This is a genomic window from Pseudomonas putida (genome assembly GCF_005080685.1).
In the GTDB taxonomy this organism is placed as follows: Bacteria; Pseudomonadota; Gammaproteobacteria; order Pseudomonadales; family Pseudomonadaceae; genus Aquipseudomonas; species Aquipseudomonas putida_V.
The window spans coordinates 454,654-569,996 of sequence record NZ_CP039371.1 but is presented as its reverse complement, the minus strand read 5'-3'; the positions used below and the strand labels follow the sequence as shown (position 1 = coordinate 569,996).

94 protein-coding genes, 5 tRNA genes, 3 rRNA genes, 1 pseudogene and 1 other annotated feature (1 of these 104 running past the window's edge) are annotated in these 115,343 nt (G+C 63.0%); of the genes and pseudogenes, 51 read left to right on the top strand and 52 right to left on the bottom strand.

What is annotated here, in order from left to right:
- Positions 1 to 62: 62 nt before the first annotated feature.
- The 8 genes from rrf to tyrS form a co-directional block, all read right to left on the bottom strand.
- Positions 63 to 178, bottom strand: a 5S ribosomal RNA gene (rrf, locus tag E6B08_RS02690).
- A gap of 147 nt (positions 179 to 325) precedes the next feature.
- Positions 326 to 3,218 (bottom strand): 23S ribosomal RNA (locus E6B08_RS02685).
- Between the two features lie 247 nt (positions 3,219 to 3,465).
- Positions 3,466 to 3,541 (bottom strand) — tRNA-Ala (locus E6B08_RS02680).
- Positions 3,542 to 3,547: 6 nt separating this feature from the next.
- A tRNA-Ile gene (locus E6B08_RS02675) sits at positions 3,548 to 3,624 on the bottom strand.
- Positions 3,625 to 3,703: 79 nt separating this feature from the next.
- Positions 3,704 to 6,587 (bottom strand) — a sequence feature (most likely nonfunctional fraction of RNA operon).
- Positions 6,588 to 6,834: 247 nt separating this feature from the next.
- A tRNA-Ala gene (locus tag E6B08_RS02665) sits at positions 6,835 to 6,910 on the bottom strand.
- Positions 6,911 to 6,916: 6 nt separating this feature from the next.
- A tRNA-Ile gene (locus E6B08_RS02660) sits at positions 6,917 to 6,993 on the bottom strand.
- A 79-nt stretch (positions 6,994 to 7,072) separates the two neighbouring features.
- Positions 7,073 to 8,609, bottom strand: a 16S ribosomal RNA gene (locus E6B08_RS02655).
- A gap of 582 nt (positions 8,610 to 9,191) precedes the next feature.
- Positions 9,192 to 10,391 (bottom strand): tyrosine--tRNA ligase, encoded by a 1,200-nt coding sequence (tyrS, locus tag E6B08_RS02650; RefSeq protein WP_136912665.1) that lies wholly within the window; start codon positions 10,389 to 10,391, stop codon positions 9,192 to 9,194.
- A gap of 212 nt (positions 10,392 to 10,603) precedes the next feature.
- Here tyrS and E6B08_RS02645 point away from each other — a divergent pair, with 212 nt between their 5' ends.
- Together E6B08_RS02645 and E6B08_RS02640 are read left to right on the top strand one after the other, a co-directional pair.
- Complete coding sequence (locus tag E6B08_RS02645) at positions 10,604 to 12,007, top strand: peptidoglycan DD-metalloendopeptidase family protein (RefSeq protein WP_136912664.1); 1,404 nt, start codon at positions 10,604 to 10,606, stop codon at positions 12,005 to 12,007.
- Between the two features lie 3 nt (positions 12,008 to 12,010).
- On the top strand, positions 12,011 to 13,102 hold the full coding sequence (locus E6B08_RS02640; RefSeq protein ID WP_136912663.1) for an anhydro-N-acetylmuramic acid kinase: 1,092 nt from the start codon (positions 12,011 to 12,013) through the stop codon (positions 13,100 to 13,102).
- A gap of 57 nt (positions 13,103 to 13,159) precedes the next feature.
- Here E6B08_RS02640 and erpA read toward each other — a convergent pair whose 3' ends face one another.
- Positions 13,160 to 13,510: an iron-sulfur cluster insertion protein ErpA gene (erpA, locus tag E6B08_RS02635; protein ID WP_136912662.1), complete on the bottom strand. Its 351-nt coding sequence runs from the start codon at positions 13,508 to 13,510 to the stop codon at positions 13,160 to 13,162.
- A gap of 146 nt (positions 13,511 to 13,656) precedes the next feature.
- Positions 13,657 to 14,691, bottom strand: coding sequence for an N-acetyl-gamma-glutamyl-phosphate reductase (argC, locus tag E6B08_RS02630; protein WP_136912661.1), 1,035 nt, complete (start codon positions 14,689 to 14,691; stop codon positions 13,657 to 13,659).
- A gap of 141 nt (positions 14,692 to 14,832) precedes the next feature.
- On the opposite strand from argC, the gene hemJ reads away from it, so the two are divergent.
- From hemJ to E6B08_RS02605, 5 genes are all read left to right on the top strand, one after another.
- A complete protein-coding gene (gene hemJ / locus E6B08_RS02625) occupies positions 14,833 to 15,258 on the top strand; it encodes a protoporphyrinogen oxidase HemJ (protein ID WP_136912660.1) in 426 nt (141 codons plus the stop codon).
- A gap of 87 nt (positions 15,259 to 15,345) precedes the next feature.
- The gene (locus E6B08_RS02620; RefSeq protein ID WP_136912659.1) at positions 15,346 to 16,128 is read left to right on the top strand and encodes an SDR family NAD(P)-dependent oxidoreductase; all 783 of its coding nucleotides are present in this window, start codon (positions 15,346 to 15,348) and stop codon (positions 16,126 to 16,128) included.
- A 64-nt stretch (positions 16,129 to 16,192) separates the two neighbouring features.
- Positions 16,193 to 16,531 carry a histidine triad nucleotide-binding protein gene (locus E6B08_RS02615; protein ID WP_012316537.1) on the top strand — a complete coding sequence of 113 codons (339 nt, stop codon included), beginning with the start codon at positions 16,193 to 16,195 and terminating at the stop codon, positions 16,529 to 16,531.
- Positions 16,532 to 16,596: 65 nt separating this feature from the next.
- On the top strand, positions 16,597 to 17,244 hold the full coding sequence (gene coq7, locus E6B08_RS02610; RefSeq protein WP_136912658.1) for a 2-polyprenyl-3-methyl-6-methoxy-1,4-benzoquinone monooxygenase: 648 nt from the start codon (positions 16,597 to 16,599) through the stop codon (positions 17,242 to 17,244).
- A 7-nt stretch (positions 17,245 to 17,251) separates the two neighbouring features.
- Entirely contained in the window at positions 17,252 to 18,292 is a 1,041-nt protein-coding gene (locus tag E6B08_RS02605; protein ID WP_136912657.1) for a DUF2157 domain-containing protein, read from the top strand.
- Between the two features lie 39 nt (positions 18,293 to 18,331).
- Here E6B08_RS02605 and E6B08_RS02600 read toward each other — a convergent pair whose 3' ends face one another.
- Entirely contained in the window at positions 18,332 to 18,754 is a 423-nt protein-coding gene (locus tag E6B08_RS02600; protein WP_136912656.1) for an OsmC family protein, read from the bottom strand.
- Between the two features lie 189 nt (positions 18,755 to 18,943).
- On the opposite strand from E6B08_RS02600, the gene crp reads away from it, so the two are divergent.
- Entirely contained in the window at positions 18,944 to 19,588 is a 645-nt protein-coding gene (gene crp / locus E6B08_RS02595) for a cAMP-activated global transcriptional regulator CRP (RefSeq protein ID WP_136912655.1), read from the top strand.
- Here crp and E6B08_RS02590 read toward each other — a convergent pair.
- From E6B08_RS02590 to E6B08_RS02530, 13 genes are all read right to left on the bottom strand, one after another.
- Complete coding sequence (locus tag E6B08_RS02590; RefSeq protein ID WP_136912654.1) at positions 19,585 to 20,289, bottom strand: lipoate--protein ligase family protein; 705 nt, start codon at positions 20,287 to 20,289, stop codon at positions 19,585 to 19,587. The two genes, crp and E6B08_RS02590, sit on opposite strands and share 4 nt — an antisense overlap.
- A gap of 115 nt (positions 20,290 to 20,404) precedes the next feature.
- Positions 20,405 to 21,238, bottom strand: coding sequence for an indole-3-glycerol phosphate synthase TrpC (gene trpC / locus E6B08_RS02585; RefSeq protein ID WP_136912653.1), 834 nt, complete (start codon positions 21,236 to 21,238; stop codon positions 20,405 to 20,407).
- Positions 21,235 to 22,284 (bottom strand): anthranilate phosphoribosyltransferase, encoded by a 1,050-nt coding sequence (gene trpD / locus E6B08_RS02580; RefSeq protein ID WP_136912652.1) that lies wholly within the window; start codon positions 22,282 to 22,284, stop codon positions 21,235 to 21,237. Before trpD ends, trpC begins: the two co-directional genes overlap by 4 nt.
- A 9-nt stretch (positions 22,285 to 22,293) precedes the next feature.
- The gene (locus tag E6B08_RS02575; protein WP_136912651.1) at positions 22,294 to 22,887 is read right to left on the bottom strand and encodes an aminodeoxychorismate/anthranilate synthase component II; all 594 of its coding nucleotides are present in this window, start codon (positions 22,885 to 22,887) and stop codon (positions 22,294 to 22,296) included.
- Positions 22,888 to 22,977: 90 nt separating this feature from the next.
- Positions 22,978 to 24,456, bottom strand: coding sequence for an anthranilate synthase component I (gene trpE / locus E6B08_RS02570; protein WP_136912650.1), 1,479 nt, complete (start codon positions 24,454 to 24,456; stop codon positions 22,978 to 22,980).
- Between the two features lie 70 nt (positions 24,457 to 24,526).
- Positions 24,527 to 25,345 (bottom strand): phosphoglycolate phosphatase, encoded by an 819-nt coding sequence (locus E6B08_RS02565; protein WP_136912649.1) that lies wholly within the window; start codon positions 25,343 to 25,345, stop codon positions 24,527 to 24,529.
- Positions 25,342 to 26,016 (bottom strand): ribulose-phosphate 3-epimerase, encoded by a 675-nt coding sequence (gene rpe, locus E6B08_RS02560; protein ID WP_136912648.1) that lies wholly within the window; start codon positions 26,014 to 26,016, stop codon positions 25,342 to 25,344. Before rpe ends, E6B08_RS02565 begins: the two co-directional genes overlap by 4 nt.
- Before the next feature lie 158 nt (positions 26,017 to 26,174).
- Positions 26,175 to 27,002, bottom strand: a complete 828-nt coding sequence (locus tag E6B08_RS02555; RefSeq protein WP_136912647.1) for an ABC transporter permease — start codon at positions 27,000 to 27,002, stop codon at positions 26,175 to 26,177.
- A gap of 11 nt (positions 27,003 to 27,013) precedes the next feature.
- Positions 27,014 to 28,261: an ABC transporter permease gene (locus E6B08_RS02550; RefSeq protein ID WP_136912646.1), complete on the bottom strand. Its 1,248-nt coding sequence runs from the start codon at positions 28,259 to 28,261 to the stop codon at positions 27,014 to 27,016.
- A 139-nt stretch (positions 28,262 to 28,400) separates the two neighbouring features.
- Positions 28,401 to 29,435: an ABC transporter substrate-binding protein gene (locus E6B08_RS02545; RefSeq protein ID WP_136912645.1), complete on the bottom strand. Its 1,035-nt coding sequence runs from the start codon at positions 29,433 to 29,435 to the stop codon at positions 28,401 to 28,403.
- 40 nt (positions 29,436 to 29,475) lie between these two features.
- Positions 29,476 to 30,600: an ABC transporter ATP-binding protein gene (locus E6B08_RS02540; protein ID WP_136912644.1), complete on the bottom strand. Its 1,125-nt coding sequence runs from the start codon at positions 30,598 to 30,600 to the stop codon at positions 29,476 to 29,478.
- A gap of 139 nt (positions 30,601 to 30,739) precedes the next feature.
- A complete protein-coding gene (locus tag E6B08_RS02535) occupies positions 30,740 to 31,369 on the bottom strand; it encodes a response regulator transcription factor (RefSeq protein ID WP_136912643.1) in 630 nt (209 codons plus the stop codon).
- Positions 31,366 to 33,771 carry a PAS domain S-box protein gene (locus E6B08_RS02530; protein ID WP_136912642.1) on the bottom strand — a complete coding sequence of 802 codons (2,406 nt, stop codon included), beginning with the start codon at positions 33,769 to 33,771 and terminating at the stop codon, positions 31,366 to 31,368. The genes E6B08_RS02535 and E6B08_RS02530 overlap by 4 nt, the downstream gene beginning before the upstream one ends.
- 95 nt (positions 33,772 to 33,866) lie before the next feature.
- Between E6B08_RS02530 and E6B08_RS02525 the strand changes: the two genes are divergently transcribed.
- On the top strand, positions 33,867 to 34,865 hold the full coding sequence (locus E6B08_RS02525; RefSeq protein WP_136912641.1) for an alpha/beta hydrolase family protein: 999 nt from the start codon (positions 33,867 to 33,869) through the stop codon (positions 34,863 to 34,865).
- 84 nt (positions 34,866 to 34,949) lie between these two features.
- Here the strand turns inward: E6B08_RS02525 and E6B08_RS02520 are convergent, their stop codons facing one another.
- From E6B08_RS02520 to E6B08_RS02510, 3 genes and pseudogenes are all read right to left on the bottom strand, one after another.
- Positions 34,950 to 35,714: a TerB family tellurite resistance protein gene (locus E6B08_RS02520; RefSeq protein WP_136917316.1), complete on the bottom strand. Its 765-nt coding sequence runs from the start codon at positions 35,712 to 35,714 to the stop codon at positions 34,950 to 34,952.
- A 1-nt stretch (position 35,715) separates the two neighbouring features.
- Entirely contained in the window at positions 35,716 to 36,387 is a 672-nt protein-coding gene (gene murU / locus E6B08_RS02515; protein WP_136912640.1) for an N-acetylmuramate alpha-1-phosphate uridylyltransferase MurU, read from the bottom strand.
- A pseudogene (locus E6B08_RS02510) lies at positions 36,384 to 37,402 on the bottom strand (aminoglycoside phosphotransferase family protein). Before E6B08_RS02510 ends, murU begins: the two are co-directional and overlap by 4 nt.
- A 131-nt stretch (positions 37,403 to 37,533) precedes the next feature.
- On the opposite strand from E6B08_RS02510, the gene E6B08_RS02505 reads away from it, so the two are divergent.
- From E6B08_RS02505 to E6B08_RS02455, 11 genes are all read left to right on the top strand, one after another.
- Positions 37,534 to 40,341, top strand: a complete 2,808-nt coding sequence (locus E6B08_RS02505; protein ID WP_136912639.1) for an LPS-assembly protein LptD — start codon at positions 37,534 to 37,536, stop codon at positions 40,339 to 40,341.
- A complete protein-coding gene (gene surA / locus E6B08_RS02500) occupies positions 40,322 to 41,641 on the top strand; it encodes a peptidylprolyl isomerase SurA (protein WP_136912638.1) in 1,320 nt (439 codons plus the stop codon). The genes E6B08_RS02505 and surA overlap by 20 nt, the downstream gene beginning before the upstream one ends.
- Positions 41,638 to 42,627, top strand: a complete 990-nt coding sequence (pdxA, locus tag E6B08_RS02495; protein ID WP_136912637.1) for a 4-hydroxythreonine-4-phosphate dehydrogenase PdxA — start codon at positions 41,638 to 41,640, stop codon at positions 42,625 to 42,627. Before surA ends, pdxA begins: the two co-directional genes overlap by 4 nt.
- On the top strand, positions 42,624 to 43,424 hold the full coding sequence (gene rsmA, locus E6B08_RS02490) for a 16S rRNA (adenine(1518)-N(6)/adenine(1519)-N(6))-dimethyltransferase RsmA (protein ID WP_136912636.1): 801 nt from the start codon (positions 42,624 to 42,626) through the stop codon (positions 43,422 to 43,424). The genes pdxA and rsmA overlap by 4 nt, the downstream gene beginning before the upstream one ends.
- 143 nt (positions 43,425 to 43,567) lie before the next feature.
- Entirely contained in the window at positions 43,568 to 43,948 is a 381-nt protein-coding gene (apaG, locus tag E6B08_RS02485) for a Co2+/Mg2+ efflux protein ApaG (RefSeq protein ID WP_136912635.1), read from the top strand.
- Positions 43,948 to 44,814, top strand: coding sequence for a symmetrical bis(5'-nucleosyl)-tetraphosphatase (locus E6B08_RS02480; RefSeq protein WP_136912634.1), 867 nt, complete (start codon positions 43,948 to 43,950; stop codon positions 44,812 to 44,814). Before apaG ends, E6B08_RS02480 begins: the two co-directional genes overlap by 1 nt.
- 15 nt (positions 44,815 to 44,829) lie before the next feature.
- The gene (glpE, locus tag E6B08_RS02475; protein WP_136912633.1) at positions 44,830 to 45,159 is read left to right on the top strand and encodes a thiosulfate sulfurtransferase GlpE; all 330 of its coding nucleotides are present in this window, start codon (positions 44,830 to 44,832) and stop codon (positions 45,157 to 45,159) included.
- A 282-nt stretch (positions 45,160 to 45,441) separates the two neighbouring features.
- Positions 45,442 to 47,364: a PrkA family serine protein kinase gene (locus tag E6B08_RS02470; protein ID WP_136912632.1), complete on the top strand. Its 1,923-nt coding sequence runs from the start codon at positions 45,442 to 45,444 to the stop codon at positions 47,362 to 47,364.
- 130 nt (positions 47,365 to 47,494) lie between these two features.
- On the top strand, positions 47,495 to 48,766 hold the full coding sequence (locus tag E6B08_RS02465) for a YeaH/YhbH family protein (protein ID WP_012316567.1): 1,272 nt from the start codon (positions 47,495 to 47,497) through the stop codon (positions 48,764 to 48,766).
- Positions 48,763 to 50,331 carry a SpoVR family protein gene (locus E6B08_RS02460; RefSeq protein ID WP_136912631.1) on the top strand — a complete coding sequence of 523 codons (1,569 nt, stop codon included), beginning with the start codon at positions 48,763 to 48,765 and terminating at the stop codon, positions 50,329 to 50,331. Before E6B08_RS02465 ends, E6B08_RS02460 begins: the two co-directional genes overlap by 4 nt.
- A gap of 60 nt (positions 50,332 to 50,391) precedes the next feature.
- Positions 50,392 to 51,498: a multifunctional CCA addition/repair protein gene (locus tag E6B08_RS02455; protein ID WP_136912630.1), complete on the top strand. Its 1,107-nt coding sequence runs from the start codon at positions 50,392 to 50,394 to the stop codon at positions 51,496 to 51,498.
- A 90-nt stretch (positions 51,499 to 51,588) separates the two neighbouring features.
- Here E6B08_RS02455 and folK read toward each other — a convergent pair whose 3' ends face one another.
- Together folK and folB are read right to left on the bottom strand one after the other, a co-directional pair.
- The gene (gene folK, locus E6B08_RS02450; RefSeq protein WP_136912629.1) at positions 51,589 to 52,098 is read right to left on the bottom strand and encodes a 2-amino-4-hydroxy-6-hydroxymethyldihydropteridine diphosphokinase; all 510 of its coding nucleotides are present in this window, start codon (positions 52,096 to 52,098) and stop codon (positions 51,589 to 51,591) included.
- Positions 52,089 to 52,445 (bottom strand): dihydroneopterin aldolase, encoded by a 357-nt coding sequence (gene folB, locus E6B08_RS02445; protein WP_136912628.1) that lies wholly within the window; start codon positions 52,443 to 52,445, stop codon positions 52,089 to 52,091. Before folB ends, folK begins: the two co-directional genes overlap by 10 nt.
- A gap of 74 nt (positions 52,446 to 52,519) precedes the next feature.
- On the opposite strand from folB, the gene plsY reads away from it, so the two are divergent.
- Complete coding sequence (gene plsY / locus E6B08_RS02440; RefSeq protein WP_136912627.1) at positions 52,520 to 53,089, top strand: glycerol-3-phosphate 1-O-acyltransferase PlsY; 570 nt, start codon at positions 52,520 to 52,522, stop codon at positions 53,087 to 53,089.
- A gap of 15 nt (positions 53,090 to 53,104) precedes the next feature.
- Here plsY and tsaD read toward each other — a convergent pair whose 3' ends face one another.
- Complete coding sequence (tsaD, locus tag E6B08_RS02435) at positions 53,105 to 54,130, bottom strand: tRNA (adenosine(37)-N6)-threonylcarbamoyltransferase complex transferase subunit TsaD (protein WP_136912626.1); 1,026 nt, start codon at positions 54,128 to 54,130, stop codon at positions 53,105 to 53,107.
- Positions 54,131 to 54,335: 205 nt separating this feature from the next.
- Between tsaD and rpsU the strand changes: the two genes are divergently transcribed.
- The 5 genes from rpsU to E6B08_RS02410 all read left to right on the top strand — a co-directional run bounded on the left by rpsU (position 54,336) and on the right by E6B08_RS02410 (position 62,713).
- A complete protein-coding gene (gene rpsU / locus E6B08_RS02430) occupies positions 54,336 to 54,551 on the top strand; it encodes a 30S ribosomal protein S21 (protein ID WP_003255575.1) in 216 nt (71 codons plus the stop codon).
- A 307-nt stretch (positions 54,552 to 54,858) separates the two neighbouring features.
- Positions 54,859 to 56,841 carry a DNA primase gene (dnaG, locus tag E6B08_RS02425; protein ID WP_136912625.1) on the top strand — a complete coding sequence of 661 codons (1,983 nt, stop codon included), beginning with the start codon at positions 54,859 to 54,861 and terminating at the stop codon, positions 56,839 to 56,841.
- A gap of 67 nt (positions 56,842 to 56,908) precedes the next feature.
- Positions 56,909 to 58,759, top strand: a complete 1,851-nt coding sequence (rpoD, locus tag E6B08_RS02420) for an RNA polymerase sigma factor RpoD (protein ID WP_136912624.1) — start codon at positions 56,909 to 56,911, stop codon at positions 58,757 to 58,759.
- Between the two features lie 117 nt (positions 58,760 to 58,876).
- Positions 58,877 to 62,620 carry a bifunctional diguanylate cyclase/phosphodiesterase gene (locus tag E6B08_RS02415; protein ID WP_136912623.1) on the top strand — a complete coding sequence of 1,248 codons (3,744 nt, stop codon included), beginning with the start codon at positions 58,877 to 58,879 and terminating at the stop codon, positions 62,618 to 62,620.
- Positions 62,621 to 62,636: 16 nt separating this feature from the next.
- A tRNA-Ile gene (locus E6B08_RS02410) sits at positions 62,637 to 62,713 on the top strand.
- A gap of 118 nt (positions 62,714 to 62,831) precedes the next feature.
- On the opposite strand, the gene E6B08_RS02405 is transcribed toward E6B08_RS02410, so the two are convergent.
- Together E6B08_RS02405 and E6B08_RS02400 are read right to left on the bottom strand one after the other, a co-directional pair.
- Positions 62,832 to 63,101, bottom strand: a complete 270-nt coding sequence (locus E6B08_RS02405) for a DUF3077 domain-containing protein (RefSeq protein WP_136912622.1) — start codon at positions 63,099 to 63,101, stop codon at positions 62,832 to 62,834.
- A 223-nt stretch (positions 63,102 to 63,324) separates the two neighbouring features.
- Positions 63,325 to 63,567, bottom strand: coding sequence for a hypothetical protein (locus tag E6B08_RS02400; protein WP_136912621.1), 243 nt, complete (start codon positions 63,565 to 63,567; stop codon positions 63,325 to 63,327).
- A 544-nt stretch (positions 63,568 to 64,111) separates the two neighbouring features.
- On the opposite strand from E6B08_RS02400, the gene E6B08_RS02395 reads away from it, so the two are divergent.
- From E6B08_RS02395 to E6B08_RS02345, 11 genes are all read left to right on the top strand, one after another.
- A complete protein-coding gene (locus tag E6B08_RS02395; RefSeq protein ID WP_136912620.1) occupies positions 64,112 to 65,233 on the top strand; it encodes a Fic family protein in 1,122 nt (373 codons plus the stop codon).
- A gap of 105 nt (positions 65,234 to 65,338) precedes the next feature.
- The gene (locus tag E6B08_RS02390; protein WP_136912619.1) at positions 65,339 to 65,800 is read left to right on the top strand and encodes an Lrp/AsnC family transcriptional regulator; all 462 of its coding nucleotides are present in this window, start codon (positions 65,339 to 65,341) and stop codon (positions 65,798 to 65,800) included.
- 181 nt (positions 65,801 to 65,981) lie between these two features.
- Complete coding sequence (locus E6B08_RS02385) at positions 65,982 to 67,664, top strand: flavin monoamine oxidase family protein (RefSeq protein WP_136912618.1); 1,683 nt, start codon at positions 65,982 to 65,984, stop codon at positions 67,662 to 67,664.
- A gap of 15 nt (positions 67,665 to 67,679) precedes the next feature.
- Complete coding sequence (locus E6B08_RS02380) at positions 67,680 to 68,474, top strand: carbon-nitrogen hydrolase family protein (protein ID WP_136912617.1); 795 nt, start codon at positions 67,680 to 67,682, stop codon at positions 68,472 to 68,474.
- A gap of 156 nt (positions 68,475 to 68,630) precedes the next feature.
- On the top strand, positions 68,631 to 70,919 hold the full coding sequence (pqqF, locus tag E6B08_RS02375) for a pyrroloquinoline quinone biosynthesis protein PqqF (protein ID WP_136912616.1): 2,289 nt from the start codon (positions 68,631 to 68,633) through the stop codon (positions 70,917 to 70,919).
- Between the two features lie 169 nt (positions 70,920 to 71,088).
- On the top strand, positions 71,089 to 71,160 hold the full coding sequence (pqqA, locus tag E6B08_RS02370; RefSeq protein WP_003243383.1) for a pyrroloquinoline quinone precursor peptide PqqA: 72 nt from the start codon (positions 71,089 to 71,091) through the stop codon (positions 71,158 to 71,160).
- 80 nt (positions 71,161 to 71,240) lie between these two features.
- The gene (gene pqqB / locus E6B08_RS02365) at positions 71,241 to 72,152 is read left to right on the top strand and encodes a pyrroloquinoline quinone biosynthesis protein PqqB (RefSeq protein ID WP_136912615.1); all 912 of its coding nucleotides are present in this window, start codon (positions 71,241 to 71,243) and stop codon (positions 72,150 to 72,152) included.
- Between the two features lie 8 nt (positions 72,153 to 72,160).
- Positions 72,161 to 72,916, top strand: coding sequence for a pyrroloquinoline-quinone synthase PqqC (pqqC, locus tag E6B08_RS02360; protein ID WP_136912614.1), 756 nt, complete (start codon positions 72,161 to 72,163; stop codon positions 72,914 to 72,916).
- On the top strand, positions 72,913 to 73,188 hold the full coding sequence (gene pqqD / locus E6B08_RS02355; RefSeq protein ID WP_136912613.1) for a pyrroloquinoline quinone biosynthesis peptide chaperone PqqD: 276 nt from the start codon (positions 72,913 to 72,915) through the stop codon (positions 73,186 to 73,188). Before pqqC ends, pqqD begins: the two co-directional genes overlap by 4 nt.
- Positions 73,160 to 74,308: a pyrroloquinoline quinone biosynthesis protein PqqE gene (gene pqqE, locus E6B08_RS02350; RefSeq protein ID WP_136912612.1), complete on the top strand. Its 1,149-nt coding sequence runs from the start codon at positions 73,160 to 73,162 to the stop codon at positions 74,306 to 74,308. Before pqqD ends, pqqE begins: the two co-directional genes overlap by 29 nt.
- Entirely contained in the window at positions 74,274 to 76,097 is a 1,824-nt protein-coding gene (locus E6B08_RS02345; protein ID WP_136912611.1) for an alpha/beta hydrolase family protein, read from the top strand. Before pqqE ends, E6B08_RS02345 begins: the two co-directional genes overlap by 35 nt.
- A 104-nt stretch (positions 76,098 to 76,201) precedes the next feature.
- Here the strand turns inward: E6B08_RS02345 and E6B08_RS02340 are convergent, their stop codons facing one another.
- Positions 76,202 to 76,360 (bottom strand): YqaE/Pmp3 family membrane protein, encoded by a 159-nt coding sequence (locus E6B08_RS02340; RefSeq protein WP_009681539.1) that lies wholly within the window; start codon positions 76,358 to 76,360, stop codon positions 76,202 to 76,204.
- 150 nt (positions 76,361 to 76,510) lie between these two features.
- The gene (locus E6B08_RS02335; RefSeq protein WP_136912610.1) at positions 76,511 to 77,791 is read right to left on the bottom strand and encodes an aspartate aminotransferase family protein; all 1,281 of its coding nucleotides are present in this window, start codon (positions 77,789 to 77,791) and stop codon (positions 76,511 to 76,513) included.
- Positions 77,792 to 78,001: 210 nt separating this feature from the next.
- Between E6B08_RS02335 and E6B08_RS02330 the strand changes: the two genes are divergently transcribed.
- Positions 78,002 to 78,889 carry a LysR family transcriptional regulator gene (locus E6B08_RS02330; RefSeq protein WP_136912609.1) on the top strand — a complete coding sequence of 296 codons (888 nt, stop codon included), beginning with the start codon at positions 78,002 to 78,004 and terminating at the stop codon, positions 78,887 to 78,889.
- Between the two features lie 231 nt (positions 78,890 to 79,120).
- Here the strand turns inward: E6B08_RS02330 and E6B08_RS02325 are convergent, their stop codons facing one another.
- The 9 genes from E6B08_RS02325 to bioB all read right to left on the bottom strand — a co-directional run bounded on the left by E6B08_RS02325 (position 79,121) and on the right by bioB (position 89,573).
- Positions 79,121 to 80,899 carry an acyl-CoA dehydrogenase C-terminal domain-containing protein gene (locus E6B08_RS02325; protein WP_136912608.1) on the bottom strand — a complete coding sequence of 593 codons (1,779 nt, stop codon included), beginning with the start codon at positions 80,897 to 80,899 and terminating at the stop codon, positions 79,121 to 79,123.
- A gap of 136 nt (positions 80,900 to 81,035) precedes the next feature.
- Positions 81,036 to 82,319 (bottom strand): sensor domain-containing diguanylate cyclase, encoded by a 1,284-nt coding sequence (locus E6B08_RS02320; protein ID WP_136912607.1) that lies wholly within the window; start codon positions 82,317 to 82,319, stop codon positions 81,036 to 81,038.
- 244 nt (positions 82,320 to 82,563) lie between these two features.
- Positions 82,564 to 84,369: a phenylacyl-CoA dehydrogenase gene (locus tag E6B08_RS02315; protein ID WP_136912606.1), complete on the bottom strand. Its 1,806-nt coding sequence runs from the start codon at positions 84,367 to 84,369 to the stop codon at positions 82,564 to 82,566.
- 302 nt (positions 84,370 to 84,671) lie between these two features.
- Positions 84,672 to 84,968: a pyrroloquinoline quinone biosynthesis protein PqqE gene (locus E6B08_RS02310; protein ID WP_136912605.1), complete on the bottom strand. Its 297-nt coding sequence runs from the start codon at positions 84,966 to 84,968 to the stop codon at positions 84,672 to 84,674.
- 147 nt (positions 84,969 to 85,115) lie between these two features.
- Positions 85,116 to 85,796, bottom strand: coding sequence for a dethiobiotin synthase (bioD, locus tag E6B08_RS02305; protein WP_136912604.1), 681 nt, complete (start codon positions 85,794 to 85,796; stop codon positions 85,116 to 85,118).
- Positions 85,797 to 85,805: 9 nt separating this feature from the next.
- Positions 85,806 to 86,624, bottom strand: coding sequence for a malonyl-ACP O-methyltransferase BioC (bioC, locus tag E6B08_RS02300; RefSeq protein ID WP_136912603.1), 819 nt, complete (start codon positions 86,622 to 86,624; stop codon positions 85,806 to 85,808).
- Positions 86,617 to 87,348, bottom strand: a complete 732-nt coding sequence (locus E6B08_RS02295; RefSeq protein ID WP_136912602.1) for an alpha/beta fold hydrolase — start codon at positions 87,346 to 87,348, stop codon at positions 86,617 to 86,619. The genes bioC and E6B08_RS02295 overlap by 8 nt, the downstream gene beginning before the upstream one ends.
- Entirely contained in the window at positions 87,341 to 88,513 is a 1,173-nt protein-coding gene (gene bioF, locus E6B08_RS02290) for an 8-amino-7-oxononanoate synthase (protein WP_136912601.1), read from the bottom strand. The genes E6B08_RS02295 and bioF overlap by 8 nt, the downstream gene beginning before the upstream one ends.
- Before the next feature lies 1 nt (position 88,514).
- Positions 88,515 to 89,573 (bottom strand): biotin synthase BioB, encoded by a 1,059-nt coding sequence (gene bioB, locus E6B08_RS02285; RefSeq protein ID WP_136912600.1) that lies wholly within the window; start codon positions 89,571 to 89,573, stop codon positions 88,515 to 88,517.
- An 88-nt stretch (positions 89,574 to 89,661) separates the two neighbouring features.
- On the opposite strand from bioB, the gene E6B08_RS02280 reads away from it, so the two are divergent.
- The 4 genes from E6B08_RS02280 (at position 89,662) to rarD (ending at position 93,284) form a co-directional block, all read left to right on the top strand.
- Positions 89,662 to 90,399 carry a ComF family protein gene (locus tag E6B08_RS02280; RefSeq protein WP_136912599.1) on the top strand — a complete coding sequence of 246 codons (738 nt, stop codon included), beginning with the start codon at positions 89,662 to 89,664 and terminating at the stop codon, positions 90,397 to 90,399.
- A gap of 30 nt (positions 90,400 to 90,429) precedes the next feature.
- Positions 90,430 to 91,194 carry a TOBE domain-containing protein gene (locus E6B08_RS02275; protein WP_136912598.1) on the top strand — a complete coding sequence of 255 codons (765 nt, stop codon included), beginning with the start codon at positions 90,430 to 90,432 and terminating at the stop codon, positions 91,192 to 91,194.
- 163 nt (positions 91,195 to 91,357) lie between these two features.
- Entirely contained in the window at positions 91,358 to 92,332 is a 975-nt protein-coding gene (locus E6B08_RS02270) for a serine/threonine protein kinase (protein WP_136912597.1), read from the top strand.
- A 64-nt stretch (positions 92,333 to 92,396) separates the two neighbouring features.
- On the top strand, positions 92,397 to 93,284 hold the full coding sequence (gene rarD / locus E6B08_RS02265; protein ID WP_136912596.1) for an EamA family transporter RarD: 888 nt from the start codon (positions 92,397 to 92,399) through the stop codon (positions 93,282 to 93,284).
- A gap of 95 nt (positions 93,285 to 93,379) precedes the next feature.
- On the opposite strand, the gene E6B08_RS02260 is transcribed toward rarD, so the two are convergent.
- Positions 93,380 to 93,898, bottom strand: coding sequence for a glycine cleavage system protein R (locus E6B08_RS02260; RefSeq protein ID WP_136912595.1), 519 nt, complete (start codon positions 93,896 to 93,898; stop codon positions 93,380 to 93,382).
- A 345-nt stretch (positions 93,899 to 94,243) separates the two neighbouring features.
- On the opposite strand from E6B08_RS02260, the gene E6B08_RS02255 reads away from it, so the two are divergent.
- Positions 94,244 to 96,421: a malate synthase G gene (locus tag E6B08_RS02255; RefSeq protein ID WP_136912594.1), complete on the top strand. Its 2,178-nt coding sequence runs from the start codon at positions 94,244 to 94,246 to the stop codon at positions 96,419 to 96,421.
- A gap of 132 nt (positions 96,422 to 96,553) precedes the next feature.
- Here the strand turns inward: E6B08_RS02255 and E6B08_RS02250 are convergent, their stop codons facing one another.
- The gene (locus E6B08_RS02250) at positions 96,554 to 96,997 is read right to left on the bottom strand and encodes a response regulator (RefSeq protein WP_136912593.1); all 444 of its coding nucleotides are present in this window, start codon (positions 96,995 to 96,997) and stop codon (positions 96,554 to 96,556) included.
- A gap of 213 nt (positions 96,998 to 97,210) precedes the next feature.
- On the opposite strand from E6B08_RS02250, the gene E6B08_RS02245 reads away from it, so the two are divergent.
- The 8 genes from E6B08_RS02245 to E6B08_RS02210 all read left to right on the top strand — a co-directional run bounded on the left by E6B08_RS02245 (position 97,211) and on the right by E6B08_RS02210 (position 108,465).
- Positions 97,211 to 99,148, top strand: coding sequence for a putative nucleotidyltransferase substrate binding domain-containing protein (locus E6B08_RS02245; protein ID WP_136912592.1), 1,938 nt, complete (start codon positions 97,211 to 97,213; stop codon positions 99,146 to 99,148).
- Positions 99,145 to 99,855: a PolC-type DNA polymerase III gene (locus E6B08_RS02240; RefSeq protein ID WP_136912591.1), complete on the top strand. Its 711-nt coding sequence runs from the start codon at positions 99,145 to 99,147 to the stop codon at positions 99,853 to 99,855. The genes E6B08_RS02245 and E6B08_RS02240 overlap by 4 nt, the downstream gene beginning before the upstream one ends.
- A gap of 305 nt (positions 99,856 to 100,160) precedes the next feature.
- Positions 100,161 to 100,679, top strand: coding sequence for an RNA polymerase sigma factor (locus E6B08_RS02230; protein WP_136912590.1), 519 nt, complete (start codon positions 100,161 to 100,163; stop codon positions 100,677 to 100,679).
- Positions 100,676 to 101,632, top strand: a complete 957-nt coding sequence (locus E6B08_RS02225) for a FecR domain-containing protein (RefSeq protein ID WP_136912589.1) — start codon at positions 100,676 to 100,678, stop codon at positions 101,630 to 101,632. Before E6B08_RS02230 ends, E6B08_RS02225 begins: the two co-directional genes overlap by 4 nt.
- A 168-nt stretch (positions 101,633 to 101,800) precedes the next feature.
- Positions 101,801 to 104,233 carry a TonB-dependent siderophore receptor gene (locus E6B08_RS02220; RefSeq protein WP_136912588.1) on the top strand — a complete coding sequence of 811 codons (2,433 nt, stop codon included), beginning with the start codon at positions 101,801 to 101,803 and terminating at the stop codon, positions 104,231 to 104,233.
- 56 nt (positions 104,234 to 104,289) lie between these two features.
- Positions 104,290 to 105,402 (top strand): PepSY-associated TM helix domain-containing protein, encoded by a 1,113-nt coding sequence (locus E6B08_RS02215; protein WP_136912587.1) that lies wholly within the window; start codon positions 104,290 to 104,292, stop codon positions 105,400 to 105,402.
- The gene (locus tag E6B08_RS30770) at positions 105,399 to 105,575 is read left to right on the top strand and encodes a hypothetical protein (RefSeq protein WP_192938610.1); all 177 of its coding nucleotides are present in this window, start codon (positions 105,399 to 105,401) and stop codon (positions 105,573 to 105,575) included. Before E6B08_RS02215 ends, E6B08_RS30770 begins: the two co-directional genes overlap by 4 nt.
- 70 nt (positions 105,576 to 105,645) lie before the next feature.
- On the top strand, positions 105,646 to 108,465 hold the full coding sequence (locus E6B08_RS02210) for a dermonecrotic toxin domain-containing protein (RefSeq protein WP_136912586.1): 2,820 nt from the start codon (positions 105,646 to 105,648) through the stop codon (positions 108,463 to 108,465).
- On the opposite strand, the gene E6B08_RS02205 is transcribed toward E6B08_RS02210, so the two are convergent.
- The 7 genes in view from E6B08_RS02205 to waaF are tightly spaced (each overlapping or abutting the next) and all read right to left on the bottom strand, a layout consistent with a single transcriptional unit that may run on beyond the window.
- On the bottom strand, positions 108,426 to 109,868 hold the full coding sequence (locus E6B08_RS02205) for a lipopolysaccharide kinase InaA family protein (RefSeq protein WP_136912585.1): 1,443 nt from the start codon (positions 109,866 to 109,868) through the stop codon (positions 108,426 to 108,428). The two genes, E6B08_RS02210 and E6B08_RS02205, sit on opposite strands and share 40 nt — an antisense overlap.
- Complete coding sequence (locus E6B08_RS02200; protein WP_136912584.1) at positions 109,868 to 110,620, bottom strand: lipopolysaccharide kinase InaA family protein; 753 nt, start codon at positions 110,618 to 110,620, stop codon at positions 109,868 to 109,870. The genes E6B08_RS02205 and E6B08_RS02200 overlap by 1 nt, the downstream gene beginning before the upstream one ends.
- Entirely contained in the window at positions 110,617 to 111,351 is a 735-nt protein-coding gene (locus E6B08_RS02195; protein WP_136912583.1) for a lipopolysaccharide kinase InaA family protein, read from the bottom strand. Before E6B08_RS02195 ends, E6B08_RS02200 begins: the two co-directional genes overlap by 4 nt.
- Complete coding sequence (rfaP, locus tag E6B08_RS02190; protein ID WP_136912582.1) at positions 111,351 to 112,157, bottom strand: lipopolysaccharide core heptose(I) kinase RfaP; 807 nt, start codon at positions 112,155 to 112,157, stop codon at positions 111,351 to 111,353. Before rfaP ends, E6B08_RS02195 begins: the two co-directional genes overlap by 1 nt.
- Positions 112,154 to 113,278 carry a glycosyltransferase family 4 protein gene (locus tag E6B08_RS02185; protein ID WP_136912581.1) on the bottom strand — a complete coding sequence of 375 codons (1,125 nt, stop codon included), beginning with the start codon at positions 113,276 to 113,278 and terminating at the stop codon, positions 112,154 to 112,156. The genes rfaP and E6B08_RS02185 overlap by 4 nt, the downstream gene beginning before the upstream one ends.
- Positions 113,278 to 114,336 carry a lipopolysaccharide heptosyltransferase I gene (gene waaC, locus E6B08_RS02180; protein WP_136912580.1) on the bottom strand — a complete coding sequence of 353 codons (1,059 nt, stop codon included), beginning with the start codon at positions 114,334 to 114,336 and terminating at the stop codon, positions 113,278 to 113,280. The genes E6B08_RS02185 and waaC overlap by 1 nt, the downstream gene beginning before the upstream one ends.
- On the bottom strand, positions 114,337 to 115,343 hold the 3' portion of the coding sequence (waaF, locus tag E6B08_RS02175) for a lipopolysaccharide heptosyltransferase II (protein ID WP_136912579.1). The gene runs 43 nt beyond the window's last position; only the last 1,007 of its 1,050 coding nucleotides appear in the window; the start codon falls outside the window, past its right edge; the stop codon is at positions 114,337 to 114,339.

The following is a 115,343-nucleotide window of genomic DNA, read 5'->3' as shown; positions in this document are numbered from 1 at the left end:
CGATTAGCGCACAAAGACAAAACCCCTACCTGCTCGCGCAGATAGGGGTTTTGCGAAATGAATCTTGACGATGACCTACTCTCACATGGGGAAACCCCACACTACCATCGGCGATGCATCGTTTCACTGCTGAGTTCGGGATGGGATCAGGTGGTTCCAATGCTCTATGGTCGTCAAGAAATTCTGTTGCCAGAATGTCCAGATGGACAGCCCAGCGAATTCGGATATGTGAATTTGTGCTGCTTTTAATTTGTGAGCCGAATTTTCGGTTCTTCCGTCTTCACCACCACAATTTGGCTCAGCGCACAAATTGCTTGGGTGTTATATGGTCAAGCCTCACGGGCAATTAGTATTGGTTAGCTCAACGCCTCACAGCGCTTACACACCCAACCTATCAACGTCGTAGTCTTCGACGGCCCTTTAGGGGATTCAAGATCCCAGTGAGATCTCATCTTGAGGCAAGTTTCCCGCTTAGATGCTTTCAGCGGTTATCTCTTCCGAACATAGCTACCCGGCAATGCCACTGGCGTGACAACCGGAACACCAGAGGTTCGTCCACTCCGGTCCTCTCGTACTAGGAGCAGCCCCTCTCAAATCTCAAACGTCCACGGCAGATAGGGACCGAACTGTCTCACGACGTTCTAAACCCAGCTCGCGTACCACTTTAAATGGCGAACAGCCATACCCTTGGGACCGGCTTCAGCCCCAGGATGTGATGAGCCGACATCGAGGTGCCAAACACCGCCGTCGATATGAACTCTTGGGCGGTATCAGCCTGTTATCCCCGGAGTACCTTTTATCCGTTGAGCGATGGCCCTTCCATACAGAACCACCGGATCACTAAGACCTACTTTCGTACCTGCTCGACGTGTTTGTCTCGCAGTCAAGCGCGCTTTTGCCTTTATACTCTACGACCGATTTCCGACCGGTCTGAGCGCACCTTCGTACTCCTCCGTTACTCTTTGGGAGGAGACCGCCCCAGTCAAACTACCCACCATACACTGTCCTCGATCCGGATAACGGACCTGAGTTAGAACCTCAAAGTTGCCAGGGTGGTATTTCAAGGATGGCTCCATGAGAACTGGCGTCCCCACTTCAAAGCCTCCCACCTATCCTACACAAGCAAATTCAAAGTCCAGTGCAAAGCTATAGTAAAGGTTCACGGGGTCTTTCCGTCTAGCCGCGGATACACTGCATCTTCACAGCGATTTCAATTTCACTGAGTCTCGGGTGGAGACAGCGCCGCCATCGTTACGCCATTCGTGCAGGTCGGAACTTACCCGACAAGGAATTTCGCTACCTTAGGACCGTTATAGTTACGGCCGCCGTTTACCGGGGCTTCGATCAAGAGCTTCGCTTGCGCTAACCCCATCAATTAACCTTCCGGCACCGGGCAGGCGTCACACCCTATACGTCCACTTTCGTGTTTGCAGAGTGCTGTGTTTTTAATAAACAGTCGCAGCGGCCTGGTATCTTCGACCGGCGTGGGCTTACGCAGCAAGTGCTTCACCCTCACCGGCGCACCTTCTCCCGAAGTTACGGTGCCATTTTGCCTAGTTCCTTCACCCGAGTTCTCTCAAGCGCCTTGGTATTCTCTACCTAACCACCTGTGTCGGTTTGGGGTACGGTTCCCAGTTATCTGAAGCTTAGGAGCTTTTCTTGGAAGCATGGCATCAACCACTTCGTCGCCTAAAGGCAACTCGTCATCAGCTCTCGGCCTTGAAATCCCGGATTTGCCTAAGATCTCAGCCTACCACCTTAAACTTGGACAACCAACGCCAAGCTGGCCTAGCCTTCTCCGTCCCTCCATCGCAATAACTGGAAGTACAGGAATATTAACCTGTTTTCCATCGACTACGCTTTTCAGCCTCGCCTTAGGGACCGACTAACCCTGCGTCGATTAACGTTGCGCAGGAAACCTTGGTCTTTCGGCGTGGGAGTTTTTCACTCCCATTGTCGTTACTCATGTCAGCATTCGCACTTCTGATACCTCCAGCAAGCTTCTCAACTCACCTTCACAGGCTTACAGAACGCTCCTCTACCGCATCATCATACGATGATACCCGTAGCTTCGGTGCATGGTTTGAGCCCCGTTACATCTTCCGCGCAGGCCGACTCGACTAGTGAGCTATTACGCTTTCTTTAAAGGATGGCTGCTTCTAAGCCAACCTCCTAGCTGTCTAAGCCTTCCCACATCGTTTCCCACTTAACCATGACTTTGGGACCTTAGCTGACGGTCTGGGTTGTTTCCCTTTTCACGACGGACGTTAGCACCCGCCGTGTGTCTCCCATGCTCGGCACTTGTAGGTATTCGGAGTTTGCATCGGTTTGGTAAGTCGGGATGACCCCCTAGCCGAAACAGTGCTCTACCCCCTACAGTGATACATGAGGCGCTACCTAAATAGCTTTCGAGGAGAACCAGCTATCTCCGAGCTTGATTAGCCTTTCACTCCGATCCACAGGTCATCCGCTAACTTTTCAACGGTAGTCGGTTCGGTCCTCCAGTCAGTGTTACCTAACCTTCAACCTGCCCATGGATAGATCGCCCGGTTTCGGGTCTATACCCAGCGACTAAACGCCCTATTAAGACTCGCTTTCGCTACGCCTCCCCTATTCGGTTAAGCTCGCCACTGAATATAAGTCGCTGACCCATTATACAAAAGGTACGCAGTCACCTAACAAAGTAGGCTCCCACTGCTTGTACGCATACGGTTTCAGGTTCTATTTCACTCCCCTCTCCGGGGTTCTTTTCGCCTTTCCCTCACGGTACTGGTTCACTATCGGTCAGTCAGTAGTATTTAGCCTTGGAGGATGGTCCCCCCATATTCAGACAAAGTTTCTCGTGCTCCGTCCTACTCGATTTCATTGATAAGAGATTTTCGTGTACGGGGCTATCACCCACTATGGCCGCACTTTCCAGAGCGTTCCACTAATCTCAAATCAACTTAAGGGCTGGTCCCCGTTCGCTCGCCACTACTAAGGGAATCTCGGTTGATTTCTTTTCCTCAGGGTACTTAGATGTTTCAGTTCCCCTGGTTCGCCTCTTGCACCTATGTATTCAGTACAAGATACTCAGCTTGTGCTGAGTGGGTTCCCCCATTCAGAGATCTCTGGATCACAGTCTGTTTGCCGACTCCCCAAAGCTTATCGCAGGCTACCACGTCTTTCATCGCCTCTGACTGCCAAGGCATCCACCGTATGCGCTTCTTCACTTGACCATATAACCCCAAGCAATCTGGTTATACTGTGAAGACGACATTCGCCGAAAATTCGTACGTTGCGCTTTCGCGCAGAACTCACAAATTTTACCTTAGCCTGATCCACCAGCAGTGAAACTGGTGTTCAGTCTATATCTATCACATATCCGAATTTTTAAAGAACGATCTGACAAAAGTCAGAAATCAACATTCATTCACGAATGTTCATTTCTAAGTTCTGACCAAGTACTACGCGTTACAGCAAACGTGGTGGAGCCAAGCGGGATCGAACCGCTGACCTCCTGCGTGCAAGGCAGGCGCTCTCCCAGCTGAGCTATGGCCCCGCATATTGGTAGGTCTGGGCAGATTTGAACTGCCGACCTCACCCTTATCAGGGGTGCGCTCTAACCAACTGAGCTACAGACCTATATAGGGTCTTGATCGTCTTCAACTTCTTGAATCAAGCAATTCGTGTGGGAGCTCATCAGCAGGCTGATGTCGTCGATTAAGGAGGTGATCCAGCCGCAGGTTCCCCTACGGCTACCTTGTTACGACTTCACCCCAGTCATGAATCACACCGTGGTAACCGTCCTCCCGAAGGTTAGACTAGCTACTTCTGGTGCAACCCACTCCCATGGTGTGACGGGCGGTGTGTACAAGGCCCGGGAACGTATTCACCGCGACATTCTGATTCGCGATTACTAGCGATTCCGACTTCACGCAGTCGAGTTGCAGACTGCGATCCGGACTACGATCGGTTTTGTGAGATTAGCTCCACCTCGCGGCTTGGCAACCCTCTGTACCGACCATTGTAGCACGTGTGTAGCCCAGGCCGTAAGGGCCATGATGACTTGACGTCATCCCCACCTTCCTCCGGTTTGTCACCGGCAGTCTCCTTAGAGTGCCCACCATAACGTACTGGTAACTAAGGACAAGGGTTGCGCTCGTTACGGGACTTAACCCAACATCTCACGACACGAGCTGACGACAGCCATGCAGCACCTGTGTCAGAGTTCCCGAAGGCACCAATCCATCTCTGGAAAGTTCTCTGCATGTCAAGGCCTGGTAAGGTTCTTCGCGTTGCTTCGAATTAAACCACATGCTCCACCGCTTGTGCGGCCCCCCGTCAATTCATTTGAGTTTTAACCTTGCGGCCGTACTCCCCAGGCGGTCAACTTAATGCGTTAGCTGCGCCACTAAAATCTCAAGGATTCCAACGGCTAGTTGACATCGTTTACGGCGTGGACTACCAGGGTATTCTAATCCTGTTTGCTCCCCACGCTTTCGCACCTCAGTGTCAGTATCAGTCCAGGTGGTCGCCTTCGCCACTGGTGTTCCTTCCTATATCTACGCATTTCACCGCTACACAGGAAATTCCACCACCCTCTACCGTACTCTAGCTTGCCAGTTTTGGATGCAGTTCCCAGGTTGAGCCCGGGGCTTTCACATCCAACTTAACAAACCACCTACGCGCGCTTTACGCCCAGTAATTCCGATTAACGCTTGCACCCTCTGTATTACCGCGGCTGCTGGCACAGAGTTAGCCGGTGCTTATTCTGTCGGTAACGTCAAAACAGCAAGGTTACGTCCACTTTCGTTTTGCAGAGTGCTGTGTTTTTAATAAACAGTCGCAGCGGCCTGGTATCTTCGACCGGCGTGGGCTTACGCAGCAAGTGCTTCACCCTCACCGGCGCACCTTCTCCCGAAGTTACGGTGCCATTTTGCCTAGTTCCTTCACCCGAGTTCTCTCAAGCGCCTTGGTATTCTCTACCTAACCACCTGTGTCGGTTTGGGGTACGGTTCCCAGTTATCTGAAGCTTAGGAGCTTTTCTTGGAAGCATGGCATCAACCACTTCGTCGCCTAAAGGCAACTCGTCATCAGCTCTCGGCCTTGAAATCCCGGATTTGCCTAAGATCTCAGCCTACCACCTTAAACTTGGACAACCAACGCCAAGCTGGCCTAGCCTTCTCCGTCCCTCCATCGCAATAACTGGAAGTACAGGAATATTAACCTGTTTTCCATCGACTACGCTTTTCAGCCTCGCCTTAGGGACCGACTAACCCTGCGTCGATTAACGTTGCGCAGGAAACCTTGGTCTTTCGGCGTGGGAGTTTTTCACTCCCATTGTCGTTACTCATGTCAGCATTCGCACTTCTGATACCTCCAGCAAGCTTCTCAACTCACCTTCACAGGCTTACAGAACGCTCCTCTACCGCATCATCATACGATGATACCCGTAGCTTCGGTGCATGGTTTGAGCCCCGTTACATCTTCCGCGCAGGCCGACTCGACTAGTGAGCTATTACGCTTTCTTTAAAGGATGGCTGCTTCTAAGCCAACCTCCTAGCTGTCTAAGCCTTCCCACATCGTTTCCCACTTAACCATGACTTTGGGACCTTAGCTGACGGTCTGGGTTGTTTCCCTTTTCACGACGGACGTTAGCACCCGCCGTGTGTCTCCCATGCTCGGCACTTGTAGGTATTCGGAGTTTGCATCGGTTTGGTAAGTCGGGATGACCCCCTAGCCGAAACAGTGCTCTACCCCCTACAGTGATACATGAGGCGCTACCTAAATAGCTTTCGAGGAGAACCAGCTATCTCCGAGCTTGATTAGCCTTTCACTCCGATCCACAGGTCATCCGCTAACTTTTCAACGGTAGTCGGTTCGGTCCTCCAGTCAGTGTTACCTAACCTTCAACCTGCCCATGGATAGATCGCCCGGTTTCGGGTCTATACCCAGCGACTAAACGCCCTATTAAGACTCGCTTTCGCTACGCCTCCCCTATTCGGTTAAGCTCGCCACTGAATATAAGTCGCTGACCCATTATACAAAAGGTACGCAGTCACCTAACAAAGTAGGCTCCCACTGCTTGTACGCATACGGTTTCAGGTTCTATTTCACTCCCCTCTCCGGGGTTCTTTTCGCCTTTCCCTCACGGTACTGGTTCACTATCGGTCAGTCAGTAGTATTTAGCCTTGGAGGATGGTCCCCCCATATTCAGACAAAGTTTCTCGTGCTCCGTCCTACTCGATTTCATTGATAAGAGATTTTCGTGTACGGGGCTATCACCCACTATGGCCGCACTTTCCAGAGCGTTCCACTAATCTCAAATCAACTTAAGGGCTGGTCCCCGTTCGCTCGCCACTACTAAGGGAATCTCGGTTGATTTCTTTTCCTCAGGGTACTTAGATGTTTCAGTTCCCCTGGTTCGCCTCTTGCACCTATGTATTCAGTACAAGATACTCAGCTTGTGCTGAGTGGGTTCCCCCATTCAGAGATCTCTGGATCACAGTCTGTTTGCCGACTCCCCAAAGCTTATCGCAGGCTACCACGTCTTTCATCGCCTCTGACTGCCAAGGCATCCACCGTATGCGCTTCTTCACTTGACCATATAACCCCAAGCAATCTGGTTATACTGTGAAGACGACATTCGCCGAAAATTCGTACGTTGCGCTTTCGCGCAGAACTCACAAATTTTACCTTAGCCTGATCCACCAGCAGTGAAACTGGTGTTCAGTCTATATCTATCACATATCCGAATTTTTAAAGAACGATCTGACAAAAGTCAGAAATCAACATTCATTCACGAATGTTCATTTCTAAGTTCTGACCAAGTACTACGCGTTACAGCAAACGTGGTGGAGCCAAGCGGGATCGAACCGCTGACCTCCTGCGTGCAAGGCAGGCGCTCTCCCAGCTGAGCTATGGCCCCGCATATTGGTAGGTCTGGGCAGATTTGAACTGCCGACCTCACCCTTATCAGGGGTGCGCTCTAACCAACTGAGCTACAGACCTATATAGGGTCTTGATCGTCTTCAACTTCTTGAATCAAGCAATTCGTGTGGGAGCTCATCAGCAGGCTGATGTCGTCGATTAAGGAGGTGATCCAGCCGCAGGTTCCCCTACGGCTACCTTGTTACGACTTCACCCCAGTCATGAATCACACCGTGGTAACCGTCCTCCCGAAGGTTAGACTAGCTACTTCTGGTGCAACCCACTCCCATGGTGTGACGGGCGGTGTGTACAAGGCCCGGGAACGTATTCACCGCGACATTCTGATTCGCGATTACTAGCGATTCCGACTTCACGCAGTCGAGTTGCAGACTGCGATCCGGACTACGATCGGTTTTGTGAGATTAGCTCCACCTCGCGGCTTGGCAACCCTCTGTACCGACCATTGTAGCACGTGTGTAGCCCAGGCCGTAAGGGCCATGATGACTTGACGTCATCCCCACCTTCCTCCGGTTTGTCACCGGCAGTCTCCTTAGAGTGCCCACCATAACGTACTGGTAACTAAGGACAAGGGTTGCGCTCGTTACGGGACTTAACCCAACATCTCACGACACGAGCTGACGACAGCCATGCAGCACCTGTGTCAGAGTTCCCGAAGGCACCAATCCATCTCTGGAAAGTTCTCTGCATGTCAAGGCCTGGTAAGGTTCTTCGCGTTGCTTCGAATTAAACCACATGCTCCACCGCTTGTGCGGGCCCCCGTCAATTCATTTGAGTTTTAACCTTGCGGCCGTACTCCCCAGGCGGTCAACTTAATGCGTTAGCTGCGCCACTAAAATCTCAAGGATTCCAACGGCTAGTTGACATCGTTTACGGCGTGGACTACCAGGGTATCTAATCCTGTTTGCTCCCCACGCTTTCGCACCTCAGTGTCAGTATCAGTCCAGGTGGTCGCCTTCGCCACTGGTGTTCCTTCCTATATCTACGCATTTCACCGCTACACAGGAAATTCCACCACCCTCTACCGTACTCTAGCTTGCCAGTTTTGGATGCAGTTCCCAGGTTGAGCCCGGGGCTTTCACATCCAACTTAACAAACCACCTACGCGCGCTTTACGCCCAGTAATTCCGATTAACGCTTGCACCCTCTGTATTACCGCGGCTGCTGGCACAGAGTTAGCCGGTGCTTATTCTGTCGGTAACGTCAAAACAGCAAGGTATTAACTTACTGCCCTTCCTCCCAACTTAAAGTGCTTTACAATCCGAAGACCTTCTTCACACACGCGGCATGGCTGGATCAGGCTTTCGCCCATTGTCCAATATTCCCCACTGCTGCCTCCCGTAGGAGTCTGGACCGTGTCTCAGTTCCAGTGTGACTGATCATCCTCTCAGACCAGTTACGGATCGTCGCCTTGGTGAGCCATTACCTCACCAACTAGCTAATCCGACCTAGGCTCATCTGATAGCGCAAGGCCCTAAGGTCCCCTGCTTTCTCCCGTAGGACGTATGCGGTATTAGCGTTCCTTTCGAAACGTTGTCCCCCACTACCAGGCAGATTCCTAGGCATTACTCACCCGTCCGCCGCTGAATCAAGGAGCAAGCTCCCGTCATCCGCTCGACTTGCATGTGTTAGGCCTGCCGCCAGCGTTCAATCTGAGCCATGATCAAACTCTTCAGTTCAATACTGCTTGGGTTTTTAAGAAACCCTAAACTTGGCTCAGCAATCTCAAATGACTATGTGATTTCTCGCATGGTCACTTGTGATGCTGATAATCTTTTTGACTATCAGTCCGTACTCACAAGCACCCACACGAATTGCTTGATTCAATTTGTTAAAGAGCGTTTGGTTAAGAGCGTTTCGTCTCAACCGAGGCGCGCATTCTACGCTTTCCTCATTTCGTGTCAAGCGTTTATTTTGAAGTTTTTTCCGAGAAACTCGTTTAGCTTCAAACACTTGACTCGCTGCGATCTCTCGTAGCGGGAGGCGAATAATACAGCGTTTAAAACCGCTGTCAACTGCCTTTTTCACCGCTGCCGATCAGTTGATCGAAGCCCTTTCAGCACCTACCGAACTATCTAACTCGTTGAATCTCAAGGAGTTTTTCGTTCCGTTGTCGCTGGAAGTGGTGCGCATTATAAGGAGATTAGAAACGGCGTCAACACTTAATTTGAAGATAATCAGATATTTAGCAAAAAGCCCAAAAGCAAAGCGGGGAGGCCTGCCGGCCTCCCCGCTTTTATATAGCTAAGCAAGCGCAACCATCACTCTGCCTTCAAGGTCACCCGAGCGAAGGCTTTCTTGCCAGCCTGGCAGACATGCGTGGCGCCAATAGCGAACATGAAATCACGCTCGACCACCGCCCCGTCCACCTTCACAGCACCACCGCTAAGCAGGTCCCGCGCTTGCGCCGAGTTCTTCACCAGGCCCGCACGGTTCAGTACAGCAGCAATCGGCAGGTCCTCAGCGGCAACAACCTCGACTTCCGGCAGGTCTTCGGGCAGTTCACCCTCTTTCATACGGTTACCCGCCGCACGGTGAGCGTTGGCAGCAGCCTCCTCGCCATGGAATCGCGCAACGATCTCTTCGGCCAACTTGATCTTGATGTCCCGCGGGTTCGCGCCAGCGGCCACATCGGCACGGAACTGATCGATCTCCTCCATCGAGCGGAAGCTCAGCAGCTCGAAGTAGCGCCACATCAGCGTGTCCGGGATCGACACCAGCTTGCTGTACATCACACCCGGCGCTTCCTGGATACCGACATAGTTACCCAGCGACTTGGACATCTTCTTCACGCCATCGAGCCCTTCGAGCAAGGGCATGGTGACGATGTTCTGCGCTTCCTGGCCGTAGGCGCGCTGCAATTCGCGCCCCATCAGCAGGTTGAACTTCTGGTCGGTGCCGCCAAGCTCGACGTCCGCCTTGAGCGCCACCGAGTCATATCCCTGCACCAGCGGGTAAAGGAACTCATGGATGGCGATCGGCTGATTGGTGGTGTAGCGCTTGTCGAAATCGTCACGCTCGAGCATGCGCGCCACGGTGTACTGCGACGCCAGGCGGATGAAGTCGGCGGGCGTCAGCTTGTCCATCCAGGTGGAGTTGAATGCCACCTCGGTCTTGGCCGGGTCGAGAATCTTGAACACCTGCTGCTTATAGGTCTCGGCATTCTCCAGCACCTGCTCGCGCGTCAGCGGCGGGCGAGTGGCACTCTTGCCGCTCGGGTCACCGATCATCCCGGTGAAGTCACCGATCAGGAAGATCACCTGGTGCCCCAGCTCCTGGAACTGGCGCAGCTTGTTGATCAGCACCGTGTGCCCCAAGTGCAGGTCCGGCGCAGTCGGGTCGAAGCCTGCCTTGATACGCAGTGGCTGGCCGCGCTTGAGCTTCTCAACCAGTTCCGACTCGACCAACACTTCTTCCGCACCGCGCTTGATAAGCGCCAGCTGCTCTTCAACCGACTTCATAGACAGACCCGCAAGGCTCAGATTCAAGGGGAGCCAACCATACAAGATCGGCCATCAAATACAAGTTTCGCAATGGAATGTGACCCGGCAGGCGCCTTGCGGCGTCTACGCGCCCTTGCGCGAAACTGGATTTGGTTATATTTTATACAGTTATTTCATCTTCATCATGTCATTCATCTTTTCCTTTTCACATTTTCAAAGTCTTTTTACCTATGACCAACGAAACGCCTAAAGCGCCCCCGCTTTATCCGAAAAGCCATCTGTTGGCCGCTAGCGGCATCGCCGCCCTGCTCAGCCTGGCCTTGCTGGTATTCCCTTCCAGCGAAGTCGAAGCCAAGAGAACCACCCTCAGCCTGGAGCTGGAAAGCCCGGCCGAACAACTCAAAGATCAATCCGACGCAGCCCCTGTGGAGCAGGCTGCGGGCGATCAAACCCCGCCTTTCGCACAGATCGAAGGCGCCGAACAGCCTACCGAACAGGCAACCAGCGAAGCACAGCCCGAAGCCAAGCAACCTGGCCACCGCGAAGTGACGGTTGCCAAGGGCGATACCCTGTCCACCCTGTTCGCCAAGGTCGGCCTGCCGGCCAACGTGGTTCACGACGTGCTCGCCAGCAACAAGCAGGCCAAGCAATTCAGCCAACTCAAGCACGGCCAGGTGCTGCAGTTCGAGCTCGACAAGGACGGCCAACTGGCCAGTCTGCACAGCAAGGTCAGCAATCTCGAGACCATTCGCCTGAGCAAGACCGACAAGGGCTACAGCTTCGATCGCGAAATCAGCAAGCCCGTAGTACGCAGCGCCTACGCCCACGGCGTGATCAAGAGTTCACTTTCGGCCTCGGCCCAACGTGCCGGCCTCTCCCACAGCCTGACCATGGACATGGCTCGCGTGCTGGGCTACGACATCGACTTCGCCCAGGACATCCGTCCCGGCGACGAATTCGACGTGGTGTACGAGCAGAAGGTCATGGACGGCAAGGTGGTCGGAACCGGCAATATCCTGTCGGCACGTTTCACCAACCGCGGCAAGACCTACACCGCAGTGCGCTATACCAACAAGCAGGGCAACACCAACTACTACACGGCCGACGGCAACAGCCTGCGCAAGGCGTTCATCCGCACCCCGGTAGATTTCGCCCGGATCAGCTCGCGATTCTCCGCCGGCCGCAAGCACCCGATCCTCAACAAGATTCGCGCGCACAAGGGTGTGGACTACGCCGCGCCCCGCGGCACCCCGATCAAAGCCGCCGGCGATGGCCGTATCGAGCTGGCTGGCCGCCGTGGCGGCTACGGCAACACCGTGATCATTGCCCACGGCAATCGCTACAAGACCCTGTACGGTCACATGCAGGGCTTTGCCAAGGGCATCAAGACCGGCAGCAGCGTCAAGCAAGGCCAGATCATCGGCTATATCGGTACTACCGGCCTGTCCACCGGCCCTCATCTGCACTATGAATTCCAGGTCAACGGTGTGCACGTCGATCCGCTGAGCCAGAAAGTGCCGATGGCCGATCCGATCGCCAAGGCCGAGCGTTCGCGCTTCCTGCAGCAGAGCCAACCGCTGATCGCCCGTATGGATCAGGAAAAGGCTACCCTGCTCGCCGCGAACAAGCGCTGAGCCATGGCGCTCTACCTGGGGGTGATGTCCGGCACCAGCCTCGATGGTCTGGATATCGCCCTGATCGAACAGAGCGAGCAGCCCCGCCTGCTCGCCACCCACTACCTGCCGATGCCGACCGAGCTTCGCCAGCACCTGCTGAGCCTATGCGCCAGCGGTCCTGACGAGATCGTGCGCGCCGCGCTGGCGGAGAACCAGTGGGCCACCCTCGCCGCCGAAGGCATCCAGGTACTGCTGGCGCGCCAGGGCCTCGAGCCCCGAGCCATCCGTGCCATTGGCAGTCACGGCCAAACCATCCGCCACGAGCCGTCCCAGGGCTTCACCGTGCAGATCGGCAACCCCGCCCTGCTCGCCGAGCTCACCGGCATCAGCGTGGTGGCCGACTTCCGTCGCCGCGACGTGGCTGCAGGTGGACAAGGCGCACCACTGGTACCGGCCTTCCACGAGACCTTGTTCGGTCACCTGGGCCAACGTTTGGCGGTACTCAATGTAGGCGGTTTCAGCAACCTCAGCCTGATCGCGCGGGACACGCCGGTACATGGCTTCGATTGCGGACCGGGCAACGTGCTGATGGATGCCTGGATCGAGCAGCAGTGCGGCCAGCGCTATGACGCCGATGGGGCCTGGGCGGCAACTGGAAAGGTGATCGACGAGCTACTCGCGGCGATGCTGGGCGATCCATTCTTTGCCGGTGCCGGCCCAAAGAGCACCGGTCGCGAGGTATTCAACCTGCCTTGGCTGCAAGGCCACCTGTCCCGTCTGCCCGGCTATCGTGACGAAGACGTGCAGGCCACGCTGCTCGAACTGACCGCACGCAGCATCATCGAATCGCTGGGTAATGCCCAGCAGGGTACCGAAGCGCTACTGGTCTGCGGCGGCGGTGCACGTAATGGCGCCTTGATGGCCCGCCTGGCCGCACTGCTGCCTGGAGCCCAGGTCGCCAGCACCGACGCCCATGGCGTAGACCCGGACTGGGTCGAGGGCATGGCCTTCGCTTGGCTCGCTCACTGCTGCCTGGAAGGCATCCCCGCCAACCGCCCGAGCGTTACCGCGGCCAAGGGGCTGCGCATTCTCGGGGCAATCTACCCCGCCTAACACTGGCCACAATGCAAAACGCCGCGCAAATGCGCGGCGTTTTCGTACCTGCTGCCCTCAGATCGAGAACGAAGAACCGCAACCGCAGGTGGTGGCCGCGTTCGGGTTCTTGATCACGAAACGCGAACCTTCCAGACCTTCCTGGTAATCCACCTCGGCGCCGGCCAGGTACTGGAAGCTCATCGGGTCGACTACCAGCGATACGCCTTCGCGCTCGACGATGGTGTCGTCCTCGGCCACGTCTTCATCGAAAGTGAAGCCATACTGGAAGCCCGAGCAGCCGCCGCCCGTCACGAATACACGCAACTTCAGACGATCATTGCCTTCCTCGGTGACCAGGGTCTTCACCTTTTGTGCAGCCCCGTGGGTAAATTCAAGAACCGTAGGGGTAAAGGTTTCGACGCTCATGTTGATTCTCCCGGCGCTGGTGCCGCCATAAAACTCGATGACGCGCATTATCCGCTTCCCCGAGAAAATTGGTCAAGAATTGTGCGGCTTTAGTCTGTGCAAAGAAAAAGGCCCGCACGAGGCGGGCCTTTTCGACAACCAGGCAGTTACGGCAGCAGGCCGGCGTGGGACAGCCCCATGCGCTCGTCCAGGCCAAACAGGATGTTGAGGTTCTGTACCGCCTGGCCCGATGCGCCCTTGACCAGGTTGTCGATGACCGACAGTACCACCACCAGGTCACCACCTTGCGGGCGGTGGACAGCGATGCGGCAGACGTTGGCACCGCGCACGCTGCGGGTTTCTGGATGGCTACCGGCCGGCATCACGTCGACGAACGGTTCATCGGCATAGCGCTTCTCGAACAGCGCCTGGAGGTCGACCGAGGTATCGGCGACCGTTGCGTACAGGGTTGCATGGATGCCGCGGATCATCGGCGTCAGGTGCGGCACGAAGGTCAGGCCGATGTCCTTGCCTGCAGCCTGGCGCAGGCCCTGGCTGATTTCCGGGAGGTGGCGGTGGCCCTTCACGGCATAGGCCTTCATGCTCTCGCCCGCCTCACAGAACAGCGAGCCCACGGCGGCCCCGCGACCGGCGCCGCTGACGCCCGACTTGCAGTCGGCGATAAGGCGCGAAGTGTCGGCCAGGCCGGCTTCGAGCAGCGGCAGGAAGCCCAGCTGGGTAGCGGTCGGGTAGCAACCCGGCACGGCAATCAGGCGAGCCTGGCGAATCTTCTCGCGGTTGACCTCGGGCAGGCCGTAGACGGCGTCCTTGAGCAGCTCGGGTGCGCCGTGCGGCTGGCCATACCATTTGCCCCACTCGGTGGCGTCCTGCAGGCGGAAGTCGGCCGACAGGTCGATGACCTTGGTGCCCGCTGCCAGCAACTCGCCGGCCAGGGCGTGGGCGACACCGTGCGGAGTGGCGAAGAACACCACGTCGCAGGCTGCCAGGGTCTTGCTGTCCGGAACGCTGAAGGCCAGGCCGTCGTAGTGACCGCGCAGGTTCGGGTACATGTCGGCGACGGCAACGCCCGCTTCGGAGCGTGACGTGATGACTGCGACTTCTGCCTGCGGGTGCTGTGCCAGCAGACGCAACAGTTCGACACCGGTGTAACCCGTGCCGCCGACGATACCGACCTTGATCATAACGCTTGCCCCTTTTCAACGAGCCCACTGGAAAGCGCACGATAATAGGGGCCTGGGGCGCCTGTAACAACTCTTCAGGTGTTCCTTCGGGCACTTGGCCTCTACTATCTGACGACCGTGAATCCTGAAGGAACTCCCTCCATGCTCTATCTATGGATCAAAGCGCTGCATATCGTCAGTGTCGTCTGCTGGTTCGCCGGCCTGTTCTACCTGCCGCGCCTGTTCGTGTACCACGCGCAAAGCGAAGACAAAGTCAGCCAGGACCGCTTCGTGGTCATGGAGCGCAAACTGTTTCGCGGCATCATGAACCCGGCCATGGTCGCCACCTACGTGTTCGGCGCCTGGATGCTCTACCTGACGCCGGGCTGGCTCAGCCAGGGCTGGCTGCACGCCAAGCTCACCCTGGTCATCCTGCTAACCGGCTATCACCACATGTGCAGCGCCCAGCGCAAGCGCTTCGCCAACGGCACCAACACCCGCAGCCACGTGTATTACCGCTGGTTCAACGAAGTGCCGGTGTTGTTCCTGCTGGCGATCGTCATCCTGGTGGTGGTCAAGCCGTTCTAGGCACCTTGAGCGCCGATACGAAAGGCAACACTTTGCCCAGTCACGCGCTGTACACTACGTGCCCTCACCCGCCATCAGGAGCCTTGCATGACCCGTTACGCCATGATCACCGGCGCTTCCAGCGGCCTGGGCCTGGCCCTGGCGGAAGCCCTGGCGCGGCGCGGGCGCAACCTGATCCTGGTGGCACGCCACCGGGAAACCCTGGAACCCGTGGCCATCGAGCTCACCCAGCGGTTTGGCGTCGAGGTGTTGCTGCGAGCCTGCGACCTCAGCCAGCCGCTGCGCCTGTCGGGCTTCGTGCTCGAACTCGAAGAAGGCGAACGGCGCATAGACCTGCTGGTCAACTGTGCCGGGCAACGCACCTACGGGCCGTTCCTGGCCCATGAGTGGGCCGATGAACAGGACCTGCTGGAGGTCAACATCCTCGCCTTGAGCCGCTTGTGCCACGCCATCGGCAACTTGATGGCGCTTCAGGGTGGCGGGCAGATCCTCAACGTCGCCGGCCTTGCAGCCATCGCGCCGGGCCCCTGGATGGCCGCGTACGCGGCCAGCAAAGCCTATGTGATGAGTTTTTCCCAGGCCTTGCGCGAGGAACTCAAGCGCACCGGCATCAAGGTCTCGGTGCTGTGCCCCGGCCCGATACGCTCTGCACGCCGGCCCATCCCCCGGCTGGACGGCAACAGCCGCTGCCTGAGCCCCGAGGAAGTCGCCCTGTATGCCGTGCGCGCGCTGGACCGCAACCACGCCGTGATCATTCCCGGACGACGCAATCGCTGGCTGGCGTTCGCCCCGCGCCTGCTACCTGCCTGGCTGGTGCGCAAGCTGGCCGGCGTCATCCACCGCCGCTACTGCCCGGTCGGAATGGAATAGCCACTGGGCGAGCGGCGCCGGGCTGAGTAAACTCGGCGCGGACCCTCACCATGGAGCAAGTGCTGTGGACGATTTATTCATCAAGATCATCAACCGGGAAATCCCGGCGAAGATCATCTACGAGGACGACCAGGTTCTGGCGTTCCACGACATCGCCCCCCAGGCGCCGGTGCACTTTCTGGTCATCCCGAAAAAGCACATCCGCACCCTCAACGACCTGACCGAAGAGGACAAGGGCCTGGCGGGCCACATCCTGTTCACTGCCCAGCGCCTGGCCAAGGAGCTTGGCTGCGAGGACGGCTTCCGTGTGGTCATGAACTGCAACGAGCAAGGTGGGCAGACCGTCTACCACATCCACATGCACGTGCTCGGCCAGCGCCAGATGCACTGGCCGCCGGGCTGATCCAGGGCAGGCGACCCCGCATCGATTGCGTTAAACTGTCGGGCACATTCTTGCGGAGGTGCCCGATGGCTACCGAACGTCACTACTCGCCGCTCGACCGCTTGTTGCTGCAGGCCGATACCGCCATGCGCACCTTGCTGCCCTTCAGCGGCCAACCTTCCCGCCCATCGCCTGCCATCATCCAGCCGGATGCCGAGCTGGACGAGGCCCAGTCCCGCCATATCGCCGGGCTGATGCGTATCAACCACACCGGCGAAGTCTGCGCCCAGGCGCTGTACCAGGGCCAGGCCCTGACCGCGAAGCTGCCCGAGGTGCGCAAGGCCATGGAGCATGCCGCCGAGGAAGAAATCGACCACCTGGCCTGGTGCGAGCAGCGCATCCGCCAGCTCAACAGCCATCCCAGCGTGCTCAATCCGCTGTTCTATGGCATGTCGTTCGGCATTGGTGCCCTGGCCGGGCTGGTCAGCGACAAAGTCAGCCTGGGCTTCGTCGCCGCCACCGAGCACCAAGTGTGCAAGCATCTGGACGAGCATCTGGAGCAACTCCCGCATGAGGACGAAAAGTCCCGAGCGATCCTCGAGCAGATGCGCGTGGACGAAGAACACCACGCCGAGTCGGCCCTGGAGGCCGGCGGCTATCGTTTCCCCGCCCCCGTGCGCTTTGGCATGAGCCTGTTGGCCAAGGTCATGACCAAGAGCACCTACCGCATCTGAGCCCGCCATGACGGATCGAATCGACGCCAAGGACCTGGCGCGCGCCGTGCAAGCCGGCGTTCTCCAGCCGGGCCAGGACCAGGCCCTGCTGGCGTTCCTGCGCCAACAACCGGCAACGCGTGGCAGCTTGCAACTGGCCCATGCCGCCTTCTACTTCGGCGCCCTGCTGATCATGGGCGCCATGGGCTGGCTGCTCAACGAAGCCTGGATGCGCATCGGCGACTGGGCACTGCTGGCCATCGCCAGCCTGTATATCCTGCTGCTCACCGGCTTGGCGCTACATCTGCAGCGACGCGGCCAGGCTGTGGCGGGCGGGGTGCTGGCGGCGGTCGCGGTCAGCATCGTGCCACTGGTGGTGTTCGCCATCGAGCGGCTGGTTGGCTGGTGGCCACTTGACGATGGGCAAACGGACTACCACGACTACTACGCCTATGTGCGCGGCGGTTGGCTGTTGATGGAGGCCGCGACAGTGGTGGCCGGGCTGCTGATGCTGAGGTTAGTCCCCTATCCATTCATCGCCATGCCGATCGCCGTGGCCCTGTGGTTCATGTCGATGGACCTGAGCGCCTGGGTCTATGGCGCGCCCTTTACCTGGGAGCAGCGCCTCACGGTGTCGCTGTGGTTCGGCCTGGGCTTGCTGGTGGTCGTGCTGCTGGTGGATGGCCGCACGCGCCAGGACTATGCCCACTGGGGCTACCTGGCAGGGCTGGCGGCCTTCTGGGGTGGATTGACCTTGATGGAAAGCGAAAGCGAACTGGGCAAGGCCTTCTACTGCCTGATCAATCTAGGGCTGATGGCGATCGCCATACTGTTGCGGCGCCCGGTGTTCATGGTGTTCGGAGCGCTGGGGGTTGCCGCGTACCTGGGCTACCTGTCGTATGAGGTGTTCGCCAACTCGCTGCTGTTCCCCGTTGTGTTGACCTTGATCGGCCTCGGGGTGATCGGCTTGGGGTTGGCGTACCAGAAGCGGCGCGAGCACTTGAGCCAGTCGGCACGGGAGTGCTTGCCGCAGTGGTTGCTCGCGGCGTTGCCGGCGCTGCGTAACTGAGATCGACGGGGCCGCCTTGCGGCCCCAGCAATGTCCGGCTCAACCCAGCTCGACGATCTCGTAGCCGTGGGTGATTTCCACGCCAGCACGCTCCAGCATGATCGATGCCGAGCAATACTTCTCGGCCGACAGCTCGACCGCGCGTTTGACCTGCGCCTCTTTGAGCCCGCGTCCTTTCACCACGAAGTTCATGTGGATCTTGGTGAACACCTTCGGGTCCTCGCCGGCACGATCCGCTTCGAGGAACGCCTCGCAGCTTTCTACCGCCTGGCGCGACTTTTTCAGGATACTCACGACGTCGAAGCTGCTGCAGCCGCCCAGGCCGAGCAGGAGCATTTCCATCGGGCGCACGCCCAGGTTACGACCACCGGCTTCGGGCGGGCCATCCATCACCACGACATGGCCGCTCCCCGACTCGCCGAGGAACATCGCTTCGCCGGCCCACTGGATGCGTGCCTTCATCTATCCATACTCCTGAAATTCGGAAAAGGGTGTCAGCTTAAGGGTTGTGTAGCTATCGGAAAAGCTCAAGACGCTGCGCTTTTGTGCTTAATCGACCACAGTGTCTGATAAGCTGGCGCCAATCGACTGGCGCTCCTGCCAGATAGCCTCTATAAAAAGCCTCCGCGTCGCATCGAACAGGATTTCGTGATGGTTGCCTCTGCCCTACCCGCCAAGATCAAGAACATCGACAAGCTGCTGGTGCATTGCCAGCGCCGCCGCTACACCGCCAAGAGCAACATCATCTGCGCTGGCGACCGTGCCGATACGCTGTCGTTCATCATCAAGGGTTCGGTGACCATCCTCATCGAGGATGACGAAGGCCACGAGATGATCATCGCCTACCTCAACAGCGGTGATTTCTTCGGCGAACTGGGCCTGTTCGAACCGGCCGGCAGCGACCAGCAACGCAGCGCCTGGGTACGCGCCAAGACCGAGTGCGAAGTGGCCGAAATCAGCTACGACAAGTTCCGCGAGCTGGCCCGCCAGGACCCGGAGATCCTCTACGCGCTCGGCAGCCAGATGGCCCAGCGCCTGCGCAACACCACGCGCAAGGTCGGCGACCTGGCGTTTTTCGATGTCACCGGCCGCGTCGCCCGTTGCTTGCTCGACCTGTGCAAGCAGCCGGATGCCATGACCCACCCAGACGGCATGCAAATCAAGATCACTCGCCAGGAAATCGGCCGGATCGTCGGTTGCTCGCGGGAAATGGTCGGCCGCGTCCTCAAGGACCTCGAGGAACGCAGCTTGGTGCAAGTCAAAGGCAAGACCATGGTGGTCTACGGCACCCGTTAATCCTTGGGCAGCGCCGCCAGCACTTCGCCATAAGCCCGCGACAGGCGCTCGAACCAAGGCGCCTGGGGCGCGACCTCATGCAGGGCGATGTGGCTGTCGGCACGGCAACGCTGTTCGAGGTCGCAGCATTCATTGAAACGGTTGACCGCCGCCACCATCGACTCACGCTCGTCGTCCAGCAACAATGCGCCATGCACCAGCACCACCGGACGCTTGCCGCCCAGGCCTTGGCGCCAGCGCTGGGCCGTGCCGACCAGCTTGCGGCCATTGAGGTTGACGTTGTAGCGGCCATCGCAGAAGGCCCCATCGATCTCGCCCACCGAAGCCACCCCACCCCATTCGCGCAGAACGTCGCACAGCGGCAGGCACAGCCGCTCGTAGGCGTTTTCGATCCGGCCATGATCCCCTTCGCTGCGCGGCGCGACGTACACCAATGCCACGTTCACCGTCGAATGCGACTGAGGCACAGGTTCCCCGCCGGTTTCGCGCAGCAGCACGGGCCAGCCGGCGATGGCCAGTTCCGCGCAGGCGATTTCGAAGTTTTCCAGGCGGCTCATGCGACGGGGCATGACCAGAGCATGATCGGTGGGGCGCCAGAACAGGACACCGGCTTCGCGTTCGCCACGGCAGACGGCGGCGAGCAGTTCCTGTTCGGCGTGCAGACCTTGCTCGACGGTCAGGGCCAGGGGTTGGTCGGTCATGGGGCCACCTATGATGTTGGGGCCACCGGCCCTTTCGCGGGCAAGCCCGCGCCTGCAGGGACGGTGCTGGATTGCAGAGGCATGAAAAAGCCGGCATCAGCCGGCTTGGTTTCGATCAGTCCAAGGATTGAACGGTCTTCTTCACCTGTTCCGGGAAGAACAACCGCTGCAATTCCAGGCCCGGCTGCTCGGCGCGCATGAACGCCTCACCGACCAGGAACGAGTAGACCTCGTTGATTTCCATCAGCTCCACGTCGGCGCGGTTGAGAATGCCGCTTTCAGTGATGGCCAGGCGGTCGCGGGGGATGCGCGGCAGCAGGTCGAGGGTCGTTTCCAGACTGACTTCGAAGGTGTGCAGGTTGCGGTTGTTGACCCCGACCAGTGGCGTGTCGAGGGTTTTCAAGGCCCGCTCCAGCTCATCGCCATCATGCACTTCGACCAGCACGTCGAGACCGACGTCCTTGGCTGTAGCGGCCAGCTCGGCCATTTTCACATCGTCCAGAGCCGAAACGATCAGCAGCACGCAGTCGGCACCCAAGGCCCGGGCTTCGACGATCTGGTACGGGTCGACCATGAAGTCCTTGCGGATCACCGGCAGTGCAACCGCGGCACGCGCCTGCTGCAGGTACTCGTCGGCGCCCTGGAAGTAGTCCACATCGGTCAATACCGACAGGCAGGTCGCCCCGCCTTTTTCGTAGCTGACGGCAATTTCCGCCGGTACGAAGTTCTCGCGGATGACGCCCTTGCTGGGCGACGCCTTCTTGATCTCGGCGATGACCGCAGGCTGCTTGCGCTTGGCCTGTTCGATCAGGGCATTGGCAAAGCCACGCGGCGCATCGGCCGTCTTGGCCAGGCGCTCCAGCTCGGCCAGGCTGACCCGCGCACTGCGCTCGGCCACTTCCTCGAACTTGCGGGCGATCATCCTTTCCAGCACCGTCGGCACGCTCATGCTTCGTTCTCCACCTTGAATACCGCGGTAAATGCACCCAGCTCCTGCAGCTTTTCCCAGGCAAGGCCGGTGTGCAATACGTCATGCGCCAGTTCGACGCCGGTCTTGAGGCTCATCGCATGATCGGCAGCGTACAGCGCTGCGCCAGCATTGAGCACGATCATTTCGGCGGCCTTCTGGCCATTTTCGGTCTTGCGCCGGCCCAACGCATCGCGGATCAACTCCAGCGACGCTTGCGGGCCTTCGACCGCCAGGCCATGCAAGCTCTGGCTCTTTATACCGAGATCTTCCGGCTCGACCCAGTACTCAAGGATTTCATCGTTTTTCAACTCGGCCACATAGGTCGGCGCAGCCAGGCTGAACTCGTCCAGGCCGTCCTTGGAGTGCACCACCAGCACGTGCTTGCTGCCCAGGCGCTGCAGCACCTCGGCCAGGGGCCGGCACAGGGCCTGGGTGAACACGCCGACCACCTGGTGTTTCACACCGGCCGGGTTCGTAAGCGGGCCGAGCATGTTGAACAAGGTGCGCAGGCCCAGGTCGCGACGCGGGCCGGCGGCATGTTTCATCGCCGAATGGTGGCTCTGGGCGAACATGAAGCCGATGCCCAGGCTGTCGATGCAGCGGGCGACCTGGGTTGGCGTCAGGTTCAGGTAGATGCCGGCGGCTTCCAGCAGGTCGGCACTGCCGCATTTGCCCGACACCGCCCGGTTGCCATGCTTGGCGACGGTGCAGCCAGCGGCAGCGAGGACGAACGACGAGGCGGTGGAGACGTTGAAGATGTTGGCGCCATCGCCTCCCGTGCCGACGATGTCGACCACACCCTCGAGGTTGTTCAGCTCGACCTTGTCGGCCAGCTCACGCATCACCGACACGGCACCGACGATCTCGTCGATGCTCTCGCTCTTCATTCGCATGCCCATGAGGAACGCGCCGATCTGCGCTTCGCTGCACTGACCGGTCATGATCTGGCGCATGACGTCGCGCATTTCCTCGGTGGACAGGTCCAGGTGGCCGACGATACGGCTCAACGCGGTTTTGATATCCATGTTCGGTCCTTAGCGGCGGCCGCCGGTCTGCTTGAGGAAGTTGGCGAACAGCTCGTGGCCCTGCTCGGTGAGGATGGACTCGGGGTGGAACTGCACCCCTTCGATATTCAGGGTCTTGTGGCGCAGGCCCATGATCTCGTCGACCGAACCGTCTTCCAGCGCGGTCCAGGCGGTGACTTCCAGGCAGTCGGGCAGGGTTTCGCGCTTGACCACCAGCGAATGGTAGCGGGTCACGGTCAACGGGTTGTTGAGGCCGGCGAATACCCCCAGGTCGCGGTGATGCACCGGGCTGGTCTTGCCATGCATGACCTGGCGGGCACGCACCACATCGCCGCCAAAGGCCTGGCCGATGGACTGGTGGCCCAGGCACACGCCCAGGATCGGCAGCTTGCCGGCGAAATGCAGGATGGCTTCGATGGAAACACCTGCCTCACTCGGCGTGCAGGGTCCCGGCGAGACGACGATGCGCTCGGGGTTCAGGGCTTCGATCTGGGCGATGGTCATTTCGTCGTTGCGAATGACCTTGACCTCGGCACCCAGCTCGCCCAGGTACTGGACGACGTTGTAGGTGAAGGAGTCGTAGTTGTCGATCATCAGTAACATCGGGCTAAACCTCTTGAATCTACTGATTGCAAATATGTCCGGGCGGCTTTTGCACTGCGCCGCCACTCACAAGGTGCAGGGGCCGCAGGCTTACCTGGATGTCTGCTCAGCCAGGGCCACTGCCCGGAACATCGCCCGACGTTTGTTGATGGTTTCTTCCCACTCCAGCGCAGGGACCGAATCGGCGACGATGCCGCCCCCGGCCTGCACATGCAGTTCGCCGTCCTTGATCACCGCGGTGCGGATGGCGATCGCCGTGTCCATGTTGCCGTTCCAGGCGAAATAACCGACCGCGCCCCCGTACACGCCACGCTTGACCGGTTCGAGCTCGTCGATGATTTCCATGGCGCGGATCTTCGGTGCTCCCGACAGGGTGCCGGCCGGCAGGATCGCCCGCAGGGCATCCATGGCGGTGAGGCCTTCGCGCAACTGGCCGGTGACGTTGGAAACGATGTGCATCACGTTGGAATAACGCTCGATGACCATTTTCTCGGTCAGGCGCACGCTACCGGTGGACGACACCCGACCCACGTCGTTGCGGCCCAGGTCGATCAGCATCAGGTGCTCGGCGATCTCCTTCTCGTCCGACAACAGGTCGTCTTCCAGCGCGCGGTCGGCCTCCTCGCTGGCACCGCGCGGGCGGGTACCGGCGATAGGACGAACGGTGACCAGATTGTCCTCGACCCGTACCAGCACCTCGGGCGAGCTGCCGACCACATGGAAGTCGCCGAAGTTGAAGAAGTACATGTAGGGCGTCGGGTTGAAGCAGCGCAGCGCCCGGTACAGGTCGATGGGCGCGGCCTTGAAGTCGATCGACATGCGTTGCGACGGCACCACCTGCATGCAGTCACCGGCCAGGATGTATTCCTTGATACGCCCTACCGCGTTCTCGTAGTCGTCGCGGGTATAGCTGGAGCGGAATTCCGGCTCGGCCGCCATCGGGCCGCTCAGGTCCAGGCCACGGCGCGGGGTGATCGGCTGACGGAGTTTTTCCAGCAGGCCCTGCAGACGTGCCTGGCCTTGCTCGAAGGCCTGCTCCTGGGCAGGGTCGACGAGGACGATGGCGTGCATCTTGCCGGCCAGGTTGTCGAACACCACCACCGCATCGGACACCATCAGCAGGATGTCCGGTACACCCAGCGGGTCCGGGTTCGGGCTGGCGCCCAGGCGTTTTTCCACGTATCGCACGCAGTCGTAGCCGAAGTAGCCGACCAAGCCACCATTGAAGCGTGGCAGGCCTGGAATGTCGGCGACCTTGTAGCGTTCCTTGAAGGCCTCGACGAACGCGAGCGGATCCTCGACATCGTGGCTTTCCACTTCGACGTCATCTTGCAGGATGCTGACATGGTAGCCGTGCACGCGCATCACGGTGCGCGACGGCAAGCCGATCATCGAGTAGCGGCCCCACTTCTCGCCGCCCTGGACGGACTCGAGCAGATAGGAGTTGGCCTGGTCGGCGAGTTTCAGATAGATCGACAGCGGCGTGTCGAAGTCGGCCAGGGTTTCACAGGCCAGGGGAATACGGTTGTAGCCGGCAGCGGCCAGGCGCAGGAATTCTTCGCGGGTCATGGGTAGCCTCGTGGCAAGCAGCAATAGAGTCGGGCAAGCGGACGGGCCGGCGGGCGCCGGCGGGCAAAAGTCAGGCGCGCCAGCGCCAACGGGCCAGGGCCTTGATGACTTTCATCCAGAACTTGCCAGTTACCGCCACGGTGGACTCTCTGTCTTGTGAGGCTTGAAGATCCGCCAACGTTATCCCAGTGGCCGCATCTAAGCAACCAGGCAACAACGCCCGCAGGTCGTCGACCACCAGGTTCGGCGCTTCGTCGACGATCGGCCGGCCATGGTTGTAGCCATAGCTGAGGCCCACGCACTGCACGCCTGCGGCCTTGGCGGCCAGTACATCGCTGCGCGAGTCGCCGACGAACAGCGATTGCGCCGGGGTGACGCCGGCCATCTGCATGACGAACAGCAGCGCGGCCGGGTCGGGTTTTTTCTGTGGCAGCGTGTCACCGCCTATGATCCAGCGGAAATAGCGGCCGAGCTTCATCTGGTCGAGCAACGGCCCGACGAAACGCTCGGGCTTGTTGGTGATCAGCGCCATTTCCACACCTTGCTTGCGCAGCCACAGCAAGGTGTCCTGGACGCCGGGGTAGACGACGGTCAGCTCATGGCTCTCGGCGTAGGCCTCCATGAACAGGGCCAGGCCCCGTTCGGCCAGGGCATCGTCCACGCTGTCGTGTTCGATACCGCCCGCCAGGGCCCGACGCACCAGGACCTGGGCGCCGTTGCCGACCCAGTGGCGGACTGCCTCGAGGCCTGCGGGCGGACGCCCCAGTTCGAGCAGCATGCGGTCCACGGCGGCGGCCAGGTCCGGTACCGAGTCGATCAGGGTACCGTCCAGATCGAACATCACCAGCCTGGGCAGCGTCCCTGGGAACAGCTGCTCGAAGCCGCTCATGGGCGGGCCTGGGCCAGTTCGGCGCGCATCTTGGCGATGACTTCCTGGTAGTCGGGGGCATTGAAGATGGCCGAGCCCGCGACGAAGGTGTCGGCGCCAGCGGCGGCGATTTCGCGAATGTTGTTGACGTTGACGCCACCGTCGATCTCCAGGCGGATATCACGGCCACTGGCGTCGATCAGGGCGCGGGCCTCGCGCAGCTTGTCGAGGGTCCCGGGGATGAACTTCTGCCCGCCGAAGCCTGGGTTGACGCTCATCAGCAGGACCATGTCGACCTTGTCCATCACGTACTTCAGCGCATCCAGACTGGTGGCCGGGTTGAACACCAGGCCGGCCTTGCAACCACCGTCGCGGATCAACTGCAGCGAGCGGTCGATGTGTTGCGAGGCTTCCGGATGGAAGGTGATGTAGGTGGCGCCGGCTTCGATGAAGTCGCCGATGATGCGGTCGACCGGGCTGACCATCAGGTGCACGTCGATCGGTGCGGTGACGCCGTATTTGCGCAGCGCGGTGCAGACCATCGGGCCGATGGTCAGGTTGGGCACGTAGTGGTTGTCCATCACATCGAAGTGGACGATGTCGGCGCCGGCGGCCAGCACCTTGTCGACGTCCTCGCCCAGACGAGCGAAATCGGCGGAGAGAATGGAGGGGGCAATAGCGTAGGGCTGCATGGCGCACCTGTTGGGCAAGAATCACGGTGGCGCGCATTGTAACTCAGGGAAACCGATCAGGGCTGATTGGTATCAATGGGTGTCTACCAGCGGCTAATGCCTGTCCAGGCCCTTTCGCGGCGGTTCGGCGCGAAAGGGCCGGGACAGGCGACACACCATTACGCCGGTTGCTGGGTCCGCAACTTCTCGCTACGCCCGCGCAGCCATTCCAGGGTCAGCAGCAACACCACCGAAAAGACGATCAACAACGTCGCCGCCGCGGCAATCGTCGGGCTCAGGTTCTCGCGAATGCCACTGAACATCTGCCGCGGCAGGGTCGCCTGTTCGGGCCCGGCCAGAAACAACGTGACCACCACCTCGTCGAACGACGTAGCGAAGGCGAACAACGCACCGCTGATCACCCCTGGCGCGATCAGCGGCAAGGTCACCCGGCGGAACGCCAGCAACGGCGAGGCGCCGAGACTGGCGGCCGCGCGCACCAGGTTGTAGTTGAAGCCCTGCAAGGTCGCCGACACGGTGATGATGACGAACGGCACGCCCAGCACCGCATGCACCAGGATCAACGAGATGAAACTGTTACCCAGGCCCAGCGGCGCGAAGAACAGGTAGCTGGCCACGCCGATGATCACCACCGGCACCACCATCGGCGAGATCACCAGCGCCATCACCAGCGACTTGCCGGGAAAATCGCCGCGGGTAAGGCCGATCGCCGCCAGGGTGCCGAACACCATGGCCAGTGCGGTGGCCGCCGGGGCGACGATGATGCTGTTCTTCAGGGCCCGCATCCATTCGGCCGAGGCGAAGAAATCGTGGTACCACTGCAGCGAAAAACCCTGCAGCGGGTACACCAGGAAGCTGCCGCTGTTGAACGACAACGGCACGATGACCAGCACCGGCAGCACCAGGAACAGCAAGATCAAGCCGCAGAGGATACGCAGGCTGTAGAACCAGACCCGCTCCACGGGCGACATGTATGGGCTCAGCATGACGAAGCTCCTCAGCTCAGGCGCAGGCGGCTGGCACCGACCAGCCAGCTATAGATCAGGTACAACAGCACGGTGGCCAGCAGCAACAGCCCGCCCAGCGCGGTAGCCATGCCCCAGTTGATGCTGGTGTTGGTGTAGAACGCCACGAAGTAACTGACCATCTGGTCGTTCGGGCTGCCCAGCAATGCCGGCGTGATGTAGTAGCCGATGGCCAGGATGAACACCAGCAGGCAACCGGCACCGACGCCGGCGTAGGTCTGCGGGAAGTACACCCGCCAGAAGCTGGTGAACGGATGGCAACCCAGCGAGATCGCCGCACGCAAGTAGCTGGGCGAGATGCCCTTCATCACGCTGTACAACGGCAGGATCATGAACGGCAGCAGGATGTGCACCATCGAGATGTACACCCCCGTGCGGTTGAACACCAGCTCCAGCGGTTGGTCGATGATGCCCATGGCCATCAGCGCGCTGTTGATCAGCCCGCCCGACTGCAACAGCACGATCCAGGCTGCCACCCGCACCAGGATCGACGTCCAGAACGGCAACAGCACGAGGATCATCAACAGGTTGCTTTGCCGGGTCGGCAGGTTCGCCAGCAGGTAGGCCAAGGGGTAGGCCAGCAGCAGGCAGATGGCGGTGATCACCACGCCCATCCACAGGGTGCGGGCGAAGATATCCAGGTAGATGGCCTGATCCGGGGTGGCCTTGGCCAATTCGCCCAGGTCGTCGATGCGGTGATCGAGCGCGGCCAGCAGGTAGAACGAGGTCACCTGACTGGTGTTGCGCCGGATCGCCTGCCAGTAGGCAGGATCACCCCAACGCTCGTCGAGGGCTTGCAAGGCATCTTTATAGGAAGCGGGTTCGCTTTTGAACGGCAACGCCCGCGCGGTCTTGGCCAGCAGGCTGCGGTAGCCGGCCAGTTCCATGTTCAGGCGTTTGGAGAGGTCGCCCAGGGTCTGGTTCTTGCGCGATTCGGCCAGGTCCTGGCTCAGTGCCTGGTACGCCGTTTCATCGGGCAAGCCCTTGCCGTCCCACTGCGATACCAGCTCGACGGTGCGCGGCAGGCCGGCGACCACCTCGGGGTTGCCGACGCTCTTGTACAGGAGCGCGGCAATCGGCACCAGGAACACCAGCAGCAGAAACAGCGCCAGCGGCGCGATCAACGCCTGCGCCTTCCAGCGGTTGACCCGCTCGGCGTGCTTGAGGCGCTGCTTGAGATTGGGACCTGCGCCTTCATTGAGCGGCACTGAAATGGCCATGGCGAACTCCACGAAACAGTAAAAACAGGGTCGATCGGGCTGCTGTCCGGCCCATCGCCGGCAAGCCGGCTCCTACAGAGATCTGGCGGTTCTGCTAGGAGCCGGCCTGCCGGCGATGGCGGCCACGCTTACTGGGCGGTCACTTCTTCGCAGCCCACGCGTTGAAGCGTTGTTCCAACTGCTCGCTGTTATCGGCCCAGAAGGCCACGTCGATCTGCACCTGGTTGGCGATGTTTTCAGGCGTGGTCGGCATGTCTTTCTTCACCTCGTCCGACAGCATGTCTACCGCCTTGGCATTGGCCGGGCCGTAGGCGATGTTTTCGGAATAGGTTTTCTGCTGCTCGGGCTGCACGCTGAAGGCGATGAACTGCTTCGCTTGCTCCGCATCCTTGGCGCCTTTGGGAATGGCCCAGGCGTCGAAGTCGTAGATGCCGCCGTTCCACACCACCTTGAGGTTGCTCTCTTTCTGTACCGCCGCGATCCGGCCGTTATAGGCCGAGCTCATGACCACGTCACCCGAGGCCAGGTACTGCGGCGGCTGGGCGCCGGCTTCCCACCACTGGATGCTCGGCTTGAGCTCGTCGAGCTTCTTGAACGCACGGTCCACACCTTCCTTGGTGCCCAGCACCTGGTAGACGTCCTTGGGTGCCACGCCGTCGGCCATCAGGGCGAACTCGAGGGTGTACTTGGCGCCCTTGCGCAGGCCGCGCTTGCCCGGAAATTTCTTGGTGTCCCAGAAATCGGCCCAGCTGGTGGGGGCGGTCTTGAGCTTGTCGGCATTGTACGCCAACACGGTCGACCAGACGAAGAAGCCTACGCCGCACGGCTGGATAGCACCCTTGACGTAGTCGGACTCATTGCCGAACAGCGCGGGGTCGAGTTCCTCGAACATGCCTTCGTCACACCCCCGGGCCAGTTCCGGCGACTCGACCTCGACCAGGTTCCAGGACACGCTGTTGGTGTCGACCATGGCCTTGACCTTGGCCATTTCACCGTTGTATTCACCGGCGACGATCTTGCCTTTGCCTGCCTTCTCCCAAGGCTCGTAGAACGCCTTGACCTGCGCTGCCTTGTTGGCACCGCCGAAGGACACCACGGTGAGATCCGCTGCCAGGGCCTGGCCGGCGATAACTAAGCCTAGGGCCAGAGCGGTCATCTTCAACTGCTTGTGCATTATTCTTCTCTCCACAGTACAGGGTTGGTGAAGCGGTCCATCAGAGGGTTTCGGCAATCGGGTCGAGCGCACGGGCGTGTTCGATCGCCCAGCCCAACGGCACCACATCGCCGACGCTCAGGGCGGGGTCGAGTTCGGCGATCGGCTGCTTGACGAAGAAATCGGCCTTGCCGCACACCTCCAGGCGCACCCGCACGTGGTCGCCCAGGTAGATGAACTCGGCGACTCGCCCGGAAAAGCGGTTGACGCAACGGTCGCTGTGGCCATTCAGACGCACGCGCTCGGGGCGGATCGACAGCGTTACCGGCTCGCCGGCCTGGCCGACGTTCACCGCCAGGGCCTCGACGCGCTCCCCACGCGCCAGCTGGACCTGGCAGCGCTCGCCGTCGCTGCCAAGGAGGATGCCGTTGATGCGATTGTTCTCGCCGATGAAGTTGGCGACGAAGGTGTTGCAAGGCTCTTCGTAGAGGGTGCGGGGGTCGGCGATCTGCTGGATCTCGCCCTGATGGAACACCGCCACGCGGTCGGACATGGTCAGCGCCTCGCCCTGATCGTGGGTCACGTAGACCACGGTCACGCCCAGGCGCTGGTGGATGTGCTTGATCTCCATCTGCATGTGTTCGCGCAGTTGCTTGTCGAGCGCGCCGAGCGGTTCGTCCATCAGCACCAGCTGCGGCTCGAAGACCAGTGCCCGGGCCAGCGCCACCCGCTGCTGCTGGCCGCCGGAAAGCTGGCCGGGGTAACGCTTGGCGAAGGCATCGAGCTGGACCATGCCGAGCACGCGTTTGACCCGCTCGCTGATGTCGGTCTTGCTCAGGTTGCGCACGCTCAACGGAAAGGCCAGGTTCTCGGCCACGGTCATGTGCGGGAACAGGGCGTAGTTCTGGAACACCATGCCGATGTCGCGTTTGTGCGGCGGCACGTTGTTGATCGAGCGGCCGGCCAGCTGGATCTCGCCAGCGGTAGGCGTCTCGAAGCCGGCGAGCATCATCAGGCTGGTGGTCTTGCCCGAGCCCGAGGGGCCGAGCAGGGTCAGGAACTCACCTTTGCGGATGTCCAGGTTCAGGTTCTTGACGATCAGCGATTCGCCGTCGTAGCTCTTCTGCACACCGCGAAAGCTGACCAGTGTCTCACCGCTGGCAGCGTTCGAATTCGCCTCGCTCATGCCTGCACCTTTCTCTTGGATGACTGCGTGGGCAACAGCGTAGAAGAGCCGCGGGCGCCCGAAAATCGGGGGCACTGAGAGATTGCCATCAGTCTGATGGCAATCTCGCTGTAGGGATCCCCCTACAGCCACGTCGCTTTTAGATAAGCTTGTGTTCCATGGCGTACTTCACCAGCTCGGCCAGTGAATTGACCCGCAGCTTCTGCATCAGCCGCGCCTTGTGGGTGCTGATGGTCTTGCTCGACAACGCCAGTTGCTGGGCGATGTCGTTGACGTTGGCGCCCTGGGCCAGACGTTCGAACACCGAGAACTCGCGCTCCGACAACAGCGTGTGCAGCGGCCGGGTCTCGGTCAGGCCGACCTCGAAGACCATGCGGTCGGCCAGGGCCGGGTCGATGTAGCGCCCGCCACCTGCCACCCGGCGAATGGCGGTGAGCAGCAGCGCGGGGTCGCTGTCCTTGGTGGCATAGCCGGCGGCACCGGCCTTGAGCGCGCGTGCGGCCATCTGCGCCTCGTCGTGCATCGACAGCATCAGGATCGCCGGGGCATCGGCCAGGGCGCGTATCCGCGGGATCGCCTCCAGGCCATTGACGCCAGGCATCGAGATGTCCAGCAGCACCACCTCGCACGGCGTATGGCGCAGGGTCTCCAACAGTTGCTCGCCATTCCCCGCTTCACCGGCCACCTGCATGTCCTTGGCCAGGCCGATCAATTGCTTGATGCCTTCACGGACGATGGTGTGGTCTTCGGCCACCAGCACTCGAATCACGCTCGTTCTCCTGTTTCCAACGGTATCGTCACGCTCAGGCTGGTGCCCTCGCCCGGTTCGCTGTCCAATGCCATGCTGCCACCGAGCATCAGCACCCGCTCGCGCACGCCCACCAGGCCGAACGACGAAGGCCGCGGCTGCTCGCGGCAGAAGCCCACGCCATCGTCGCTGACGGTCATGCGGAGCTGCCCGCGCTCGTGCGCCAGTTCGATCTCCACGCTGTGCGCCTGGGCATGGCGCATGACATTGGTCAGCGCCTCTTGAAGAATGCGGAACAGCCCGGTGGCCTTGGCATCGCTCAATGCTGGCAGACAATCCGGGACCTGCACCAGGCATGGAATCTGCGTGCGCGCCTCGAAGCGGCGCGCCTGCCACTCGATGGCCGAGGCGATACCGGCGTCGAGGATCGGCGGGCGCAATGCGCTGGCCACGTCACGCGCCAATTGGAACAACTGCGCGATCAGCCGTTTCATGCTCGCCATGCGCTCGCCCAGGCCTGGGTCCAGCTCGGCGTAGGCCAGTTCGCACATCGACACCTCGAGCTTGAGCACCGTGAGCATCTGCCCCAGCTCATCATGCACTTCGCGGGCGATGCGCGCCTTTTCCTCTTCACGCACGCTTTCCAGGTGCGCCGACAATTCGCGCAGTTGCTCCTGGGAACGCGCCAGCTCCAACTCTGCCCGCTTGCCCTGGGTGATGTCCCAGACGATGCCATCCCAGACGACCCGGCCATTGGCCAGGCGCCGCGTGCTGGCCTTGATGTCGGCCCAGCGCTGCTCGCCCTGGCGGGTCAGGATACGCCCCTGCCACGACCAGTCCTGGTCGCTGGCCAAGGCCAGGTCCTGGACCCGATGGTAATCGGCACGGTCATCGGGGTGCACGAGGTTGCGCAGGCCCATCTGCGGATGCTGGATTTCACTGGGCAGATAGCCGACCAACGCCTCGCTGCCCTCGCTGATATAGGGAAACTCCAGGTCGCCTTCGGCCGGGTCGCGCTCCAGCCGGAACACCAGGCCAGGGACGTTGGCAGCAATGCCCTTGAGCCGCGCCTCGCTCTCGCGCAGCGCTGCCAGTGCCCGCTGGCGCTCGGTGACGTCGGCGATGTACACCACCAGGTACTCGGCATCGCGAAAACGCAGGAAGCTCAGCGACACGGCCACCGGCATCAGCGTGCCATCGGCGCGCAGGCAGTGGGTCTCGAACGCCGCCAGCGCGGCATCGCCGCCACGTGCGCCCTTCCACAACTCCAGCCAGCGGTCCATGGTCAACTGAGGCTCGAAGTCCACCAGCGGTCGCTCGAGCAATTCGCCCTCGGCATACCCCAGCATGTGCTGGACGGCATGGTTGGCATAGCGCACATGGCTGTCCCAGTTGACCCAGAGAATGCCCACCGTGCTCTGGTCGCTGGCGAACTGGCTCAAGCGCAATGCCTCCTCGCGGACCTGGCGCTCGGCCAGGTGCTCGCGCGCCGCCAGCAGATCGCGCTCCAGGCGCTGCTGCTCGCGGCGCTGCCAGAGCAAGGTGGCGAAGGCGCACAACAGCAACATGCCGAACAGCCAGGCAAGGTTCTGCCAGAAGCCCGGCGACTCACTGAAGCGCGTATGCCTGGGTTGCAGCCAGCGCCCGTGCAATTGCTCCAGATCCCTGGCGGGCATGGCCTGCAAGCCCTTTTCCAGCACCTCGGCCAACACTGGCCAGTCGCGTCGGGAGCCGACCCGCAGCAGTTGCGGCAAACCGATGTCGCCGACCACAGCCAAATCGCCGAACTCGCTCTCGCGGGACAGGCGACTGAGCTGGGCTTCGTCGAGCACGGCGTAGCTGGCCTGGCCGGCGACCACCAACTGCAAGGCCTCACGCTCATCGGGCACGCCCTGCAGGTTGAGGTTGGCGTAGTTGCCGCGCAGGTAATCGGCCAGGGCGCCCGGCATGCGCACCGCCACCCGCTCATCGACGCCGAGCTTTTCAAGCTCCACGGCCGTCTGGCTGTTGCCACGCAGCCCCACCAGCAACTGCGGCACGCGCATGTAGGGGTCGCTGAACAACCATCGGCGCAGGCTGGCTGGCGTCTGCGTAAGCCCTGGGGCGAAGTCGATCTCACCGGCCTGGAGGGCATGCTCGAGACTGCCCTGGTCGGCGAACGTGCGCCAGGTAAGATCCAGCCGCAAGGCTTGGGCGAGCCCGTTTATCAGCTCCACATTGGCTCCGTAGAGCTGCTGCAAGCGCCGGTCGAACTGGGCGTATGGCGCCTGCAATACCACGCCGACACGCAGGGTGCGATGGGCATCGAGCCACTGCTGCTGCGCAGGATCGAGCACCACCTGCGGTGCCACCTCAGGCCTTGCCCAAGCGATCAAGGGCAGACACAAACAGCCGATAACCAACAGGTGACGCAGTCGCTTCATCTACACGCTCGTCCTGGCAAGGACGGCCATGCAGCATGGCCGTCGCGGGCAAATACTATTAGGCTGCCGGTATCATTCTGGCCTTGGGTTGATTCATGTCCACACTTTATCGCACGACGCTGGCAATGTGCTGCCTGGCTTCGATCCTTCCGCTCGGGGCCCTGGCCGCCGAAGCCGAACCACCCCAGGCGGCGGCCGAAGCGCCTGCCGCCGCTACTGTACGTGCGCCGTTGCTGGAACGCAGCCAGGAGGATGCCCTGGCCCTGGAGGCACGCGTACCCAAGGCCGAACAGCAAACCTTGCAGGCCGGTGCGGAAAGCTTCCTGGCCTTGTGGAAGCCGGCCAACGATGCCGACCCCCAGGGCGCAGTGATCATCGTGCCCGGCGCTGGCGAGAGCGCCGACTGGCCCGACACCGTCGGCCCACTGCGGCGCAAGTTCCCCGACATCGGCTGGCACAGCCTGAGCGTCAGCCTGCCCGACCTGCTCGCCGAACGCCCCCAGGCACGGGTCGAGGCCAAACCCGCCCCAGCGCCGGAGCAGGGCAAGGGCGAAAGCGCCCCGGCCAAGGACACCCCGGACGATGCCAACGCCAACGTCGCCCAGGCAACTGCAGCCGATGCCGACACCGCCGAAGGCACCGATGCCGCCGAGGCGAGCGAGCACAACGACCAGGCCGATGCCGAGCGTATCTTCGCTCGCCTCGACGCAGCGGTGGCCTACGCCCAGCAACACAACTCGCGCAGCATCGTGCTGATCGGCCATGGCAGCGGTGCCTACTGGGCGGCGCGCTATCTGAGCGAGAAGCAGCCACCGCAGGTGCAGAAGCTGGTCATGGTGGCTGCGCAGACGCCGGCACGGGTCGAGCAGGATCTCGAAGCACTGGCGCCGACCCTGAAGGTACCGGCTGCCGACCTGTACTTCGCTACCCGCAACGTGGATCGCAAGGCAGCCGAATCGCGCTTGCAGGCCAGCAAGCGGCAGAAGGAAAGCCAGTACAAGCAGCTGTCGCTGATCGCCATGCCGGGTAACGCCGTGGCAGAGCAGGAACAGCTGTTCCGCCGGGTGCGGGGATGGATGGTGCCGAAGGAATAACCGCAGCGCCCCGATCGCCGGCAAGCCGGCTCCTACCAGGGCTGCGTGATATGGGTAGGAGCCGGCTTGCCGGCGATGAGGTCCTTACAGCCCCCGCCGCTTGCGGATCAGGGCATACGCCTGGTGCAGCTCGCGCGTCCGCTCGGTCGCCTCGCGCACCTGCGCCTCACTCGCTCCGCTACCGGCCAGCTTGTCTGGATGATGCTTGCTCACCAGGCGCCGATACGCCTGCTTGACCCGATCACCTTCGCTATTGGCCTCGACGCCAAGCAACCGCAGTGCCGCGGCATAGGTCATCACGCCGCTGTTGGCCGGCGCCTTGCGCGGTTCGTACTCCAGCGACATCGCTTGCACCTGGCGTCGGCTGAGCCCCAGTTTCTGCCCCCAGTCCAACAGCAGGTCACGCTCATGCTGCCCGGCCTTGCCATCGGCCCACGCCATGCGCCAACAGGCGCGCAGGGTGCCCTCGGCGGCGTGCGGCTGCAGGCGAATACGCCGCAGGTGCCCGGCCAGTCGATCCTTGCCTGCCTTGCCCCGGTTGAACGCGGCAATCGCCCGCAGGCGCGCCGCATCGGCCATGTCCAGGCGCTGCATCTCCTGGCGGGCCTGCTGGATATGCTGCTCGGCCACCCGTCCATCGCTCTTGGCCAGGCGCCCAAGCAGCACGAACAGCAACTCCTCGTCGCGCAGGGCAGGCCGGCCGCCAAGGCGCTCGCGCATGTCGTCCCAGCCCTGCACGCGAATGCGCCGGTCCATCGCCTGGCCGAGCAAGGCACCCAGCAGCGCCCCGGGAATGCTGGCGACCGCGAAGCCTGCGCCCAACCCGATCACCGTGCCTGGCCACCACATTTCAGGCGCGCTCGCCAATCAGGCGCTCGACCTCGGCCAGGCGCTCCTGGGTGCCGACATCGACCCAGCGGCCCAGGTAGTGCTCGCCGCTGACCTGACCGGCGGCCATGGCCTGGCGCAGCAGCGGCGCAAGCTTGAAGGCGCCCGGCTGGCAGCCATCGAACAAGGCCGGGTGAAGCACCGAAAGGCCACTGAAGGTCAGAGTACCGGGGGCATCGTCACCATCGACCACCTGCGTGCCTTGCAGACGGAAGTCGCCACGCCCATGGTGGCCGGGGTTGTCTACCAGTACCAGATGCGCCAGTCCCGGCAAGGGTGCGCGCAGGCGGGCGAGGTCGTAGTCGGTCCAGACGTCGCCATTGATCAGCAGGAAGGGCCCCTCGCCGAGCAGAGGCAAGGCCTTGAAGATCCCGCCACCGGTTTCCAGTGGCTCGCCTTCCGGCGAGTAACGGATGCTCAGGCCGAAGCGGCTGCCATCGCCCAAATGCTCCTCGATTTGCTGGCCAAGCCAGGCGTGGTTGATCACCACCTCGGTGAAACCCGCAGCGGCCAAGGCGCGCAGGTGGTACTCGATCAACGGCTGACCGGCGACCGGCAACAGGGGTTTTGGCGTATGCAGGGTCAGCGGGCGCATCCGTTCGCCTTTGCCTGCCGCCAGGATCATCGCCTTCATGGACGCGCCTCGGCCTTCAGTTCGGCGATCAACTCGCCCAGTTCGGCCAATTCCGCACGACGGCTGATCACTTCATCTATATAGGCGAAGAAACGCGGCACGTCGGCCAGGTAGCGCGGCTTGCCATCGCGATGGCAGATACGCGCGAAGATACCGATCACCTTGAGGTGGCGCTGCACGCCCATCAGGTCGCTGGCCAGGTGGAACGTCTCGAAATCGGTGTGGACCGCAATGCCCGCGGCACGCGCCTGCTCCCAATAGTCACGCAGCCAACCCTCGACACGGGGCTGGGGCCAACTGAGGAAGGCATCCTTGAACAGGCAGGTGATGTCGTAGGTGACCGGGCCGTAGACCGCGTCCTGGAAATCCAGCACGCCGGGGTTTGGCTCGCTCTGCATCAGGTTGCGCGGCATGTAGTCGCGGTGCACCAGGACCTTGGGCTGGGCCAGGGCGCTGTCGATCAGCAACTGGCTGACCCGCTGCCAGCGCTGTTGCTGGGCCGGCGTGAAATCACGGCCAAGCTCGCGCGCCACGTACCACTGCGGGAACAACTCGACCTCGCGGCGCAGCAGCGCGTCATCGTAGCTTGGCAGCGAGGCAGTCATCGGCAGGCGCTGGAATTTCAGCAACGCCTCGATGGCATCGCCGAACAGGCTGTCGGCATTGTCGGCATCGATGATGTCCAGGTAGGTCTGGTGCCCCAGGTCACCGAGCAGCAGGAAGCCGCGCTCGAGGTCCTGGGCATGGATGACCGGCACGTGCACGCCGGCGCTCGCCAGCAAATGATCGATATCGACGAAAGGTCGGCAGTTCTCCTGGGGCGGGGGGCATCCATGATCACGAAACTGTGCTCGCCGCCCTGCCAGCGGAAGTAGCGACGGAAGCTCGCGTCACTGCTGGCGGCGGTCAGGCTGCCCTCGGGCACATCGCCCCAGGCTTTGTCTTGGTACAGATTCTCGAGCTGTTCGGCGAGCCAGACAGTCAGTTGTTGCAGGCGTACATCGTGTTCAGGCATTACAAGGGTCTCCGACGGCCCTAGCCGTCAAGCGGGTCATGCTTTATTATCCAGCATCTTTTTCAGACCATCGAGAGGCGTGCGGCCCCCACACGCGGGCAGATGGCACGCAGGAAGCCCGGACTAATAAGATGGCATTGAAATCCCCCGCGTTTCGTAGAAAGTTTCCGTTGCTGGTCACCGGCGGTCTGCTGGCCCTTCAACCTCTGGCCACCTCGTACGTGGTGGCTGCCGAGCAGTTCGACTGCCAAGTGTCCGCCTCCGGTGGTTGGGACTGCAAGCCCAAGACCCCTACCAGCAATCTGCCACCGCGCCCCGTGCACGATGGCGCTGCGCTGACCTCCGGCACCGAGGCCGAGACCCGCGAAGCCGAGTCCGCCGACAAGCCGATGCTGGTCACCGAGGCCAAGGGCCGGGGCCTGAAGTCGCGCAGCGAGGACTACAGCCACCTGGACTGGGTCCCACGTGAAAAGCTCACGGCTGCCCAGCTGGCCGAGACCGGCCCGTACTGCGGTGGCGCCTACATCGAGCCGCCACGTCCAGGCATGGCCGACACCACGCCCAAGGACGAGTCGCCGACCTACATCAACGCCAAGGTCTCCAAGTACCAGCAGGAGCAGCAGATCGCCACCCTCGCCGGTGACGTGGTCATGCGCCAGGGCAGCATGCAGGCCGAGGCCGATGAAGCCAACCTGTACCAGGCCGAGAACCGTGGCGAGCTCAAGGGCAACGTCAAGATTCGCGACAACGGCTCGCTGGTCGTCGGCGACCAGGCGCAGATCCAGCTCGACACCGGCGAAGCCCAGGTCGACAACGCCGAATACGTGATGCACAAGTCGCACATCCGCGGCAACGCCCTGTACGCCAAGCGTGGCGAGAACGCCATCATCCGCCTCAAGGACGGTACGTACACCACCTGCGAACCGGGCAGCAACGCCTGGCAGCTGAAGGGCAACAACATCACCCTGAACCCGGCCACCGGCTTCGGTACCGCGACCAACGTCACCCTGCGGGTCAAGGATTTCCCGGTGTTCTACACACCGTACATCTACTTCCCGATCGATGACCGTCGCCAGTCCGGCTTCCTGCCGCCATCGTTCAGCACCAGCAGCGACACCGGCTTCATGCTGGTCACGCCGTACTACTTCAACCTGGCGCCGAACTACGACGCCACGCTGTACCCGCGCTACATGACCAAGCGTGGCCTGCTGATGGAAGGTGAGTTCCGCTACCTGACCAAGTCCAGCGAAGGCCAGTTCGGGGGTGCGTACCTGAACGACAAGAACGACGATCGCAAGCTGCAGACTGATTACAAAGATCAGCGCTGGATGATCAACTGGCAGCATAAAGGTGGCCTGGACGAGCGCCTGATGACCGAGGTTGACTACACCGATATCAGCGATCCGTTCTACTTCCAGGATCTGGAAACCGACCAAATTGGCGTAGAGAGCCGTGATGCGGTTAACCAGCAGGGTGCCTTGACCTATCGTGGTGACGATTACACCGCGCGGTTCAACATGCATGCCTACGAGATGACGACCATCTCGAAGGTTACGCCGTATAACAAGCTGCCACAGATCACTCTCAACGGCATGCTGCCGTACCATCCGGGTGGCTTCGACTTCAGCTACAAGACCGAAGCCGTGCGCTTCGAGCGCGATCTGAAGAGTGGCACCGTGTTCAACGAAGATGGCGAACTGGACACCACCGCCGGCGCCGATGGCCGCCGTCTGGACCAGAACGTCTTCGGCCTGGCGCGCGCCAACGGTACCCGTTTGAACGTCGCACCGGCCATCAGCCTGCCGATGGAAGCGAGCTACGGCTTCATCAAGCCGAAGCTGACGTACATGTACACCCACTACGACCTGGACCTGGACAGCAAGGGCAAGAACGACCTGGCCACCGCCAGCGACGCCACACGCGACCTGCGCGGCGACTTCTCCAGCACCCAGAGCCGCAGCGTACCGATTTTCAGCGTCGACAGCGGCCTGTACTTCGACCGCAACACCCAGTGGTTCGGCGAGAACTACCGCCAGACCCTCGAACCGCGCCTGTTCTACCTCTACGTGCCGTATGAAGACCAGAAAGACATTCCAGTCTTCGACACCAGCGAAACGTACTTCAACTATGGCTCGCTGTTCCGCGAAAACCGCTTCTCCGGCTCCGACCGCGTCGGCGACGAGAACAAGCTGTCGCTGGGTGTGACCAACCGCTGGATCCAGGACGACGGCTTCGAGCGCCAGCGCATCAGCGTCGGCCAGGCCCTGTACTTCAAGGACCGCAAGGTCCAGCTGCCAGGCATCGACTGGCGTACCCGCGACAGCTCGCAGTCCGATGTATCGCCATACGCGCTGGAATACATGCTCGCCTTCAACCGCGACTGGCGCCTGAACGCGGACTACAATTGGGATCCGGACAGCCGCAAGCCGCGCTCGGGTAGCGCGATGTTCCACTACCAGCCGCAAGAAAACCCGAACAAGATCGTCAACGTCGGTTATCGCTATCGCAACGACACCGTTCGTTACGACCCGCTGACCGGTCGCTGGGGTGAGGGTGGCGACTATGGCACTCCGGGTAGCCCGAACTACATCAAGGACTACTACAAGATCCAACAGCACGACTTCTCGGTCATCTGGCCGATCGTGCCGCAGTGGAGCGTCATCGCCCGTTGGCAGCATGACTACAACCGCAACCGCACCCTGGAAGCCATGGGCGGTTTCGAGTATGACAACTGCTGCTGGAAGCTGCGCCTGATCAACCGTTACTGGCTCGACTACGACGACTTCAGCCAAGCCGCGCCACAGAACGAAAAAGGCGACCACGGCGTGTTCCTGCAAATCGTCCTCAAGGGCCTCGGCGGTGTCGTAGGCAATAAGGTCGAGTCTTTCCTCGACGAAGGCATTCAAGGTTACCGTACACGTGAAGACCAAGCTTATTGATCGACTGCGCCCACTGCTGTTGGGCGCTGCATTGCTGAGTGGCGCGGTACATGCCGCGGTGCAACCCCTGGACCGGGTGGTGGCCATCGTCGACAACGACGTGGTCATGCAGAGCCAGCTGGACCAGCGCGTGCGCGAAGTCCAGCAGACCATCGCCAAGCGTGGCGGCGGCGTACCGCCGTCCGGCGCGCTGGAGCAGCAGGTCCTCGAACGCCTGATCGTCGAGAACCTGCAGCTGCAGATCGGCGAGCGCTCCGGCATCCGTATCACCGACGAAGAGCTCAACCAGGCCATCGGCACCATTGCCCAGCGCAACGGCATGTCCCTGGACCAGTTCCGCGCCGCCCTCGCCCACGACGGCCTGTCGTTCGACGACGCCCGCGAGCAGGTCAAGCGCGAGATGATCATCAGCCGCGTACGTCAGCGCCGCGTGGCCGAGCGCATCCAGGTATCCGAGCAGGAAGTGAAGAACTTCCTCAACTCGGACCTGGGCAAGATGCAGATGTCCGAAGAGTACCGCCTGGCCAACATCCTCATCCCGACCCCGGAAGCCGCCAACTCGGAGGCCATCCAGGCCGCGGCGCGCCAGGTCGGCGATGTGTACCAGCAACTCAAGCAAGGCGCCGACTTCGGCCAGCTGGCGATTGCCCGTTCGGCCAGCGAGAACGCCCTGGAAGGCGGCGAGATGGGCTGGCGCAAAGCCGGCCAGTTGCCACCTGACTTCGCCAAGATGCTCAGCAGCATGGCCGTCGGCGACATCACCCAGCCGATCCGCATCCCCAACGGCTTCATCATTCTCAAGCTCGAGGAGAAGCGCGGTGGCAGCGAGAACGTGCTGCGCGACGAAGTCCACGTGCGCCACATCCTGATCAAGCCAAGCGAGATCCGCAGCGATGCGGCCACCGAGCAACTCGCCGAGCGCCTGTACGAGCGCATCCAGAATGGCGAAGATTTCGCTGAACTGGCGAAGAGTTTCTCGGAAGACCCGGGCTCGGCGCTCAACGGCGGCGACCTCAACTGGGTAGACCCGAACAGCCTGGTACCGGAGTTCCGCGAGCAAATGGCCAACGCTGCCCAAGGCCAGGTGACCCGTCCGTTCCGTACCCAGTACGGCTGGCACATCCTCGAAGTGCTGGGCCGTCGCGCCACCGACAGCACCGAGCAGGCGCGCGAGCAACAGGCACTCAACGTGCTGCGCAACCGCAAGTACGACGAAGAGCTGCAGACCTGGCTGCGCCAGATCCGCGACGAAGCCTACGTTGAAATCAAGCTGCCTGGCGCCGACCAGGCCGCCCAGTGAAGCCCCTGCGCTTCGCCGTTACGCCCGGCGAGCCGGCCGGCATAGGTCCCGACCTTTGCCTGCTGCTCGCCGCCGAGCCCCAACCGCACCCCCTGATCGCCATCACCAGCCGTGACCTGCTCGCCGAGCGGGCCACCCGGCTGGGGCTGGCTGTCGACCTGGTGCCGGTCATGCCTGGCCAATGGCCCGAGCGGCCAGCGCCAGCCGGCAGCCTCTACGTCTGGGATACGCCGCTGGCTGCCCCGGTGGTGCCAGGGCAGCTGGACAAGGCCAATGCCGCCTTCGTCCTGGAAACCTTGACCCGCGCGGGCACTGGCTGCCTGGACGGGAACTTTGCCGGGATGATCACCGCACCTGTACACAAAGGCGTGATCAACGAGAGCGGTATCGGTTTTTCCGGCCATACCGAATTCCTCGCCGACCTGACCCACACCGCCCAGGTGGTGATGATGCTCGCCACCCATGGCCTGCGTGTGGCCCTTGTCACCACGCACCTGCCACTGCGCGACATCGCCGATGCCATCACCGCCGAGCGCGTGGAACGGGTCACTCGCATCCTGCACGCCGACATGCAGGACAAGTTCGGCATCGCCAACCCGCGCATCCTGGTGTGCGGGCTCAACCCGCATGCCGGAGAAGGCGGCCACCTGGGCCGCGAAGAAATCGACATCATCGAACCGACATTGGCCCGCTTGCGCACCGAAGGCATGGACCTGCGCGGCCCGCTGCCGGCCGATACCCTGTTTACCCCCAAATATCTGGAGCACTGCGACGCAGTGCTGGCGATGTACCACGACCAGGGCCTGCCCGTACTCAAGTACAAAGGCTTCGGCGCGGCGGTCAACGTGACCCTGGGCCTGCCGATCATCCGCACGTCGGTCGATCATGGCACCGCCCTGGACCTGGCCGGCAGCGGCAAGGTCGACACCGGCAGCCTGCGGGTCGCCCTGCAAACCGCCTACCAGATGGCCGAGAACCGACCATGAACGAGCACTACCAACACCGGGCGCGCAAGCGTTTCGGCCAGAACTTCCTGCATGACGCAGGGATCATCGACCGCATCCTGCGGGCGATCAACGCCAAGGCTGGCGAACACCTGCTGGAAATCGGCCCAGGCCAGGGCGCACTGACCGAAGGCCTGCTGGGCAGCGGCGCGCAGCTGGACGTGGTCGAGCTGGACAAGGACCTGGTGCCGATCCTGCAACACAAGTTCGCCGGGCGTGACAACTTCCGCCTGCACCAGGGCGACGCCCTGAAGTTCGACTTCAACCAGCTGGGCGTGCCGCCGCGCAGCCTGAAGGTAGTCGGCAACCTGCCCTACAACATCTCGACCCCGCTGATCTTCCACCTGCTCAGCCATGCCGGCCTGATCCGCGACATGCACTTCATGCTGCAGAAGGAAGTGGTCGAGCGCATGGCGGCTGGCCCTGGCGGTGGCGACTGGGGCCGCTTGTCGATCATGGTGCAGTACCACTGCCGGGTCGAACACCTGTTCAACGTCGGCCCTGGGGCATTCAACCCACCGCCGAAGGTCGATTCGGCCATCGTCCGCCTGGTCCCGCACGAAGTGCTGCCCTATCCGGCCAAGGATCCGGCGCTGCTCGAGCGTGTAGTGCGCGAAGCCTTCAACCAGCGTCGCAAGACCCTGCGCAACACCCTCAAAGGCCTGCTCGACAGCCAAGCCATCGAGGCGGCCGGCGTCGACGGCAGCCTGCGCCCGGAACAACTCGACCTGGCGGCCTTCGTCCGCCTGGCCGACCAACTGGCCGAGCAACAAGCCTGACCCCCCCCCCGGCAAGCCCGCTCCCGTTGGAGTCGGCTTGCCGGCGATAGGCCCGACATCCCTCCATCGCTGGCCCTCCCCCCTCTCAATGGCCTAGACTGCTCTCATTGCAGTATTTGCGTCCGCTCGCCCAAGGCCCTTGCATGTCCGACCCCCGCTATCAGATCGACGTCAGCGTCGTGACCCGCTATCTCAAAGAACAATCCGACCCGGAACACAGTCGTTTCGCTTTCGCCTACACCATTACCGTGCAGAACAACGGCTTGGCCAAGGCCAAGCTGATGTCCCGACACTGGCTGATCACCAATGGTGATGGCGAGGTCGAGGAAGTGCGCGGCGATGGCGTCGTCGGCCAGCAGCCGACCCTGGAGCCCGGCAAGAGCCATACCTACAGCAGTGGCGCGGTGATCACCACCCGCGTGGGCACCATGCAGGGCAGTTACCAGATGCTCGCCGAAGACGGCAAACGCTTCGACGCCGAGATCGCCCCGTTCCGCCTGGCCGTGCCCGGGGCCCTGCACTGATGGCTACCTACGCCGTCGGCGACCTGCAAGGTTGCCTGCAGCCGCTCAAATGCCTGCTCGAACGGGTCGGGTTCGACCCTGCCGTCGATCGCCTGTGGCTGGTCGGCGACCTGGTGAACCGCGGCCCCGAATCACTGGAAACCCTGCGCTACCTCTATTCGATACGCCAGTCGCTGGTGTGCGTGCTGGGCAACCACGACCTGCACCTGCTGGCCGCCTGGCACAACGTCGAGCGCCTGAAAAAGAGCGATACCCTGCGCGAGATCATCGAAGCGCCCGATGCCGCCGACCTGCTCGACTGGCTACGCCAGCAGAAACTGCTGCATTACGACGAGCCACGCGGTATCGCCCTGGTGCATGCTGGCATTCCGCCACAATGGACACTGGGCAAGGCCCTGGAGCTGGCGGGCGAGGTCGAGCAGGTGTTGCGCGACGACACCCGGCTGCAGCTTTACCTCGCCGGCATGTACGGCAACGAGCCGACCAAGTGGAGTAACAAGCTCAGCGGTGTGGAGCGGTTGCGGGTGATCACCAACTACCTCACGCGCATGCGCTTCTGCACCGAAGAGGGCAAGCTCGACCTCAAGAGCAAGGAAGGCCTGGGTACCGCGCCGAAGGGCTACAAGCCCTGGTTCGCGCACAAGAGCCGGCGCTCGCGCCACGTGAAGATCATCTTCGGTCACTGGGCCGCGCTAGAAGGCAAGGTCAACCAGCCGGACCTCATCGCGCTGGATACCGGCTGTGTCTGGGGCGGGGCCATGACCCTGTACAACATCGACAGCGGTGAATATCACCGCTGCGAGTGCGGCGACGACGGCAATGTTCGTCAGCCCGCACCGTCGGCTAACATCAACGATCACACCTGAAGGAAAGCCCCACCCATGAGCGAGTTCAAGCGCATCCCTCCCGAACAGGCCCTTGCCCTGCGGGCACAAGGTGCGGTCGTCGTCGACATTCGCGACCCACAGGCCTTCGCCGCCGGCCACATCACCGGCGCCAAGCACCTGGACAACCATTCGGTCGCCGACTTCATCCGCAATGCCGACCTCGACGCCCCGACCCTGGTGGTGTGCTACCACGGCAATTCCAGCCAAAGCGCGGCCGCCTACCTGGTGGGCCAGGGCTTTTCGCAGGTCTACAGCGTCGATGGCGGCTTCGAGCTGTGGCGTACCACCTACCCCGCCGAAACCGCCCAAGGCAGCGCCGAGTAATTTTTTCATTTTTACTGCAGCCCGCGTCCCACGCGGGCTCGCGCCCCACCTGACGAACGGTCGCAGGCAACTTCTACGCCCCTCGCCCTTGACCTTGCGTATTACCAACTATCCTTAAGCCCAGGCCATCCAAAAAAGGGGAGAGCCGGTACACCGGCGTGCGGGTCATCGGTAGCGTTTCAGGGTGTTCTGGGGGGTATACAGCAATCGGCGAACCCGGTTGCATGCCAGCATCAGCTGACTGATCCGGCGTCGTCTCCACGTATCGAGCGAGGTGACGTCATGAGCATTTTTAGCCACTTCCAACAACGTTTCGAATCAACCCGCCAAGAAGAACTTTCGCTGCAGGAGTACCTCGAGCTGTGCAAAGAGGATCGCAGTGCCTATGCATCGGCGGCTGAACGGCTGTTGCTGGCCATCGGTGAGCCGGAGCTGATCGACACCTCTACCAATTCCAGACTGTCGCGGATCTTCTCCAACAAGGTGATCCGTCGGTATCCGGCCTTTGCCGACTTCCATGGCATGGAAGAGTGCATCGACCAGATCGTCTCGTACTTCCGCCATGCCGCCCAAGGCCTGGAAGAGAAGAAACAGATCCTCTACCTGCTGGGCCCGGTGGGCGGCGGTAAATCGTCGCTGGCCGAGAAACTCAAGCAGCTGATGGAAAAGGTTCCGTTCTACGCCATCAAGGACTCGCCGGTATTCGAGTCCCCGCTGGGCCTTTTCAATGCCACCGAAGACGGGGCCATTCTCGAGGAAGAGTACGGCATCTCGCGGCGCTACCTGAACACCATCATGTCGCCCTGGGCCACCAAGCGCCTGCAGGAGTTCGGCGGCGACATCAGCAAGTTCAAGGTGGTCAAGCTGTATCCCTCGATCCTCAACCAGATCGCCATCGCCAAGACCGAACCCGGCGACGAGAACAACCAGGACATCTCCGCCCTGGTCGGCAAGGTGGATATCCGCAAGCTCGAGGAATTCCCGCAGAACGACGCCGACGCCTACAGCTATTCGGGCGCGCTGTGCCGGGCCAACCAGGGCCTGATGGAATTCGTCGAGATGTTCAAGGCGCCGATCAAGGTCCTCCACCCGCTGCTCACCGCCACCCAGGAAGGCAACTACAACAGTACCGAAGGCCTCGGCGCGATCCCCTATTCCGGGATCCTGCTGGCCCACTCCAACGAATCGGAGTGGCACACCTTCCGCAACAACAAGAACAACGAGGCGTTCATCGACCGGATCTACATCGTCAAGGTGCCTTACTGCCTGCGCGTCAGCGACGAGATCAAGATCTACGACAAGCTGTTGGTCAACAGCTCGCTGGCCAAGGCGCACTGCGCACCGGACACGTTGAAGATGCTCGCCCAGTTCACCGTACTCTCGCGCCTCAAGGAGCCGGAAAACTCCAATATCTATTCGAAGATGCGGGTGTACGACGGCGAGAACCTCAAGGACACCGATCCAAAGGCCAAGTCGATCCAGGAATACCGCGACTCTGCCGGCGTCGACGAAGGCATGAACGGCCTGTCGACCCGTTTTGCCTTCAAGATCCTTTCCAAGGTGTTCAACTTCGACCCGCATGAAGTCGCCGCCAACCCGGTACATCTGCTCTACGTACTGGAACAGCAGATCGAGCAGGAACAATTCCCGGCCGAGGTACGCGAGCGTTACCTGCGCTACCTGAAGGAATACCTGGCTCCGCGCTACATCGAGTTCATCGGCAAGGAAATCCAGACCGCCTACCTCGAGTCTTACAGCGAGTATGGCCAAAACATCTTCGACCGCTACGTGCTGTATGCCGACTTCTGGATTCAGGACCAGGAATACCGCGACCCGGAAACCGGCGAGATCCTCAACCGCATCGCCCTGAACGAAGAGTTGGAGAAGATCGAGAAACCTGCCGGCATCAGCAACCCGAAGGATTTCCGCAACGAGATCGTCAACTTCGTCCTGCGTGCCCGCGCCAACAACAACGGCAAGAACCCGAGCTGGCTCAGCTACGAGAAGCTGCGGGTGGTGATCGAGAAGAAAATGTTCTCCAACACCGAAGACCTGCTGCCGGTCATCAGCTTCAACGCCAAGGCCAGCAAGGAGGATCAACAGAAACACAACGACTTCGTCACGCGGATGGTGGAGCGTGGCTACACCGACAAACAGGTGCGCCTGCTGTCGGAATGGTACCTGCGGGTCAGGAAATCGCAATAAGGCGGCAAGCTACACGCCGCGCGTCCACCGCTGGTCTGCCAGCGGCGGGCGCCGGCAGCTGCTTTGCTGCTTTTACGTGCAGCAGTTCGTAGCTTGAAGCGTGCAGCTGTTCCCAGCTACCGGAGGGGTCATGAGCTACGTAATCGACCGACGCCTGAACGGCAAGAACAAGAGCACGGTCAATCGCCAGCGTTTTTTGCGGCGTTACCGTGAACACATCAAGAAAGCTGTCGAGGAGGCTGTGAGCCGCCGCTCCATCATGGACATGGAGCATGGCGAGCAGATCAGCATTCCTGGACGGGACATCGACGAACCGGTGCTGCACCACGGCCGTGGTGGCAAGCAGACCATCGTGCACCCGGGCAACAAGGAATTCACCGCCGGCGAGCACATCGCCAGGCCGCAAGGCGGCGGAGGTGGCGGCGGACGCGGCAAGGCCGGCAACTCCGGCGAAGGTATGGACGACTTCGTCTTCCAGATCACCCAGGAGGAGTTCCTCGAGTTCATGTTCGAGGACCTCGAACTGCCCAACCTGGTCAAGCGCCACCTGACCGGCGCCGATACGTTCAAAACCGTACGTGCGGGCATCGCCAACGAAGGCAACCCGTCGCGTATCAACATCGTGCGCACGCTGCGCTCGGCTCACGCCCGTCGCATCGCCCTGACCGGCAGCAGCCGCGCGCTGCTGCGTGAGGCGCAGAAGGAACTCGCCCGATTGAAGGTCGAGGAGCCGGACAATTTCACCGATATCCAGGAGGTCGAGCAGGAGATCGAACGCCTCAAGGCGCGCATCAATCGCTTGCCCTTCCTCGATACCTTCGACCTCAAGTACAACCTGCTGGTCAAGCAACCGAACCCCAGCTCCAAGGCAGTGATGTTCTGCCTGATGGACGTGTCCGGCTCCATGACCCAGGCCACCAAGGACATCGCCAAGCGCTTCTTCATACTCCTGTACCTGTTCCTCAAGCGTAACTACGATCGCATCGAGGTGGTGTTCATCCGGCACCACACCAGCGCCCGGGAAGTGGACGAGGAAGAGTTCTTCTATTCGCGGGAAACCGGCGGCACCATCGTCTCCAGCGCGCTCAAAATGATGCAGGAGATCATGGCCGAACGTTACCCGGCCAGTGATTGGAACATCTACGCCGCCCAGGCCTCGGATGGTGACAACTGGAACGACGACTCGCCGATCTGCCGCGAGATCCTCTCCAAGCAGATCATGCCGCACGTGCAGTACTACACTTACGTTGAGATCACCCCACGCGAGCACCAGGCCCTGTGGTACGAGTACGAGCGTATCGGCGAGGCCTTCCCCGACACATTCGCCCAGCAGCAGTTGGTTTCGGCCGGAGATATCTACCCGGTCTTCCGTGAACTCTTCCAGCGCAGGTTAGCCACATGACCGCCAGTGCACAGAGACGCCAACCCATCTCCACCGGGTCCGAGTGGACGTTCGAGCTGATCCAGACCTACGACCGGGAAATCAGCCGCCTGGCCGAGCGCTACGCCCTGGACACCTATCCCAACCAGATCGAGGTGATCACCGCCGAGCAGATGATGGATGCCTATGCCTCCGTCGGCATGCCGCTGGGTTATCACCATTGGTCCTACGGCAAGCAGTTCCTCAGTACCGAAAAGTCATACAGCCGGGGCCAGATGGGCCTGGCGTACGAAATCGTGATCAACTCCGATCCGTGCATCGCCTACCTGATGGAAGAGAACACCATGTGCATGCAGGCACTGGTGATCGCCCACGCCTGCTATGGCCACAACAGCTTCTTCAAGGGCAACTACCTGTTCCGCACCTGGACCGACGCTACCTCGATCATCGATTACCTGGTGTTCGCCAAGCAGTACATCGCCCAATGCGAGGAGCGCCATGGCATCGATGCCGTGGAGGACCTGATCGACTCCTGCCACGCCCTGATGAACTACGGCGTCGATCGCTACAAACGCCCCTACCCCATCTCCGCCGAGGAAGAGCGGCGCCGGCAGAAGGACCGGGAAGAGCACTTGCAAAGGCAAATCAACGATCTGTGGCGAACCATCCCGAAAAGCGCTGAAAAGGGCGGCGAGCGCGACGATGCGCGCTTCCCTGCCGAGCCACAAGAAAACATTCTCTACTTCATCGAGAAAAACGCCCCGCTACTCGAGCCATGGCAGCGTGAAGTGGTACGCATCGTGCGCAAGATCGCCCAGTATTTCTACCCACAGCGCCAGACCCAGGTAATGAACGAAGGCTGGGCGACCTTCTGGCACTACACGCTGATGAACGATTTGTACGACGAGGGACTGATCACCGAAGGCTTCATGATGGAGTTCCTGCAGTCGCATACCAGCGTGGTGTTCCAGCCAGGGTTCGACAGCCCCTACTACAGCGGCATCAACCCCTACGCGCTGGGCTTTGCCATGTATACCGACATCCGCCGCATGTGCGAGAACCCTACCGAGGAGGATCGACGCTGGTTCCCCGACATTGCCGGCAGTGATTGGCTTTCCACCATCAAGTTCGCCATGAGCAGCTTCAAGGACGAGAGTTTCATCCTGCAGTACCTGTCGCCCAAGGTCATTCGCGACCTCAAGCTTTTCAGCATCCTCGACGACGACCAGCGTGAAGACCTTCTGGTGCCGGCCATCCACGACGAGGACGGCTACCGGACCATCCGCGAGCAATTGGCAGCCCAGTACAACCTGGGCAACCGTGAACCGAACGTGCAGATCTGGAGCATCGACCGGCGCGGCGACCGCTCCCTGACCCTGCGTCACCAGCAGCACAACCGCAAACCCCTCGGCGATTCCACCGAGGAGGTACTCAAGCACCTGCACCGCCTGTGGGGCTTCGATATACATCTGGAAACCGTCCAGGGCGACCAGGTGGTCAAGACCCACCACATGCCGCCGCGTGGCGAACACGGTGAAAGCAGCGACTACGGTCGCATGGACCTGGCCGTCATCCACCACCTCTAGCATCGGCCCACCGCCATTACTGCCGACAGGGTATCCTGTGGGCAGTAATGGAGGCTGCACATGCAAATCTACAAAGTTGGCGGCGCGGTGCGCGACCGCCTGCTGGGGCGCCCGGTCAGCGATATCGATTGGCTGGTGGTCGGGGCTACGGTCGAAGACATGCACGCCAGGGGCTATCGTCCGGTAGGCGCTGACTTTCCGGTTTTCCTGCATCCCAAGACGGGCGAGGAATACGCCCTCGCACGTACAGAGCGCAAGAGCGGGCGAGGCTATGGCGGATTCACCTTCCATGCCAGCCCCGATGTGACCTTGGAAGAAGACCTGATTCGCCGCGACCTGACCATTAACGCGATGGCGGAGGACGAACAGGGCGTGATCCACGATCCCTACCATGGCCAGGAGGACTTGAGTCAGCGTCTTTTACGCCACGTTTCCCCCGCGTTCGCCGAAGATCCCCTGCGAGTGCTGCGTGTCGCCCGCTTCGCCGCCCGCTATGCGCCACTGGGTTTTCAGGTCGCAGACGAAACACTGGAGCTGATGCGCCAGATCAGCGCCTCCGGCGAACTGCAGGCGCTGACCGCCGAACGCAGCTGGAAGGAAATCGAGCGTGCCTTGATGGAAGACCAACCCCAGGTGTTCATCCAGGTCCTGCGTGACTGCGGCGCCCTGGCAGAGTTGATGCCGGAGCTGGAGCGCGATGCTGACACGCTGCCAGCACTGCAGCAGTCGGCTCTGCACAAGCAGCCGGTACATGTGCGCTGGGCCTGCCTGCTCCGGGGACTGGAGCCAGCGGCCATCAAGGCGCTCAACCAACGTTTCAAGGTGCCACGGGAATGCCAGGAACTGGCCGTGCTGGTGGCGGAATTCGCCGACCGGGCCGATGACGCCCTGACGTTGGCCCCTGCAGACCTGCTGGAGATGCTGCAGAAATTCGATGTGTATCGGCGGCCGCATCGCTTCGAGGATTTTCTGGCGGCGTGCGAGATGGCTTCACACGGGCGCGGGGAACAGGTTTATCCACAGGCCGAGTATCTGCGTGGGGCCGCTGCAATGGCGAAGGCGGTCGATGTGCAGCCGTTGGTTAGGGCCGGATTGAAAGGACAGGCGCTGGGCGAGACGCTAAAGCAGGAGCGGTTGAAAGCGCTCGAAACCTACAAGCTCGATTGAACATTCTGGCCTCTTCGCGGCTAAAGCCGCTCCTACAGGATGCGCGGGCTCTGTAGGAGCGGCTTTAGCCGCGAAGAGGCCGGTACAGGCTCAACCCGGCGTCAGCTGCAGCCCATTCCATTCGAAGGCAACGGGCGCCAGCACCTGGTCGATCCGTGCCTCCTGCCACAACTGCGCCATGCTCTTGCCCGCGCCGGGATGCACCAGCTCGGGCGCCAGCAGCGACAATGGCCACAGCACGAAGGCATTCTTCAAGATCTCGGCCCGAGGCAGCACCAGCCCGTCGAACGTGCCGTGCAGGTCGTTGTACATCAGCACGTCGATGTCCAGCGGCAACCCCTTGCGGTCCGGCGCATAACGGCCATTGTCCGCCTCGATGAACTTGAGCCTGCGATCCAGCTCGATCAACGGCAGCTCAGTGGTGCCGGTCACCACGAAGTTGATGAACGGCCCGCTCTTGATGCCCACCGCCTGGCTCTCGAATGCTGGAGAGCAATGCATGTCGCCCAGAATCGCGGCGAGGGCATCCAGACCGGCGCACAAGTGCGCATGGCGGTCGATATTGCTGCCAAGGCCCAGGTAAACCGTGCTCAGAGACATCCGCGCTCGATCTCCACGCCAACACCGCCTCGGGCCGCAGGCACGGCGCCTGGCTTGGTCAGTTTCAGCCGCACCCAGGGGATCTGGAACTCGCTCATCAACACCTCGACCAGACGTTCGGCGAAGGTTTCCACCAGTTCGAAACGTGCCTGCTCGGCAAATGCCTGGACCCGCGCCGAGACGCTCGCGTAGTCCAGCGCCAGGCTCAGGTCGTCACCGGCTGCGGCAGGGCGATTGTCCCAGGCAAAACTCAGGTCCAGGCGCAGGCACTGGCGAATATCCCGCTCCCAGTCATAAGCACCGATCACGGTGTCGACTTCCAGGCCTTCGATGAACACTCTGTCCAAGCACTTCTCTCCACAGCACGACAAGGGCGACTGGCGCCGTTAGAATCAGGGCGTCCTCGCCCGGAATAGTTAGCATGTTTTGGTTATTGGCGCTGCTCGCCTACCTGCTCGGCTCGCTGTCCTTCGCCATCGTCCTAAGCCGCCTTTCGGGCAGCCCGGACCCGCGTTCCAGCGGTTCGGGCAACGCCGGCGCCACCAACATGCTACGCCTGGCAGGCCGCAAGATGGCGATCCTGACCCTGCTTGGCGACCTGTGCAAGGGCCTGCTGCCCGTCCTGCTCGCCCGCGCCGCCGGCCTCGACCTCCAGGAACAGGCCTGGGTCGGCGTGTGCGCAGTGCTCGGCCACCTGCTACCACTGTACTTCCGTTTCAAGGGCGGCAAGGGCGTCGCCACCGCCGCCGGCATGCTCATGGGCCTGTATTTCCCGGCCGCCCTGCTGGCTATCGGTGCCTGGCTGCTGACCTTCTACCTGACCCGCACCAGCTCCCTCGCCGCCCTGATCGCAACGCCGCTGACCCTGCCATTGCTGGCCTGGCGTCAACCTGAAGCGCTGCTGCCGATTGCCGTGCTCACCGTGATGATCGTCTGGCGGCACCGCAACAATCTGCGCGATCTGTTTGCCGGACGCGAAAGGCATTTCTGAAGCGCCCGTAGCCATTCATACCGGAGGCAGCTGCTCCATCGGCCAGCGCGCCTGCACGCTGATCGCCAGGTCCTGGCGCTGCCCCGCCAACAGGCGCTGGCAACCGGCATAGGCGATCATCGCACCGTTGTCGGTACAGAACTGCGGACGGGCGTAATACACGTTGCCCTTGATACTGCCCAGCATGTCTTCCAAGGAAGCACGCAAGGCTTTGTTGGCGCTGACGCCGCCAGCGATCACCAGGCGCTTGAGGCCCGTCTGCTTGAGGGCGCGCTTGCACTTGATGGTGAGAGTCTCCACCACCGCCTGCTGGAACGCCAGGGACAGGTCGCAACGGGTTTGCTCACTGTCGTCGCCAGCATTGCGGCACTGCTGCCAGGTGTTGAGAGCAAAGGTCTTGAGGCCGCTGAAGCTGAACTCCAGGCCCGGACGATCGGTCATCGGCCGGGGGAACACGAAGCGCCCGGGCACGCCCTGCTCGGCCAGACGGGCGATTTCCGGCCCACCTGGGTAATTCAGGCCGATCAGCTTGGCGGTCTTGTCGAAGGCCTCGCCCGCAGCGTCGTCCAGGCTCTCGCCCAGCAACTCGTACTGACCGATACCGTCGACGCGCACCAGTTGGGTGTGGCCGCCAGATACCAACAAAGCGACGAACGGAAACTCGGGCGGGTTTTCCTCCAGCATCGGCGCCAAAAGATGGCCTTCCATGTGGTGCACGCCAATGGCCGGGATATCCCAGGCAAAGGCCAGCGCCTGGGCGCACGAGGCGCCCACCAGCAATGCCCCGACCAGCCCGGGGCCAGCGGTGTAGGCGATGGCGTCGATCTCGGTGGCGACGCAGCCGGCCTCGTCCAGCACCTGGCGAATCAACGGCAGCATGCGCTTGACGTGATCACGCGAGGCGAGTTCGGGCACGACCCCGCCGAACACGCGGTGCAGGTCGATCTGGCTGAACAGCGCGTCGGCCAACAAACCGCGCTCGCTGTCGTATAATGCGACGCCGGTTTCGTCGCAGGATGTTTCCAATCCCAGTACTAGCATGGGCTCGTCCCTTGTGGGGGCTGAATTCGAAGCCGCGCATGATAGTCCCCGTGCCGGGTGCCGACCAGCGGTTTTCGATCAGAGGCTTTGCATTCCGGCTTGCTAAGGGTTAACATCCGCAACCCTTGAAAACCGACGTTCTCCAGCACACCTTTTGTTTTGCCAGGAGCACGTCTACCCCGGTAATGAATTAAGGTAGCCCTGGATGCCAGCCGTCAAAGTTAAAGAGAACGAACCCTTCGACGTAGCTCTGCGTCGTTTCAAGCGCTCCTGCGAAAAAGCCGGTGTACTGGCTGAAGTTCGTAGCCGCGAGTTTTACGAGAAGCCGACCGCCGAGCGTAAGCGCAAAGCAGCTGCTGCTGTTAAGCGTCACGCCAAGAAAGTTCAGCGCGAACAGCGCCGCGCCGTTCGTCTGTACTAATACAGACGTTCTACGCAAAGCTTCTGCCCAGCCCGGCTCAATGCCGGGCCGATGGCAGCGGTTGCTTCAAAATGCTGCAAACCTTGAGCAGCTAGCCCAAGGCGCTTCTTGCCAGTGCTCCTGCACCAGCAAAGTTGCAAACGCCTGAAACGTCAGAGCTGGTCCCAGACCAGTCGTGCGCGTCCTGTCTGACGAGCCCTTGTGGCTGGCGACGAGCACATACTCCCTCGCACTTCCCTGTTGCAGCACTCGCCCCTACCTTCGCGTTAGCGTTTAGACTTGCCAGTTGCCAGATGACGAGACTGCCATGGCCGGGCTGATTCCCCAGAGTTTCATCGATGACCTGATCAACCGCCTCGATATCGTCGATGTGGTGAGTTCGCGCGTCCAGCTGAAAAAGACCGGCAAGAACTACTCCGCCTGCTGCCCGTTCCACAAGGAGAAGACCCCCTCCTTCACCGTCAGCCCCGACAAGCAGTTCTACTACTGCTTCGGCTGCGGCGCCGGTGGCAACGCCCTCGGCTTCGTCATGGACCACGACAACCTGGACTTCCCCCAGGCCGTCGAGGAACTGGCACGCGCCGCCGGCATGGAGGTGCCCCGCGAGGAAGGCCGGCGCAACCAGAAGCCGCGCCAGCCGACCGACTCGCCGCTGTATCCGTTGCTCGAGGCCGCAGCGGAGTTCTATCGCCAGGCCCTGCGAGGTCACCCGACCCGCAAGTCGGCGGTCGACTACCTCAAGGGCCGCGGCCTGTCCGGGGAGATCGCCCGCGACTTCAGCCTGGGCTTCGCCCCGCCAGGCTGGGACAACCTGCTCAAGCACTTGGGTGCCGACAGCCTGCAACAGAAGGTGATGATCGACGCCGGCCTGCTGATCGAGAACGCCGAAAGCGGCAAGCGCTACGACCGCTTCCGCGACCGGGTGATGTTCCCCATCCGCGATAGCCGTGGGCGCATCATCGCCTTCGGTGGCCGGGTCCTGGGCGACGACAAGCCCAAGTACCTGAACAGCCCCGAGACCCCGGTATTCCACAAGGGCCAGGAGCTGTACGGGCTGTACGAGGCGCGCAAGCACAACCGCAACCTCGACGAAATCATCGTCGTCGAGGGCTACATGGACGTCATCGCCCTGGCCCAGCAGGGCCTGCGCAATGCCGTGGCCACGCTCGGCACGGCCACCAGCGAGGAACACCTCAAACGCCTGTTCCGCGTGGTGCCCAGCGTCTTGTTCTGCTTCGATGGCGACCAGGCCGGACGCAAGGCCGCCTGGCGCGCCCTGGAGTCGACCCTGTCGGCCCTGCAGGATGGCCGCCGCGCGCGCTTCCTGTTCCTGCCCGAAGGCGAGGACCCGGACAGCCTGGTGCGCGCCGAGGGCACCGACGCCTTCAAGGCGCGCATCAACCAGCATGCCCAGCCGCTCGCGGATTACTTCTTCGAGCAGCTAAGCGCCGAAGCAGACCCGCGCTCCCTTGAAGGCAAGGCGCACATGGCGACCCTGGCAGCACCGCTGATCGAAAAGATCCCCGGCGCCAACCTGCGTCAGCTGATGCGCAATCGCCTCAAGGAAATCACCGGCCTCGATCCGCAGCAGGTCGAGCAACTGGCGCAGCAGGCCCCGGCCACCCACAGCGTTCCGGACTACGACCCCGGCTATGACTACGATGCCATGGCCAGCTATACCCCTGACTACGGCGACATGCCTCAGCCGGACTACGCGCCGGTGCAGCAGGAGCAGCAATGGAAGCCGAAACAGGGTGGCGGCAAGAAGCCATGGAGCGATAAACCCTGGGACAAGAACCGCAAGGGCGGCAAGCCCTGGCAGCAACGCGACGAAGCGCCGCCACGCGTACCAGCACCGGTGGAGCCCCCGACCCTGGCCGCTCTGCGCACCCTGCTGCACCACCCGCTGCTGGCCGGCAAGGTCGAAGACGCCAGCCATTTCGCCGACGAAGAACACCTGTACAGCCAGCTGTTGGTGGCGCTGATCGAGGCCGCGCAGAAAAATCCTGGTCTAAGCTCTATGCAGCTGATCGCACGTTGGCACGGCACCGAGCAAGGCCGCCTGTTGCGGGCCCTGGCGGAAAAGGAATGGCTGATCGTGGCGGATAACCTTGAACAACAGTTTTTCGACACCATAACTAGCTTGTCTGCCCGCCAACGCGAGCGCAGCCTGGAACAACTGCTCAGGAAATCACGTCAAAGCGAATTGACCAGCGAGGAAAAATCTCAGCTCCTCGCCCTGCTGAGCCGGAATGTTCCCGCACAAACGCCGACCTCATCTGGCGCGTGAGGCCCATGCTCGGGTATAATCCTCGGCTTGTTTTTTGCCCGCCAAGACCTTCAGTGGATAGGGTGTTATGTCCGGAAAAGCGCAACAGCAGTCTCGTATCAAAGAGTTGATCACCCGCGGTCGTGAGCAGGGCTACCTGACTTACGCGGAGGTCAACGACCACCTGCCTGAGGATATTTCAGATCCGGAACAGGTGGAAGACATCATCCGCATGATCAACGACATGGGGATCAACGTATTCGAGAGTGCTCCGGATGCGGATGCCCTTCTGTTGGCGGAAGCCGACACCGACGAAGCCGCGGCCGAAGAAGCCGCTGCTGCGTTGGCGGCAGTTGAAACCGATATCGGCCGCACGACCGACCCGGTGCGCATGTACATGCGCGAAATGGGTACCGTCGAGCTGCTGACCCGCGAAGGCGAGATCGAAATCGCCAAGCGTATCGAAGAAGGCATCCGTGAAGTCATGGGCGCTATCGCCCATTTCCCCGGCACTGTCGACTATATCCTCGGCGAATACGACCGCGTCACCACCGAAGGTGGCCGTCTGTCGGATGTTCTCAGCGGTTACATCGACCCTGACGACAACATCGCCGCGCCGACCGACGAAGTGCCAGTCCCTGGCGCCAAGGCCCCTGCGGCCAAGGAAGAGTCGGACGACGAAGACGAAGAAAGCGAAGGCGGTGACGACGAGGAAGAGACCGAAAGCGGTCCTGATCCGGTCGTTGCAGCCCAGCGTTTCGGTGCCGTTGCCGATCAACTCCAGGCCACCAACAAGGTCCTGAAGAAGAACGGCCGTGACGTCAAGGAAAGCATCGAGGCCCTGCAGGCCCTGGCTGACCTGTTCATGCCGATCAAGCTGGTGCCCAAGCAGTTCGAAGTACTGGTCGAGCGTGTCCGTGATGCCCTGAGCCGCCTGCGTCAGCAAGAGCGCGCGATCATGCAACTGTGCGTCCGTGACGCACGCATGCCGCGTGCCGACTTCCTGCGCCTGTTCCCGAGCAACGAGACCGACCAGACCTGGAGCGGTGACCTCGCCAAGCGCAACACCAAGTGGGCTGCAGCCCTGGGTGAAAAGGACGCTGCCATCGTTGCTTGCCAGCAGAAGTTGATCGACCTCGAGACCGAGACCGGCCTGACCGTCGCCGAAATCAAGGAAATCAATCGTCGCATGTCCATCGGCGAGGCCAAGGCCCGCCGCGCCAAGAAAGAAATGGTCGAGGCGAACCTGCGTCTGGTGATTTCCATCGCCAAGAAGTACACCAACCGCGGCCTGCAGTTCCTCGACCTGATTCAGGAAGGCAACATCGGCCTGATGAAGGCGGTGGACAAGTTCGAATACCGTCGTGGCTACAAGTTCTCGACCTACGCCACCTGGTGGATCCGCCAGGCGATCACCCGTTCGATCGCCGACCAGGCGCGCACTATCCGGATTCCGGTGCACATGATCGAGACGATCAACAAGCTCAACCGTATTTCCCGCCAGATGCTGCAGGAAATGGGCCGTGAACCGACCCCGGAAGAGCTGGGTGAGCGCATGGAAATGCCTGAGGACAAGATCCGCAAGGTACTGAAGATCGCCAAAGAGCCGATCTCCATGGAAACCCCGATCGGTGACGACGAAGATTCGCACCTGGGCGACTTCATCGAGGACTCGACCATGCAGTCCCCGATCGACGTGGCCACGGTCGAAAGCCTCAAGGAAGCGACCCGTGACGTGCTCTCGGGCCTGACCGCACGTGAAGCCAAGGTGCTGCGCATGCGTTTCGGCATCGACATGAACACGGACCACACCCTCGAAGAGGTGGGCAAGCAGTTCGACGTGACCCGTGAGCGGATCCGTCAGATCGAGGCGAAGGCGTTGCGCAAGTTGCGCCACCCGACTCGCAGCGAGCACCTGCGATCCTTCCTCGACGAGTGATGACGAACCCCGGCCCAGGCCGGGGTTTTTCTTTTCCGCGCCCGGGCGATTTCGCCCTGACGCAGGGGCCGATGCGCGACTACACTCGATTTCAGATCACCTGAACGCGAGGCCGATATGCCGCCGAAGCCGGCCATCCTGTTGTTGCTCCTACTCCTATGGACCACAACGGCCGGCGCCCTGACCCTGACAGACGAGGAAAAAGCCTGGCTCACGGCACACCCGCAACTGAGCCTGGGCGTCGACGCCGCCTGGCCACCGTTCGAGTTCCGCGACCAGGAGGGCAGATACCAGGGATTGGCCGCCGATTACGTCGCCTTGCTACAGGAGCGCCTGGGCGTTTCACTCGTGCCTGTGGAGCCGAAAAGCTGGACCGAAGTGCTGGAGCAGGCACGCAACCATCGCATCGACCTGCTGCCGGGAATCATGTCGACCCCCGAACGCCAGGCCTACCTGTCATTCACCCGTCCCTACCTGGACTTCCCCATCGTCATCCTCGCCCATGAGGGCGGCGCCCAGCCGCGCACCCTGAACGATCTCTACGGCTTGAAAATCGCAGTGGTGGAAAACTACGCACCTCACGAGTTGCTGCGCACCCATCATCCAGATTTGAACCTGGTGGCCATGCCCAACGTCAGCTCGACCCTGCAAGCGCTGGCCACCGATGCCGTGGACGCAGTAGTGGGCGACCTCGCGTCGAGCATCTGGAGCCTGCGCCAGCTCAAGCTCGATGGCTTGTACGTGAGTGGCGAGACACCCTATCGCTACCAACTGGCCATGGCTACGCCGCGGGACAATCCGATGCTGGTCGGCATCCTCGACAAGGCCATGGCCGACCTTGGCGACAGCGAGATCAGCAAGATCCAGCAACGCTGGGTGGGCAATGTGGTCGACAAGCGCACCTTCTGGCACGACCTGCTGCTGTACGGCCTGCCTGCCGTGCTGGTGCTGCTGGCCATGCTCGCTGCGGTCATGCGCATCAATAGGCGCCTGAGTTCGGAAATTTCTCGACGCATCGCCCTGGAGCAGGAGCTGCGCAGCAGCGAGTATCACTACCGCAGCCTGATCGAAAGCCTCTCGGCCATCGCCTGGGAAGCCGACGCCAACGACTTCACCTATAGCTATGTCTCGCCACATGCCGAGGACCTGCTCGGCTACCCCACCCAGAATTGGTTGAGACCAGGGTTCTGGCGCAGCATCCTGCACCCGGAGGATGCGCTCTGGGCCCAAGCCTATTGCGAGAGCGAAACCGCCGCGGGGCGTGACCACAGCCTGGACTACCGGGTCATCTGCGCCGACGGCCAGCCGTTGTGGGTGCGCAATATCGTCAGCATGATCGAGCATGGCCATCGCCCAGTGATGCGCGGCCTGATGATCGACATCAGCGAAACCAAGCGCACCGAGGACGCCCTGCGCCTCTCAGAACAGAAATTCGCGTCAGTATTCCAGCAATGCCCGGACATCCTGCTGATCGCCCGGCACAGCGACGGCGTGCTGCTGGAGGTCAACGAGGCGTTCGAAGAGCAGATCGGCCTGAGCCCGGGCCAGGTGATCGGGCATACGGCCACGCAACTGGGCCTGTGGGGCGTAAGCGGCAGCGGCCCGGTGCTGCTCGAGCGCCTGCACCAGGGCGGCATCCGCAACCTCGAAATGACCTTCCGGCGCAGCAATGGCCAGCTGTTCACGGGGCTCACCTCGGCGGAAACCTTCGAGCTCGATGGCATCCCCGCGCTGGTGGTGGCCGTGCGTGACATCAGCCAGCTCAAGGAAACCCAGGAACAACTGCAAATCTCCGAGGAGAAGTTCGCCAAGGCCTTCCACGCCTCGCCCGATGGCCTGCTGCTATCGCGCCAGAGCGATGGCCTGCTGATGGAGGTGAACGAAGGCTTCTGTCGCCTCACCGGCTACGACCTCAACCCATCCATCGACCAGACTTCCTTCGACCTGGGCATCTGGGTTGACCTGAACGAGCGCAAGCGCCTGATCGACCAACTGGCCCGCGACGGCTTCGTGCGTGATTTCAGCTGCCACTTGCGCCGCAGCGACGGGCAGATCCGCCTGTGCGAGCTGGCCGCACGACCGCTGCCGATCGGTGGCGTGGATTGCATGCTGACCATCGCCCGCGACATCACCGAGCGCCACCTGATGCAGGAAAAACTCCAGCTGGCGGCCACCGTGTTCGAGAACACCGCCGAAGGCGTGCTCATCACCGACACCGACCAGCGCATCAGTGCGGTCAACCGCGCCTTCAGCGAAATCACCGGCTATAGCGAGATCGAGGCCTTGGGCCAGACCCCGCGCCTGCTCGCCTCCGGCCAGCACGACAGCGCCTTCTACGCCGCCATGTGGCATCAGCTGACTGCCGAGGGCCACTGGCAGGGCGAGATCTACAACAAGCGCAAGAATGGCGAGCTGTATCCCGGCTGGCTGACCATCAGCGCGGTGCGCAACCACGAACGTGAGATCACCCACTTCGTCGCCGTGTTCGCCGACATCTCGAGCATCAAGCACGCCCAGGCCGAGCTCGACTATCAGGCCCATCACGACCCCCTCACCGGCCTGCCCAACCGCACGCTGTTCGAAAGCCGGCTCCAGAACGTCCTCACCTGCCCGCAAGTCTCCAGCCGCCAGGGCGCGGTGCTGTTCCTCGACCTCGACCGCTTCAAGCACATCAATGACAGCCTCGGCCACCCGGTCGGGGACCTGCTGCTCAAGGGCATCGCCCAGCGTCTCAAGGAGCAGGTACGCGACTTCGACACCGTGGCACGCCTGGGCGGCGACGAGTTCATCATCCTCCTGCCCGGCCTGCACAGGCCAAGTGACGCGAGTACCATCGCCAACAAGCTGCTGACCTGCTTCAACGCGCCCTTCCAGGCCGGCGAGCACGAGTTCTTCACCAGTGCCAGCATCGGCATCAGCCTCTACCCTCAGGACGGCACCGATGTCGCCTCGCTGATCCGCAACGCCGACGCCGCGATGTATCGCTCCAAGGCCAAGGGCCGCAACCGGGTCGAGGCCTACACCCGCGACCTCACCGCCCAGGCCAGCGAACGCATCGCCCTGGAGCACGAGCTGCGCCGCGCCATCGAGCGCAACGAAATGAGCCTGAGCTATCAACCCAAGCTCAGCCTCAAGACCCAGCAACTGGTAGGTGCCGAGGCGCTGATACGCTGGAGCCACCCGACCTTGGGCGAAGTGCCGCCGGAGCACTTCATCCACCTGGCCGAAGAGAACGGCACCATCCTGCAACTGGGCGACTGGGTGCTGGAGCAGGCGTGCAAGCAGATGCACAGCTGGAAGATGCGCTATCGGCCGTTCGGCCCGCTATCGATCAACCTCGCCGGCGCGCAGTTGCGCCACCCCCACCTGGCCAAGCGCATCGAACACCTGCTCAAGACGTACCAGCTCAAGGCCGGCGACCTGCAGCTGGAGATCACCGAGAACTTCATCATGAGCCAGGCCGAGGAGGCCCTGGCGGTGCTGCATGAGCTCAAGCAACTGGGCGTTCAGTTGGCGATCGACGATTTCGGTACCGGCTATTCGTCGCTGAGCTACCTCAAGCGCCTGCCGCTGGACATCCTCAAGATCGACAAGTCGTTCATTCGCGGCCTACCGGACGACCCTCACGACGCCGCCATTGCCCGGGCGATCATTGCCCTTGGGCGCAGCATGCAATTCACGATCATCGCAGAAGGCGTGGAGAACCAGGCGCAGCAGCGTTTCCTGGCCCAGGAGGGTTGTGAGCAGATCCAGGGCTACATCGTCAGTCTGCCGCTGCCGCCCGAAGAGTTCGCAGCTTCCTTTCTTCGTATAGCACTGTCCGATCTTTCGGATGGCACCCTTTCAAAACCCTCGTTATAATCCGGCCACCTCCTGAGGGCCTATAGCTCAGTCGGTTAGAGCAGAGGACTCATAATCCTTTGGTCCACGGTTCGAGTCCGTGTGGGCCCACCAATCTGAAAGCCGCGCAATTGCGCGGCTTTTGTCGTTTCAGAGGGGGTTGGAATTGAGCCTAAATAGAACTGCAAGCATCCACCAGAGCTACAGGCTCACTCCTCCAGGTGATCAGCACCTACCGCATCATGCCCAACTCGGCATCGTCCATCAGCGCTTTGGCAAGCGCACTCAGATAGTGTGCTGCCCAGAGCGATGATGAGTCCTCCTCCATCAGACCATCGAGAGTCAAGTCACGCACATAGCCCATCAATTCCGATGCCTGTTCGTGCGCGTGCTGGCAGGGAATACCAGACTCGACGCAGAACAGAGGTTGGGTGTGGCTTTCGCCCTGGTAAAACTTGGTCTTGCCGACAGTGGTTTTGCTGTCGTTATCGTCCGTGGACATGGTTGTATCTCCCTGACTATCTAGGTGCCTAGGCTGACCCCAGCGCCTCGGTTCGTTGCCATGGCAAACCAACGCCCCGCAGGAGCGACGCCCGGTTTGTCAAGTTACGCCGCCCAAGGGGAACGCTGGTTTGCCACAACGCCGCACTACAACAGGCGCCGCAAAACCCTGTGGGAGCGGGCTTGCCCGCGAAGAGGCCCTTCCAGACAAAACTTGCTTCGGCTTAGTGTAACGTTTGAGGACTCGTCGGAATCTCATTTTGCGCCACCACCGAATCAAGCGGTTTGCACAGAGCATCTGATTCATGCTTCGACGTCATGATCAGCAACGCAACCGATGAGCAGGACTGCAGAAGAACGGCCTGCGGGGCGATGGCATCAGCGCAGAGGGCATAGTCTGAAGCCGCTACGAGGCTAGCTTGGAGGGGAATGGGGTTGTTCGGTGGATCGGGTACGATTTTCAGCATTATCTGCTCCTGAGCTCCAATGGACCGCCACCATCTCTGCTGTCAAACAGGAGGGCGGCAGCTGTGCATGGGTTGACAGACCGGTGGAACTCAGGAAAACCGGCGCACGCGAACGTGCCCCACACACAGCCACCATTGCAAGCGAAGCCGTGCTTAAGTTCCTTGCGGCCTGTCAAAGCCACATCGTTGATGTGCAACGACGGCTTGAGACTAGGACGGCTGCGCGTAGGACCGCAACGGAAAATAGGCGTGGGAAGTATCTTTGGGAAATGGACTACAAGGAAGGAGGAAAGTCTGATTTTCAGCTCATGATGACCATTCGATGGCCTCGCTTAGCTCCCGCCTGAATACGCTCGCCTTGAGGCGAGAACTCTACGAAAAAACGATCCCCCAAAGGCTCGGGTGACGTTTCAAAGGTTTTCATCCAGACCCAGACCATCCGATACCGCGAGTCAAGAATTAGACACTGAGCCGAATAGCCTGCATTATTCGGCTCATGATATGAGCCGAATAAGCTCATTAATCGGCTCACAGGCAATCACTCATGAATGACCCTATCTGGATCTGGCAGCAGCCCAACTGGCCGCATTTCAGTTGGCAAACCGAAGCGCTCGCGCCGCTAATGAGGGCCTGTAGCCAGGCTCAAGGACGCTTGCTCGGCATGCTCAGCTCTGTAGGTGATGACACTGAGGTGCAAAGCAGTCTCGATGCGATGCTGCAAAACATCGTCACTTCATCCGCCATCGAGGGTGAGCAGTTGAACGTCGGCTCGGTACGTTCATCCCTGGCCCGGCGTTTGGGACTGAGCGATGAGGGCCGCACCACCTCACGCTCCGAAGGCCTGGCGCAATTGCTGCTCGATGCCACGCGCGGCTATCAGCAACCACTGGATCTGCAGCGATTATTCATGTGGCACACCTGGTTGTTCCCTGTCGACGACTCCCTGTTGAGCCGCCCGCTGCATATCGGCACACTTCGCGGCGAGGAGCCGATGCAAGTGGTATCCGGCAGGCTTGAGCGCCCTATCGTGCACTTCGAAGCACCTCCCCGCTCTGTATTGGAGGGGCAACTCGGCGAATTTCTCGCCTGGTTCGAGGACAGTCGCAACGATGCCAGTCTCGACCCCTTTCTGCGGGCGGGCATTGCCCACTTCTGGTTCGTGACCCTGCACCCCTTCGATGACGGCAACGGTCGCCTCACCCGCACCATCACCGACCTGGCACTGGCTCAGGGCGAACAACAGGCCATCCGCTTTTACGCCATGTCCGCAAGCATCCTCGATGACCGTGCCGGTTACTACCGCATCCTCGAAGCGAGCCAGCGGAGCACACTGGATCTGACCGCATGGCTGCAGTGGTTTCTCGCCACGCTGCTCAAAAGCCTGGAGCAAGCCCTTGCCCGCATCGACCGCGTACTGGTGAAAGCGCGTTTCTGGCAGGCTCATCGCAGCCAAACCTTGTCAGCCGAACAGGTGAAAGTACTAAATCGTCTACTCGATGGCGGCGAGCGCGGCTTCGAAGAGGGCATCAGCGCGGCGCAGTACCAGGCCGTGGCCAAGGTATCCAAAGCAACGGCGACACGTCACTTGAGCGACCTGCTGGAGAAAGGCTGTATCGAACGGCTACCGGGTGGCGGGCGCAGCACGCGTTATCAGATAGCACGCTGAACGCCTGGGTAGCACGGCCCCATCAATGCAGTTGCACCCATTGCTCGACCTTGCGGCGCACGCCCCTGGCTGGCTAGGCTAACAGGCCGACTACCGAGACTCCCCATGCCCGCCTCCCGCCCCATCACCCTCGACGAAATCGACCGCCAACTCATCGCCCTGCTGCAAATCAACGCGCGCGAAAGCGTCGCCACCCTCGCGCGTCAGCTAGGGATCGCCCGCACCACGGTCAATTCGCGCCTGGAGCGGTTGGAGAAGAACAAGGTCATCACCGGCTATGGCGTGCGCCTGGGCCAGCGTCTGATCGATGGCGGCCTGCAGGCTTATGTGGGCATCAAGGTGCAGCCGCGTTCGGGCAAGGAGGTGGTCCGTCGCCTGAGCGCCATGGGGCAGGTGCAGCAACTGTGCGCGGTGAGCGGCGAGTTCGACTATGTGGCCTGGCTGCGCAGCGAATCGCCGGAGCAACTCGATGAATTGCTGGACCAGATCGGCAATGTCGAAGGGGTGGAAAAGACTACGACGTCGATCATCCTCAGCAGCAAGGTCGACCGCGGGCAGCCGGTCTAGGTGGCCCGCCGGCCGATGGTTTCGTCGTAATGACTAGAATTCAGTCATTACGATGAATAAACACTCATTATGTAGCTACTCTGCGTCTTAATTACGAACACCCCGCTCCATAAAATGACCTCCAGCCATCTCCTATACTCAGGCTCCGCCCTTCGCGCAGCCGCTCTGGCAAGGTCACTTCATGAACAAGAACAACCGCCACCCCGCCGACGGCAAGAAACCCATCACCATTTTTGGCCCGGATTTTCCCTTCGCCTTCGACGACTGGCTGGAACACCCGGCCGGCCTGGGTAGCATCCCGACCGAGCACCATGGCGAGGAAGTCGCCATCGTCGGTGCTGGCATCGCCGGCCTGGTGGCGGCCTACGAGCTAATGAAACTGGGGCTCAAGCCCGTGGTGTACGAAGCCTCGAAACTCGGCGGCCGGTTGCGCTCGCAGGCCTTCAACGGCACCGACGGGGTCATCGCCGAACTCGGTGGCATGCGCTTTCCGGTATCCTCGACGGCTTTCTATCACTACGTCGACAAGCTCGGCCTGGAATCCAAGCCCTTCCCCAACCCGCTGACCCCGGCTTCGGGCAGCACGGTGATCGACCTCGAAGGCCAGACCTACTACGCCGAAAAGGCCCAGGACCTGCCCAGCCTGTTCCACGAAGTGGCCGACGCCTGGGCCGATGCGCTGGAAAGCGGTGCCCAGTTCGCCGAGATCCAACAGGCGATCCGCGAACGCGACGTGGTGCGCCTGAAAACCCTGTGGAACCAGCTGGTTCCGCTGTGGGACGACCGCACGTTCTACGACTTCGTCGCGTCCTCGCGCGCCTTCGCCAAGCTCACCTTCCGCCACCGCGAAGTGTTCGGCCAGGTGGGCTTCGGCACCGGTGGCTGGGACTCGGACTTCCCCAATTCGATGCTGGAAATCTTCCGCGTGGTGATGACCAACTGCGACGACCACCAGCACCTGATCGTCGGTGGCGTGGAGCAGGTGCCGCAAGGGATCTGGCGCCATGTACCGGAGCGCTGCGCACACTGGCCCGCCGGCACCAGCCTCAGCTCGCTGCATGGCGGCGCGCCGCGCACTGGGGTCAAGCGCATTGCCCGGGCTGCCGACGGGCGCCTGGCGGTGACCGACAACTGGGGCGATACCCGCCACTATGGGGCGGTGCTCGCCACCTGCCAGAGCTGGCTGCTGACCACGCAGATCGACTGCGAGGAGTCGCTGTTCTCGCAGAAGATGTGGATGGCCCTGGACCGCACGCGCTACATGCAATCGTCGAAAACCTTCGTGATGGTCGACCGACCGTTCTGGAAGGACAAGGACCCTGAAACCGGCCGCGACCTGCTGAGCATGACCCTGACCGATCGCCTGACCCGGGGCACCTATCTGTTCGACAACGGCGATGACAAGCCAGGCGTCATCTGCCTGTCCTACGCCTGGATGAGCGATGCGCTGAAAATGCTCCCGCACCCGGTGGAAAAGCGCGTGCAACTGGCACTGGACGCACTGAAGAAGATCTACCCCAAGACCGACATCGCCGGCCATATCATCGGCGATCCGATCACCATTTCCTGGGAGGCCGACCCTCACTTCCTCGGCGCCTTCAAAGGCGCCCTGCCGGGGCACTACCGCTACAACCAGCGCATGTACGCGCACTTCATGCAGCAAGACATGCCTGTCGAACAGCGCGGCATGTTCATCGCCGGCGACGACGTGTCGTGGACGCCGGCGTGGGTGGAAGGCGCGGTGCAGACATCGCTGAATGCGGTGTGGGGTATCATGAATCACTTCGGTGGCAAGACCCATCCGGACAACCCGGGCCCGGGCGATCTGTTCGACACGCTCGGCCCGATCGCCTTGCCGGACTGACACGTAGGAGAAACGATGCGCATCGCCCTGTTCCAAGGTGAACCCAACCCGCTCGACCTGGCCGGCAACCTGCAACGCCTGCGACAGCAAGCCCAGGCAGCAGCCGAGCGTGGCGCGCGATTGCTGGTGTGCCCGGAGATGTTCCTCAGCGGCTACAACATCGGCCTTGCCCAGGTGCAGCGGCTGGCCGAGGCCGAGACTGGGCCGTGCGCCGCAGCCGTGCGGGCGATCGCCCAAGACCTGCGTATCGCCATCGCCTATGGCTACCCGGAGCGCGCCGAAGACGGGGCGATCTACAACAGCGTGCAACTGATCGATGCCCAGGGTCGCAGCCTGTGCAACTACCGCAAGACCCACCTGTTCGGTGATCTGGATCGCTCGATGTTCAGTGCCGGCGCCGATCATTTCCCGGTGGTCGAGCTGGACGGCTGGAAGGTCGGATTGCTGATCTGCTACGACATCGAATTCCCCGAGAACGCCCGGCGCCTGGCGCTCGACGGTGCCGAGCTGATTCTGGTGCCAACGGCGAACATGACGCCTTACGACTTCGTTTGCCAGGTGACGGTGCGCTCGCGGGCGCAGGAGAACCAGTGCTACCTGGTGTACGCCAACTACTGCGGCGCCGAGGGCGAGATCGAGTATTGCGGGCAGAGCAGCATCATCGGCCCGGATGGCAGCCTGCTGGCCATGGCCGGGCGTGACGAGTGCCAGTTGCTGGCCGACCTTGCCCATGAGCGGGTGGTGCAGGGGCGAGAGGCGTTTCCGTATCTGGCGGATCTGCGGCAGGAGTTGCATCTGCGTCGAGGCTGAGAGGGGCCGCTGCGCGGCCCATTCGCGGGGCAAGCCCGCTCCCACAACGACTACTCAGCACTCAAGACCTCCGACCATCCTGTGGGAGCGGGCTTGCCCCGCGAAGAGGCCGGCCCTGCCAAATGGGTTAGCATGAACACCTGCCCCGGAGTATCCATGCCTGACGCCACCCGCCATCTCACCCTCGCCAATGGCCTGCACCTGACCCTGCGCCATGCCCCGCGCCTCAAGCGCGCGGCCGCTGCCCTGCGGGTGCACGCAGGCAGCCACGACGCCCCGGGCCGATGGCCAGGTCTCGCGCACTTTCTCGAGCACCTGTTCTTTCTCGGCACCGAGCGCTTCCCGCTGGATGACGGGCTGATGCGCCACGTCCAGGCCCTCGGTGGTCAGGTCAACGCCAGCACACGAGAACGCACCACCGACTTTTTCTTCGAAGTCCCAGCCAACGCTCTCGCAGGTGCCCTGGAACGCCTCTGCCAGATGCTGGCCGAACCTGAGTTGGGCATTGCCCGCCAACGCAACGAACGCGAAGTGATCCACGCCGAATTCATCGCCTGGTCACGCAACCTGCAAGCCCAACGCCAGTTCGCCCTGCTGCAGGCCGCAGCGCCGGGGCATCCATTGAGCGGTTTCCATGCCGGCAACCGCTACACCCTGGCGCTGCAGGACCCCGCGTTCCAGCAGGCACTGAAACACTTTCACCAGCACTTCTACCAAGGCGGCCAGATCACCCTGAGCGTGTGCGGCCCTCAGTCGCTGGATGAACTCGAACGACTGAGCCGACAGTTCGCCAGCGTGTTCGCCACTGGCCAACGCCAGCCGCAACACCGCCCGCCCGCCTTGCCAGGGAACACTCAAGCGCGGGTCTTCGCCCACGACGGTCTGCCTGAGGGCAGCGAGCAGGCGCTGGAACTGTTGCTGAGTTGCCTGGAAGACAGCCGCCCCGGTAGCTGGCTGGGCGAGCTACGCCAACGCGGCTGGCTGCAAGCGTGCAAGGCAGAAACGCTGTACGCCCACGCCGGCCAATTGCTCTGGCAAGTCGACCTGCAGCTTGGCCAAACAGCCTGTGTCGACGAAGCGCAACGCCTGCTGCACGGCTGGTTCCACTTCATGCGCCAAGCGTCTCCCGCGCAGCTCAATTTGCGCTTCGCCTCGCTCCAGCAACGGCGAGAACAAGCAGCCAGCGCACTCGAACTGGCGCGCAGGGATAGCACCGGCAAACCATTCGCAGCACTGGACGCGCAAGGCCTGCGGGCGTTCCAGCAGTTGCTCGACGGCCTGCCCAACAGCGCGTACGGGCAATGGCATATACCTGCCAATGATCCCTTGCTGTGCAACGACCTGCCAACAGCGCCCGCCACACCGTTGCCCGATGCCATGAGCGTGAGCGATGCGCTGCCCGCCTCACGCCAACACGCCGAACTGCACCTGCGCTGGCAGATACACTCGCCCCTGCGCCAGCGCTTGCATGCCGTACTCGAACAGGCCTTGGCCCCGCTGCGCGAACGGGCCGAGCACGCGTCGCTGCAATTGGACTTCGCCACCGTGGGCGGCTACTGGCACCTACGCTGTGCAGGCCTGCCAGGTGCAGTGGTGCGGGCCTGCGAAGAGGCTTTCGAGGTGCTGCGCAGCCCTGCAGCCGAATCATTCACCAGCGTGCCGCCGTCGGCACCGCCACTGATCCCCATCCGCGCCCTGCTCAAGCAACTGCCCGATGCGCTGCATGGGCTGGCACCCGAGGTCGTTGCGGCCAGCCCATTGGATCAGGGCCAGTTGCAGCACATATGGCAACACGCTACCTGGCAGGGTTTGGCGACGGGCTTCGATGAAGCCGGCCTCGACGCGCTGGCAGCAGCGCTGCGGCGATGCCCAGGCTGGGGTGTCAGTGCGAGGCCGTTGCCACCGACCCTCGAACGCCGCTGGCAGCAGGCCGCCATGGCCGGCAGCGAGCAGGCGCTGCTGCTGTTCTACCCCCTGGCCCCCGCCGAGCAAGGCGCCGGCCGCCTGCTTGCGCAACTACTGCAAGGCCCGGTGTACCAGCGCCTGCGTGTAGAACTGCAACTCGGTTACGCGGTGTTCAGCACGTTCCGTCAGGTCGAAGGCGTCGCCGGCCTGCTGTTCGGCGTGCAGTCCCCCCATGCCGGTCATCGCGAGATCATCGGCCATATTCAGGACGTGCTGCGCCAAGGTGTCAGGCTCGAACCCAAAACCCGCCAGGCCCTGGCCGAGCAGTTCGTCGAAGCGGCCATGACCAATGCCGATGTGGCGCATTGGGCCTGGCAGGCCTACCTGGGCAGGCAAACGGATGAGCTGAATGCCGTACAGCGGTCTATCCTGATGACGCAACAAGCGGATCTGGACACTCTGCTCAGGCATATGCTCGACGCCGACGCGGCCTGGCTCTGCCTGGCCAACGCAGCGCAGCCAAGCGATTCGTGGCATTGACCCCCCTGCGATTGTTACGTCGACTGCAAGGGCTCATTTCGAATAATTAACCTTTTGGTACAGAAAATTCTTGTAAGATAGCGCAATCCCAGTCTATGGAACCTCCTTGCCAAGGCGGCGCCAAAGATACTGGCTGGACCCAAAACCCCCATCCGGAAGGAGCAACTCCATGTGGACCAAACCTGCTTACACTGACCTGCGTATCGGCTTCGAAGTGACCATGTACTTCGCCAACCGCTAAGCCCTGCTTGTGGTTCGACGCCTCGGCTCGCCGAGGCGTTGTCGTTTTTCGGATACGGGTCTTCGGATTAGGGAGTGGCCATGTACATCCAGATTCTCGGTTCCGCCGCTGGCGGTGGATTCCCGCAGTGGAACTGCAACTGCGTCAACTGCAAGGGCTTTCGCGATGGCAGCCTGCGCGCCACGGCACGCACCCAGTCCTCGATCGCCCTGTCCGACGACGGTGAGCACTGGATCCTGTGCAATGCCTCGCCCGACATCCGCGCCCAGCTGCAGGCCTTCGCGCCGATGCAGCCGGCCCGTGCCCTGCGCGATACCGGCATCGACGCCATCGTCCTGCTCGACAGCCAGATCGACCACACCACCGGCCTGCTGAGCCTGCGCGAAGGCTGCCCACACAAGGTGTGGTGCACCGACATGGTCCACCAGGACCTGACCACCGGCTTCCCGTTGTTCAACATGCTCAGCCACTGGAACGGCGGCCTGCAGTGGAACCGCATCGAGCTCGAAGGCAGCTTCGTGATCGACGCCTGCCCCAACCTGCGGTTCACCCCCTTCCCGCTGCGCAGTGCCGCGCCGCCCTATTCGCCGCACCGTTTCGACCCGCACCCAGGCGACAACCTCGGCCTGCTGGTCGAGGACACCCGCAGCGGCGGCAAGCTGTTCTACGCCCCGGGCCTCGGGCAGGTCGACGACAAGCTGCTGGCGATGATGCACGACGCCGACTGCCTGCTGGTCGATGGCACGCTTTGGGAAGACGATGAGATGCAACGACGTGGCGTGGGTACCCGCACCGGCCGCGAGATGGGCCACCTGGCGCAGAACGGCCCGGGCGGCATGCTCGAAGTGCTGGATGGCTTCCCGCGCCAGCGCAAGGTGCTCATCCACATCAACAACACCAACCCGATCCTCGATGAAGATTCCGCCGAGCGTGCCGAGGTCCAGCGCCGCGGCGTGGAAGTGGCCTACGATGGCATGAGTATCGAGTTGTAGGAGGCCCGATGAGCGAAGCACTGCCGATGTCCCCTGCCGAGTTCGAGCAGGCCCTGCGCGCCAAGGGCGCCTACTACCACATCCATCACCCCTACCATGTGGCGATGTACGAAGGCCGCGCCAGCCGTGAGCAGATCCAGGGCTGGGTGGCCAACCGCTTTTACTACCAGGTCAACATCCCGATGAAGGATGCCGCGATCCTGGCCAACTGCCCCGACCGCGAAATCCGTCGCGAGTGGATACAGCGCCTGCTCGACCACGACGGCGCGCCCGGTGAGGATGGCGGCATCGAGGCCTGGCTGCGGCTGGGCCAGGCCGTGGGGCTCGACCCGGACCAACTGCGCTCCCAGGAACTGGTCCTGCCGGGCGTGCGCTTCGCCGTCGACGCCTACGTCAACTTCGCCCGCCGCGCCAGTTGGCAGGAAGCCGCCAGCAGCTCGCTGACCGAACTGTTTGCCCCGCAGATCCACCAGTCGCGCCTGGACAGCTGGCCGCAGCACTACCCATGGATCGATCCAGCCGGCTACGAATACTTCCGCACCCGCCTGGGCCAGGCCCGACGTGACGTGGAACACGGCCTGGCGATTACCCTGCAGCACTACACCACCCGTGCCGGCCAGGAGCGTATGCTGGAGATCCTGCAGTTCAAGCTGGATATCCTGTGGAGCATGCTCGACGCGATGAGCATGGCCTATGAATTGAACCGCCCGCCGTATCACAGCGTCACCGGCGAGCGTGTCTGGCACAAGGGGATCGCCCTATGAGCTTCGATCGCAACCTGGTACCCAACTGGCGCCCTGGCTACCGCTTCCAGTACGAACCGGCGCAAAAGGGGCATGTGCTGCTGTACCCCGAAGGCATGATCAAGCTCAACGACAGCGCCGGCCTGATCGGCGGGCTGATCGATGGCCAGCGCAGCGTCGCCGCCATCATCGACGAGCTGAGCGTGCAATTCCCCGATGTGCCCGAAGTCGGCGACGACATCGAGCAGTTCATGGAGGTGGCCCGTGCCGAACACTGGATTACCCTCGCCTGAGGTCCCGGTCGGCCTGCCGCTGTGGCTGCTGGCCGAGCTGACCTACCGCTGCCCGCTGCAGTGCCCGTACTGCTCCAACCCGCTGGATTTCGCCCAGCAGGGCAAGGAGTTGAGCACCGAGCAGTGGTTCAAGGTGATGGCCGAGGCGCGCGAAATGGGCGCCGCCCAGATCGGTTTCTCCGGCGGCGAACCACTGGTGCGCCAGGACCTCGCCGAGCTGATCGGCGAGGCCCGCCGGCTGGGCTACTACACCAACCTGATCACCTCCGGCATCGGCCTTACCGAGCAGCGCATCGCCACCTTCAAGCAAGCGGGCCTCGATCATATCCAGATCAGCTTCCAGGCCAGTGACGAACAGGTCAACAACCTGCTCGCCGGCTCGAAGAAAGCCTTCGCGCAAAAGCTGGAAATGGCTCGCGCGGTAAAGGCCCACGGCTACCCGATGGTGCTCAACTTCGTGACCCACCGGCACAACATCGACAAGATCGACCGCATCATCGAGCTGTGCATCGCCCTGGAGGCCGACTTCGTCGAACTCGCCACCTGCCAGTTCTACGGCTGGGCGCACCTCAACCGCCTGGGCCTGCTGCCGACCCGCGCGCAACTGGAGCGGGCCGAGCGCATCACCAACGAGTACCGCGAAACGCTCAAGGCCCAGGGCAACCCTTGCAAGCTGATCTTCGTCACCCCCGATTACTACGAAGAGCGGCCCAAGGCCTGCATGAACGGCTGGGGTAGCCTGTTCCTGACCATCACCCCGGACGGCACCGCCCTGCCCTGCCATGGCGCCCGGCAGCTACCGCTGCAGTTCCCCAACGTGCGCGACCACGACCTGCGGCACATCTGGTACGACTCGTTCGGTTTCAACCGCTTCCGCGGCTACGACTGGATGCCCGAACCCTGCCGCTCGTGCGACGAAAAGGAAAAGGACTTCGGCGGCTGTCGCTGCCAGGCCTTCATGCTCACTGGCGATGCCAGCAACGCCGACCCGGTGTGCGCCAAGTCGCAGGACCACGGCATCATCCTCAAGGCCCGCGAGGAGGCAGAAACCGCCCAGCTCGCCATTGAACAGATGACCTTCCGCAATGAACGAAACTCCCGTGTCATCGTCCGCGGTTGAGTTCACTGCCGAGCAGGCAGTAGCCGCCGGCACCGACTTCGCCGAACTCAAGGTCGGCGCCGCCGGCCTGTTCTGGAACGAGTTCCGCCCGGCCGATGGTGCCTGCCGCATCTGGCACTGGCGCGACCATCAGGCGCGCTGCCTGACCCCGGACGGTTTCAGCGCACGCAGCCGGGTGTACGAATATGGCGGCGGCAGTTTCTGCCTCGGTGACGACCGCGTAGTGTTCGTCAACGAGCGCGACCAGCAGGTCTACGCCCAGGCACTGGACGGCACCGCGCCACAGGCGCTGACCGCCGATGCGCAGTGCCGCTACGGGGATCTGCAGTGGCATGACGGCCAGGTGCTCGCGGTCGAGGAACGCCACGAGGCACAGGTCGAACACCGCCTGGTCGCGTTGGACCAGGGCACTCGCCAGGTGCTGGCCGAGGGCGCCGATTTCTACGCCGCACCCACGCTCAGTGGCGATGGCCAGCGCCTGGCCTGGATCGAGTGGGACCGCCCGGCGCAGCCCTGGACCGTCACCCGGCTGATGTGCCGCGAGCGTGACGGCAACGGCGCCTGGGGGCCTGCACGCTGCATCGCCGGCGACGACGAATCTTTGCAGCAGCCGCGTTTCGACCCGCAAGGCCGGCTGTATTGTCTGTCCGATCGCAATGGCTTCTGGCAACCCTGGGGCGAAGTCGACGGCCAATGGCAGGCGCTACCCGCCGAAGCCGCCGACCATGCCGCCGCGCCTTGGCAACTGGGCGCCAGCACCTGGCTCGCCGATGGCCCGCAAAGCTACCTTGCCACTTGGTTCGAGGACGGTTTCGGCCAGCTCGGGCTGCGCGGCAGCGACGGCCGCATGGAGCGTTTCGCCAGCGCCTATAGCCGTTTTCGCAGCCTGGCCGAAGATGAGCACTACCTCTATGCCATCGCCGCCTCGCCCATCAGCCCACCGGCGGTCATCGCCATCGACCGCGACAACCATGAAGTCCGGGTGCTGGCCGGTGGCGCCGAAGTGTTGCCCGCCCAGCACATCAGCCTGCCGCAATCGATCCACTACCAAAGCGTTGGCGGGCTTGCTCATGGCTTCTTCTACCCTGCCGCCAACAGCCAGGGCCCGGCACCGCTGGTGGTGTTCATCCACGGCGGCCCGACCTCGGCCTGTTACCCGGTACTGGATCCGCGCATCCAGTACTGGACCCAGCGAGGCTTCGCCGTAGCCGATCTTAATTATCGTGGGAGTACCGGCTATGGCCGGGCCTATCGCCAGGCACTGCACCTGCAATGGGGCGAAAGCGATGTGCAGGATGCCTGCGCCGCGGTCGAGTGCCTGGCCGCGCGCGGCCTGATCGACCGCGACAAGGCGTTCATCCGCGGCGGCAGCGCTGGCGGCTATACCACCCTGTGCGCGCTCGCCTTCCACGATGTGTTCTGCGCCGGTGCCAGCCTCTATGGCGTCAGCGACCCGATCGCCCTGGGCCGGGCCACGCACAAGTTCGAAGGCGATTACCTGGACTGGCTGATCGGCGATCCGCTGCGCGATGCCGAACGCTACCGCCAGCGCACGCCATTGCTGCATGCGGCTCGGATCAAGGCACCGGTGATTTTCTTCCAGGGCGAGTTGGACGCGGTGGTGGTGCCGGAGCAGACACGTTCGATGCTGGAGGCCTTGCAGGCCAATGGCATCGAGACCGAGGGGCATTTCTATGCCGAGGAGCGCCATGGTTTTCGCAAGGCGCAAAACCTGGCGCATGCGCTGGACCAGGAGTGGCGGTTTTATTGCCGGGTATTGAGCCGGTAAGAGCCGGGGCCGCTTCGCGGCACGAGGCCGCTCCTACAGGAGCAGCGTAGGACCTGTAGGAGCGGCCTCGTGCCGCGATGGGGCGCGAAGCGGCCCCGGCAATCTCAACGCTTGGCGATGATGTACACCGCGTGCACGATCCCAGGAATATATCCCAGCAGGGTCAGCAGGATATTCAGCCAGAACGCCCCGCCGAAGCCCACCTGGAGAAACACGCCAAGCGGCGGCAGGATGATGGCGATGATGATGCGGATGAAGTCCATGCGTACAGCTCCTTTGAGGGGTTTCAACAAAGACTAGCCGCGCACCGCAGAGGTTCCACCGCCTGAACGCCAGGCAAAAAAATGCCCCGAGCCAAATTGATCGACCCAGGGCGGTGCGCAGAAACGCAAGACGGTTCGGTTGAATTCGGATCAGGCCGGGACTTCCCGGCGGTTGTGCTGCTTGGCGTGCAGCCGGGCGAACGCCCGGGCCAGGCGCAGGAGCATTTCGTCGATGTTGCCGCGGCTCACGGTCAGGGCCGGCGAGAAGCGCAGCACGTCCGCTTGCGGGGCATTGAGCAGCAAGCCTTCGTGCAGCGCAGCCTGCACCAGCGCCGGGGCGATGTGCTCGCGCAGTTGCAGCGCCCACAGCAGCCCCTGCCCACGCACCTCACCCTGGCCATAGCGACCGGCCAGGCGGGCCAGGCCCTCGCGCAGGTGGCGGCCACTGTCCTGCACCTGCTCGAAGAAGCCGGTGTCCAGCACGGTGTCGAGCACGGCCAGCCCGGCTGCGCTCATCAATGCATTGCCGTGATGGCTACCCTCCAACTCACCTGGCTCGGCGCAGCAAGCGCTACCACGGGCCAGCAATGCCGCCAGGGGCACGCCACCGCCCAGGCCCTTGCCGAGGGTAATGATGTCGGCGCGCACGCCATAGGTCTGCTCGGCGAGCAACGCACCGCAACGGCCAATGCCGGTCTGCACCTCGTCGAGGATCAGCAGGATGCCCAGCTCGCGGCACAGCTTCTCCACGCCCTGCAGGTACTCACGGGCAGCCGGGATCACGCCGGCTTCGCCCTGGATCGGCTCGAGCATGATCGCCACGGTGCGCGAGTCGACCTGCGCATGCAGCGCCGCCAGGTCGTTGAACGGCACCTTGCTGAAACCCGGCAGGCCCGGCTCGCAGCGGTTGCACGGGAGCGGGTCGGAGGCCGACAGCGCGCCCAGGCTGCGGCCATGGCAGCCCTGGGTGGCGGTGATGATGTGATAGGCGCCGTTGCGGTGCAGTTGGCCCCATTTACGCGCCAGCTTGATCGCCCCTTCACAGGCTTCGGCGCCACTGTTGAGCAGGTAGGCCTGGTCGCTGCCAGTGCTCTGGCACAGGCGATTGACCAGCGCCAGCAAACCACGGCTGTGGTAGCCCGCGCCTGGGTTGATCAGCGCCTGGGCCTGGTTGCCAAGGGCCTTGACCAGTGCGCTGGGGCTGTGGCCAAGGCTGTTGACCGCACCGCCCTGGGTGAAATCCAGGTAGGCATGCCCCTGATCGTCCCACAACCACGACCCCTGGCCACGCACGAACACGTGCGGGGCACGCTCGCTGCCAGGCATCAGGCGCTCACGCGACAACGGCGCCACATCCGCCTGGATGACCGGCGCACGCTGGGGCTCGGCGACCGCGGCAGGAGCCGAACGGCGCAGGTTGAACAGGTTCATGGGGGCTCCAACCAATCACGGTAACGGGCGCTCGGGGCCTGGTCTTGTGCCGGCGCCCGATGATTTTGCCCTGCCTATCAAAAGTGTTGCTCAGCGCCGGTAACAATCGCCTGCTGTGGCGCTGTAACCCTTTGCTATACGGCGATAGACTAGGCTTCCAGGGCGCTTGCGGCCATTCCGTTTTTCCAGCTTTTTCGATAAGTGTTTCTTATGGATTTTCGCCAACTGCGTTATTTCGTCGCGGTCTATGAAGAAGGCCACGTCGGCCGCGCCGCGGAGCGCCTGTCGCTGTCCCAACCCGCGCTGTCGCAGCAGATCCGCCAGCTCGAACACAGCCTCGACCTGAGCCTGTTCGAGCGCAGCAACAAGCGCTTGTTGCCGACGCTCGCCGCCCACACCCTGTACAACCATGCCCAGCCGTTGCTCGACGGCCTGCAGCGCGCCCACGAAGCCATGCGCAACTTCAAGGGCCAATCGGTGCGCACCCTGGCCATCGGCGTGCTGCAGACCGTACGCCCGGGCCTGGTGCCGCAACTGCTCGAGCGAGTACGCAAGGCCCAGCCGCATCTGGTGGTACAGATCTACGAACTGTCGGGGCTGGAAATCGAACGGCGCCTGCTCAACGGCAACCTCGACATCGGCATCAGCTACCTGCCGCCGCGTCAGCCGGGGCTGCATGGCTTGCTGTTGTACGAAGATGAGTTGCAGCTGGTCATTCCGGATACCCACCCGCTGAAGGACTTCAAGAAGGTATCCATTCGTCAGGCGGCAGAGCTGCCGATGCTGATGCTCGGCGAGGAGTTCCAGATCCGCCAGATCTGGAAGGAGCAACTGGCCAACCAGGGGCGCAGGCCCCAGGTGCAGGCGGAGATGAACAACATGGCCGGCATTCTCGACAGCCTGTCGCACACGGCCCTGGCGACCATCCTGCCTGGCCGGGCCAAGGAGGCCGCCGAGGATGACCAGGGGCTGCTGTGGAAGCCGCTGAGCGAGCCGCGGGTGCCGCTCAAGGTCGGCCTGGTGTTCCGCGATGCCCAGCGCCAGCAGGCCTCGGTGGAGCTGCTGCGCAATCTGCTGGAAGAGGAAGTGCTCGGCTAAAACACGCGCACAAAGAAAACCCCGCCGAAGCGGGGTTTTCCAGACTGTTTCCCTATGACATCCCTATCGCCCCACCTTCCTGGCAGGCATCCTTCGTTGTCCCTGTTCTGTCCTTTGCGCTTCCTGCGCGACGTCCATGTAAGAAAGATTAACCGTGGATCCAATCTCAGAACAGTGGCGAATAGTCACCGCGTCATGTAGGAAAAAGCTTACACAGCCACGCCGCATGCCTTAGAACTGCTCGGCATCCAGCAGGTACAACGACTCGCTGCCCGCCTTCACCGACGCCACCAGCGAATCGACCCGCGGCAGCAGACGGGCGAAGTAGAAGCGCGCCGTGCCCAACTTGGCCGAGTAGAACGCCGCGTCGCCTTGGCCCTGGCTGGCGGTGCGCGCCATCAATGCCCACATGTAGGCATAGGCCACATAACCGAAGGCGTGCAGGTACTCCACCGAAGCCGCGCCGATCTCGTTCGGGTTGCCCTTGGCCTGGTCCAGCACCCAGTCGGTGAGCGCGTCGAGCTGGTCGAGGGCCGCCGCCAGCGGTCGGGTGAACTCACCGGCCTCGCTGCCGGCACTGGCGATGAACTGGCGGATCTCCTCGGAAAACAGCCGGTAGTACGCGCCCCCACTGGCCACCACCTTGCGGCCCATCAGGTCCAGCGCCTGGATGCCATTGGTGCCTTCGTAGATCTGCGTGATACGCACGTCGCGCACCAGTTGCTCCTGGCCCCATTCGCGGATGTAGCCATGGCCACCGAACACTTGTTGGCCGTGCACCGCGCACTCGAGGCCAAGGTCGGTGAGAAACGCCTTGGCCACTGGCGTCAGCAACGCCACCAGCTCCTCGCTGCGCTTGCGAGTGGTGGGGTCTTCGCTGTACTTGGCGCTGTCGAGTTGCATCGCCACGTAGGTGGAAAACGCCCGGCCACCCTCGATCAGCGCTTTCATGGTCAGTAGCATGCGTCGCACGTCGGGGTGGACGATGATCGGGTCAGCCACCTTGTCCTTGGCCTGCGGGCCGGTAGGCGAGCGGCTTTGCAGGCGATCGCGGGCGTATTCCACGGCGTTCTGGTAGGAGCGCTCGGCCGACGCCAGGCCCTGGATACCGACGCCCAGGCGCTCGTAGTTCATCATCGTGAACATGGCCGCCAGGCCCTTGTTCGGCTCGCCGACGATATAGCCCACCGCCTCGTCGAAGTTCATCACGCAGGTGGCCGAAGCCTGGATGCCCATCTTGTGCTCGATCGAGCCGCAGGTTGCCGGGTTGCGTGCACCCAGGCTGCCATCGGCATTGACCAGGAACTTGGGCACCAGGAACAACGAGATGCCCTTGGGCCCGGCCGGCGCATCCGGCAGCTTGGCCAGCACTAGGTGGATGATGTTCTCGGTCAGGTCGTGTTCGCCGCCGGTGATGAAGATCTTGGTGCCACTGACCTTGTAGCTGCCGTCGGCCTGCGGCTCGGCCTTGGTGCGGATGATGCCGAGGTCGGTACCGGCATGGGGCTCGGTCAGGCACATGGAGCCGGCCCAGACGCCGGCGTACATGTTCGGCAGGTACTGCTGCTTGAGCGCTTCGCTGGCGTGGGCATTGATCGACAGGCAGGCCCCGGCGGTCAGCATCGGGTACAGGCCGAAGGCCAGGCTGGAGGCATTGACCATTTCTTCGACCTGGGCCGAGATCGCCTTGGGCATGCCCATGCCGCCGAACAGCGGGTCACCGCCCACGCCGACCCAGCCACCCTCGGCGTAGGTGTTGTAGGCATCGATGAAGCCGGCCGGGGTGCGCACGGCGCCGTTGTCCCAGTGGCAGCCTTCTTCGTCGGCAGCGCGGCTGAGCGGCGCGATGGTGCGGGCGGTGACCTTGCCGGCCTCCTCCAACACCGCCATCGCGGTGTCGGCGTCTACCGCCTCGGCCAGCGCGGGCAATTGCGCCCACAGCTCGGCCACGTTGAAGACTTCATTGAGAACGAAGCGCATGTCGCGCAGGGGCGCTTTATAGTCAGCCATGACAACCTCTCGCTGGTGGGGTCGGGCGGTTCGGGCAACCGCGGCACGGATTTGAAATCCAGAATTTGAAATCCAGTGTAACCGACAAACTTTTACGAGACATAGGGTCATCACCCGACCGTACAGTCAGTTTCGGTCACGCCATGCGAACCGCACCACGCAGCGATTGCTGGCCGTACATCATCACGCAGTTACGCCCCGCCCCCTTGGCGCTGTACAGCGCCTGGTCGGCGGACTTGAGCACCTCGTCGGGGTTGCGGTGATCGACCAGGCGCTCGGCCACGCCGATGCTGATGGTGACCGATACCGTGCCGTTGCCATTGCCGCTGCGCCTTTGCCGCCCGGCGCTGTCGTCCTGCGGACGGCTGTTCTGGTCGCGCAGTTGCATGGCATAGTTGGCGATCACCTCGCGCACGGCCTCCAGGTGGGGCAGGCATTCGTCGGCGGTCTTGCCGGCGAATACCAGGGCGAACTCCTCGCCACCATAGCGGTAGGCGCGCCCGCCGCCAGTGACCTTGGCCAGGCGGCTAGCGACCAGGCGCAGGACCTGGTCGCCGACATCATGGCCATGGGTGTCGTTGAATTTCTTGAAGTGGTCGACGTCGGTCATGGCGATCACGTAGTTGCGGCCAAGACGCTGCATGCGCTCGTTCAGCGCACGGCGACCGGGCAGGCCGGTCAACTCGTCGCGGAAGGCCATCTGGTAGGCCTCGTGGGACACCGCGGCGGCGATCATCAGCATCACCTGGCTGCACATGATGTTCAGGGTGAAGGGCAGGATGAAGGTCTTGGGCAGCATCCAGAAGATACCGATCAGGCCGATCACCTGCGCCGCGTGCAATGGCCGGGGCTCGCGCAGGTACTGCACCACCAGCAGGATGAACACCACCAGGAACAGCGGGTAGACCATCTGGATCAGGCTCATCCACTGACCATGCAAGGCCGGCCAGCGAATTTCCGCCAGCCATGCCAGCACGGCGTCCGGGAAGCTTTGCTCCAGCGCCAGGGCCACACTGCCCACGGCGAACAGCACGGCGAACCGGGCCAGCAGGTCCTGGGCCAGGTGGGTCCGCTCCTGCCAGGCGCCGAACAGGCCGTACAACGCCGGCAGCAACAGGCACACCAGGTGGAAGATCACTGCCGCATCCTCGCGAACCCGGCCGTTGTCGCGGTAGTAATCGGTCTGGGTATCGAGCAGGAAGTAGGCGATGTACACCGTGACCATCAGGAACAGTTCACGCTGGCGGCGATACACCGCGCAGTAGGCGCCGCCCAGCAGCAGCACCAACGTCGGCAGGACGTTGAACAGGGATGTGAAGAACACGCTCAGGTCCCTCACATAGGCCGCCGCGAGGCCCGCCAGCAACAAGAACAGCGAAGGCAGGAAATGACTCGCACGGACAGCATTTAGATGAAACAAGGGAATCTCCGACCCGGCAGATCAATAATGGCATTGTGCCCTTACTTCATCGGCAGCACACGTGAATAGATGAATATGTTGCTGGGTTAACGGCAGCGGGTTGGCTCGGCTTGAGGTTTTTCTGCGCGATCGATCGCCGGCACGTCGGCGCCTGCTGGAGGTGCGAGACTTGGCCGGTCGCCAAAGCGCAAAAAACCCGCCTGCCGGTGAGGGCAGGCGGGTTTCGCTACAACCGAAGCAGGGCTTAGATGGAGAGACCGAAGTCCTCTTCCTTCATCGACATCAGGTTGCCGGCGCCCGACAGCATCGCGGCCACGTGGGTGCGGGTGCGTGGCAGGATGCGCTGGAAGTAGAAGCGTGCGGTCTGCAGCTTGGCGGTGTAGAAGCCCTCCTCGCTGGTGCCGGCGGCAAGCTTCTCGGCCGCCAGGCGGGCGATGTCGGCCCAGAAGTAGGCCAGGCAGGCGTAGCCGGAGTACATCAGGTAATCCACCGATGCAGCGCCCACCTCCTCGCGGTCCTTCATGGCGGCCATGCCCACTTTCATGGTCAGCTCGCCCCACTCCTTGTTCAGCGCCGCCAGTGGCTCGACGAACTCCTTGACCGCTTCATTGCCTTCCTGGGCCAGGCAGAACTTGTGCACGATCTTGGTGAAGCCCTTGAGCGCCTCGCCCTGGGTCATCAGCACCTTGCGCCCGAGCAGGTCGAGGGCCTGGATGCCGGTGGTGCCTTCGTACAGCATGGAGATACGGCTGTCGCGCACGTTCTGCTCCATGCCCCATTCGGCGATGAAGCCGTGGCCGCCGTAGATCTGCACGCCGTGGTTGGCCGACTCGAAGCCCACCTCGGTCATGAATGCCTTGGCGATCGGCGTCATGAACGCCAGCAGAGCATCGGCCTTCTTGCGCTCTTCCTCGTCCTGGCTGTACTTGACGATATCGACTTGCTTGGCGGTGAAATAGACCATGGCGCGGTTGCCTTCGGCGAACGCCTTCATGGTCAGCAGCATGCGCCGCACATCCGGATGGACGATGATCGGGTCGGCGGCTTTTTCCGGTGCCTTGGGGCCGGTCAGCGAACGCATCTGCAGGCGCTCGCGGGCGTATTTCAGGCCACCCTGGAAGGCCACCTCGGCATGGGCCAGGCCCTGCAAGGCGGTGCCCAGGCGCGCGGTGTTCATGAAGGTGAACATGCAGTTCAGGCCTTTGTTGGCCGGGCCGATCAGGAAGCCGGTGGCGCCGTCGAAGTTCATCACGCAGGTGGCGTTGCCGTGGATGCCCATCTTGTGTTCGAGCGAGCCACAGCTCACGGCGTTGCGCTCACCGACGCCGCCTTCGCCGTTAGGCAGGAACTTGGGCACGATGAACAGCGAAATGCCTTTGGTACCGGCCGGTGCATCCGGCAGGCGAGCCAGGACGATGTGCACGATGTTGTCGGCCATGTCGTGCTCACCGGCCGAGATGAAGATCTTGGTGCCAGAAACCTTGTAGGAACCGTCAGCTTGCGGCTCGGCCTTGGTACGCAGCATGCCCAGGTCGGTACCGCAGTGAGGTTCGGTCAGGCACATGGTGCCGGTCCACTCGCCGGTGACCAGCTTGCTCAGGTAGGTGTCCTGCTGCTCGGCAGTACCGTGCGCCGACAAGGTGTTCATCGCGCCATGGGACAGCCCCGGGTACATGCCCCACGACCAGTTCGACTCGCCGACCATCTCGCTGATGGCCAGGCCCAGCGACTCCGGCAGGCCTTGGCCGCCATGCTCGACGTCATGCGCCAGGCTCGGCCAGCCGCCTTCGACGAACTGCTGGTAGGCCTGCTTGAAGCCGGTCGGCGTGGTCACGCCCGACTCGCTCCAGGTGCAGCCTTCGAGATCGCCGACGCGGTTCAGCGGTGCCAGCACCTGCTCACAGAACTTCGCGCCTTCCTCGAGGATCGCGTCGACCATGTCGGGCGTGGCGTCCTGGCAACCCGGCAGGCTCTGATAGTGCGCCTCATAGCCGAGCAGCTCGTCACGGACGAAGCGAATATCACGCAAGGGGGCTTTGTAATCAGGCATTGCGATGAACCTCTGTAATGAGTCCGGTGGGGAGACCGCAGGTACCAACCAGCTCTTGCCGGCTTTCGGTCAAACAGTTGTTTGAAACTTACGTTTAGCTCCGTTCGATGTCAAGCCGGCACGCTGGTGCCATTTGTGCCGGGGAAGATGTCATTGTTGCCACGCCGTTTCAGGACAAACAGCAAAACCCCTGTAGGAGCGGGTTTACCCGCGAAAGGGCCCTTCCAGACATACAGAAGTGTCTGAACTGACGCATTCGCGGGTAACCCGCTCCTACAGGGGTCGGCGGTGATTTAGGTGGATCAGGCGTAGGTATCGATGAAACGCCCAAGCATTTCGTCGGAGGCCTTGGCGACGCTCACGCCAAGTTCGACCTCCTGCTTGCCAAGCGCCATCTGCACGGTATCGGTGGCAAGGTCCAGTTGCTGGCTGCGGTCGACCGAACGCAGGCGCTCGGCCTGATAGTCGCTGGACTGGCTGGTGGCGGCGCGCTCGACCGTGGCATTGGCGATGTTGCTCGCGGCCTGGTCGACCCGCTGCTGGCCGCTCTGGATGGCGCTGAGGCCGGCGTAGTAGGCAGTGCTGCCGGTGATTTCCATGTCAGGACTCCAATGACACTGGCTGTGAACAACGGCAATTAAAGCAGGCCAGGGGAGAAAAGACCCGTTTAAATCCCTAATGGCTCAGTGCCATCTGATAGGCAAGGGGTATTCCTGTACCCGCGAAAGGGCCGGGGCAGGAACCTGCTAATCCAGAAGATCCAGCTGCAGGTGCTCGGCCACCGAGTCCGCGTTGGCCTGCTTGAGCTTGGGCACACGCCCCAGGCAAGGTGCCGGCAAGCGCTCGGCCAGGCTCGCCAGGTTCTCCTCCAGCCGCGAAGTGCGCGGCTCGATGATGTTCGCCACCCAGCCGGCCAGTTGCAGCCCATCGCGCTCGATCGCCTCGGCGCTGAGCAAGGCATGGCTGATGCAGCCCAGGCGCACGCCAACCACCAGGATGACCGGCAAGCGCAAGGCGATGGCGAGGTCGGAGAGGTTCTCCAGCCCCGACAACGGCACGCGCCAGCCACCCGCGCCCTCGATCAGGGTGAAATCGGCATTTTGTTGCAGCACGTTACGCATTGCCGTCAGCAGGGCTGGCATGGCAAGCGTGACCCCCGCCTCACGCGCCGCCACATGGGGTGCGATGGCGGGCTCGAAGGCGAACGGATTGACCTGTTCATAAGGCAGCTTGATCGTGCTTTCGTCGATCAGTGCCTGGGCATCGCTGTTACGCAGCCCTTTGGGCGTCATCGTGCAGCCCGACGCCACCGGCTTCGCGCCCAGCGTGCTCAGCCCCTGCAAACGCGCCGCGTGCAGCAAGCCCGCAGCGATGGTGGTCTTGCCCACATCGGTATCGGTCCCGGCGATGAAATACGCTTGAGTCATCTCAATCCCTCACAGCAATGGCTTGCGCATCACACCATAGACCACCTGGTAGGTGGCTGGCAGCCCTTGCTCCTGGCGAAACGCCTCATACGCTTGCAGCAATCCCTGCATGCGCGCGCGACCGGTCAGGCCCGATGGCCGTCCGGGGTTGAGGTTGTGTGCCCCCAGCGCCTTCAGCTCGTGGGTCAGGCTGCGAACGTCGGGGTAATGCAGCACATGGGCCCGACGTTGCAGCTCGAGCTGTTGCAGCCCACTGGCGGCGCATAGGCGCTGGTAGTCCTCGAAATGGCGGAAGCGATTGACATGCACCATGCCATCCACCGCCTGCCAGCTCGCCCGCAGTTCGTCGAGGGTGCCGACACACAGGCTGCTGAACGCCAGTACGCCACCAGGACGCAGCACCCGCCGGGCCTCCGCCAGCACGCTGGCGAACTGGCTGCACCACTGCACGGCCAGGCTGGTGAACACCAGGTCGACACTCTCGTCGCGAAGCGGCAGGCGCTCGGCATCCCCGGCCACGTGGTAGCGCGCGCCACCCTGCACACCACGGGCATGGCGCAGCATGCCTTCGGCGATATCCACGGCCACACCGCTGCCCTGCGCATAGCGCTCGGCAAGTGCCCGGCTGAAAAAGCCGGTGCCACTGCCCAGGTCCACCCAGCACGAGGGCTGCAGGTCTTCAGGCAGCTGTTCGAGCAGGCTCACGCCGACTGCGCGCTGCAGGGCCGCGACGCTGTCGTAGCTGCCTGCCGCGCGTGAAAAAGAAGCCGCCACCTGGCGCTTGTCCGGCAACGTGCCGGGCAGGGTCGGACGGGAAAGGTCAGTCATCGCCACTCTCATGCAGGAAACTCTTGATACCCGTAGCCAGTTCCTGTGGGTATTCCAGCAGGAACGCGTGGGAACTGTCTTCGACCAGGCCGACTTCGACATCCGGCAACAACTCGCTCAATGCCTTCGCCGCGCCAGGCGGCACCAGCGCATCGCTGCCGGCGAACAGGTGCAACTGCGGGCCGGCGTAGGCCTCCAACGCGGCGCGGGTGTCCAGTTGGGCCAACACTTGCAGGCCGGTCGCCAGGTACAGCGGATCGGTGTCCGGCACCCCCACGCCCAGTTGCCGCAGCAAGGTGCGCGGCTGCTGCGCGCCGTCGCTGCACAGGGTGCGGAAACGCTTGAGGGTGACCTGAGTGTGACTGCGGCAACCATCGAGGAAAGTCCCGAAGGTGTCTTCGGCCATGCCGTGGGGCCAGTCCGGCCGCGCCACGAAACTCGGATTGCTGGCCAGCGTCAGCAGGCCACAGCAATGGTCGCCGCGCTTGCGCGCCAGTTCGCTGGCGAGCATCCCGCCGAACGACCAGCCGCCAAGCCAGGCATCGGTGGGAAGATGCCGGTCGAGGTGATCGACCCAGGCCTGCACGTCGGCCTCGGCCAGCTCCGGCAGTGCCATCAGGTCGACCCGCAGGCGCGCATCCTGGGCCCGCAGGCTGGCGGCCAGTGGCTCCAGGGAAGCAGTGCCCAGCCCCCAGCCGGGCAATAGAATGACTCGGTTACGCATCGGCGGACTCCAACGGTGGATAACACTCGGCCAATGCATTCAACAATAGCTGCACCTGCGCCTCACTGTGCGCGGCGGTGAGCGTGACGCGCAGCCGTGCGCCGCCAGCGGGCACGGTCGGCGGGCGAATCGCGGTCACCAGCAGGCCGCGCTCGCGCAGCATCTGCGACAGGCGCAACGCCTGTGCGCTGCTGCCGATCAGGATCGGCTGGATCGGCGTAGGGCTGTCCATCAGCTGCAGGCCGATTTGCTCGGCGCCCTGGCGGAACTGGCGGATCAGCGCGGCCAGGTGTTCGCGGCGCCAACGCTCGACGCGCAACAGTTCCAGGCTTTTCAAGGTGGCGCAGGCCAAGGCCGGCGGCTGGCTGGTGGTGTAGATGTAGGGCCGGGCGAACTGCACCAGCGCCTCGATCAGTTCATCGCTGCCGGCGACGAACGCACCGGCGGTGCCGCAGGCCTTGCCCAGCGTACCGATCAACACCGGCACCTGGTCGATACCCAGGCCAAAGTGCTCGACGATACCGCCGCCATTGGCACCCAGCGTACCCAGGCCATGGGCGTCGTCGACCATCATCCAGGCGCCATGGGCTTGCGTCACCTCGGCCAGCGCCGGCAAATCGGCCAGGTCGCCGTCCATGCTGAATACGCCATCGGTCACCACCAGGGTGTTGCCGCTGGCCTTGGCCAGGCGGCTCTGCAGGCTGGCCGCATCATTATGCAGGTAGCGGCTGAAGCGGGCACCGCTGAGCAAACCACCGTCGAGCAGCGAGGCATGGTTGAGGCGGTCCTGCAGCACCGTATCGCCCTGCCCCACCAGCGCGGTGATGGCGCCGAGATTGGCCATGTAGCCGGTGGAGAACAGCAGCGCACGCGGGCGCCCGGTCAATTCGGCCAAGGCTTCCTCGACCTGGTGATGCGGGGTGCTGTGGCCAATCACCAGATGCGAGGCGCCACCGCCCACCCCCCAGCGCTCGGCACCGGCCTGCCACGCGGCGATCACCTCGGGGTGGTTGGCCAGGCCCAGGTAATCGTTGCTGCAGAAGGCCAGCAACGGCTGGCCATCGACGACCACCTGCGGCCCTTGCGGGCTCTGCAACAGCGGCCGCTGCCGATACAGGTCCGCGGCGCGCCGTTCGGCCAGGCGCGCCGACAGGTCGAAGGCCATGTCAGGCGCTGGCTGCGTCGTAGAACAGCTCGCTGCTGCGTTGCTCGACCAGGGCCTGCTCGATCGCGGCCTGGTGCACTTCGTCGGCATGCTCCTCACGCGCTTCGGGCTTGATACCCAGGCGGGCGAACAGCTGCATGTCCTTGTCGGCCTGCGGGTTGGCAGTGGTCAGCAGCTTCTCGCCGTAGAAGATCGAGTTGGCCCCGGCCATGAAGGCCAGTGCCTGCATCTGCTCGTTCATCTGCTCACGACCGGCGGACAGGCGCACGTGCGATTTGGGCATGAGGATACGGGCCACCGCCAGCATGCGGATGAAGTCGAACGGGTCGACATCCTCTTCCTCGGCCAACGGGGTGCCGGCGACCTTGACCAGCATGTTGATCGGCACCGACTCCGGGTGCTCTGGCAGGTTGGCCAGTTGGATCAGCAGGCCGGCACGGTCGTCCAGCGACTCGCCCATGCCAAGGATGCCGCCGGAGCAGATCTTCATCCCCGCATCGCGCACGTAGGCCAGGGTCTGCAGGCGCTCGCCGTAGGTGCGGGTGGTGATGATGCTGCCGTAGAACTCCGGCGAGGTGTCGAGGTTGTGGTTGTAGTAGTCCAGGCCGGCCTGGGCCAGGGCGGCGGTCTGCTCCTGATCGAGCTTGCCGAGGGTCATGCAGGTTTCCAGGCCCATGGCCTTGACCCCTTTGACCATCTCCAGCACGTAGGGCATGTCCTTGGCCGAAGGGTGTTTCCAGGCGGCGCCCATGCAGAAGCGCGTCGACCCGATGGCCTTGGCCCGGGCGGCCTCTTCCAGCACCTTCTGCACTTCCATCAGCTTCTGTTTTTCCAGCCCGGTGTTGTAGTGGCCGGACTGCGGACAATATTTGCAATCCTCCGGGCAAGCGCCGGTCTTGATCGACAGCAGCGTCGAAACCTGCACGCGATTGGCGTCGAAGTGCGCGCGGTGCACGGTCTGCGCCTGGAACAGCAGGTCATTGAACGGTTGCTGGAACAGCGCCTTGACCTCGGCCAGGGACCAGTCGTGACGTGTTGTTGCAGTTGTGCTGGCGCTCATCGGCGTTTCCTTGTTTAGGCTGTAGCTGGCGCCGACACGGAAAACCCGCCAGCGCATCACGGATAGCTCGCATAGTCATGGAAGGCCTATGAACTGTCAACCACACCTTAAAGCACTGGTTTACAAGTGTACAAATAGCAACCAATACTGTTTGCTCTGCGACGCGCTCGCCGAACAGCCCTACCCGCTCTGCATCGCCTGCGAGCAGGAGCTGCCCTGGCTGGAGGAACAATGCCTGCGCTGCGCTTTGCCCCTGCCGCTGGCCGGCCTGACCTGCGCCCAGTGCAGCCGCCGGCCACCCGCCTTCGACCAGGTCGTGGCGCCCTGGCACTACGGTTTTCCGCTTGACACCCTGATCAGCCGCTTCAAGCACAACGGCCAATGGCCCTTGGGCCGCTTGCTGGCCGAAATGCTCGGGCATGCACTGCGCCACCGCTACGCTGAAGGCCTGCCTCGCCCACAACTGCTGCTGACCGTGCCGCTGGCCAGGCGCCGGCTACGCGAGCGGGGCTTCAATCAAGCGGCGATGCTGGCGCGCTGGCTGGCGAGCCAACTGTCGCTCAGCTGTGACCAGAGCATGCTGCTGCGCACCCGCGACACGCCTGCGCAGCAGAGCCTGGATGCCCGCGCCAGGCAAGGCAATCTGCGCGGGGCCTTCGCACTGGCGCCAGGGCACCTGCTTACCGATAGACACGTTGCCCTGATCGATGACGTCATGACCACGGGGGCGACGGCGCGGGCCATCGCCGAGTTGTTGCGCAAGGCCGGAGCGCGCCGGGTCGATGTGTACTGCCTGGCGCGTACGGCAAAGCCTGGCCATGTATGATTGCTCATCGAACCCTGACCCGTGCCGCCCATGTCCTTGCCTTCACTGCTTACCCAGCACATCGCCCGCCGACCACAGCGCATCGCCCTGCTCCAGCACATCGCCGAGCAAGGCTCGATCACCCGCGCCGCCAAGGCCGCCGGCATCAGCTACAAAGCTGCCTGGGACGCCATCGACGAGCTGAACAACCTGGCCAGCCGCCCCCTGGTCGAGCGCAGTACCGGTGGCCGCGGTGGCGGCGGCGCGCAGCTGTCGGCGGAGGGTGAACGGGTGCTGCGCCTCTACCAGCGGCTGCAATCCTTGCAAACACAGATGCTCGAAGCCGCCGAGCAATCCAGCGACCTCGACCTGCTCGGTCGCCTGATGCTGCGCACCAGCGCCCGCAACCAGCTGCAGGGCCAGGTCAGCGGGCTGCGCCGCGAGGGCCGGCATGATCGGGTGAGCCTGGCCTTGGCCGGAGGGCTGGAGATCGATGCGCTGATTACCCACGACAGCACCTCACGCCTGGAGCTGACCCTGGGCACCACGGTGGTGGCCTTGCTCAAGGCGGGCTGGGTGCAGGTGCTGGGGGTTGGAGATGTGCCCGAGGCGGGCAGCAATGTGCTGGGGGCGACGGTCGAGCAGGTGTTGGCGGATGCCCAGGGCCCGAGTGAGGTTCGGCTGGCGTTGGGCAATGGGCAGACGCTGTGTGCGTTCGCCGAGGCGGATTGGCTCCAGAGCCAGGCGGTGGTCGAGGGCAACGAGGTTCGGGTTCAGTTTCATCCATCCTTTGTTTTGCTGGGGGTGCCGGCGTAAGTTGTCTGTACCGGCCCTTTCGCGGGCAAGCCCGCTCCTACAGGGACGGCGGTGATCGTGTAGGCGCGGGCTTGCCCACGAAAGGGCCGGCACAGCCACCAAGGCCCGCCCCCTGGAATGCGCTACCATGGCCCCCGAAGCCGCCCGCCCCTTCGGAGCCATCATGTCCCACCCCTTCGACACCCTCACCCCCGACCTGGTCCTGGACGCCGTGGAAAGCATCGGCTTTCTCAGCGACGCCCGGGTCCTGGCCTTGAACAGCTACGAAAACCGCGTCTACCAGGTGGGCATCGAGGAGGCACAGCCGCTGGTCGCCAAGTTCTATCGCCCCGGCCGCTGGAGCGATGCCGCGATCCTCGAGGAGCACAGCTTCACCGCCGAACTCGCCACCCATGAAGTTCCGGTGGTCGCGCCGCTGCAGCACGAGGGCCAGACCCTGTTCGAGCACCAGGGTTTTCGCTTCACCCTGTTTCCCCGCCGCGGCGGCCATGCGCCCGAGCCCGGCAACCTCGACCAGCTCTACCGCCTCGGCCAATTGCTCGGCCGCCTGCATGCCGTTGCCGCAACGCGCCCGTTCGAACATCGCGAGGCGCTGGCTGTGGACAACTTTGGCCACGCATCGCTGAACACCTTGCTCGACGGCGGCTTCGTACCCAAGGACCTGCTCCCTGCGTTCGAGTCCGTGGCGCGTGACCTGCTCAAGCGGGTCGAGGACGTCTATGCCCGCACCCCGCACCAACTGATCCGCCTGCACGGCGACCTGCATCCAGGCAACCTGATGCACCGCGACGAGGTGTACCACGTCGTCGACCTGGACGACTGCCGCATGGGCCCTGCCGTACAAGACCTGTGGATGATGCTCGCCGGCAGCCGCGAGGAACGCCTCGGGCAACTGGCCGAGCTGATCGATGGCTACAACGAATTCCATGACTTCGACCCACGCGAACTGGCCTTGATCGAACCGCTGCGAGCCCTGCGCCAGTTGCACTACAGCGCCTGGTTGGCGCGGCGCTGGGACGACCCGGCATTCCCGCCGAGCTTCCCCTGGTTTGGCCAGCCGCGCTACTGGGGCGACCAGATCCTCGCCCTGCGCGAGCAGATGGCCGCGCTCGACGAAGCACCGCTGAAATTGTTCTAGATCGCTACACCCGTCTGTCTACAATAGCTGTCGCTCCACCTCGGCTATCAAGCAAGGATTCTGCATGCAAGCTGCAAACCCGCGTCGCGGGTACCTCCTGGGCCTCGGCGCCTATATCATCTGGGGGCTGTTTCCCCTGTACTTCAAAGCGATCCAGAGCGTCCCGGCGGTGGAAATCATCGTTCACCGGGTGCTCTGGTCGGCACTGTTCGGCTCGCTCCTGCTGCTGGTGTGGAAACACCCCGGCTGGTGGCGCGAGCTGCGCGAGAACCCCCGCCGCCTGGCGATCCTGGCACTCAGCGGCACGCTGATCGCCGGCAACTGGCTGACCTACGTGTGGGCGGTGAACAACGATCGCATGCTCGAAGCCAGCCTCGGCTACTACATCAACCCGCTGGTCAACGTGCTGCTGGGCATGCTGCTGCTCGGCGAACGCCTGCGCCGCCTGCAGTGGTTGGCGGTGATCCTGGCGGCCCTGGGCGTGGCGCAGCAGGTGTGGCAGGCAGGCAGCCTGCCGTGGGTTTCGCTGGTGCTGGCGCTGAGCTTCGGTTTCTATGGTCTGATTCGCAAGCAGGCGCCCGTCGCCGCCCTGCCTGGGCTGGTGGTGGAAACCTGGATGCTGGTGCCGCTGGCCCTCGGCTGGCTGCTGCTCAACCCTGGCGCGATGAGCGCCCAGGGCGCCTTCTACACCAGCAGCGAAGCGCTCTGGCTGATGGCCGCAGGTCCGGTCACGCTGGTGCCGCTGGTGTGCTTCAACGCCGCCGCCCGACATTTGCCGTACACCACGCTGGGCTTCCTGCAGTACCTGGCACCGACTCTGGTCCTGCTGCAGGCGGTACTGTTGTTCGACGAGCACCTGTCGTCCAGCAGCCTGGTGGCCTTCGTATGCATCTGGGCGGGCCTGGCGATCTATAGCGTGGACGCGTGGTCGAACCTGCGCAAACGCGCCTGATCAAAAAACGATCAAACCTCTGTAGGCCACGCGCTTCGTGGCCTGCAGAAACATCTCCAAAGGTTATCCACACCCTCGTCCCCGCGCTTTGTGGATCAATCCTCAGGCCGCAGCGTCAACTCCACCATCAGGTCATCGGCCAGGCCTTCGAGCTTTTGCTGCAGGTCCTCCAGCGACAGGGTCAGCGGTAGCGCCAGCAGCGCATCGGCATGGAACAACGGCTCGCTGCTCATCGGTGCCGGGCGCACCTCGGTGGTGAATCGCTCCAGGTTCACGCCCTGGTCGGCCAGCAGTCGGGTGATGTCGCGCACGATGCCTGGCCGGTCGTTACCCACCAACTCCATGGCAATCGGCTTCCAGGTGCAGGAGGGCTCGATGCCGCTTTCGGCGATCAGAACGCGGATGTCGTATTTGCCAAGCGCCTGCAGCGACTCGACCAGCTCGTCGTAGTTTTCCGCCGGCACCGCCACCCGCAGGATGCCGGCGAACTGCCCGGCCATGCGCGACATGCGGCTCTCCAACCAGTTGCCACTGTGGTCGGCGATGCACTGGGCGATGCGTTCGACCTGCCCGGCCTTGTCGGGGGCGATCACGGTCAATACAAGATGATCCACAAGCCCTTCCTCTGTGTCGGGCCGCGCGAGGCGACGGAATCCGGGGGATCGGTTCAGTATAGGCAAGGCGCGGCAACCTGCCGCAGGACAGTCCGCTTGACTAATCGTGTACTGTTTCAAGATTTATCTGGAACAATCCACACGTTTTTTGCGAACATACCCACTCCCAGCGTGACCCAACGCGACCAAACGGTCGCACAACGACGCTTTTGGTCTGGTATTCCCCTGCCTGCCGCTTCATGTAGTATGCGGCGGCGTGGACTACAAAACGTCGTTCGATGTTAAAGAGAAGCGCTACAGGCTTAATACAAGTAGAGCGAATAGCTGAGCAGAGTGAGGCAAGCAATGACTGGATACGTTCAAGTCGGTGGCCTTCAGGTCGCCAAGGTCCTGTACGACTTCGTCAACGACGAAGCCATTCCGGGGACCGGCATCGTCGCCGAGCAGTTCTGGGCCGGTGCAGAGAAGATCATCAACGACCTCGCTCCAAAGAACAAAGCCCTGCTCGCCAAGCGCGACGAGCTGCAAGCCAAGATCGACGCCTGGCACCAGGCGCGCCAAGGCCAGGCCCACGACGCCTCGGCCTACAAGAGCTTCCTCCAGGAAATCGGCTATCTGCTGCCACAAGCCGACGATTTCCAGGCCACCACGCAGAACGTGGATGAAGAAATCGCCCTCATGGCCGGCCCACAGCTGGTAGTGCCGGTGATGAATGCCCGCTTCGCCCTGAATGCCGCCAACGCCCGCTGGGGCTCGCTCTACGACGCCCTGTACGGCACCGACGCCATCAGCGACGCCGGCGGCGCCGAGCGCGGCCAGGGCTACAACAAGGTCCGCGGCGACAAGGTCATCGCCTTCGCCCGCGCCTTCCTCGACGAAGCCGCGCCACTGGCCGCAGGCTCGCATGTCGACTCCACCGGATACCGCATCGAGGCGGGCAAGCTGGTCGTCGCCCTCAAGGGCGGTAGCAACACCGGCCTGCGTGACGACGCGCAATTGATCGGCTTCCACGGCGATGCCGCCGCGCCGACCGCCGTGCTGCTCAAGCACAATGGCCTGCACTTCGAGATCCAGGTCGATGCCAGCACCCCGGTAGGCAGCACCGATGCCGCCGGCGTGAAGGACATCCTGATGGAGTCGGCCCTGACCACCATCATGGACTGCGAAGACTCGGTCGCCGCCGTCGACGCCGATGATAAGGTCATCGTCTACCGCAACTGGCTGGGCCTGATGAAAGGCGACCTGGCCGAGCAAGTGAGCAAGGGCGGCAAGACCTTCACCCGCACCATGAACCCTGACCGCGAGTACGCCGCGCCCAATGGCGGCAGTGTCACCTTGCATGGCCGTTCGCTGCTGTTCGTGCGCAACGTCGGCCACCTGATGACCAACCCGGCGATCCTCGACGCCCAGGGCAACGAAATCCCCGAAGGCATCCAGGACGGCCTGTTCACCAACCTGATCGCGGTGCACAACCTCAACGGCAACACCACGCGCAAGAACACCCGTAACGGCAGCGTGTACATCGTCAAGCCGAAGATGCACGGCCCCGAGGAAGTGGCGTTCGCCGCCGAGATCTTCAGCCGCGTCGAAGACCTGCTGGGCTTGCCGCGCAACACCGTGAAGGTCGGCATCATGGACGAGGAGCGCCGCACCACGGTCAACCTCAAGGCCTGCATCAAGGCCGCCGCCGAGCGCGTGGCGTTCATCAACACCGGCTTCCTCGACCGCACCGGTGACGAAATCCACACCTCGATGGAAGCCGGCGCCGTGGTGCGCAAAGGCGCCATGAAGAACGAGAAGTGGATCGGCGCCTACGAGAACAACAACGTCGATATCGGCCTGGCCACCGGCCTGCAAGGCCGCGCCCAGATCGGCAAGGGCATGTGGGCGATGCCCGACCTGATGGCGGCCATGCTCGAGCAGAAGATCGCTCACCCGCTGGCCGGTGCCAACACCGCCTGGGTACCGTCGCCGACCGCTGCCACCCTGCACGCCCTGCACTATCACAAGGTCGACGTGCAGGCGCGCCAGCGCGAGCTGGCCGGCCGTACCCCGGCGTCGGTCGACGACATCCTGGCCATCCCGCTGGCGGCCGACACCAACTGGTCCGCCGACGAGATTCGTAACGAGGTGGATAACAACGCCCAAGGCATTCTCGGCTACGTGGTGCGTTGGATCGACCAGGGCGTGGGTTGCTCGAAGGTGCCGGACATCAATGATGTCGGCCTGATGGAAGACCGCGCCACCCTGCGCATCTCGGCGCAGTTGCTGGCCAACTGGCTGCGCCATGGCGTGATCAGCCAGGAGCAGGTGCTGGAAAGCCTCAAGCGCATGGCCGCGGTGGTCGACAAGCAGAACGCCGGCGACGCCCTGTATCGCCCGATGGCGCCGAACTTCGACGACAACGTCGCGTTCCAGGCAGCGGTCGAGCTGGTGCTCGAAGGCGCCAAGCAGCCCAACGGCTACACCGAGCCGGTGCTGCACCGCCGTCGCCGCGAGTTCAAGGCGCGTAACGGGTTGTAAGTCACCTCTACGACAAGGGGCCGCTTTGCGGCCCAATCGCGACACAAGGCCGCTCCCACCATCACACCGCAGGGTTTGTTGGGGGAGCGGCCTTGTGTCGCGATTGGGCTGCAAGGCAGCCCCCGTTGTGGATCACTCCAGCCTCAATTCCTTCTTCACCAGCCCCAGCAATTTCCCCAGATCCACCGGCTTGAGCAGAAAATCCACCACGCCCAGGTGCATCACATCCACCGCCTCGCTCACATCGGTGTCGCCCGACACCACGATGATCGACAACGCCGCCCGTTCCGACTCGCGAATCTGCCGGATCAGCTCCAGGCCATCACTGGGCGCCATGCGCAGATCGGTGATCATCAGCGCGATGCGCGGCTCGTAGTGCAACTTGAACATTGCCTCCTGCGCGCCATCGGCGGTCATGCAGTCGATGCCCCGGCTTTTCAGGTAGAGGCTAAGCGCTTCGGCATTCACCGGATTGTCGTCCACCACCAGCACCACCGGCCTGGGCGAGACGGGCGCGCTTACCCCGGCCAGTGCCTCGCGTTCAGCGTCACTCAGGATGTCGTCATGCTCAACCATGGATCGTCTCGTCAAAAAAAGAACTCGCTCATGGGTAGGACCACAAAACCCGGCTAACCCTGTTCGCCTTTCGTCGGGTCTTTGACAGCGCCATTCATAGACTTACGTCCAATGGGCACCAGTGGGCGGCGGACCGACCATGGAGGTCGAAAACAACAAGGCCGCACCTATATATAGATATATATAGTTCGGCGTAGCGATACGGTCGGTTTCATGAGCAAAAAGGACGCCTACAGCCAGGCGGGCAGGACGGCGGTACTGCAGAACATCCAGGGCACCCTGCAGTTCCTGCAACGCTTTCCACCGTTCAACCAGATGGAGCACAACCACCTGGCCTACCTGGTGGAACAGTGCCAGCTGCGCTTCTATGCCAGCGGCGAAAGCATCATCAAGCCCGCCGACGGGCCGGTGGAGCACTTCTACATCGTCAAGCAGGGCCGGGTCGTGGGCGAGCGCCAGCACCTGGTCAAGCCAGGGGTGGAAACCACCTTCGAGATTGCCAGCGGCGAATGCTTCCCGCTGGCTGCGCTGCTGGGCGAGCGCGCCACCCGCACCGAGCACCTGGCCGGCGAAGACACGTTCTGCCTGCAGTTGAACAAGACCGCGTTCATCCACGTATTCTCGTTGTCGGAGGCGTTTCGCGACTTCGCCCTGCGCGGGGTCAGCAGCCTGCTCGACCAGGTCAACCAGCAGGTGCGCCAGCGCGCCGCCGAAACGCTCGGCACGCAATACTCGCTGAACACCCCGCTGGGCGAGCTGGCCATGCGTCATCCAGTGGTCTGCAACCCGGATACGCCGCTGCGCGAAGCGGTGCGGCTGATGCACGAGCAACAGGTCGGCAGCATCGTGGTGGTCGATCCGCAGCGCTATCCGTTGGGGATCTTCACCCTGCGCGACCTGCGCCAGGTGGTGGCGTCGGCGGATGCCGAGCTGGGCGCGCCCATCGACCGCCACATGACCGCCAAGCCGTTCTACCTGAGCCCCCAGGCGAGCGCTTTCGATGCCGCCATGGCGATGACCGAGCGGCACATCGCACACGTATGCCTGGTGGAAAACCAGCGCCTGTGCGGCGTGGTGTCCGAACGCGACCTGTTTTCGCTGCAACGGGTCGACCTGGTGCACCTGGCCCGCACCATCCGCCATGCGCCACGCCTGGAGACGCTGGTATCGCTGCGCGGCGAGATCGGCCAATTGGTCGAACGCATGCTCGCCCATGGCGCTTCCTCCACGCAGATCACCCAGATCATCACCCTGCTCAACGACCACACGGTCTGCCGGGTGATCGAGCTGGCCCTGGCCGAGCGCGGCGACCCAGGCGTGCCGTTCACCTGGTTGTGCTTCGGCAGCGAGGGACGCCGCGAGCAGACCCTGCACACCGACCAGGACAACGGCATACTCTTCGAGGCCCAGGACAGCCAGCAGGCCGAAGCCATTCGCGCCCGCCTGCTACCGCTGGCGCAGTACATCAACCAATGCCTGGCGCAGTGCGGCTTCACCTTGTGCAAAGGCAACGTCATGGCCGGCAACCCCGAGCTGTGCCTGTCGCGAGCCGAATGGGCGCGGCGGTTCGCCGGTTTCGTCCGCGAGGCCAGCCCGGAAAACCTGCTCGGTTCGACCATCTACTTCGACCTGCGCGTGGTCTGGGGTGACGAACAGGGCTGCGAACAACTGCGCCAGGGGCTGTTGCAGCAAATTGCCGACAACCGCTTGTTCCAGCGCATGATGGCCGACAACGCGCTGCGCCAACGCCCGCCGGTGGGGCGCCTGCGCGACTTCGTGCTGACCCGCCAGGGCAATGACAAGGCCGCTACCCTCGACCTCAAGGTGCAGGGCCTGACGCCCTTCGTCGATGGCGCCAGGCTGTTGGCCCTGGCCCACGGTATCGGCGCCTGCAATACCCTCGAGCGCCTGCGCCAGCTGGTCGCCAAGGGGGTGATCGACGCCCTCGATGGGGCGGCCTATGAAGAGGCCTACCACTTCATCCAGCAGACGCGCATGCAGCAACACCAGCGTCAGACGCGTGACAACCTGCCCTATTCCAACCGCCTCGACCCGGACAGCCTCAACCATCTGGATCGGCGCATCCTGCGTGAAGCGCTGCGCCAGGCTCAACGCCTGCAAAGCAACCTGGCGTTGCGGTACCAGCTATGAACCTGTTCGCCTGGCTACGTCCCAGCGCGCCGCCCCTGGGCGAGCCACTGCGCCAGCGCCTGGAGCGATTGCCCAGGCCGAAGCCGCTGGGCGTGTGTTCGCTGCGCGAACAGCGCTGGGTGGTGCTCGACCTGGAAACCAGCGGCCTCAACCCGCACCGCGACCAGGTGCTGTCGATCGGCGCGGTGGCCATCGCCGATGGCGCCATCGACTTCGCCCAGCAGTTCGAGCGGACCTTGCACCGGCCAAGCCAGAAGGCCAATGCCAGCACGCTGATCCACGGCCTCGGGCCGAGTGCCCTGGCCGCCGGCTGCGACCCGGCCGAAGCGCTGCTCGACCTGCTCGACTTCATCGGTGACAGCCCGGTGCTGGCATTTCATGCGGCGTTCGATCAACGCATGCTGGCCCGTGCCTTGAAGCAAAGCCTGGGCTTTCGCTTGCAACAACCGTGGTTCGATGTCGCCGAGCTGGCACCGATGCTCAACCCGGACACCGTGTTGCGCGAGGCCAGCCTGGACGACTGGGTGGCGCGCTTCGGCCTGCGGGTCGACGAGCGCCACCACGCCAGCGCGGATGCCCAGGTGACCGCGGAGCTGGCCTTGATCCTGTTCAGCCAGGCGCGCCGCCAGCAGCTCGACAGCCCGTTGCAGTTGGAGCAGCGCTTGCGTGGGTGGCGGCGACGCAAGGTGCAGGGGCATGGCCTGTGAAAGCCATCGACCGCTGCGCAGGCAGCCCTCCCCCACAGGTACGACCCCGACCCTGGCAGCAACGAAGATCCTGTAGGAGCGGGCTTGCCCGCGAAGCGGACACCGCGGTACATGGCACCGGCTACGCCGGTGTTCGCGGGCAAGCCCGCTCCCACACGGTACGCAGCCGACTCGCCGCGAAAAGCCGCCCCTGTGCAATTGCATGGTGGCAACCCGATAAGCGTCCATTGCGCCAACACCCCCGCCTCTGCAACAATCGCGAATAGTTATCGTTAGTTAATGCATTCGTTCCAGGGGGACGCTGCGTGTCTTCAGCCCACAGCCCACATGCCGAATTGGTCGGCTCGCTGTACCGCGACCATCGCGGCTGGCTGCTCGCCTGGCTGCAACGCAGCTTGGCCTGTCGCCAACGTGCCGAAGATCTCAGCCAGGACACCTTCGTGCGCCTGCTCGGCCGTGACCAGCTGGACGCCCCTCGCGAACCCCGCGCCTTCCTCGCCGCCGTGGCCAAGGGCCTTTTGTTCGATCACTTTCGCCGCAGCGCCCTGGAGCAAGCCTACCTTGCAGAGCTGGCGCGCCTGCCCGAGGCCGAACACCCATCCCCCGAGCTGCAGCAACTGATTCTCGAAGACCTCAAGGCCATCGATCGCCTGCTCGGCAAGCTATCCAGCAAGGCCCGCGCGGCCTTCCTGCACAACCGCCTGGATGGCATGGGCCACGCCGAGATCGCCGAGCGCCTGGGCGTGTCGGTTTCACGTGTGCGCCAGTACATCGCCCAGGGCATGCGCCAATGCTACGTGGCGCTCTACGGGGAGCCGACGTGAACGGCACGCCGGTATCGGCCAGGGTCCTCGAAGCAGCCATTGCCTGGAAGATGAACCTTGACGAAGGCTACGGCGGCACCGACCAACGCAGCGAATTCATGCGCTGGCACGCCGCCAGCGAAGAGCACGCCCGTGCCTGGCGCCAGCTGGGCGCACTCGACCAACGCGTCAGCGCTGCCGCCGGCCCCGCACGCCAGGCTCTGCAACAATCCCGGGCAAGTTTGCGCCGGCGCATTGTCAAGGCCGGTAGCGGACTGGCCGGCATGCTCCTGCTCGGCTCGCTGCTGGCATGGATCGGCGCGCCCTCGCTGGCGCCCAGCTATTGGCTGGCCGACCAGCGCACTGCCACTGGAGAATTGCGCACCCTGCGCCTGGAAGACGGCACGCTGCTGAGCCTGAACAGCCACACCGCCGTGGACATCGACTACGCCGGCGAGCAGCGAATCCTCGTCCTGCACCAAGGCGAAATCTCGGTGGAAACCGGCCACACCGATCCGCGCCCCTTGTTGGTACGCACCGACGATGGCCGCCTGCGCCCGCTGGGCACGCGCTTCCTGGTGCGCCGCGAAGCCCTGGGCACGCGGCTGGAAGTCTTGCAATCGTCGGTTGCGGCGATGCCCCGCAATAGCGGCGACGAGCAGGTGCTGCAAGCAGGCCAGCAGGTGCTGATGAATGCCAACGGCCTCGGCGAAACCTCCCAGGTAGCCCCCGGGGCGGACGCCTGGACGCGCGGCATGCTGGTCGTCGACAACGTGCGCCTGGCCGACCTTCTGGAGCAACTGAGCCCCTATCGCAGCGGCCACCTGGGCGCTGCCGACGCAGTCGCCGACCTGCGCGTGACCGGCAGCTTCCCCCTGACCAACACCGACCTGGCCCTGGCTTCGCTGGTACCGGCACTGCCGGTGAAGATCGAGCGCCATACGCCGTGGTGGGTCACGGTGGTTCCCAGGTAAACGAACCTGCCTGCTTGCCCCTGCAGGAGCCGGCTTGCCGGCGATGAGGCCACGGCGGGCAAACGACGAATTCAAATAATTCTCACTTTTTTTACGAATACCCCTGTCACTTTTTCAATCTCGCTCGGCAAGGAAGCAACTAGCACTTATCCGTCGAGGAGCCGTTGCATGTCCCGCGCTGTTGATCGTTTGCTTCGCCCTAGCCTGTTGGCTCTGGCCATCGGCCTGTCCGCCCCACTGACCAGCCCCGCCCTGTTCGCCGCCGAGCAATCCGCTCCACGCGCCTACAGCCTGCCTGCAGCGCCGCTGGCCAGCACCCTGAACCAGATCGCCAGCCAGTCGGGCATCGCCCTGGCCATCGACCCCACCCTGGTCAGTGGTCGCACCTCGGCGCCGGTCAACGGTCAGTACGACGGGCTCGGGGCGTTACAGGCAGCCTTGCGGGGTACCGGCCTGCAACTGCAGCAGAGCAGCGCCGGCAGCTACAGCCTGGTGGCAGTGCCGGACGGTGCCCTGGCCCTGCCGGAAACCGCGATCAATGCCGACTCGGCTTATGAAAGCGCCTGGGGACCTGTGGACGGCTACGTCGCCAAACGCACCGCCGCCGGCACCAAGACCGACACCGCGTTGGTCGAAGTCCCACGTTCGATCTCGATCGCCACCCGCGAACAGATGAGCGACCGTGGTGTGCACAGCCTGGACGATGCCGTGCGTTACATGCCGGGTATCGTCTCGGCCAGCTTCGGTAGTGACACCCGTTACGACTGGATGCGCGTGCGCGGCTTCGAGCCGACCCATTTCCTCGACGGCTTGCCACTGCCACGTGGCGTGTATGCCAACCCCAAGCCCGAGACCTGGAACCTCGACCGCCTCGCCCTGCTGCGCGGCCCGGCTTCGTCGTTGTATGGCCAGACCCCGCCAGGCGGCCTGTTGGACATGGTCAGCCGTCGCCCCCAGGCCGAAAGCGAGCATGAAATCCAGCTGCAATATGGCAGCGACAACCACCGCCAGATCAACTTTGCCAGCACCGGCAAGATCGACGATCAGGGCCAGTTCCTCTACAGCGTCAGCGGCGTGATCCGTGATGGCGGCACGCAGATCGACCACATCGACGACAAGCGCTATAACATCGCTCCAAGCCTGACCTGGAACATCGACGACGACACCTCGCTGACCCTGCTGACCCAGTTCACCCGCGACGATACTGGTGCCACCAGCCAGTTCCGACCGATCCAGGGCACCAAGATCGACATGCCGTTCGGCAAGATCTCCCACCACAAGAACCTGGGCGACCCGGATTACGAGTTCTACGATCGCACCTACTACGCACTGGGCTATGCCTTCGAGCACCGCTTCAACGACATCTGGCAATTCCGCCAGAACCTGCGTTACACCAAGACCGATCTGGCATTCCAGACCATCACCCCCGGCAGCTATAACGCTAGCAATCCCCCGGTCCAGGACGATGGCACCGTCAGCCGCCTGTCCACCAACACTGATGAAGACATCAGCCAATTTGCCGTGGACAACAACTTCCAGGCCGATTTCGCCACAGGTGATGTCACCCACACGCTGCTGCTTGGCCTGGACCATCAACGCATCAATACCAACTACTTGTCGATCTTCGATTTCAGCGTGCCGCCAAGCAACGTCAACAACCCGGTCTATGGTTTGCCGATCACCCGCCCGCCTCGCTCCGACGCGTTCTACGACTACAACCAGAAAACCCGCCAGACCGGCGTGTACATCCAGGACCAGATGGCGCTTGGCAAATGGCGACTGACCTTGGGTGGGCGTGAGGACTGGGTACATACCGGTACCAAGTTCTTCAATGACAACGACGCCACCAGTACCGAACGGGACAAGAAGTTCAGCGGTAACGCTGCCATCAGCTACGTATTCGACTCGGGCTTCGTGCCATACCTGTCCTATGCCGAGTCATTCCAACCGACTCTCAACGCAACGGCATCAGCGACACAGTCGTTCAAGCCGACTGAAGGCGAACAATGGGAACTGGGCGTCAAGTACCAGCCACCTAGCTCCAATACCCTGCTGTCGGCAGCGGTATACGACCTCACCCAGAAAAACGTGTCGGTCACCAACAACGTCGGCGGTGTTCCCATCACCAGCCAGACCGGTGAAGTGAAAGTGCACGGCCTGGAGCTCGAAGCCGTGTCCGATGTCACCGAAAACCTGAAAGTGATCGCTGCCTACACCCTGGCCAAATCCGAAGTGCAGGACGGCCTGTACAAAGGCAATCGCCTGCAACTGATGCCCAACCAGCAGGCCTCGCTGTGGGCCGACTATACCTGGCGCAGTGGCTGGCTCGACGGCTTCGGCATCGGCGCCGGTGCGCGCTACACCGGCAACACCTACGGCGACCAGGGCAACACCTACCTGGGCAAGGCCAACGCCTACACGGTGTTCGATGCCTCCGTGCACTATGACCTGGGGCGTCTGGACAACAGCCTGAAGGGCGCCTCGGTGGCGGTTAACGCCACCAACCTGTTCGACAAGGACTACCTCTCCACCTGTGACTCGTTCTACTGCTACTACGGCGACGAACGTAGCGTCGTCGCCAGCGCCACCTATAAGTTCTGAGTGAGCAAGGGCCGCACAGCGGCCCTCGCTTCCAACAGACAAGCAACGGAACCGTGATGAAAAGCCCAACCATTCGCCGCTGGTCGGTGATCCATACCTGGAGCAGCCTGGTCTGCACCGTGTTCCTGCTACTGCTGGCGCTCACCGGCTTGCCGCTGATCTTCCACCACGAACTCGAACACCTGCTCGGCGACGCCCCCGAACTGCGCGAAATGCCCGCCGACACCCGGCACCTCGACCTGCAACAGTTGGTACTCAAAGCCGAGCAGCACCGCCCCGGCGAGGTGATGCAGTATTTCGGCTACGACGAAGACGAGCGCAACGGCGTGGTCGCCATCACCGCGGCCACCGCCGGCACCGAACCGAATTCGTCGCACACCTTCATGCTCGATGCCCGCACCGGCGAAGCCGTGGCCATGCCTGCCGCCAATGGCGGCTTCATGATGATCATGCTGCGTCTGCACGTGGACATGTTCGCGGGCCTTGCCGGCAAGCTGCTGCTGGCCTGCATGGGCCTGTTGTTCGTGGTCGCCATCGTGTCCGGCACCGTGCTCTACGCCCCGTTCATGCGCCGCCTGGCCTTCGCCACGGTACGCAACGACAAGTCGACGCGCCTGCGTTGGCTCGACCTGCACAACCTGATCGGCGTGGTGACCCTGGCCTGGGCGCTGACCGTGGGCGTCACCGGCGTGATCAGCGCGCTCTCCGACCTGGTCATCGCCGCCTGGCGCAACGACAGCCTGGCGGCAATGGTCGCGCCCTACCGGGACTCGCCGCCACTCAGCGAACGTGCCCCGGCCACGCGGCTACTGGACATCGCCGAACAGGCCGCCCCCGGCATGCGCCCGGACTTCATCGCCTTCCCCGGCACGCGCTTTTCCAGCGAACACCACTACGCCGTTTTCATGAAGGGCGCCACCCACCTGACCTCGCACCTGCTCACCCCGGTGCTGATCGATGCGCGCACCCTGGCGGTCACCGCCGTCGGCGAGCGACCCTGGTACATGGATGCCATGGGCCTGTCGCAGCCGCTGCACTTCGGCGACTACGGCGGGCGGCCGATGCAGATTCTCTGGGCCGTGCTCGATGTGCTGACCATCATCGTGCTCGGCAGTGGCCTGTACCTGTGGTGGGGCAAGCAACGCAAGGTCCGGGAGGTGCGCCCATGAGCCACCGGTCACGCGCTACCTGGCGCATCTTCCTCTGGCCGTGTGCGATCGCGGCGCTCGGCGCGGCGGGACTGTTCGCCGCGCTGCTCGGCGACGGGCTCTGGGACGCGCTCGCCTGGCTGGGCCTGGGCATACCCGCCATACTCAGCCTGCGCGGGCTGTACCGCAGATGAGGTAACCCGCTGCCACACCGAGGCCTGCCGTAACGACCATGCTCCTGGCCCGCCCAACAGGAGCATGCCCATGACCCCCTTGCAGCGTCTCAAGTCCCTGGACGCCCCCATCATCCAACTGCTCGCCGGCTTTCCGGCACACGACCGCGCGCTGCCCTCCTGGCAGGCCCGGCAACGCTTCTTCGGTGACCTGGCCGATTACTGGAATGCGCCAGACAGCACCGGCGAAAACCGCAAAGCGCGCCTGATCCAGCTGCGGGGCAGGCAATTGCGCGCCGAGATCGAGCTGCGCATGGCCGACCAGACACTCGAACCTGCCCATGCCCAACTACTCGAAACCTGTCTGGACAAACCGCTGTCCTGGCAGCGGCAAGTACTGCCCGCCGCGACACGCCCACAACTGTACCGCCCCTTGCTAGATATCACCCGCCCCAATTGGCGGGGCCATATACCCGGTGTAGTGGTAGTCGTGGAAGGCGGCCCGTCCGGTCAGTTGCTGACCCACGACCAGGCCAGCGGCCGAGCCTTGCTATGCAGCGTCTCCCACGGCATCGAAGCGTTCAGCGACCTGTCAGCACTGCACCGGGAGCTCTGCGAGCGACTCGACGACCCACTGCAAAGCCTGCCCCTGCTGCGGCTGTTCGCTCGTACCGACGATCAGAGCTATGCGCACAATGCCGAACGCCTGCGCTATGACTGGCTGACCGAAGACTTGCTGCAGTCGCAGGTCCAAGACCTGCTCGATGCCCAGCAAAGGCGCCTGGCCGAATGCTGGCAGACCCACCCCGAGCCAGCACAGACGAGCACCCAAGAGGCGTTCGCTGCACGCCTGCGCAGCGCCGCAGACCTGCTCGAAGCCACCACCAGCAGGGCGGTATTACCCACACGTTACGCCCTGCTGCTGGAAAAGCACTCGCCCACCTGGCTCAAGCGCGCCTCGCCGCAGGCACTGACGCATATCATGCAGACCATCCAGGAACTGGTGATCAGCATCGACCGGGCCGCTGCACCGGGTATTCCCCGCCACCACGAGTTTCTTGAGCAAAACAGCTTGCAGGTCTGGACCCGAGAACGCCTACACCAGGCGTTACGCCAGCAGTACCTGCTCGACATCGACCCCCGTCACGTGCTGATCAGCGTGACCATGGCGCGCCAGGTCGGACCGGTGCTCCATCCCTCGCTGCCGAACAGCTACGTGCCTGTGGCCAGCCGTGATCGGGTGGGTGGGACCGTCGAGCTCGTACCTCGCACCTACAGCCTGGAACAACTGGCATTGCTCAACGTCGCCTGGCTGGACGTGGACTACTGGCTGACCGCACGTGTTCACCAGGCAGACGGCAGCGCGTTGCCCGAGCTCAGCGCGGCGCAGGCGAAGAAGCTGGTGCGCGAACTGAATACCGGGGCTAGCTATCCACGTTTTCTGCGCACCCACCTGATCGACTCCGCTGCCGGTCGGTGGCGCCAGCAAGCGCATGCCAACATCAACCGCGCGCGCATGCACGCCGAAGCAGCCAAAGGCCGTTATGCCGGACACTTCAAGTACAGCCCTGGGCAAATCGGCTATCGCTGGGCCAGGGCGATCATGAACTTTCCGGACAGCCAATGGCGGCCCCTTGTGCAGGAAAACCGCATCCAGGTGCGGCAGATGCTGATCAGCAACCAGACGCTTCAGGGCGTACTGCTGATCACGACCGACACGCCGACGGTCAAGCGTTTCCTTCTGTATGCCCCCGATGCGCCCGACCGCAAGCCTTGGCGCGAATATGCCTCGGTTCGCGAGTTGCTACGCTCACTGCGCGACAAACCGGCCTTTCGCGACTACGTGATCGAACGCCTGCCCATGGTCAAGCGCGGCACACTTCAAACCCTGTTGACCAAAGGACGATTGGGACGGGAACTGACCACCCCGGAAATTACCGGCAACTTCCTGCACGCCTGTTACCTGGCCGAAGTGCGTGCGGTCATCGCCGCCGTGGATGCCAGTACCAACACCCGCCTGGAACTGCTGGGCCATGCCAGTCTGCGGGCGCTGTGGGTCATCCTCGATATCGTCAGCCTGATATTGCCCAACCGCGCCCTGACGCCCCTGGCCTTTGGCCGGGCAGCCATCTCCGCGCTGGATAGCGTCCAAGCGCTGGACGAGGATGACCGGATCGGCGCCTTGGGCCATCTGGTCGAGATGTTCACTCATGCCGGCGACGGCCTGAACAGCATCAGCGGCTCAACCGTGGTGCGCCGAGCGATCCGCGCCATGCCACCGACACCGCCGGTGATGCTGCCGCCGAGCTACAAGGTCCATCCCGAGCCCGCCAAACTGCGTTACCGCATCGATGGCATCCATGGCGAAGGCGTATTCGAAAAGCCCTCGACCTACCCGGGCCTGACCCACTACTACATCCAGGACAATACCGGGTTCTACTACCAGGTAGCGTTCGATGGCTACCGCTGGCGCGCCGTCGACCCACAACAGGTCGATGCCTACACCAAGGTGGCGGTCAAACGCCGCGAAGATGGAGAATGGGTCGTCGACTCACCGGTCCTGTGGTACGACGGCCTGCCGGACCTTGCGGCGCTGCTGGACGGTTGTCGTCTGGAGGAGGTACCGCAGGGCGTAGCCGAACCCTCCACACCCGGTGTCTACCGCAGTAACGACAAGCTGCACCTGCGCGCTGGCGGCCATGCCCTACCCTTGCGCGCCCACTTGCTCGAACACCATTACCACCTGCTGATTCCAGGCCAACCCAGTCGTCGTGGTCCGGCTTGGGCAATCCTTCGCTGGCAGGATGAGCAATGGCGAATCCGCGTGCGCCAGCCAGGACGCAGTAGCGACTGGCTGGCGCTACCGGCCGGCTATTCCGACAACCGTGGCAGCAGCCGATCAAGCCGCTGATGCAAGGCACTGCTCGCCGGCCAGTTGCGCAACAGGCGCGCCCGGTCACGGGCATAGGCCTGAGCGAAACTCAGCTGGGTAGCGTGCTGGCACATGGCGTCGAGGTCGATCAACGACCACTGGCCGTCCTGCCAGAACAGGTTGTGGCCCTTGAAGTCGCCATGGCTGATGCGCTCGCGAATCAACTGGCGCATCAGCCGCACCAAGGCATCGACCTGCTCCTCGGGCGCATCGCCGTTTTCCACGAAAGGTGCGAAACAGGCCGCCAGGTCCGGGCCGTCCAGGTATTCGGTGATCAGGTAGGCGCGGCTGCGCAGGCCCATCACGCGCTCTTCCAGCACGGCCAATGGACGCGGGGTGGCGATGTCGAGAAACGCCAGGCGATGGCCTTCGATCCACGAATGCCAGGCCCGGCTCGGGCGCCAGAAGCGCTTGAACCAATGGGCGGTGTTCTTGATGTTGTAGCGCTTGAGCACCAACGGCCGGCCGTCGACTTCGATACGTGCGACGCTGGCCGCACCACCGGTCTTGTACACGTGGCCCTTGTCGATCAACGCGTCGGCCTGCGCCAGCACCGGCAGCAGCGCGTCCACTTCACCGCGCACGATGGCCCGCAGGCCCGACAGGCTGCGCTGAACGCTGAACAACGTGCATTCGCGACCGGCCTTTTCCAGGTAGTCCTTCTGCCGCCAGTTGCGCACCTTGTCGACCTGCTTCTGCAACGCTTCGAGCGGCAAGGCATGCTCGGCGTTGGCCAGCAGGTAGTGCACTAGCAGCTCTTCGATGAACGGCTCCAGGCGCTTGGGCAACTGGGCGAACAACACACCGAGGTTTTCCAGCACACGCGGGCGCGAAAGCTGCTGGCCGGCAGTCTCGACGCGAATGCCCGCGCCGTCGATGAGGTACAGCTTGCCGCCATGGCGCAGCAGGTTGTCCAGGTGCAGGTCTTCCTGCCACAGGCCCTTGGCATGCATGTGTGCCACGGCGGTGAGGGCCTCGCCCAGCACCAGGTGTTGCGCATCGGACAGCACCGGCTGGCGCTCCACCTCGGCCCAGGCATCGGCCAGGCTCTGGGCGCCATCGAGAAACTCGAACAACAGCCAGCCGCCCTCGCCTTCCTTGAGCCCGTCGGCCAACAGCGTCGGCGTGGTCAGGCCTTGTTCGGCGAGCAGCTTCACGCCTTCGAGTTCACGCTGGAAGTGCCGTGCGGCGCTGCCGCCAACCAACAACTTGGCCAGCACCGGCGTGCCGCGCCAGATGCCGGCGCCGACGTAGCGCTGGCCAGGCAGCACGCGCAGCAGGCTGAGCAGCTGCAGGTCGCTGTCGCCGGCGGCATCGGCGAGGGTGACGGACAGCGGCAGCGCCGGGCTGCGGCCCAAATCCTTGAGTTCAGACAAACGCATCAGCGGGCCTCTTTTTCACGACGGCGTTGCGTCAGGCGTTGCAGCCAGGCGCCTACCTGGGCGCTCTCGGCCGGTTGCGCCAGGTAGGCGGCAAGCAGCGTGCGCACATCCGCTTCGCTCCAGGCGCGGGCACGGCGCAGCAGGGGTTCCAGGTCCTTGAGCCGGTCGCGCATGCCGAACAGCAACGGCCGGGTCTTTTCCAGGTCGATCAGTTGCGCGTCCCAGCCCTCGCGGCGTTGGCGCAGGAAAATATGCTTGGGGTAGAAGCAGCCGTGGACCTGGCCGGCAGCATGCAAGGTGCGGGCAAGCCCGCCGCAGGCGAGCAGGATGCCATGGCGCGTCGGCGCATCGAACTGCGGCCATTGCGCCAGCAAGCTTTCCAGGTCGCTCCAGCCATCCAGGGCGCGGGTCATGAGGATCGCCCGGTGCTCGTCGGCGTGCTTGCGCTCGCCGTAGAACACCGCCTGCAAGGCAGGGATCGCGAGCTTCTGGTAGCGGCTGATGTTGCGGAATTCACGGGCGAAGGTCGGCTCGCCAAAAGGCCGGTGCAAGGTGCGGGTCAGGTAGTTGGCCTGGCGCTTGAGGTAATAGCCCTTGCCTTCGAGTTCCATGCGAAACACCTGGCTCCAGCCACCACGCCCGGTGTTGGGTTCATCCACGGCATCCAGTTGCAGCGCCCACAACGCCTCGAAATCATTCAGGCCATGGCGCTGCAGCAGCGCGAGGTCGGCGCTGGCCAGGTAATCGGTCATTCCCTTCCCTCGAAGAAGCCCAACACCTGGCGGATGCGCCGTTTGTCACGGGCATTGAGGCGCTGGCGCTGGCGGTACTGCAGGTAGAAACGCAGGCGCTGGGTCGCCGACAGGTGATATTTGGCGACCTTGTCCAGGCACGCCAGGTCCTTGATCAGCCGGTGGCGCCACATGAAGCCACGCCAGAAGTCGCCGGTCGGGCAGTCGATGAAGAACAGCGTGCCCTGATCGTCGACCAGCAGGTTGCGCCACTTCAAGTCGTTGTGCGCGAAGCGGTGCTCGTGCATGACCCGGGTGTGCCGCGCCAACTGGCGGCTGACATGGTCGACCCAGTGGCGGTCGGCCAGGCGCGGATCGTTGCGCTTGGCCAGCTCTTGCAGGTCTTCGGTGCGCGGCAGCTCGCGGGTGACCATCGCCCCCCGGCCAAAGGCCAGGCCATTGCGCTCCAGGCCCCAGGCCACCACCTCGGCCGTGGGGATATGCCACTTGGCGAACTGCTTGAGGTTCTGCCATTCGGCCTTGATCCGCGGCCGGCCCAGGTAGCGGCGCATGTGCTTGCCGGCGCCGGTGTAGCGCTTGACGTAGTAGTTGACCCCGTCACGCTCGACGCGCACCACCTCGCTCAGCGGGTCACGCGTCAGGCGCTCGCCCTGTACGGCGAACACCGCATCGAGGCTACCGAAGTCCGCCGCCAGGTGCTCGTAGCCCGGCGCCAGTGTCCAACCCGCCATCAGAGTGCGTCCCCATAGCGTTGCTTGCGATCGTAGAGTTTCTGCGCCTTGCGCTCGAGCCAGGCGAGCAATGCCGCTTCGTCGGCGAACACCTGGCGCAACGGGCGCTGGAAGTAGCCGCGCAAGAAGCGCAACTTGTCGCGGCGCGTCAGGCCGATGTCCAGGGCCGAGAAGTAAAGGGCGGCAAGGTCCTTGTCGCGCCAGCGCCGGCTGATTGTCGCCCGGGTCTGGGCACGGTGCAGGTCGATCACCGACAGCTTGAAGTCTTCCGGCGTCACCGGGCGGTCGGTGTGCAGCAGGAAGTGGCAGATGTAGCAATCGCGGTGATTGACCCCGGCGCGGTGCATGCCGCCGGTCATCTTCGCCACTTCGCCGATCAAGGCCCATTTCAGGCGTGGCGCGGGCGGCTGCTTGACCCAGTCGAGGCTGTAGTCCTCCAGGCTGATGGTCGGCGCCAGTTCCTCGGTGACGATGAACGAATGCTGGCGAGCCGGATCGCTGCCGCGCTCGCCATAGGCCACCGCGGTCATGGTCGGCACGCCCACCTCGTGCAGGCGCTGGATGGCCCGCCATTCCTGGCCGGCTCCGAGCACCGGCAGCTTGGCGGTGAACAGGTTCTTGAAGATCTCGCCCCAGCCGATGCCGCGGTGGATCTTCACGAAGTAGCCCTTGCCTTCGACTTCGGTGCGCAGTGTGCGGCGCCCCTCGAGTTCGCGGTAGACCTCGCCCTGCAGCGCCTCGACCGCCTCGAAGGCGTCGCGCTTGGCCCACAGACGCTTGAATGGCTCGGCCAGGATCAGCTTCATGCGCCCACCTTCCCGAGGATCACGTCGGCGGCATGCTGCGGCATGCTGTAGAGATCGGCCGTGTCGGCGAACGCCAGGCCGTTGCGCGCCCAGTCGGCACGGGCCTGCGGGTCCTCGAGCATGCGTTGCAGGTAATCATTGAGCTGCTCTTGCTCGAACGGCTCGTCCAGCACCAGGCCGCTGTCGGCCTCGGCGATGTAGTGGGCGTATCCGCACACCTTCGACACCAGCACCGGCAACCCGGCCACCAGGGCTTCGAGCAGCACGGTGCCGGTGTTTTCGTTGTAGGCCGGGTGGATCAGCAGGTCGGCACCGAGCAGGAAGCGCGGGATATCGCTGCGCCCCTTGAGGAACTGCACCTGCTCGCCCAGGCCCAGGGTAGCGCTCTGCAGCTGAAACACCTTGGGGTCGTCCTGGCCGATGACCATCAGCCGGGTGCGCTTGCGCAGGGCCGAAGGCAGCGCGGCCAGGGCCTTGAGGCTGCGGTCGACGCCCTTGGTCTTGAACCCCGAGCCAATCTGCACCAGCAGCAGGTCGTCATCGCCCAGGCCAAATTCCTTACGGAACTCGGCGCGGATCTCGGCGGCATTGGCCGGCGCGCGACGGTCCTGGGAAATGCCCGGCGGCAGCAGGTGGAAACGTTCCACCGGGGTGCCGTAGTGCTTGATGAACAGCGGTTGTTGCACCTCGGAGATCATCAGTACCTCGGTGTGTGCGTCCTTGGCGAACACGGCGCGCTCGTACTCGGCGAAATGCCGGTAGCGGCCCCAGCGACGGTACAGGCCGCCACGCAGGGTCTGGGCCTTGTCCTCGAAGCAGCCGTCGGCGGCGTAGTACACGTCCAGCCCCGGCATCTTGTTAAAGCCGATCAGGCGGTCGACCGGGCGCTTGGCCAGGTCCTCGGCCATCCAGGCGCTGAGCTTCTCGTTGCGGCGGTGGTTGAACAGCGCCTTGACCGGCGCCACCAGCACCTCGAAGCCCGGCGGCACGTCACCTTCCCAGATCAGCGTGTAGACACGGATCTGGTGGCCACGCTTCTGGCACTCCAGGGCGATGCGCATGAAATCGCGCTGCAGCCCGCCGAACGGGAAGTATTTGTAAAGCACGAAAGCCAGTTGCATCAACGAACATCCTCAGCCAGCAGCAGCGCGCTCAAGCGGCTCGCCACATGCTCGGGATTCAGGCGAGTGAAGCACAACGGCCACTCGCGTTTGATATCGAACCGGCGCAGGTCGTCGGCGCTCGGTTTGTAGGTGCATTTCTTTTGCAGGCAAGGGGCGCAGGGCCAGTCGCTGGCCTGGTGAATCTGGGTACGGCCATAGGCCCCGGTCAGGCCTGGGTTGGTCGGGCCGAACAGGGAAATGGTCGGCACGTCCAGCGCTGCGGCCAAGTGGCCCAGACCGGTATCCACGGCCACGCAGGCCTTGGCCGCGGCCAGCACGCGGGCGACCCCGGCAAGGTTCAATTTGGGGAGTACCTGGCAGTTGTTCAAGCCTTGGGCGATGCGCTCGGCACGCGCCTTCTCGGCAGGATTGCCCCACGGCAGGCACACCTGCAGCTTGCGCCGGCCCATGCGTTCGGCCAGTTCGCGCCAGTAGGCCTCGGGCCAGTGCTTGGTGGCCCAGGTGGTGCCATGCAAGAACACCACGTAGGGCGCGGCGGGCGGCAGTTGCAGGCGGTCGAGGTCGAGCCCGTAATTGCCCAGGCCCTCCGGCAGGTCGTAGGCCAGGGCCATGGCGAACAGCTGACGCACGCGCTCCACGGCATGTTGCCCGACCGCTACCGACAGGCGCCGATCATAGAAGCGGCTGGCCCAGCCCTCGCGGGCCGAGTAGCGGTCCAGGCCGGCCACCGGCGCCTTGACGTAGCGGGTCAGCCAAGCTGACTTGACCAGGCCCTGGGCATCGATCACCAGGTCGTACTTACGCGCGCGCAGACGTTGCTTGAACGCCTTCCACTCGCCGCTCTTGAGGGTCTGCCAGAGGTTCTTGCGCCAGCGACGGATCGCCACCGGAATGACCTGGTCGACCGCCGGATGCCAGCTGGGGATCTCGGCGAAGCCTTCTTCCACCACCCAGTCGAAGCGGATGCCCGGGATCGCGTGGGCGGCATCGGTAATAGCCGGCAGGGTGTGGATGACGTCGCCCAGCGACGAGGTCTTGATGATCAGTACCCGCACTTAGTCGACCTCGGTCACGGTATCGATCAACTCCGGCCCGCCCAGGCGCGTCAACGCGGCGATGACCATGCCCGGGTCGAGCAGGCGCAGGCAGTTGTAGTGGCCGAAGCGGCAGGTGCGGTCGAAGCACGGGCTGCATTCGATGCCGGTACGCACGATCTCCACCTGCTCGGCCAGCGGCGGGGTGAAGCCCGGCGAGGTCGAGCCATAGACCGCCACCAGCGGACGGTTGAGCGCGGCAGCCACGTGCATCAGGCCGGAGTCGTTGGTGACCACGGCGTCGGCGCAGGACATCAGGTCGATGGCCTCGGCCAGCGACGTTTCGCCAGCCAGGTTGTACGACTCCTCACGGAACCCCGGGATCAGCCGGTCGCGGATCTGCTCGCCGACCGGGTGATCGTTCTTCGAGCCGAACAGCCACACCTGCCAGCCTTGGCGAATCAGCGCATCGGCCACCTCGGCGTAATGCTCGGCGGGCCAGCGCTTGGCTTCACCGAATTCGGCGCCTGGGCACAGCGCCAGCACCGGGCGATCGAGCGCCAGGCCGAACTTGGCCAGGGCGGCGTCGCGGCTCTGCGGCTCGATGCGCAGGCTCGGGCGCGGATACGGCTGCGGCAGCTCGGCGCCCGGCGTGTAGGCCAGGGCCATGAAGCGTTCGATCATCAGCGGGTAGCGGGCCTTGTCCAGCTTGCGCACGTCGTTGAGCAGGCCGAACCGCATCTCGCCACGCCAGCCGGTGCGTTTGGGGATGCCGGCGAAGAACGGCACCAGCGCCGACTTCAGCGAGTTGGGCAGCAGGATCGCCTGATCGTACTGGCCAGCCAGGGATTTGCCGATGCGTCGCCGTGTGGCCAGCTCCAGGGCTCCGTGGCCGAGCGGGAAGCTCAGAGCCTGGCGCACCTCGGGCATGCGCTCGAGGATCGGCCGGCTCCACTCGGGGGCCAGGACATCGATCGCGCAGTCGGGGTGCTGCTGTTTCAGGCGCTGGAACAGGGTCTGCGCCATCA

Bases quoted from the DNA above. Each gene is read 5' to 3' on its own strand.
- trpC (WP_136912653.1), bottom strand. From the start codon at position 21,238: ATGAGCGTGCCGACGGTGCTGGAAAGGATGATCGCCCGCAAGTTCGAG.
- trpD (WP_136912652.1), bottom strand. From the start codon at position 22,284: ATGGATATCAAAACCGCGTTGAGCCGTATCGTCGGCCACCTGGACCTG.
- bioF (WP_136912601.1), bottom strand. From the start codon at position 88,513: ATGGCCTTCGACCTGTCGGCGCGCCTGGCCGAACGGCGCGCCGCGGAC.
- E6B08_RS02210 (WP_136912586.1), top strand. From the start codon at position 105,646: ATGACCCCCTTGCAGCGTCTCAAGTCCCTGGACGCCCCCATCATCCAA.
- rpsU (WP_003255575.1), top strand. From the start codon at position 54,336: ATGCCAGCCGTCAAAGTTAAAGAGAACGAACCCTTCGACGTAGCTCTG.
- E6B08_RS02195 (WP_136912583.1), bottom strand. From the start codon at position 111,351: ATGGCGGGTTGGACACTGGCGCCGGGCTACGAGCACCTGGCGGCGGAC.
- E6B08_RS02465 (WP_012316567.1), top strand. From the start codon at position 47,495: ATGAGCTACGTAATCGACCGACGCCTGAACGGCAAGAACAAGAGCACG.
- E6B08_RS02600 (WP_136912656.1), bottom strand. From the start codon at position 18,754: ATGAAGGCACGCATCCAGTGGGCCGGCGAAGCGATGTTCCTCGGCGAG.
- E6B08_RS02540 (WP_136912644.1), bottom strand. From the start codon at position 30,600: ATGAGCGAGGCGAATTCGAACGCTGCCAGCGGTGAGACACTGGTCAGC.
- tyrS (WP_136912665.1), bottom strand. From the start codon at position 10,391: ATGAAGTCGGTTGAAGAGCAGCTGGCGCTTATCAAGCGCGGTGCGGAA.
- rpoD (WP_136912624.1), top strand. From the start codon at position 56,909: ATGTCCGGAAAAGCGCAACAGCAGTCTCGTATCAAAGAGTTGATCACC.
- dnaG (WP_136912625.1), top strand. From the start codon at position 54,859: ATGGCCGGGCTGATTCCCCAGAGTTTCATCGATGACCTGATCAACCGC.
- tsaD (WP_136912626.1), bottom strand. From the start codon at position 54,130: ATGCTAGTACTGGGATTGGAAACATCCTGCGACGAAACCGGCGTCGCA.
- E6B08_RS02315 (WP_136912606.1), bottom strand. From the start codon at position 84,369: ATGCCTGATTACAAAGCCCCCTTGCGTGATATTCGCTTCGTCCGTGAC.
- E6B08_RS02185 (WP_136912581.1), bottom strand. From the start codon at position 113,278: ATGCAACTGGCTTTCGTGCTTTACAAATACTTCCCGTTCGGCGGGCTG.
- glpE (WP_136912633.1), top strand. From the start codon at position 44,830: ATGAGCGAGTTCAAGCGCATCCCTCCCGAACAGGCCCTTGCCCTGCGG.
- crp (WP_136912655.1), top strand. From the start codon at position 18,944: ATGGTTGCCTCTGCCCTACCCGCCAAGATCAAGAACATCGACAAGCTG.
- E6B08_RS02250 (WP_136912593.1), bottom strand. From the start codon at position 96,997: ATGGTTGAGCATGACGACATCCTGAGTGACGCTGAACGCGAGGCACTG.
- trpE (WP_136912650.1), bottom strand. From the start codon at position 24,456: ATGACCCGCGAAGAATTCCTGCGCCTGGCCGCTGCCGGCTACAACCGT.
- E6B08_RS02395 (WP_136912620.1), top strand. From the start codon at position 64,112: ATGAATGACCCTATCTGGATCTGGCAGCAGCCCAACTGGCCGCATTTC.
- pqqD (WP_136912613.1), top strand. From the start codon at position 72,913: ATGAGCTTCGATCGCAACCTGGTACCCAACTGGCGCCCTGGCTACCGC.
- pqqB (WP_136912615.1), top strand. From the start codon at position 71,241: ATGTACATCCAGATTCTCGGTTCCGCCGCTGGCGGTGGATTCCCGCAG.
- E6B08_RS02310 (WP_136912605.1), bottom strand. From the start codon at position 84,968: ATGGAAATCACCGGCAGCACTGCCTACTACGCCGGCCTCAGCGCCATC.
- E6B08_RS02240 (WP_136912591.1), top strand. From the start codon at position 99,145: ATGAACCTGTTCGCCTGGCTACGTCCCAGCGCGCCGCCCCTGGGCGAG.
- apaG (WP_136912635.1), top strand. From the start codon at position 43,568: ATGTCCGACCCCCGCTATCAGATCGACGTCAGCGTCGTGACCCGCTAT.
- E6B08_RS02335 (WP_136912610.1), bottom strand. From the start codon at position 77,791: ATGAACCTGTTCAACCTGCGCCGTTCGGCTCCTGCCGCGGTCGCCGAG.
- E6B08_RS02645 (WP_136912664.1), top strand. From the start codon at position 10,604: ATGACCAACGAAACGCCTAAAGCGCCCCCGCTTTATCCGAAAAGCCAT.
- E6B08_RS02525 (WP_136912641.1), top strand. From the start codon at position 33,867: ATGTCCACACTTTATCGCACGACGCTGGCAATGTGCTGCCTGGCTTCG.
- E6B08_RS02575 (WP_136912651.1), bottom strand. From the start codon at position 22,887: ATGTTACTGATGATCGACAACTACGACTCCTTCACCTACAACGTCGTC.
- E6B08_RS02345 (WP_136912611.1), top strand. From the start codon at position 74,274: ATGAACGAAACTCCCGTGTCATCGTCCGCGGTTGAGTTCACTGCCGAG.
- pqqC (WP_136912614.1), top strand. From the start codon at position 72,161: ATGAGCGAAGCACTGCCGATGTCCCCTGCCGAGTTCGAGCAGGCCCTG.
- E6B08_RS02400 (WP_136912621.1), bottom strand. From the start codon at position 63,567: ATGCTGAAAATCGTACCCGATCCACCGAACAACCCCATTCCCCTCCAA.
- rpe (WP_136912648.1), bottom strand. From the start codon at position 26,016: ATGCAGCCCTACGCTATTGCCCCCTCCATTCTCTCCGCCGATTTCGCT.
- E6B08_RS30770 (WP_192938610.1), top strand. From the start codon at position 105,399: ATGAGCCACCGGTCACGCGCTACCTGGCGCATCTTCCTCTGGCCGTGT.
- E6B08_RS02385 (WP_136912618.1), top strand. From the start codon at position 65,982: ATGAACAAGAACAACCGCCACCCCGCCGACGGCAAGAAACCCATCACC.
- E6B08_RS02215 (WP_136912587.1), top strand. From the start codon at position 104,290: ATGAAAAGCCCAACCATTCGCCGCTGGTCGGTGATCCATACCTGGAGC.
- E6B08_RS02405 (WP_136912622.1), bottom strand. From the start codon at position 63,101: ATGTCCACGGACGATAACGACAGCAAAACCACTGTCGGCAAGACCAAG.
- E6B08_RS02480 (WP_136912634.1), top strand. From the start codon at position 43,948: ATGGCTACCTACGCCGTCGGCGACCTGCAAGGTTGCCTGCAGCCGCTC.
- E6B08_RS02530 (WP_136912642.1), bottom strand. From the start codon at position 33,771: ATGAAGCGACTGCGTCACCTGTTGGTTATCGGCTGTTTGTGTCTGCCC.
- E6B08_RS02455 (WP_136912630.1), top strand. From the start codon at position 50,392: ATGCAAATCTACAAAGTTGGCGGCGCGGTGCGCGACCGCCTGCTGGGG.
- E6B08_RS02275 (WP_136912598.1), top strand. From the start codon at position 90,430: ATGTCCTTGCCTTCACTGCTTACCCAGCACATCGCCCGCCGACCACAG.
- rarD (WP_136912596.1), top strand. From the start codon at position 92,397: ATGCAAGCTGCAAACCCGCGTCGCGGGTACCTCCTGGGCCTCGGCGCC.
- E6B08_RS02280 (WP_136912599.1), top strand. From the start codon at position 89,662: ATGAACTGTCAACCACACCTTAAAGCACTGGTTTACAAGTGTACAAAT.
- plsY (WP_136912627.1), top strand. From the start codon at position 52,520: ATGTTTTGGTTATTGGCGCTGCTCGCCTACCTGCTCGGCTCGCTGTCC.
- hemJ (WP_136912660.1), top strand. From the start codon at position 14,833: ATGCTCTATCTATGGATCAAAGCGCTGCATATCGTCAGTGTCGTCTGC.
- E6B08_RS02565 (WP_136912649.1), bottom strand. From the start codon at position 25,345: ATGAGCGGCTTCGAGCAGCTGTTCCCAGGGACGCTGCCCAGGCTGGTG.
- E6B08_RS02460 (WP_136912631.1), top strand. From the start codon at position 48,763: ATGACCGCCAGTGCACAGAGACGCCAACCCATCTCCACCGGGTCCGAG.
- pqqF (WP_136912616.1), top strand. From the start codon at position 68,631: ATGCCTGACGCCACCCGCCATCTCACCCTCGCCAATGGCCTGCACCTG.
- E6B08_RS02550 (WP_136912646.1), bottom strand. From the start codon at position 28,261: ATGGCCATTTCAGTGCCGCTCAATGAAGGCGCAGGTCCCAATCTCAAG.
- E6B08_RS02470 (WP_136912632.1), top strand. From the start codon at position 45,442: ATGAGCATTTTTAGCCACTTCCAACAACGTTTCGAATCAACCCGCCAA.
- E6B08_RS02520 (WP_136917316.1), bottom strand. From the start codon at position 35,714: ATGTGGTGGCCAGGCACGGTGATCGGGTTGGGCGCAGGCTTCGCGGTC.
- E6B08_RS02220 (WP_136912588.1), top strand. From the start codon at position 101,801: ATGTCCCGCGCTGTTGATCGTTTGCTTCGCCCTAGCCTGTTGGCTCTG.
- folK (WP_136912629.1), bottom strand. From the start codon at position 52,098: ATGTCTCTGAGCACGGTTTACCTGGGCCTTGGCAGCAATATCGACCGC.
- E6B08_RS02620 (WP_136912659.1), top strand. From the start codon at position 15,346: ATGACCCGTTACGCCATGATCACCGGCGCTTCCAGCGGCCTGGGCCTG.
- E6B08_RS02340 (WP_009681539.1), bottom strand. From the start codon at position 76,360: ATGGACTTCATCCGCATCATCATCGCCATCATCCTGCCGCCGCTTGGC.
- E6B08_RS02205 (WP_136912585.1), bottom strand. From the start codon at position 109,868: ATGCGTTTGTCTGAACTCAAGGATTTGGGCCGCAGCCCGGCGCTGCCG.
- coq7 (WP_136912658.1), top strand. From the start codon at position 16,597: ATGGCTACCGAACGTCACTACTCGCCGCTCGACCGCTTGTTGCTGCAG.
- rfaP (WP_136912582.1), bottom strand. From the start codon at position 112,157: ATGAAGCTGATCCTGGCCGAGCCATTCAAGCGTCTGTGGGCCAAGCGC.
- E6B08_RS02390 (WP_136912619.1), top strand. From the start codon at position 65,339: ATGCCCGCCTCCCGCCCCATCACCCTCGACGAAATCGACCGCCAACTC.
- E6B08_RS02200 (WP_136912584.1), bottom strand. From the start codon at position 110,620: ATGACCGATTACCTGGCCAGCGCCGACCTCGCGCTGCTGCAGCGCCAT.
- E6B08_RS02640 (WP_136912663.1), top strand. From the start codon at position 12,011: ATGGCGCTCTACCTGGGGGTGATGTCCGGCACCAGCCTCGATGGTCTG.
- argC (WP_136912661.1), bottom strand. From the start codon at position 14,691: ATGATCAAGGTCGGTATCGTCGGCGGCACGGGTTACACCGGTGTCGAA.
- E6B08_RS02245 (WP_136912592.1), top strand. From the start codon at position 97,211: ATGAGCAAAAAGGACGCCTACAGCCAGGCGGGCAGGACGGCGGTACTG.
- E6B08_RS02590 (WP_136912654.1), bottom strand. From the start codon at position 20,289: ATGACCGACCAACCCCTGGCCCTGACCGTCGAGCAAGGTCTGCACGCC.
- E6B08_RS02270 (WP_136912597.1), top strand. From the start codon at position 91,358: ATGTCCCACCCCTTCGACACCCTCACCCCCGACCTGGTCCTGGACGCC.
- murU (WP_136912640.1), bottom strand. From the start codon at position 36,387: ATGAAGGCGATGATCCTGGCGGCAGGCAAAGGCGAACGGATGCGCCCG.
- bioC (WP_136912603.1), bottom strand. From the start codon at position 86,624: ATGACTGACCTTTCCCGTCCGACCCTGCCCGGCACGTTGCCGGACAAG.
- E6B08_RS02255 (WP_136912594.1), top strand. From the start codon at position 94,244: ATGACTGGATACGTTCAAGTCGGTGGCCTTCAGGTCGCCAAGGTCCTG.
- E6B08_RS02330 (WP_136912609.1), top strand. From the start codon at position 78,002: ATGGATTTTCGCCAACTGCGTTATTTCGTCGCGGTCTATGAAGAAGGC.
- bioB (WP_136912600.1), bottom strand. From the start codon at position 89,573: ATGAGCGCCAGCACAACTGCAACAACACGTCACGACTGGTCCCTGGCC.
- E6B08_RS02380 (WP_136912617.1), top strand. From the start codon at position 67,680: ATGCGCATCGCCCTGTTCCAAGGTGAACCCAACCCGCTCGACCTGGCC.
- E6B08_RS02545 (WP_136912645.1), bottom strand. From the start codon at position 29,435: ATGCACAAGCAGTTGAAGATGACCGCTCTGGCCCTAGGCTTAGTTATC.
- E6B08_RS02555 (WP_136912647.1), bottom strand. From the start codon at position 27,002: ATGCTGAGCCCATACATGTCGCCCGTGGAGCGGGTCTGGTTCTACAGC.
- E6B08_RS02295 (WP_136912602.1), bottom strand. From the start codon at position 87,348: ATGCGTAACCGAGTCATTCTATTGCCCGGCTGGGGGCTGGGCACTGCT.
- bioD (WP_136912604.1), bottom strand. From the start codon at position 85,796: ATGACTCAAGCGTATTTCATCGCCGGGACCGATACCGATGTGGGCAAG.
- rsmA (WP_136912636.1), top strand. From the start codon at position 42,624: ATGAACGAGCACTACCAACACCGGGCGCGCAAGCGTTTCGGCCAGAAC.
- E6B08_RS02415 (WP_136912623.1), top strand. From the start codon at position 58,877: ATGCCGCCGAAGCCGGCCATCCTGTTGTTGCTCCTACTCCTATGGACC.
- E6B08_RS02325 (WP_136912608.1), bottom strand. From the start codon at position 80,899: ATGGCTGACTATAAAGCGCCCCTGCGCGACATGCGCTTCGTTCTCAAT.
- E6B08_RS02605 (WP_136912657.1), top strand. From the start codon at position 17,252: ATGACGGATCGAATCGACGCCAAGGACCTGGCGCGCGCCGTGCAAGCC.
- E6B08_RS02505 (WP_136912639.1), top strand. From the start codon at position 37,534: ATGGCATTGAAATCCCCCGCGTTTCGTAGAAAGTTTCCGTTGCTGGTC.
- erpA (WP_136912662.1), bottom strand. From the start codon at position 13,510: ATGAGCGTCGAAACCTTTACCCCTACGGTTCTTGAATTTACCCACGGG.